Annotated in this window: 73 protein-coding genes, 1 tRNA gene and 3 pseudogenes; 25 read left to right on the forward strand and 52 right to left on the reverse strand. The window is 40.8% G+C overall.

Features of this window, described 5'->3' with window-relative positions; all coding sequences use genetic code 11:
- The first annotated feature begins 381 nt into the window (after positions 1 to 381).
- Both purH and purD read left to right on the forward strand, forming a co-directional pair.
- Positions 382 to 1,980 carry a bifunctional phosphoribosylaminoimidazolecarboxamide formyltransferase/IMP cyclohydrolase gene (purH, locus tag FD729_RS03950; protein WP_159931991.1) on the forward strand — a complete coding sequence of 533 codons (1,599 nt, stop codon included), beginning with the start codon at positions 382 to 384 and terminating at the stop codon, positions 1,978 to 1,980.
- Between the two features lie 20 nt (positions 1,981 to 2,000).
- A complete protein-coding gene (purD, locus tag FD729_RS03955; RefSeq protein ID WP_159931992.1) occupies positions 2,001 to 3,290 on the forward strand; it encodes a phosphoribosylamine--glycine ligase in 1,290 nt (429 codons plus the stop codon).
- A gap of 689 nt (positions 3,291 to 3,979) precedes the next feature.
- On the opposite strand, the gene hupA is transcribed toward purD, so the two are convergent.
- Positions 3,980 to 4,252: a nucleoid-associated protein HU-alpha gene (gene hupA / locus FD729_RS03960; RefSeq protein WP_159931993.1), complete on the reverse strand. Its 273-nt coding sequence runs from the start codon at positions 4,250 to 4,252 to the stop codon at positions 3,980 to 3,982.
- An 898-nt stretch (positions 4,253 to 5,150) separates the two neighbouring features.
- The gene (hemE, locus tag FD729_RS03965; RefSeq protein ID WP_159931994.1) at positions 5,151 to 6,242 is read right to left on the reverse strand and encodes a uroporphyrinogen decarboxylase; all 1,092 of its coding nucleotides are present in this window, start codon (positions 6,240 to 6,242) and stop codon (positions 5,151 to 5,153) included.
- A 1,168-nt stretch (positions 6,243 to 7,410) separates the two neighbouring features.
- Here hemE and thiC point away from each other — a divergent pair.
- Positions 7,411 to 9,339 (forward strand): phosphomethylpyrimidine synthase ThiC, encoded by a 1,929-nt coding sequence (thiC, locus tag FD729_RS03970; protein ID WP_159931995.1) that lies wholly within the window; start codon positions 7,411 to 7,413, stop codon positions 9,337 to 9,339.
- Positions 9,336 to 9,974, forward strand: coding sequence for a thiamine phosphate synthase (thiE, locus tag FD729_RS03975; protein ID WP_159931996.1), 639 nt, complete (start codon positions 9,336 to 9,338; stop codon positions 9,972 to 9,974). The genes thiC and thiE overlap by 4 nt, the downstream gene beginning before the upstream one ends.
- A gap of 798 nt (positions 9,975 to 10,772) precedes the next feature.
- On the opposite strand, the gene rpoC is transcribed toward thiE, so the two are convergent.
- The 17 genes from rpoC to tauD all read right to left on the reverse strand — a co-directional run bounded on the left by rpoC (position 10,773) and on the right by tauD (position 32,508).
- Positions 10,773 to 15,008: a DNA-directed RNA polymerase subunit beta' gene (rpoC, locus tag FD729_RS03980; RefSeq protein ID WP_159931997.1), complete on the reverse strand. Its 4,236-nt coding sequence runs from the start codon at positions 15,006 to 15,008 to the stop codon at positions 10,773 to 10,775.
- 84 nt (positions 15,009 to 15,092) lie between these two features.
- The gene (gene rpoB, locus FD729_RS03985; protein ID WP_159931998.1) at positions 15,093 to 19,121 is read right to left on the reverse strand and encodes a DNA-directed RNA polymerase subunit beta; all 4,029 of its coding nucleotides are present in this window, start codon (positions 19,119 to 19,121) and stop codon (positions 15,093 to 15,095) included.
- A 338-nt stretch (positions 19,122 to 19,459) separates the two neighbouring features.
- Positions 19,460 to 19,825, reverse strand: coding sequence for a 50S ribosomal protein L7/L12 (gene rplL, locus FD729_RS03990; RefSeq protein ID WP_159931999.1), 366 nt, complete (start codon positions 19,823 to 19,825; stop codon positions 19,460 to 19,462).
- Positions 19,826 to 19,890: 65 nt separating this feature from the next.
- Entirely contained in the window at positions 19,891 to 20,388 is a 498-nt protein-coding gene (gene rplJ, locus FD729_RS03995; RefSeq protein WP_159932000.1) for a 50S ribosomal protein L10, read from the reverse strand.
- Positions 20,389 to 20,750: 362 nt separating this feature from the next.
- The gene (gene rplA / locus FD729_RS04000; protein WP_159932001.1) at positions 20,751 to 21,455 is read right to left on the reverse strand and encodes a 50S ribosomal protein L1; all 705 of its coding nucleotides are present in this window, start codon (positions 21,453 to 21,455) and stop codon (positions 20,751 to 20,753) included.
- Between the two features lie 6 nt (positions 21,456 to 21,461).
- Positions 21,462 to 21,890 (reverse strand): 50S ribosomal protein L11, encoded by a 429-nt coding sequence (gene rplK, locus FD729_RS04005; protein ID WP_159932002.1) that lies wholly within the window; start codon positions 21,888 to 21,890, stop codon positions 21,462 to 21,464.
- Positions 21,891 to 22,042: 152 nt separating this feature from the next.
- Complete coding sequence (gene nusG, locus FD729_RS04010) at positions 22,043 to 22,588, reverse strand: transcription termination/antitermination protein NusG (RefSeq protein ID WP_159932003.1); 546 nt, start codon at positions 22,586 to 22,588, stop codon at positions 22,043 to 22,045.
- A 1-nt stretch (position 22,589) separates the two neighbouring features.
- The gene (gene secE / locus FD729_RS04015; protein ID WP_159932004.1) at positions 22,590 to 22,973 is read right to left on the reverse strand and encodes a preprotein translocase subunit SecE; all 384 of its coding nucleotides are present in this window, start codon (positions 22,971 to 22,973) and stop codon (positions 22,590 to 22,592) included.
- A 244-nt stretch (positions 22,974 to 23,217) separates the two neighbouring features.
- Entirely contained in the window at positions 23,218 to 24,402 is a 1,185-nt protein-coding gene (tuf, locus tag FD729_RS04020) for an elongation factor Tu (protein ID WP_159932005.1), read from the reverse strand.
- A gap of 72 nt (positions 24,403 to 24,474) precedes the next feature.
- Entirely contained in the window at positions 24,475 to 26,589 is a 2,115-nt protein-coding gene (fusA, locus tag FD729_RS04025; protein ID WP_159932006.1) for an elongation factor G, read from the reverse strand.
- Positions 26,590 to 26,682: 93 nt separating this feature from the next.
- Positions 26,683 to 27,153: a 30S ribosomal protein S7 gene (gene rpsG, locus FD729_RS04030; protein WP_159932007.1), complete on the reverse strand. Its 471-nt coding sequence runs from the start codon at positions 27,151 to 27,153 to the stop codon at positions 26,683 to 26,685.
- 95 nt (positions 27,154 to 27,248) lie between these two features.
- A complete protein-coding gene (gene rpsL, locus FD729_RS04035) occupies positions 27,249 to 27,623 on the reverse strand; it encodes a 30S ribosomal protein S12 (protein ID WP_159932008.1) in 375 nt (124 codons plus the stop codon).
- Positions 27,624 to 27,749: 126 nt separating this feature from the next.
- Entirely contained in the window at positions 27,750 to 28,037 is a 288-nt protein-coding gene (tusB, locus tag FD729_RS04040; protein WP_159932009.1) for a sulfurtransferase complex subunit TusB, read from the reverse strand.
- Positions 28,038 to 28,047: 10 nt separating this feature from the next.
- On the reverse strand, positions 28,048 to 28,407 hold the full coding sequence (gene tusC, locus FD729_RS04045; RefSeq protein WP_159932010.1) for a sulfurtransferase complex subunit TusC: 360 nt from the start codon (positions 28,405 to 28,407) through the stop codon (positions 28,048 to 28,050).
- Positions 28,407 to 28,793, reverse strand: coding sequence for a sulfurtransferase complex subunit TusD (gene tusD, locus FD729_RS04050; RefSeq protein ID WP_159932011.1), 387 nt, complete (start codon positions 28,791 to 28,793; stop codon positions 28,407 to 28,409). Before tusD ends, tusC begins: the two co-directional genes overlap by 1 nt.
- An 862-nt stretch (positions 28,794 to 29,655) precedes the next feature.
- The gene (fkpA, locus tag FD729_RS04055) at positions 29,656 to 30,486 is read right to left on the reverse strand and encodes an FKBP-type peptidyl-prolyl cis-trans isomerase (RefSeq protein ID WP_159932012.1); all 831 of its coding nucleotides are present in this window, start codon (positions 30,484 to 30,486) and stop codon (positions 29,656 to 29,658) included.
- Positions 30,487 to 31,668: 1,182 nt separating this feature from the next.
- Positions 31,669 to 32,508, reverse strand: coding sequence for a taurine dioxygenase (gene tauD / locus FD729_RS04060; protein ID WP_159932059.1), 840 nt, complete (start codon positions 32,506 to 32,508; stop codon positions 31,669 to 31,671).
- A 1,609-nt stretch (positions 32,509 to 34,117) separates the two neighbouring features.
- On the opposite strand from tauD, the gene FD729_RS04065 reads away from it, so the two are divergent.
- Complete coding sequence (locus tag FD729_RS04065) at positions 34,118 to 34,333, forward strand: YheU family protein (protein WP_159932013.1); 216 nt, start codon at positions 34,118 to 34,120, stop codon at positions 34,331 to 34,333.
- A gap of 907 nt (positions 34,334 to 35,240) precedes the next feature.
- Positions 35,241 to 35,873, forward strand: coding sequence for a cAMP-activated global transcriptional regulator CRP (gene crp, locus FD729_RS04070; RefSeq protein WP_159932014.1), 633 nt, complete (start codon positions 35,241 to 35,243; stop codon positions 35,871 to 35,873).
- Positions 35,874 to 36,341: 468 nt separating this feature from the next.
- Here crp and FD729_RS04075 read toward each other — a convergent pair whose 3' ends face one another.
- From FD729_RS04075 to nudE, 8 genes are all read right to left on the reverse strand, one after another.
- Positions 36,342 to 36,917, reverse strand: coding sequence for an aminodeoxychorismate/anthranilate synthase component II (locus FD729_RS04075; protein ID WP_159932015.1), 576 nt, complete (start codon positions 36,915 to 36,917; stop codon positions 36,342 to 36,344).
- 1,154 nt (positions 36,918 to 38,071) lie between these two features.
- Positions 38,072 to 39,082, reverse strand: coding sequence for a tryptophan--tRNA ligase (trpS, locus tag FD729_RS04080; protein WP_159932016.1), 1,011 nt, complete (start codon positions 39,080 to 39,082; stop codon positions 38,072 to 38,074).
- A gap of 491 nt (positions 39,083 to 39,573) precedes the next feature.
- Positions 39,574 to 40,257, reverse strand: coding sequence for a ribulose-phosphate 3-epimerase (gene rpe, locus FD729_RS04085; RefSeq protein WP_159932017.1), 684 nt, complete (start codon positions 40,255 to 40,257; stop codon positions 39,574 to 39,576).
- Between the two features lie 72 nt (positions 40,258 to 40,329).
- On the reverse strand, positions 40,330 to 41,142 hold the full coding sequence (gene dam / locus FD729_RS04090; RefSeq protein ID WP_159932018.1) for an adenine-specific DNA-methyltransferase: 813 nt from the start codon (positions 41,140 to 41,142) through the stop codon (positions 40,330 to 40,332).
- Between the two features lie 761 nt (positions 41,143 to 41,903).
- Positions 41,904 to 42,992 carry a 3-dehydroquinate synthase gene (aroB, locus tag FD729_RS04095; protein ID WP_159932060.1) on the reverse strand — a complete coding sequence of 363 codons (1,089 nt, stop codon included), beginning with the start codon at positions 42,990 to 42,992 and terminating at the stop codon, positions 41,904 to 41,906.
- A 38-nt stretch (positions 42,993 to 43,030) separates the two neighbouring features.
- The gene (aroK, locus tag FD729_RS04100; RefSeq protein WP_159932019.1) at positions 43,031 to 43,552 is read right to left on the reverse strand and encodes a shikimate kinase AroK; all 522 of its coding nucleotides are present in this window, start codon (positions 43,550 to 43,552) and stop codon (positions 43,031 to 43,033) included.
- Between the two features lie 439 nt (positions 43,553 to 43,991).
- A complete protein-coding gene (locus FD729_RS04105; RefSeq protein WP_159932020.1) occupies positions 43,992 to 44,132 on the reverse strand; it encodes a hypothetical protein in 141 nt (46 codons plus the stop codon).
- 661 nt (positions 44,133 to 44,793) lie between these two features.
- Positions 44,794 to 45,360, reverse strand: coding sequence for an ADP compounds hydrolase NudE (nudE, locus tag FD729_RS04110; protein WP_159932021.1), 567 nt, complete (start codon positions 45,358 to 45,360; stop codon positions 44,794 to 44,796).
- A 1,885-nt stretch (positions 45,361 to 47,245) separates the two neighbouring features.
- Between nudE and FD729_RS04115 the strand changes: the two are divergent.
- Positions 47,246 to 48,619, forward strand: a pseudogene (locus FD729_RS04115) (phosphoenolpyruvate carboxykinase (ATP)); the annotation flags it as partial.
- A 165-nt stretch (positions 48,620 to 48,784) separates the two neighbouring features.
- Here the strand turns inward: FD729_RS04115 and envZ are convergent.
- The 3 genes from envZ to bioH form a co-directional block, all read right to left on the reverse strand.
- A complete protein-coding gene (gene envZ / locus FD729_RS04120; RefSeq protein WP_159932061.1) occupies positions 48,785 to 50,170 on the reverse strand; it encodes a two-component system sensor histidine kinase EnvZ in 1,386 nt (461 codons plus the stop codon).
- Between the two features lie 2 nt (positions 50,171 to 50,172).
- Complete coding sequence (gene ompR, locus FD729_RS04125; RefSeq protein ID WP_159932022.1) at positions 50,173 to 50,892, reverse strand: two-component system response regulator OmpR; 720 nt, start codon at positions 50,890 to 50,892, stop codon at positions 50,173 to 50,175.
- Between the two features lie 1,968 nt (positions 50,893 to 52,860).
- Positions 52,861 to 53,640, reverse strand: a complete 780-nt coding sequence (gene bioH, locus FD729_RS04130) for a pimeloyl-ACP methyl ester esterase BioH (protein ID WP_159932023.1) — start codon at positions 53,638 to 53,640, stop codon at positions 52,861 to 52,863.
- A 557-nt stretch (positions 53,641 to 54,197) separates the two neighbouring features.
- Between bioH and nfuA the strand changes: the two genes are divergently transcribed.
- Positions 54,198 to 54,773 (forward strand): Fe-S biogenesis protein NfuA, encoded by a 576-nt coding sequence (gene nfuA / locus FD729_RS04135; protein WP_159932024.1) that lies wholly within the window; start codon positions 54,198 to 54,200, stop codon positions 54,771 to 54,773.
- A gap of 920 nt (positions 54,774 to 55,693) precedes the next feature.
- On the opposite strand, the gene asd is transcribed toward nfuA, so the two are convergent.
- Entirely contained in the window at positions 55,694 to 56,803 is a 1,110-nt protein-coding gene (asd, locus tag FD729_RS04140; RefSeq protein WP_159932025.1) for an aspartate-semialdehyde dehydrogenase, read from the reverse strand.
- Between the two features lie 223 nt (positions 56,804 to 57,026).
- Here asd and FD729_RS04145 point away from each other — a divergent pair, with 223 nt between their 5' ends.
- Positions 57,027 to 57,620, forward strand: a complete 594-nt coding sequence (locus FD729_RS04145) for a YhgN family NAAT transporter (protein WP_159932026.1) — start codon at positions 57,027 to 57,029, stop codon at positions 57,618 to 57,620.
- Positions 57,621 to 59,366: 1,746 nt separating this feature from the next.
- On the opposite strand, the gene rpoH is transcribed toward FD729_RS04145, so the two are convergent.
- Both rpoH and ftsY read right to left on the reverse strand, forming a co-directional pair.
- A complete protein-coding gene (rpoH, locus tag FD729_RS04150; protein ID WP_159932027.1) occupies positions 59,367 to 60,224 on the reverse strand; it encodes an RNA polymerase sigma factor RpoH in 858 nt (285 codons plus the stop codon).
- Between the two features lie 824 nt (positions 60,225 to 61,048).
- Entirely contained in the window at positions 61,049 to 62,356 is a 1,308-nt protein-coding gene (ftsY, locus tag FD729_RS04155) for a signal recognition particle-docking protein FtsY (RefSeq protein ID WP_159932028.1), read from the reverse strand.
- A gap of 823 nt (positions 62,357 to 63,179) precedes the next feature.
- Here ftsY and FD729_RS04160 point away from each other — a divergent pair.
- A complete protein-coding gene (locus tag FD729_RS04160; protein WP_159932029.1) occupies positions 63,180 to 63,812 on the forward strand; it encodes a lysoplasmalogenase in 633 nt (210 codons plus the stop codon).
- Between the two features lie 271 nt (positions 63,813 to 64,083).
- Here the strand turns inward: FD729_RS04160 and tusA are convergent, their stop codons facing one another.
- Entirely contained in the window at positions 64,084 to 64,335 is a 252-nt protein-coding gene (gene tusA / locus FD729_RS04165) for a sulfurtransferase TusA (protein WP_159932030.1), read from the reverse strand.
- Positions 64,336 to 64,521: 186 nt separating this feature from the next.
- A complete protein-coding gene (gene iolC / locus FD729_RS04170; RefSeq protein ID WP_159932031.1) occupies positions 64,522 to 66,432 on the reverse strand; it encodes a 5-dehydro-2-deoxygluconokinase in 1,911 nt (636 codons plus the stop codon).
- A gap of 388 nt (positions 66,433 to 66,820) precedes the next feature.
- Between iolC and iolD the strand changes: the two genes are divergently transcribed.
- The 4 genes from iolD (at position 66,821) to FD729_RS04190 (ending at position 71,824) form a co-directional block, all read left to right on the forward strand.
- Complete coding sequence (gene iolD, locus FD729_RS04175; protein ID WP_159932032.1) at positions 66,821 to 68,761, forward strand: 3D-(3,5/4)-trihydroxycyclohexane-1,2-dione acylhydrolase (decyclizing); 1,941 nt, start codon at positions 66,821 to 66,823, stop codon at positions 68,759 to 68,761.
- A 57-nt stretch (positions 68,762 to 68,818) separates the two neighbouring features.
- Positions 68,819 to 69,838, forward strand: coding sequence for a Gfo/Idh/MocA family protein (locus FD729_RS04180; RefSeq protein ID WP_159932033.1), 1,020 nt, complete (start codon positions 68,819 to 68,821; stop codon positions 69,836 to 69,838).
- Between the two features lie 57 nt (positions 69,839 to 69,895).
- Complete coding sequence (gene iolE / locus FD729_RS04185; protein WP_159932034.1) at positions 69,896 to 70,792, forward strand: myo-inosose-2 dehydratase; 897 nt, start codon at positions 69,896 to 69,898, stop codon at positions 70,790 to 70,792.
- Between the two features lie 201 nt (positions 70,793 to 70,993).
- On the forward strand, positions 70,994 to 71,824 hold the full coding sequence (locus FD729_RS04190; protein ID WP_159932062.1) for a MurR/RpiR family transcriptional regulator: 831 nt from the start codon (positions 70,994 to 70,996) through the stop codon (positions 71,822 to 71,824).
- Between the two features lie 78 nt (positions 71,825 to 71,902).
- On the opposite strand, the gene iolB is transcribed toward FD729_RS04190, so the two are convergent.
- Together iolB and FD729_RS04200 are read right to left on the reverse strand one after the other, a co-directional pair.
- Positions 71,903 to 72,721 (reverse strand): 5-deoxy-glucuronate isomerase, encoded by an 819-nt coding sequence (gene iolB, locus FD729_RS04195; RefSeq protein ID WP_159932035.1) that lies wholly within the window; start codon positions 72,719 to 72,721, stop codon positions 71,903 to 71,905.
- A gap of 82 nt (positions 72,722 to 72,803) precedes the next feature.
- Positions 72,804 to 74,318, reverse strand: a complete 1,515-nt coding sequence (locus FD729_RS04200) for a CoA-acylating methylmalonate-semialdehyde dehydrogenase (RefSeq protein ID WP_159932036.1) — start codon at positions 74,316 to 74,318, stop codon at positions 72,804 to 72,806.
- 424 nt (positions 74,319 to 74,742) lie between these two features.
- Here FD729_RS04200 and FD729_RS04205 point away from each other — a divergent pair, with 424 nt between their 5' ends.
- Positions 74,743 to 75,558: a TIM barrel protein gene (locus FD729_RS04205; RefSeq protein ID WP_159932037.1), complete on the forward strand. Its 816-nt coding sequence runs from the start codon at positions 74,743 to 74,745 to the stop codon at positions 75,556 to 75,558.
- Between the two features lie 758 nt (positions 75,559 to 76,316).
- Positions 76,317 to 77,294: a porphobilinogen synthase gene (gene hemB, locus FD729_RS04210; RefSeq protein WP_159932038.1), complete on the forward strand. Its 978-nt coding sequence runs from the start codon at positions 76,317 to 76,319 to the stop codon at positions 77,292 to 77,294.
- Positions 77,295 to 78,289: 995 nt separating this feature from the next.
- On the opposite strand, the gene FD729_RS04215 is transcribed toward hemB, so the two are convergent.
- Entirely contained in the window at positions 78,290 to 78,949 is a 660-nt protein-coding gene (locus tag FD729_RS04215) for an epoxyqueuosine reductase QueH (protein WP_159932039.1), read from the reverse strand.
- A gap of 919 nt (positions 78,950 to 79,868) precedes the next feature.
- On the opposite strand from FD729_RS04215, the gene pitA reads away from it, so the two are divergent.
- The gene (pitA, locus tag FD729_RS04220; RefSeq protein ID WP_159932040.1) at positions 79,869 to 81,389 is read left to right on the forward strand and encodes an inorganic phosphate transporter PitA; all 1,521 of its coding nucleotides are present in this window, start codon (positions 79,869 to 79,871) and stop codon (positions 81,387 to 81,389) included.
- Between the two features lie 35 nt (positions 81,390 to 81,424).
- Here the strand turns inward: pitA and FD729_RS05310 are convergent.
- From FD729_RS05310 to FD729_RS04250, 7 genes and pseudogenes are all read right to left on the reverse strand, one after another.
- Positions 81,425 to 81,754 (reverse strand): annotated as a pseudogene (locus FD729_RS05310) (universal stress protein UspB).
- A 666-nt stretch (positions 81,755 to 82,420) separates the two neighbouring features.
- Entirely contained in the window at positions 82,421 to 84,463 is a 2,043-nt protein-coding gene (gene prlC, locus FD729_RS04225) for an oligopeptidase A (protein ID WP_159932041.1), read from the reverse strand.
- Positions 84,464 to 84,963: 500 nt separating this feature from the next.
- On the reverse strand, positions 84,964 to 85,875 hold the full coding sequence (gene rnz / locus FD729_RS04230; protein ID WP_159932042.1) for a ribonuclease Z: 912 nt from the start codon (positions 85,873 to 85,875) through the stop codon (positions 84,964 to 84,966).
- Between the two features lie 801 nt (positions 85,876 to 86,676).
- Positions 86,677 to 87,480: a sugar phosphate isomerase/epimerase gene (locus FD729_RS04235; RefSeq protein ID WP_159932043.1), complete on the reverse strand. Its 804-nt coding sequence runs from the start codon at positions 87,478 to 87,480 to the stop codon at positions 86,677 to 86,679.
- A gap of 1,994 nt (positions 87,481 to 89,474) precedes the next feature.
- Complete coding sequence (lpcA, locus tag FD729_RS04240) at positions 89,475 to 90,053, reverse strand: D-sedoheptulose 7-phosphate isomerase (RefSeq protein WP_159932044.1); 579 nt, start codon at positions 90,051 to 90,053, stop codon at positions 89,475 to 89,477.
- 1,391 nt (positions 90,054 to 91,444) lie between these two features.
- Positions 91,445 to 92,704: an allantoate amidohydrolase gene (gene hpxK, locus FD729_RS04245; RefSeq protein ID WP_159932045.1), complete on the reverse strand. Its 1,260-nt coding sequence runs from the start codon at positions 92,702 to 92,704 to the stop codon at positions 91,445 to 91,447.
- A complete protein-coding gene (locus tag FD729_RS04250; RefSeq protein ID WP_159932063.1) occupies positions 92,685 to 93,938 on the reverse strand; it encodes an alanine--glyoxylate aminotransferase family protein in 1,254 nt (417 codons plus the stop codon). The genes hpxK and FD729_RS04250 overlap by 20 nt, the downstream gene beginning before the upstream one ends.
- Before the next feature lie 1,167 nt (positions 93,939 to 95,105).
- Here FD729_RS04250 and FD729_RS04255 point away from each other — a divergent pair.
- From FD729_RS04255 to hpxZ, 4 genes are read left to right on the forward strand one after another with little or no spacing between them, the layout of a single operon-like run.
- Entirely contained in the window at positions 95,106 to 96,698 is a 1,593-nt protein-coding gene (locus FD729_RS04255) for a gamma-glutamyltransferase family protein (protein ID WP_159932046.1), read from the forward strand.
- Between the two features lie 12 nt (positions 96,699 to 96,710).
- Positions 96,711 to 96,896 (forward strand): oxalurate catabolism protein HpxX, encoded by a 186-nt coding sequence (gene hpxX / locus FD729_RS04260; protein WP_159932047.1) that lies wholly within the window; start codon positions 96,711 to 96,713, stop codon positions 96,894 to 96,896.
- Positions 96,893 to 98,284, forward strand: coding sequence for an AtzE family amidohydrolase (locus FD729_RS04265; protein WP_159932048.1), 1,392 nt, complete (start codon positions 96,893 to 96,895; stop codon positions 98,282 to 98,284). The genes hpxX and FD729_RS04265 overlap by 4 nt, the downstream gene beginning before the upstream one ends.
- Positions 98,281 to 98,670 (forward strand): oxalurate catabolism protein HpxZ, encoded by a 390-nt coding sequence (gene hpxZ / locus FD729_RS04270; RefSeq protein ID WP_159932049.1) that lies wholly within the window; start codon positions 98,281 to 98,283, stop codon positions 98,668 to 98,670. The genes FD729_RS04265 and hpxZ overlap by 4 nt, the downstream gene beginning before the upstream one ends.
- A gap of 133 nt (positions 98,671 to 98,803) precedes the next feature.
- On the opposite strand, the gene FD729_RS04275 is transcribed toward hpxZ, so the two are convergent.
- From FD729_RS04275 to FD729_RS04285, 3 genes are all read right to left on the reverse strand, one after another.
- Positions 98,804 to 100,030: a cupin domain-containing protein gene (locus tag FD729_RS04275; protein ID WP_159932050.1), complete on the reverse strand. Its 1,227-nt coding sequence runs from the start codon at positions 100,028 to 100,030 to the stop codon at positions 98,804 to 98,806.
- 364 nt (positions 100,031 to 100,394) lie between these two features.
- Positions 100,395 to 101,354, reverse strand: a complete 960-nt coding sequence (gene puuE / locus FD729_RS04280; RefSeq protein ID WP_159932051.1) for an allantoinase PuuE — start codon at positions 101,352 to 101,354, stop codon at positions 100,395 to 100,397.
- 34 nt (positions 101,355 to 101,388) lie between these two features.
- Entirely contained in the window at positions 101,389 to 102,120 is a 732-nt protein-coding gene (locus FD729_RS04285) for an aspartate/glutamate racemase family protein (protein WP_159932052.1), read from the reverse strand.
- 648 nt (positions 102,121 to 102,768) lie between these two features.
- Here FD729_RS04285 and FD729_RS04290 point away from each other — a divergent pair.
- Positions 102,769 to 104,256 (forward strand): NCS1 family nucleobase:cation symporter-1, encoded by a 1,488-nt coding sequence (locus tag FD729_RS04290; protein WP_159932053.1) that lies wholly within the window; start codon positions 102,769 to 102,771, stop codon positions 104,254 to 104,256.
- A gap of 154 nt (positions 104,257 to 104,410) precedes the next feature.
- On the opposite strand, the gene dnaQ is transcribed toward FD729_RS04290, so the two are convergent.
- Entirely contained in the window at positions 104,411 to 105,142 is a 732-nt protein-coding gene (dnaQ, locus tag FD729_RS04295; protein WP_159932054.1) for a DNA polymerase III subunit epsilon, read from the reverse strand.
- Positions 105,143 to 105,195: 53 nt separating this feature from the next.
- On the opposite strand from dnaQ, the gene rnhA reads away from it, so the two are divergent.
- A complete protein-coding gene (gene rnhA / locus FD729_RS04300; RefSeq protein ID WP_159932055.1) occupies positions 105,196 to 105,663 on the forward strand; it encodes a ribonuclease HI in 468 nt (155 codons plus the stop codon).
- Here rnhA and FD729_RS04305 read toward each other — a convergent pair.
- Positions 105,645 to 106,388 carry a class I SAM-dependent methyltransferase gene (locus tag FD729_RS04305; protein WP_159932056.1) on the reverse strand — a complete coding sequence of 248 codons (744 nt, stop codon included), beginning with the start codon at positions 106,386 to 106,388 and terminating at the stop codon, positions 105,645 to 105,647. The two genes, rnhA and FD729_RS04305, sit on opposite strands and share 19 nt — an antisense overlap.
- A gap of 41 nt (positions 106,389 to 106,429) precedes the next feature.
- On the opposite strand from FD729_RS04305, the gene gloB reads away from it, so the two are divergent.
- Together gloB and mobA are read left to right on the forward strand one after the other, a co-directional pair.
- Positions 106,430 to 107,185: a hydroxyacylglutathione hydrolase gene (gene gloB / locus FD729_RS04310; protein ID WP_159932057.1), complete on the forward strand. Its 756-nt coding sequence runs from the start codon at positions 106,430 to 106,432 to the stop codon at positions 107,183 to 107,185.
- Positions 107,186 to 108,210: 1,025 nt separating this feature from the next.
- The gene (mobA, locus tag FD729_RS04315) at positions 108,211 to 108,783 is read left to right on the forward strand and encodes a molybdenum cofactor guanylyltransferase MobA (protein ID WP_159932058.1); all 573 of its coding nucleotides are present in this window, start codon (positions 108,211 to 108,213) and stop codon (positions 108,781 to 108,783) included.
- Here the strand turns inward: mobA and FD729_RS05315 are convergent.
- Both FD729_RS05315 and FD729_RS04325 read right to left on the reverse strand, forming a co-directional pair.
- A pseudogene (locus tag FD729_RS05315) lies at positions 108,773 to 108,865 on the reverse strand (EEP domain-containing protein); the annotation flags it as partial. The gene mobA and the pseudogene FD729_RS05315 overlap by 11 nt on opposite strands.
- Before the next feature lie 138 nt (positions 108,866 to 109,003).
- Positions 109,004 to 109,080, reverse strand: a tRNA-Asp gene (locus tag FD729_RS04325).
- Between the last annotated feature and the right edge of the window lie 38 nt (positions 109,081 to 109,118).

Consider the following 109,118-nt stretch of genomic DNA (forward strand, 5'->3'; position numbering starts at 1 on the left):
TTTTTTCAGAGATTTTCTCCGGGTTACTTAGCTGCTAAGTCTCCTGAATATCATACTCCGTTAGCTTTCGCGAGTGTCAGTAAAAATGCATTATAGGAAGTTTTTTAGCAGATAAGCACTAACTTCATAACATAATTACTCCCCATTCTTATTTATGGCAAAAGTGCGCATCATCCCCTACTGTTCACAATGTATGCATCTGGAGAAATATTTGCGAGCAACTTACAAATATTTTCGCTACAATGTCCCATATTCTTATGAATAGCCCTTCTTTAGAGCAACCTAATCTGACGTGCAATTCTTTATGAAAGGTTTAAGCAAAAAGCTCGTTAATATTGGTGTTAATCATTTTTTAAGAAGAAATTGAAGGATAAGACCACCATGCAACAACGCCGTACTATACGCCGCGCTCTGCTAAGTGTCTCGGAAAAAACGGTTATCATTGAATTTGCTCAAGAGCTCTCCAGACGTGGAGTCAAACTATTCTCTACTGGTGGAACAGCTCGTCTACTTCTCAATACAGGTCTTACAGTTACTGAAATATCTGATTATACAGGGTTTCCTGAAATAATGGATGGACGTGTTAAAACACTGCACCCAAAGGTACATAGCGGTATCCTGGGTCGTCGCGGCCAGGATGAAGCAATTATGGCTAAACATTCCATTGAGCCTATCGATATGGTAGTCGTAAACCTCTATCCTTTTGCCCAGATCATAACCCGTAAAGACTGTGCGATGGAAGATGCAATTGAAAATATTGACATTGGCGGTATGGCAATGCTGCGCGCGGCAGCTAAAAATTATAAAGATGTGGCTATTGTTATCAAAAGCAGCGACTACGACGCAATTATAACAGAAATGGATGTTAACGAAAATTCTCTAACTTTGAAAACACGCTTCGAACTCGCACTTAAAGCTTTTGAATATTCTACCGCCTACGACAGTATGATTTCTAACTATTTTAGTTCAATGATTCCTACCTACCATGGCGAGTGCAATCAATCTAATGGTCGTTTCCCAAAGGCGTTACACTTAAACTTCATTAAGAAGCAAGATATGCGCTACGGAGAGAACAGCCATCAGAATGCGGCTTTTTACATAGAGGAGAATGTGCAGCAGGAAGTCTCGGTAGCAACCGCAAAGCAGGTTCAAGGTAAAGAGTTATCTTACAACAATATTGCTGACACTGATGCGGCTCTAGAATGTATCAAAGAGTTTAGCGAAGCGGCCTGTGTGATTGTGAAGCATGCGAATCCCTGCGGTGTTGCTATTGGCGTTTCACTTCTTGATGCTTACGAACGTGCTTATAAAACTGATCCAACGTCAGCCTTTGGCGGTATTATCGCTTTTAATCGCGAACTGGATGAAACTACCGCTCAGGCAATCATCAGTCGTCAGTTTGTTGAAGTTATAATCGTCCCTTCTGCTAGCAATACGGCGCTAAAAATTATGGAGGCAAAAAAAAATGTTCGTATACTAGTGTGTGGCCAATGGAAATGGAAGGAACGGTTTATTGGGCTCGATTTTAAGCGTGTTACTAACGGTCTGCTAGTACAGGATCGTGATTTATGTATGGTGGACACTAATCAGTTGCGCGTTGTTAGCAAGCGTCAGCCTGGTGCGCAAGAGTTGCGTGATGCAATATTTTGTTGGAAAGTAGCAAAATTTGTGAAATCTAATGCCATTGTCTTTGCGCGCGATAATATGACGCTTGGTATAGGCGCAGGTCAGATGAGTCGCGTCTATTCCGCTAAGATTGCCATTATTAAAGCAGCTGAGGAAGGATTAGAACTGAAAGGTTCAGTGATGGCTTCAGATGCCTTCTTTTCATTCCGCGACGGTATCGATACTGCGGCGGCCGTTGCAGTAGCCTGTGTAATTCAGCCGGGTGGTTCTATCCGTGATAGTGAAGTCATCGCCGCTGCGGATGAGCACGATCTCGCCATGATCTTTACTGATATGCGCCATTTCCGCCATTAATTCTTCAGGAAGGGGATAAAATGAAAATTTTAGTAATAGGTAACGGCGGTCGTGAACACGCGCTTGCCTGGAAAGCCGCCCAGTCTCCATTAGCGAAAACTGTGTTCGTTGCGCCTGGTAATGGTGGTACTGCGCTAGAGCCCTCATTGCAAAATATTAATATTAGTGTCAGTGATATCCCTGCACTGCTAATGTTTGCTCAACGTGAAGTTATCGACTTAACCATCGTTGGACCAGAAGTACCACTAGTTATTGGTATAGTTGATATGTTTCGTGCCGCTGGTTTAAAGATTTTCGGACCTACCAAAAATGCTGCTCAGTTAGAAGGCTCCAAAGCCTTTACCAAAGAATTTCTTGTACGCCACCAAATTCCGACAGCGGAATATCGTATTTTCACCGATGTTGAAGTGGCATTATCTTGGTTGCGCGAAAAAGGTACTCCCATTGTCATCAAGGCTGATGGGCTGGCTACGGGCAAAGGCGTTATCATTGCTATGACTTTCGAAGAAGCTGAAGCTGCTGTAAAATATATGCTCGCTGGCAATGCGTTTGGCGACGTAGGTCACCGTATTGTGATCGAAGAGTTTCTTAATGGCGAAGAAGCTAGTTTTATTGTTATGGTAGACGGTGAAAATAATGTACTATCGATGGCCACCAGTCAAGATCATAAGCGTGTCGGTGATGGTGATACTGGCCCAAACACTGGGGGTATGGGTGCTTATTCTCCTACACCAGTAGTAACGGATAAGATTCACCAGCGCATAATGGAGCAAGTTATCTGGCCGACGGTACGAGGTATGGCAATGGAAGGTAATGTTTATACCGGTTTTCTTTATGCTGGTCTAATGATCGATCACTTCGGTCAGCCGAAAGTACTCGAATTCAACTGCCGCTTCGGTGATCCAGAAGCTCAGCCCATTATGTTACGCTTACAGTCTGATTTAGTCGATCTCTGCATCGCGGCCTGCGACGGAACACTGGATCGAAAGGATGTTAAATGGGACCCACGGTCTTCTCTGGGCGTGGTGCTAGCATCGTTTGGCTATCCAGCTCACGAATGTGTTAACGGAATGCCGATCCACGGTTTGCCACTGAAAGAAGAATTTGAAGATGCCAAAGTATTTCATGGTAAAACACGTTTAGAGAACGATGTAGTGCTAACTGATGGTGGTCGCGTCCTTTGCGTAACCGCGCTGGGAACTGATGTAGAAGCAGCACAAAAACGTGCTTATGAAATAGCTCAACATATTTCTTGGAATGGTTGCTTTTGCCGTCAAGATATAGGCTATCGTGCTATTCACCGCAAGTAAAAAAGCGGAATATACATACTTTTTTAGCGTTGGGATTCTTCCTTTTTCAGTTGTTAATACCAGCCGCTCCCCAAATTAGCACATAACAGTTTTATAAAGTTAATACTTGAACTACCGTTCAAAAACCCTATAGGAGTTTCACTTTTATGTTATTAAACCGGAATCTACAGCACTTAATAAGCGGAAAGGCTAGCTATTGTAAATTTCCCTCCCCTCCTTTTCAGAAGTAATTTTATTTTCACCTAGATTACTGGTATTGCCTTTCTTCTCTCTGCGTGAGAATGGTAAGGTAAGTGTTGATATTTATAAACACACTCTGTGCTCTTATTGACCGCTTTAAGGTGGGTAGTAAGCCTTACTACTTATCATTAATATAACTATTTCTTTTCTATCCAGGCTCTCTTGGGTTGCTTTGTTTCTAAAGTATTACCGTTAAATAGTATCTTAATTGCTAGGAACTTTAATTTGTATTATTTCTATGCTTGTATTAAATGCGTACCGCTACCACAATAAGGTACCTTTTAGTAAATAAAGAGAGAGGGTATATTGGACGTGAAATAATATTTCAATAGTAAATAGAAGATAAAATATAGCAAAATAAGCTCTTGAGAGCTGTTCTAGTGTATAGTACTTAAAAATAAAAAAAAAGACTCATCATCCCCTCCCTAAATGCTTACTACAGCATAAGGTTATTTGACAGAATTTTTTAAAGTTTTACCGCCCACGAATGTTGGTATATTTGCTGCAGAGATTTTAATCTTTTTTCCAGTTTGTGGGTTACGACCAGTACGTGCAGCCCTATGGTTCACTTTAAAAGTACCAAAACCAACTAATTGTACAGTATCACCCTCTTTTAGAGACTGAGTTATGGCAGCTAGGGTAGATTCCAAAGCCACTTTAGCATGGGTTTTTGACAAGTTTGCTCTTTTCGAGATTACATCAACCAGTTGAGACTTATTCATAAGTTATCCTTAAATTATAGTTAGTCCTTACTAAGCAAGGAATACACGAGAGAAAGCTACATTACGTTAATCTTTAATCTGTAAGCACCGATAGCCATAATTTCAGCCAGTGCAAAGTAATGCAGACATGTTGCTTGTGTGAAGTCTCTAAGCTTATCAATTCTCTTCTTAAGTCATGCCTTTCTACCTTATTATCAAAATTTATATAAATGTTATAGATATTTGCCTTTCTTGATATGTCAGTAAGCAGTCAAAAAATAGGACTGTGCATTTCTTATCTTATTCATCAACTGCGATGAGGTTTTTACGCAAAAACTTATCATGTATTTCTCATTTAGCCTGGGGTATTTTTAATATACTCAAAGGTTTCATCAAGCAGTAGAGTGTACAGTGCTTACTTAAAGGATGTGTAGATATCACTCTCAAGAGATACCATGAACATCTAGCATATATTTAGAAGAGATGATTATTTTAAATTTCTTAATCTGGCTTTCCTAGATAGCATTAAGGATACAGATATAAAGATCTGAAGTAGCGAATGTTATCTACTGATAAAATTTCAAGAAAATAGGGAAAATGCGCTAGCATAGCATATGCAAAAACTATTCAATCAAAGACTACAACTATTCTAACTTATCATAGTTGACACAACAAAACAGATATAGGTTCTCAAAGCTATTCTATTATTAATAATGGAATATTTAATGTAGAAAAAGAAAAAGGCAAAGTAGTAACGATACGCCATCAGTTTAAAATTAAGAGATCGTACGTATAAAATAAAGCAGCACGTACGTTACCTTTCACTACTTAAAATCAGTCACGCTGAAAAAATATGGAAGTTTAAACGTTAACAGCATGTTACTTTACTATTTTTTTCACTGAACGCCAGTTGCTTCGTTCACATTATGCCATAATGCCCATAATGACTTTTATGGTATTGTCCTGAGAGGCGGTGTACTGCCTCGACAAACATACCAACATGTTCTGGTTGCACGTCCTGATGAATGCCATGTCCTAAATTAAAAACATGCCCACTCCCTATACCAAATCCTTCAATAATACTAGCAACTTCTTGCTCGATGCGTGCCGCAGGTGCATAAAGTATAGAGGGATCCATATTACCCTGAAGCGCAACTTTATCACCCACTTGACGACGAGCATCACCGATGTCCGTGGTCCAGTCGATACCAAGAGCATCACATCCAGTTGAAGCCATCGCTTCTAGCCACTGTCCACCGCCTTTTGTAAACAGAGTAATGGGCACACGACGACCTGCATATTCATGCATAACATTGTCGACAATTTTATGCATATAAAAGAGCGAAAACTCGCGGTAGTCGCGACCTGTCAGTATGCCGCCCCAAGTGTCAAAAACCATTACCGCCTGCGCACCTGCGTGGATTTGCGCATTAAGATAAAGAATAACGCTATCCGCTAATTTATCAAGCATGGTATGTAGAGCAGTTGGAATGGTATACATCATTTTTTTAATTTTAGTCAAAGCCTTGCTAGTACCTCCTTCTACCATATAAGTTGCCAGCGTCCATGGACTTCCGGAAAAACCTATCAGCGGTACTTGGCCTTGTAGATTTTTGCAAATGTTACGTACCGTGTTCATTACATAGCCAAGTTCCTGTTCTGGATCGGGCACCGGCAACCTATCAATATCGGCTATACTATTAATTGGATTAATGAAACGTGGGCCTTCGCCTACTTCGAAGTAAAGCCCAAGACCCATTGCATCAGGAATTGTCAGAATATCGCTGAAGACGATTAACGCATCAAGTGGATAACGACGTAACGGCTGCAAGGTAACTTCACAAGCTAGTTCGGCATTTTTGTATAGAGACATAAAATTACCGGCCTGTGCGCGCATCGCTTGATATTCTGGCAAGTAACGCCCAGCCTGTCGCATCATCCATACTGGTGTTACATCTACCGGTTGATGTAGTATTGCGCGTAGATAACGATCGTTCTTCAGTGTACTCATATTAGGAATCTCTCAATTGTAGACATGGAGCTGAATAATTCTTAACATAATATAGTACAGTAGGCGGTGCATATATCTTCATGCGGTACTCTACATTTACGAAAACAATAATAACGATAGTCATCATGATAAGATGGACAGATATCTAGTCACTTTTTATCATTATCGATTTTTAGATCGTTTCATCATATACTACTGTATATAAAATCACATCATCAGCGAATTGGAAAACTAATCTTCCCACCCTGTTTTTTGGGGATTGATGTAGCAAAATTTTTAATATACATATGTCATCATCCTTAATGATGTGCTCGTGAAGAACTCTATACACTCTGCCTAGTCTCGCCTAATTTGACAAAGTTCAATAATACGGTATAGAGATAGGATATTGTGATAGTTGGATAGCAGGAGCTTACTGACGTAAGCTAGATTCAGGATACTATTCGCAGATAGTAACATCCATAGAGGTGTCCCCAAAAACGGATATTTTATAATAGATCAAATATATTCAATTATCATAACACAAAAAAAAATGATGATTTCATTTCTCATTTATAGAGTTAAATACTCTTTACCAGAGTAATTTACATATTTATCAAGTAAGTGCCAGTAACTAATTGGTAAAGATCATCTAAATAAGATAGTCAATAGTTCCTTTTCAGCTGGCTTAAAGCAATAAATTAGTGTTTCATTTTCCCGGTGAGGGCCGATAAAGTTCATTTTCTCAATTAGCTTAAATTTAAGCCCTTGTAAATTACTTGTGATTCTTCAAAAGCCCTTTTATCCTAATAGGAGTTTGAATATAAAAGTCGGAAACCCATTTTTTTTGAACAGAATATACTGGATTTTTACGTTTTTAAACACAGAGTGCGTACGGGTAGTTACAAGCAACGAAGCCTACTATCTATACTGTAGGCACCCATTACAAACACTTTCTAGGCATGGAATAACAAGTCAAGACGCTTAGAATGTAAAACGAAAGCTTGTCGGAGTATCTACTTAAAGGTCACAACCGTTTATTTAGTCTCTATAGAGACTAATCAGTTTAATATCTGTAAAGGGAATGAAGAGTAAAGATCATCAGTGCGTAGGTACTTTATACCAGCCGCTTTTATTACTCCTTATGAACTTCCGGCAAGCAGCGTTCCCCATTAACAGGAAAATTGCTATGTCTGTTAACAAAACCCAACGACGTGAGCAACGCGCTCAAGCTCGATCTTTTATCAACTCTCTACAGAGCGGCAACTCCTTTCCTCATTCAAAACGTATTTGGATTCATGGCAGTCGTGACGATATCCGCGTGCCGATGAGAGAAATTCAGCTCCATCCGACTCTTGTCGGTGGCAGTAAAGCACACCCGTGCTATGAAGAAAATGAAGCAGTACCGGTTTACGATACCTCAGGACCTTATGGAGATCCTGACGCCATAATCGACGTACATCACGGCCTGCCCAATTTACGTACCGGCTGGATTGTATCTCGCGATGACACCGAAACACTGAAACGAATTAGTCCGCTTTATACTCAGCAGTTAGCTAATGACGGACTCAATTATCTACGTTTAGACTATTTGCCACAGCTGCGTCGCGCTAAAGCAGGACATCGGATAACTCAGCTCCACTACGCAAGGCGGGGAATCATTACACCAGAGATGGAGTTTATCGCAGTGCGTGAAAACATGGGTCGTGACCGCATTTGCGGTGAAGTCCTTCGAAAACAGCATCCTGGCCATAGCTTTGGTGCAAAAATACCGGAAAATATCACTCCTGAGTTTGTGCGTCAAGAAGTGGCCGCTGGACGTGCCATTATTCCCTCCAATATTAACCATCCTGAATCGGAACCGATGATTATCGGTCGTAATTTCTTGGTGAAAATTAACGCTAATATTGGCAATTCGGCAATCACTTCTTCTATTGAGGAAGAAGTGGAAAAATTAGTATGGGCAACGCGCTGGGGCGCGGATACTGTAATGGATCTTTCTACTGGTCGTTATATTCACGAAACACGCGAATGTATCCTGCGAAATAGTCCAGTTCCCATTGGTACTGTACCAATTTATCAGGCATTAGAGAAGGTAAACGGGGTTGCCGAAAAACTCAATTGGGAGGTATTTCGCGATACTATTCTGGAGCAAGCAGAGCAGGGCGTTGATTATTTTACTATTCATGCAGGTGTGCTGCTGCGCTATGTGTCAATGACGGCAAAACGTCTGACTGGCATTGTCTCACGCGGCGGGTCTATTATGGCAAAATGGTGTTTATCTCATCATCGTGAAAGCTTTCTCTATGAACATTTTTACGATATTTGCGAAATTTGCGCTACTTATGATGTCTCTCTCTCTCTAGGTGATGGGCTACGTCCCGGCTCAATTCAAGACGCTAATGATGAGGCACAGTTTGCTGAACTGCATACATTAGGAGAACTCACAAAAATTGCTCAGGAGTATGATGTACAGGTAATGGTTGAAGGTCCAGGGCATATACCGATGCAGATGATTCAGCTCAATATAACTAAGCAGCTAGCCTATTGTCATGAAGCACCTTTCTATACGCTCGGTCCTCTTACTACCGATATTGCACCCGGATATGACCATTTTACTTCTGGTATCGGTGCCGCTATGATCGGTTGGTTTGGCTGTGCCATGCTATGTTACGTTACTCCTAAAGAACATCTCGGCTTACCCAATAAAGAAGACGTTAAGCAAGGTCTGATTACTTATAAAATTGCTGCACATGCGGCCGATCTCGCAAAAGGCCATCCTGGCGCGCAGATCCGGGACAATGCTATGTCAAAAGCACGTTTCGAATTCCGCTGGGAAGATCAATTTAATTTAGCGATCGATCCCTATACCGCACGAGCCTACCATGATGAGACGTTGCCTGAAGCAGCGACCAAAAGTGCTCATTTTTGCTCAATGTGTGGCCCTAAATTTTGCTCTATGAAAATCACTCAGGAAGTACGTAAGTATGCAGCAAAGCAACTTGAGGAGAGAGAATCTCACACTAAGGTGAGCATGACTCATATACCAGAAAATCTTCAAGGATGCGATGATGAACTTTATAATTCGGCCGATATAATAAATGAGAAGAATCTATGAATAACCCTTTTCCCACTACTGCGGCATGTTTAGGTCTCTATCCAGTGGTGGATAGCGTGCAGTGGATTACGCTGTTGTTAGAGACTGGAGTACGTACTATCCAGCTGCGCATCAAAGATCAAAAAGACGAGGCAGTAGAGCCGATAGTAGCAGCGACCATTGCACTTGGAAAGCGTTACTGTGCGCGCCTTTTTATTAATGACTACTGGCGTCTCGCAATTAAGTATCGTGCTTATGGTGTGCATTTAGGTCAGGAGGATTTAGATACCGCAAACTTAAATGCTATTTGTAAAGCAGGATTACGATTAGGTATCTCAACTCATAATGAAGTCGAGTTAGATTATGCATTGGCTTTACATCCTTCTTACATAGCAATAGGGCATATCTTTCCAACACAGACTAAGGCAATGTCATCAGCGCCACAGGGACTGATTAAACTGCAAAGGTATATGACGAGGCTTCAGGACATACCTACTGTAGCGATCGGTGGCATAAGTATTGACCGCGCTCCAGAAGTACTAGCGACCGGTGTAGGTGGTATCGCTGTTGTTAGTGCCATTACTCAGGCATTGTGCTGGCGTTCTGCAACACAAACATTATTAGATTTAGTCGAACTTCAGAGTAAGTCTGTATAATCAATCAATATAATTGAGAAAATATCGTACATTACGATACATTAACTTTATTATAAAGTATCATAAATAGTATCTAATAAAGCGAGATTCCATGGATATTTAAAATAAGATCTATTCAGTTCTCGGTTAAGACACATGGATTCTATTACTTACGTAATTCGATCCTCATACTTATTTCATAAGTAACCTATAAATGTAAAGAGTTATATCTTACCAAAGATAGCGATGCACTCCAAAATTTAGAAGAATTCACAGTTCGATTATATCAATAGAATTAGCATTCTACGCTATATATGCGACTAATTTATGATACTGCTCATGAGCAGTATCGATGCTGTCACCAACCGTGTTAAAATATAGTAAGATTCTAGTCTTAATCAATATATATTGCTAGCTCTTAATAAGATGTTACAGCGCACCGTGATTCGTGTTAAAAACAAATATTTTTGATAAACTTTTTCATAGTAGTTAAGGAATGTTAGTATTAATCAATTTATGTATTTAAGAACAAGATGTTATGTCCTACTTGATATAATTATAATATGGTAAGAAACTAGTAATAAAAACGTTTCTACGACACCTTGGAGGCTACTGCAGAATTAAATAAGGTTATAGTAGATAGAGCCTTCTATATCAAAGATACAACATCTCCCTTGAATCTGTCAGATATCTGAGATGATGTGATCGACGGAATGATATTATCTCAAGTGCATATACGTTACTATTAAATTAATAGCAGCATATATCCTTATAAGAAACCCTGCTCAAGAGGGTTTCTTATCACGACTTGAATAGCAATTAACGCTGACTTCGGCGAATATTGAGGTCAGCATTCAACAGTTCAGCTAAACTTGCAGAAGCTTCATCCGCAGTAACCTGCGTCACTACTGGGACTTCACCTTGGCGGCGGCGGTGGCGCATACGATTCTGATGATAAGCGTAACCAGTACCAGCCGGAATTAAACGACCTACGATCACATTCTCTTTTAAGCCACGCAATTCATCACGCTTCCCTCCTACCGCTGCCTCTGTCAGGACGCGGGTAGTCTCTTGAAACGAGGCAGCAGATATAAAGGATTCAGTTGCCAGCGATGCTTTGGTGATACCCAGCAGATCTTGCACATAGGAAGCTCCTACTTTACCGTTACTCTCTAACTCACGGTTAGAAATCTTTATACGAGAGACTTCTACTTGTTCGCCATCTAAGAAATCAGAATTGCCCGAATTAATGATAGTCGCTTTACGAAGCATCTGACGTATAATAACTTCGATGTGTTTATCGTTAATTTTAACACCCTGCAGACGGTAAACATCCTGTACTTCATTCACAATATAACGTGTTACAGCATGGACTCCACGTAAGCGTAGAATATCATGCGGTGATTCTGGACCATCAGAAATCACGTCACCACGTTCTACACGCTCTCCTTCAAACACGTTAAGCTGACGCCATTTAGGAACCATTTCTTCGTAAGGTGGTTCCTCACCACCGCCAACAGGTGTAATTACCAAACGACGCTTCCCTTTTGTCTCCTTACCAAAAGAGATAATACCACTAATCTCCGCTAAAATTGCCGGCTCTTTCGGGCGACGCGCTTCAAATAAGTCAGCAACGCGTGGTAACCCACCAGTAATATCTTTGGTACCGCCAGATTCCTGAGGCACACGTGCTAAGGTATCACCAGAGCTGATTTTCACCCCATCTTCCAATTGTACGATTGCTTTGCCCGGCAAGAAACACTGAGCAGGCATATCAGTTCCAGGAATTAAGACATCTTCGCCATTTATATCAACGATTTTTAAAGCTGGACGCAGGTCTTTACCACCCGATGTACGCTCAGCGGTATCCAGTACCACAAGTGAAGATAGACCGGTCAATTCGTCAGTCTGGCGTATGATAGTCTGGCCGTCAATCATATCAGTAAAGCGAATAAAACCGCTTACTTCAGTAATAACTGGCATGGTGTGCGGATCCCAGTTCGCTACAGTTTCTCCTGCAGCAACCTGCTCTCCATCACCTTTCGCCATAATTGCGCCGTATGGAACTTTGTAACTTTCTTTAGTCCGCCCAAACTCATCGATCATCTTCAATTCAACATTACGAGAAGTAATAACTAGCTTGCCTACGGAGTTAATTACCGACTTGGCGTTGGTAAGTTTGATAGTTCCTTTGTTTTTCACCTGAATACTAGATTCAGCCGCTGCACGCGATGCCGCACCACCTATGTGAAAAGTACGCATAGTTAGCTGTGTACCCGGCTCACCAATGGACTGTGCAGCAATAACACCAATTGCTTCACCTTTATTAATAATATGACCACGCGCTAAATCTCTACCATAACAGTGGGCACAAACACCAAAATCGGTTTCACAGTTTACAACAGAGCGAACTTTAATAGTGTCGACAGAGTTCTCTTCAACCACATCACACCAGTGCTCATCCAGTAACGTGTTACGCTGAACCAAAATATCAGAAGTACCCGGTTTTAGCACATCTTCTGCAGTTAAACGACCCAATACTCGCTCACGCAACGGCTCTTTAACGTCGCCACCTTCTATAACTGGCGTCATCATGATACCTTCAAAAGTGCCACAGTCATCTTCCGTAACTACTAAATCCTGAGCTACATCAACCAAACGACGTGTCAAATAACCAGAATTAGCAGTTTTTAGCGCAGTATCGGCCAGACCTTTACGTGCGCCGTGGGTCGATATGAAGTACTGGAGTACGTTCAAACCTTCACGAAAATTAGCCGTGATCGGGGTTTCAATAATAGATCCATCTGGTTTTGCCATTAAACCACGCATACCCGCCAACTGACGAATCTGCGCTGCAGAACCACGAGCTCCAGAGTCAGCCATCATAAATATGCTATTTAAAGAAACTTGTTTCTCTTTTTCACCTTCACGATTGATAACGGTCTCAGTTGATAGGTTCTCCATCATTGCTTTCGCTACGCGCTCGTTCGCAGCAGCCCAAATATCGATTACTTTATTGTAACGTTCACCAGCGGTAACCAGACCAGACTGAAATTGCTCTTGAATCTCAGCTACTTCTGCTTCTGCTTCAGTAATGATCTCAATTTTCTTTGCGGGAATGACCATATCATCAATACCAACAGATGCACCAGAACGCGCTGCATAGGCAAAACCAGTATACATGATCTGGTCAGCAAAAATAACTGTTGGCTTTAAACCCAAAATACGATAACAGGTATTCAGCATTTTAGAAATCGCTTTCTTACCGAGCGCCTGATTGATTATAGAGTAATGTAAACCTTTTGGTACTATCATCCATAGTATCGCACGACCAATCGTGGTATCGACCAAGCTAGTTTTCGCAACAAATTCATTTTGTTCATTTTTACTATATTCAGTAATCCGTACCTTGACTCGTGCATGCAACTCAGCCAAACCTGCACGATAAATACGTTCCGCCTCTTTAGGACCTGTGAGCACCATGCCTTCTCCTCTGGCATTTACTTTATCACGGGTCATATAGTATAGCCCTAACACAACATCTTGAGACGGAACAATGATAGGTTCACCGTTCGCTGGTGATAGAATATTATTGGTCGACATCATTAGCGCACGAGCTTCTAATTGTGCTTCTAACGTTAATGGTACGTGAACAGCCATTTGGTCACCGTCAAAATCGGCGTTATAAGCTGCACATACAAGGGGGTGAAGCTGAATTGCTTTACCTTCAATTAAAACCGGTTCAAAAGCCTGAATACCCAAACGGTGTAGTGTTGGCGCCCGGTTCAGTAGCACCGGGTGCTCGCGAATGACATCATCAAGTATGTCCCATACCACTGCCTCTTCACGCTCAACCATTTTTTTAGCAGCTTTGATGGTAGTAGCTAGACCGCGTAGCTCCAATTTTCCATAGATAAATGGTTTAAACAACTCGAGCGCCATTTTCTTCGGTAGACCGCACTGATGTAGTCTTAAATATGGACCTACAGTGATCACTGAACGACCAGAATAATCAACACGCTTACCGAGCAGGTTCTGACGGAACCGACCCTGCTTACCTTTAATCATATCGGCCAAAGACTTCAGAGGTCTCTTATTGGAACCTGTAATCGCACGACCACGACGACCGTTATCTAAAAGGGCATCGACTGCTTCCTGCAGCATACGCTTTTCGTTGCGTACAATGATATCCGGCGCAGCTAGATCGAGCAAACGCTTCAAACGGTTATTACGGTTAATTACACGACGATAAAGATCATTCAGATCAGACGTTGCGAAACGACCGCCATCCAGTGGGACTAGCGGACGAAGATCCGGTGGTAACACTGGTAAAACGCTCAGAATCATCCATTCTGGCTTGTTATCGGATTGTATAAACGCTTCCAGCAGCTTAATACGCTTAGTTAATTTTTTACGCTTAGTCTCAGAGTTAGTTTCATTCAGTTCTTCACGTAGCTGCTCGCACTCTTGTTTTAAATCCATTTTTTTCAACAGTATCTGGATCGCTTCAGCACCCATCTTGGCATTAAACTCATCGCCAAATTCTTCCAACGCGTCAAGATATTGCTCTTCAGTTAAAATCTGACGTTTTTCAAGGTTGGTCATCCCCCCCTCAACAACTACGTAAGATTCAAAGTAAAGCACTCGCTCGATATCGCGTAATGGCATATCTAGTAATAGGCCAATACGAGATGGCAGAGACTTTAAGAACCAAATGTGCGCAGTCGGGGAAGCCAGCTCGATATGGCCCATACGCTCACGACGCACTTTAGTTTGGGTTACTTCAACACCGCACTTCTCACAGATTACGCCACGGTGCTTCAAGCGCTTATATTTACCGCACAAACACTCATAATCTTTTACTGGTCCAAAAATTCGAGCACAGAAAAGACCATCACGCTCTGGCTTGAAGGTACGGTAGTTAATGGTTTCTGGTTTTTTCACCTCACCAAAAGACCAAGAACGGATCATGTCTGGCGAAGCTAGCGCAATTTTAATCGCATCAAACTCTTCGATTTTAGTTTGTGCTTTTAAAAACTTAAGTAAGTCTTTCACAAATTAGCTCCCATCAGAGTAGAACTTTTAGAGGCGTGTAAACGCAGGCTACATCCCCCTATAACCAGCGAGTACTGCGAGTGCTTACTCATCTTCCAGTTCGATGTTGATGCCCAACGATCGAATCTCTTTTAACAGCACGTTAAAAGATTCTGGCATGCCTGGTTCCATCTGATGGTTGCCGTCAACGATATTCTTATACATCTTTGTACGCCCATTCACATCATCAGATTTAACAGTAAGCATTTCTTGCAGGGTATATGCTGCACCATATGCTTCTAGTGCCCACACTTCCATTTCACCGAAACGCTGACCACCAAACTGTGCTTTACCACCCAACGGTTGCTGGGTCACTAGGCTATAAGAACCGGTGGAACGTGCATGCATCTTGTCATCAACTAAGTGGTTTAGTTTAAGCATGTACATGTAGCCAACGGTAACCGGACGCTCAAATTGTTCACCAGTACGGCCGTCAAATAGCGTAATCTGACCGGAAGTTGGTAAATCACCCAATTGTAACAACTGTTTGATTTCACTTTCCTTTGCACCGTCAAACACTGGCGTAGCAATCGGCATACCTTTTTTCATATTCTCAGCTAAACGTAAAACTTCTTCATCAGAGAAGGTGTTGAGGTCAACGTGCTGACGCACGTCCGTCCCTAAATCGTAAGCACGTTGAATAAATGTGCGTAGTTTGACAATGTCTTCCTGATGCTTAAGCATAGCGTTGATTTTGTCACCAATACCTTTTGCAGCCATACCAAGGTGCGTTTCCAAAATCTGACCGATATTCATACGCGACGGTACGCCTAACGGGTTTAGTACAATGTCAACTGGCGTGCCATTTTCATCGTAAGGCATATCCTCAATTGGATTAATTTTGGATATAACACCTTTGTTACCGTGACGGCCCGCCATTTTGTCACCTGGCTGAATTTGACGTTTAACTGCTAGATAAACTTTAACAATTTTTAGTACACCTGGCGCTAAATCATCACCCTGAGTGATTTTATGACGCTTAGCATCAAGCTTTTTCTCAAATTCATGCTTCAGTTCATCATACTGCTGGGCTAGCTGCTTCAAAGTGTTTTGCTTTTCTGTATCAGTCAAACACATCTCAAACCAGCGCTCGCGTGGCAACTGTTCTAACTTTTCGTCTTCAACACCACCTGACATCAGCACTGCCCGTATACGACTGTACAAGCCTGCTTCATGAATGTGCAGTTCTTCAGACAAGTCTTTTTTCGCCTGCTTTAATTGCATTTCTTCAATTTCCAGAGCACGCTTGTCTTTTTCTACTCCATCACGTGTAAAAACCTGTACATCAATAACCGTACCAGAAACGCCGTTAGGAACGCGTAGTGACGAATCTTTTACATCAGAAGCTTTTTCACCAAAGATAGCACGCAACAGTTTCTCTTCCGGTGTTAGCTGTGTTTCCCCTTTCGGGGTAACCTTACCCACTAAAATATCGCCGCCGGTAACTTCTGCACCAATGTATACAATACCTGATTCATCTAATTTAGAGAGTGCAGATTCACCTACGTTTGGGATGTCAGCCGTGATCTCTTCTGGACCCAGTTTAGTATCACGAGAAACACACGCCAATTCTTGAATATGTATAGTGGTGAAACGATCTTCCTGCACCACACGCTCGGAAACTAGGATAGAGTCTTCAAAATTGTAACCGTTCCATGGCATAAACGCGACGCGCATATTCTGACCAAGAGCCAGTTCGCCTAAATCGGTTGACGGACCATCCGCTAACACGTCACCACGCTCGACTAACTCACTCAGTGACACACACGGCATCTGATTGATGCAAGTATTCTGGTTAGAACGAGTGTATTTAGTCAAATTATAGATATCAATACCAGCTTCCCCTAGATACATTTCCTCTTCATTGACTTTTATAACGATACGAGAGGCGTCAACGTACTGAACGGTACCACCACGTTTTGCAACGACAGTAACACCAGAGTCAACCGCTACCGCTCGCTCCATACCAGTACCAACTAATGGCTTGTCAGCGCGCAGCGTAGGTACAGCTTGACGTTGCATATTTGCCCCCATCAGTGCGCGATTAGCATCATCGTGCTCCAAGAATGGAATTAGCGACGCACCAACGGAAACAACTTGCTGGGTGGACACATCCATGTAATCAACCTGATCACGGCTGAATAAGCTCGATTCACCTTTGCTACGGCAGGTAACAAGATCATCAACTAGGTAACCTTCTTCATCCAACTGAGCGTTCGCTTGTGCGATAACATAGTTACCCTCTTCAATGGCAGAGAGATAATGAATTTCATCAGAAACGACCCCTTTAATGACGCTACGATACGGGGTTTCAAGGAACCCGTATTCGTTAGTTTGTGCATATACAGAAAGCGAATTTATTAGACCGATATTCGGACCTTCAGGGGTTTCAATTGGACATACCCGACCATAGTGGGTCGGGTGCACATCGCGAACTTCAAAGCCAGCTCGCTCACGCGTTAGTCCTCCTGGACCAAGCGCAGAAATACGACGTTTATGCGTAACTTCAGAGAGCGGATTATTCTGGTCCATAAACTGAGAGAGCTGGCTCGAACCGAAAAATTCTTTCACCGCCGCTGAAATTGGCTTAGCATTGATCATGTCCTGTGGCATCAAAGTGTCAAGATCACCCAGCGATAGACGCTCTTTAACCGCACGCTCAACGCGAACTAAGCCAACACGGAACTGATTTTCTGCCATTTCACCCACAGAACGAATACGACGATTGCCAAGGTGGTCGATATCATCAACTTCACCTTTACCATTACGAATATCAATTAGCTTCTTGATAACGTCAATGATATCTTCTTTGCTTAATATACCTGAACCTTCGATATCATTACGTAACAGCGACCGATTGAACTTCATGCGCCCGACCGCTGATAGATCATAACGGTCTTCAGAGAAGAATAAATTTTCGAATAAATTTTCGGCAGCTTCACGCGTTGGCGGCTCTCCAGGGCGCATCATACGGTAGATTTCAACCAGCGCACTCAGTCGATCATTAGTTGGATCGACGCGTAAAGTCTCTGAGATATAAGGACCATGATCAAGATCGTTAGTGAACAACGTTTCTATACGCGTATGACCTGTTTGGCTTAATTTAGTAAGTAAATGCATTGAGAGTTCCATGTTAGCCGAAACAATTAATTCCCCTGTACTCTCATTGATATAATCTTTCGCGACTACTTTACCCACTATGTATTCGACTGGAACTTCAATATGCTGAATTCCATCTTTTCCTAGCTGACGGATATGACGTACAGTAATACGTCGACCTTTCTCAACATATAATGTGCCATTAGCTTCAATATCAAAAGAAGCAGTTTCACCGCGTAAACGCTCAGGCACTAATTCCATCTGTAGCTTACTGTTACCGATCTCAAATACCACTTTTTCAAAGAAAAGCGCAAGGATCTGTTCAGTTGTAAAATTCAGCGCACGTAAAATAATACTAGCCGGTAGTTTACGACGCCGGTCAATACGTACGAATATGTTGTCTTTTGGATCAAATTCGAAATCTAGCCATGAACCACGATAAGGAATAATACGTGCATTATAAAGCACTTTGCCCGAAGAATGTGTTTTACCTTTATCGCTGTCGAAGAACACACCAGGACTACGATGTAGCTGAGAAACAATAACACGCTCGGTACCATTGATAATAAAGGTACCGTTATCGGTCATGAGCGGAATTTCTCCCATGTAGACTTCTTGCTCTTTAATATCCTTTACGGTGCCTTCTGGTGCTTCTCTTTCATATATCACTAAACGCAACTTAACACGCAGCGGAGCCGAGAACGTCACACCACGAATTTGACATTCTTTGACATCAAAGACAGGCTCGCCAAGACGATAACTGACATATTGCAACTCGGAGCTGCCACTATAACTCTGGATAGGAAAAACGGAACGGAAGGCAGCTTCCAGACCATACTGACCTTCCGGATCTTGCTCGATAAACTTCTGGAATGAATCAAGCTGGATAGAAAGAAGATAAGGTATGTCCAGTACTTGTGGACGTTTACCAAAATCCTTACGAATACGTTTTTTCTCGGTATAGGAGTAAACCATAGGGTTCCTCAGCTAGCTGACAAGCAGACCCACGCTCTCCGTCCTGAAGGACAGTTCATGCAACACTATTTTGCTGAATTAATGAGACGCGGAAAGCCACATGTAATACATCTTTCTTCTATCACTCTTAAATTATTTTATTGCCTTTGCATTTGCATAAGCAGGGAACTCATACAGGAAAACAGTATGTTAACTCGTTGATAGAAAAAGATATTGAAGAGCAGCAATGGACAAACAGTGCGAAACTCCATCAAAGCTCCCGAGCGCAAAAAGGCCAGTGACTTTTTGATCACCAGCCACCAGCCTAATTTTAACCAGGCTGTAACCAAAAGATTTTATTACTTAACTTCAACTTCTGCGCCAGCTTCTTGTAGAGAAGCTGCCAGAGCTAAAGCATCATCTTTACTGATGCTTTCTTTAATCATGCCGGTTGCTTCAACTAAATCTTTGGCTTCTTTCAACCCTAATCCAGTGGCGCTGCGAACTGCTTTGATGACAGCAACTTTGTTTGCGCCAATAGATTTCAGAATGACATTGAATTCAGTTTTCTCTTCAACAGCTTCAGCTGGGTCAACAGCAACAGCTACAGCCGCAGCAGTGGCAGAAACGCCGAATTTTTCTTCCATGGCAGAAACCAGTTCAACTACTTCCATTACGGACATAGTAGCAACAGCTTCTAAAATTTGATCTTTAGTGATAGACATGACAATTGTTCCTAAGAATCAGAAAAAGTTTATGCGCTAAAGTATGAAGAAGAGAATCTAGCGTGTTAAGCCGCTTCTTTTACGTCGCGAATAGCAGCTAAAGTACGTACCAGTTTACCCGCAGCGGCTTCTTTTATAGTAAACATCAGACGTGCCAATGCTTCTTCATAAGTGGGTAGAGTTGCCAGACGGTCAATTTGTGCCGCCAGGATCAACTCACCTTCAAAGGCTGCAGCCTTGACCTCAAATCTTGCATTCGCTTTTGCGAATTCTTTAAACAGACGGGCAGCAGCACCTGGATGCTCCATAGAATATGCAATTAAGGTCGGACCAACAAACGTATCTTTTAAGCACTCGAACTGAGTACCCTCAACGACCCGGCGCAGCAGTGTGTTACGAACAACACGAATATAAACACCAGCTTTACGACCTGCTTTACGTAATTCAGTCATTTTATCAACGGTGACGCCGCGAGAATCTGCAACAACAGCTGAAAGCGCGCCTTTGGCCACTTCGCTGACTTCAGCAACAATTGCTTGTTTGTTTTGAAGATTTAATGCCATTAGCTTTGTTCCTGAATTTTTGTGGGAGAAGGATTTCCCCGGCGCTCACTTAACTAACCGACCTAAAGGCAAGTAAGCGCTAAAACATGATACGGTGAGAAGAATCCAATTCAAGGACAAATTCTTAGCTCCGTCACCGTGCACGCAGGGGAGGGAGATTAAGCACAACACCCGAAGATATTACCGCACCTATGATCTTGGACGGAGGCTATAAAAAACCTAGTCCAACCTATTAACACCACCACTTTTGTCTACTACAAAGAGGAAAGCACAAAAACAGCGAGGTATAAAATTGCCTTCTGGGTTCCCAGAGTAACGGATGTGGCATTTTAGGCGAATTTCTCCCCTGTTTCAAGCAGCAATTAATTTACTATAGTATTTAGACTCTCTGGGTCGATGAAAATTCCAGCACCCATTGTAGTAGATAGACTGATTTTTTTAATATAAACACCCTTCGACTGAGTCGGTTTCGCTTTTTTCAGTGCAACTAGTAAACATTCTAAGTTTTCTTTTAACTTGTCATCACTAAAGTCCACTTTACCAATAGTAGCGTGGATAATTCCGTTCTTATCGTTACGGTAACGAATCTGACCAGATTGGGCGTTTTTGACTGCCTCAGCCACGTTCGGTGTTACAGTACCAAATTTAGGATTTGGCATTAGTCCACGAGGACCTAGAATTTTACCGAGTTGGCCAACAACGTGCATTGCATCTGGAGATGCGATGACGATATCAAAGTTTATTTCGCCTTTTTTGATCTGTTCAGCTAAATCATCCATACCGACCAGATTAGCGCCTGCTGCTTTAGCTGCTTCAGCATTTGCGCCTTGGGTAAAGACAACTATACGTACTAAACGACCAATACCATGTGGTAATACGATTGCACCACGTACATTCTGATCAGATTTGCGTGCATCGATACCTAAATTCACTGCAACATCTACACTTTCTACAAACTTAGCAGTCGCTAGTTCTTTCAATAAGACAACAGCTTTATTAATTTCATATTGTTTTCTTGCATCAACTCTGTCACGGATTCTATGCATGCGCTTAGTTAGGTTAGCCATTTATTCTTAGTTCTCCACCAACAAGCCCATGGAACGAGCAGTACCTTCGATAGAACGAATCATTGCTTCTATATTAGCACCAGTCATATCCGCGGCTTTAGTTTCTGCAATTTCCCGTACCTGAGCAAGAGATACTTTACCGACTTTATCCTTATTTGGTTTACCAGAACCAGATTTGATGCCTACTGCTTTTTTCAATAAAACTGCCGCTGGTGGTGTTTTGGTAATAAAGGTGAAAGAACGATCACTGTATACAGTGATCACAACTGGAATTGGCAGGCCTTTTTCTAGAGATTCAGTCTTGGCATTGAATGCCTTACAGAATTCCATAATGTTAACACCTTGTTGACCTAGAGCCGGCCCTACCGGTGGACTTGGATTAGCCATGCCCGCTGCAACTTGTAACTTAACATAGGCTTGTACTTTCTTAGCCATAATATTCCCTCAATTGGGTATAACGCCTAAAATAGGCTCCCCCGCCTCTATAGCCATTTCATACGCTATCGAAATAGCATAGATACAGAAAAAGATTTCGTCTCGTAGTTAAATTTTATAAAAGCTACAAGAGCTAAAATATAACAAGAAGATTATCCTTTTTCCACCTGACTGAAATCTAGTTCAACCGGTGTTGCACGGCCAAAGATAGAAACTGAAACTTTCAGGCGGCTCTTTTCATAATCCACTTCTTCCACTACACCGCTGAAATCGGCAAACGGACCCTCGTTGACTCGCACCAGTTCTCCAGGTTCGAACAGTGTTTTCGGACGCGGCTTATCCCCTATCTGTTGTAAGCGATTCATAATTGCATCCACTTCCTTATCGCTAATCGGCGCAGGACGATCAGAGGTGCCGCCAATGAAACCCATCACGCGTGGTACACTTCGTACAAGATGCCAACTAGCATCATTCATGACCATTTGCACCAGCACGTAGCCAGGGAAGAATTTACGCTCGCTTTTACGACGTTGACCGCTGCGGATCTCCACCACTTCTTCGGTAGGAACCATGACGCCACCGAACAGCTCTTCTATATTGTGTAATTTGATGTGCTCACGCAGCGACTGCGCCACGCGGCCTTCAAAACCGGAAAACGCCTGCACAACATACCAGCGTTTTTTTGGAGCTTCAGACATCTCAGTACCTCAGGCCAGTGATAAATGATACCAGACGAACCAGAATACCATCTAGCCCCCACAAAATTAATGACATCATGGCGGTAACTGCGGCAACAATTAACGTAGTATGCAACGTTTCCTGTCGCGTCGGCCAAATGACCTTACGTATTTCAGTGCGTGCTTCACGTACAAAAGCCACTATTGCTTTGCCTTTAGTTGTTAGTAATACAACTCCGCCAGCAACCGTAACGAGGACTATCACACCTAGCACTCGTAATGGAAGCATTATATCGCGATAAACATAATTTCCTATGATTGCTATTAATATTAATATGACAACAATGAACCACTTTATTATTTCTAAGCCAAGCACGCTCCCTTGAGCTTCATTATTCGCACGCATAAATCAACCTGCCACAATAATTCAAAAACCACGTTGTTCCGCAATGCGACTTAATCGAATAAGTTTTTGAACGTAACTCGGTATCAAATAACATTTGATAGTGCCTGCTCCAGCAATGATGATGATCGAGAAAATTACTGATAAGCCAGGTGTTATGTAACAACAGCACATAAAAAGAGCACTGTGGTGCTCTTTTCCCTGTCCAGTAGACCATTTTACAAAAAGGCCCACCTTGCTATCGCTATTAAGCGATAACTTCAGTAACAACTCCAGCACCTACAGTACGGCCACCTTCACGAATTGCGAAACGTAATCCCTGGTCCATTGCAATTGGGTGGATAAGCGTAACGGTCATTTTCACGTTATCGCCCGGCATTACCATTTCAACGCCTTCCGGTAGTTCAATACTACCAGTCACATCAGTAGTACGGAAGTAGAACTGCGGACGATAACCTTTGAAGAAAGGTGTATGACGCCCACCCTCTTCTTTAGACAGAACATATACTTCTGATACAAATTTAGTGTGTGGCTTAATTGATCCCGGCTTAGCTAGTACCTGGCCACGCTGGATCTCTTCACGCTTGATACCACGCAGCAAAACACCTACATTTTCACCAGCCTGACCTTGATCCAACAATTTACGGAACATTTCAACGCCGGTACAGGTTGATTTCGCAGTCTCTTGGATGCCTACAATTTCAACTTCGTCACCCACTTTCACGATACCGCTTTCAACACGACCAGTGACAACTGTACCGCGGCCAGAAATTGAGAATACGTCTTCAATAGGAAGAAGAAATGGTAAATCAATAGCACGTACTGGATCTGGAATATAATTATCTAGGTAGCCAGCTAGCTCAATAATCTTTGCTTCCCATTCAGCTTCGCCTTCCAGTGCTTTCAGCGCAGAACCACGCACGATCGGAGTAGAATCGCCTGAGAAATCGTACTGCGACAACAGGTCACGTACTTCCATCTCAACTAATTCTAGCAATTCTTCATCATCAACCATATCGCACTTATTAAGAAAAACAATAATGTAAGGAACACCAACTTGACGACCCAACAAAATGTGCTCACGAGTCTGTGGCATTGGTCCGTCAGTTGCAGCAACAACGAGGATCGCACCATCCATTTGAGCAGCCCCGGTAATCATGTTTTTCACATAATCGGCGTGACCTGGGCAATCAACATGTGCGTAGTGACGGATTAAAGTTTCGTACTCAACATGAGAGGTATTGATAGTGATACCCCGAGCTTTTTCTTCTGGAGCGTTATCAATCTGCTCAAATGCACGAGCCTGGCCACCATAAGTTTTAGCTAAAACAGTGGTGATTGCTGCAGTCAAAGTGGTTTTACCATGATCAACGTGACCGATGGTTCCTACATTTACGTGCAGTTTATTTCGTTGGAATTGCTCTTTCGCCATGGTAATCAATCCTTATTGTTATGCCTTTACAGTTTAGTACAAGCATCTGTTCACAATTTTAAAACCGTCGCTTTATTTGCCACGGGATTCAATAACGGCTTGGGCGACGTTGTTCGGTGCATCATCGTACTTCAGAAACTCCATGCAATAAGAAGCTCTACCTTTAGTCAGAGAACGCAACTGAGTCGCGTATCCGAACATTTCGGACAATGGAACTTCAGCATAGAGCTGAACACCGATCGCGTTAGACTCCTGCCCTTTCAAAATACCACGACGACGGCTTAAATCACCGATAACGTCACCAGTGTTTTCTTCCGGAGTCTCCACTTCGACCCTCATGATAGGTTCAAGCAGTACCGGTTGCGCTCTTTTAAATCCCTCTTTAAAGGCAATAGCGGCGGCCAATTTAAACGCCAGTTCTGAGGAATCAACGTCGTGGTAAGAACCAAAGTGTAAACGTACACCTAAATCAACAACCGGATAACCTGCTAACGGACCAGATTTTAGCTGCTCCTGGATACCTTTATCAATTGCAGGGATGTACTCACCAGGAATTACACCACCTTTAATATCGTTGACAAATTCATAACCAGCCGGGTTTACACCCGGTTCTAGTGGGTACATATCAATAATAACATGACCGTACTGACCGCGACCACCAGATTGCTTGACATGTTTACCTTCGATGTTGACGATAGTAGATCGAATTTTTTCGCGGTAAGCTACCTGTGGTTTGCCTACATTTGCTTCAACATTAAACTCACGTTTCATACGATCAACGATAATGTCGAGGTGCAACTCCCCCATACCAGCGATAATAGTCTGATTAGATTCTTCGTCAGTCCATACACGGAATGAAGGATCTTCCTTAGCTAAACGACCTAGAGCAAGACCCATTTTTTCCTGATCAGCTTTAGTTTTCGGCTCAACGGCAATAGAAATCACCGGTTCAGGAAACTCCATACGTTCTAGGATGATAGGGTTATTTAAATCACACAAAGTATCACCGGTGATCACTTCTTTTAGACCAATCGCCGCAGCTATGTCTCCTGCTCTCACTTCACTGATCTCTTCACGTTTATTTGCATGCATCTGTACGATACGACCGAAACGCTCACGTGCAGATTTCACTGAGTTCAGAACTGTGTCACCTGAGTTAACTACGCCAGAATAAACGCGAAAAAAAGTCAGGTTTCCTACGAATGGATCATTAGCAATTTTGAATGCTAGAGCAGAGAACGGTTCGTCGTCCTCAGCATGACGCTCAGCTGGAGTATCTTTACCATCGTCTAGGATACCATTAATCGCAGGAACATCAGTTGGCGCTGGCAGGTATTCAATTACCGCATCTAACATCGCTTGAACACCTTTGTTCTTGAACGCAGAACCACAAGTTACAAGAATGATTTCGTTGTTCAGCACACGCAGACGCAGAGCTTTTTTAATCTCTTCTTCGGTGAGTTCTTCGTTGCTTAAATACTTCTCCATCAATTCTTCAGATGCTTCAGCTGCTGATTCGATTAGATTCTGACGCCACTCCTTAGCTAAATCCCGCATGTCTGATGGGATATCTTCGTAAACGAAGGTAGTACCCTGGTCAGCGTCATTCCAATTAATGGCTTTCATTTTGATTAAATCAACAATTCCGGTGAAATTTTCTTCAGCACCAATTGCCAATTGTAATGGAACCGGGTTCGCACCTAACCGCTGCTTAAGCTGGCTAACAACTTTTAGAAAATTCGCACCCATACGGTCCATTTTATTAACGAACCCAATACGCGGAACTTTATATTTATTTGCTTGGCGCCATACTGTTTCAGACTGCGGCTGGACACCACCCACGGCACAGTAAACCATTATTGCACCGTCAAGCACACGCATAGAACGTTCTACTTCTATGGTAAAGTCAACGTGCCCCGGAGTATCGATTATATTGATACGGTGTGGCTCAAACTGTTTAGCCATACCAGACCAAAATGCGGTGGTTGCTGCAGAAGTGATAGTAATACCACGTTCCTGCTCTTGTGCCATCCAGTCCATGGTTGCTGCACCATCATGCACTTCACCAATTTTGTGATTAACACCAGTGTAGAATAGTATACGCTCGGTAGTAGTCGTCTTACCGGCGTCGATGTGCGCGCTGATCCCAATATTACGATAATGCGCGATGGGTGTTGTACGAGCCATTTGGTTCCTCTAATTCTCAAACGTTCAAAATTAGTTGAACGCAGCAGGTTTAGCACGTTGCCCACCCGCTGGTTTAAAACAACTACGCGGAGATTACCAGCGATAGTGAGCGAATGCCTTATTGGCTTCAGCTATACGATGAACGTCTTCACGTTTCTTAACTGCAGTCCCTTTGTTTTCTGCAGCGTCAGAAAGTTCATTAGCTAAGCGGAGAGCCATAGATTTATCGCCCCGTTTGCGGGCAGCTTCTACGATCCAACGCATTGCCAGAGCATTACGACGAACCGGACGGACTTCTACTGGAACCTGATAAGTTGAACCACCTACTCTACGTGACTTAACTTCAACAATCGGACGCACGTTTCCAAGGGCAACTTCAAAAGATTCCAGCTCACTTTTACCAGAACGCTGAGCCAGACTTTCAAGCGCGTTATAAACAATTGATTCGGCAATAGATTTCTTGCCATCTACCATTAAAATATTAATAAATTTAGCTAAGAGCTCTGATCCGAACTTCGGATCAGGCAGAATTTTACGCTGTCCAATGACGTGACGACGTGGCATAGAAATACTCCGTCATTAATTCAGGATTGTCCAAAACTATAGAGTTTTGTTTAATATTTAAGTTAAAAAGTTTGGCCTTACTTAACAGAGAACCATTAACTTTTTGGTTTTTTTACACCATATTTAGAGCGAGCTTGCTTACGGTCTTTAACACCTGAGCAGTCAAGAGCTCCGCGAACAGTGTGGTAACGAACGCCGGGGAGATCTTTAACACGACCGCCACGGATCAGGATTACTGAATGTTCCTGCAGATTATGCCCTTCACCACCAATATAAGAGGTAACTTCAAAACCGTTAGTCAAACGAACACGGCAAACTTTACGTAGTGCAGAATTTGGTTTTTTCGGTGTGGTAGTATATACACGAGTACAAACACCACGTTTTTGAGGACAAGCTTCCAACGCAGGTACGTTACTTTTTACAACTTTGTGTACACGTGGTTTGCGAACCAGCTGGTTAACTGTTGCCATTGAATAGCTCCTGGATTTACTTTTGCTTCTTAAACACGCAATAAAACTCCCCATACTACTACGAGGACGCAGAATTCTAGGACTGAGCCAATAGGGTGTCAAGAAATAACCAAACTACTTACGACGTTACCAAGTCATCTGCTGCTGATGTTTTTCAGTAAGCGTAATGAAACCAAGATAGTCTACTGGAGTAATTTCGGTTGCAATCTGTCTAATAAGACCACGTGCTTTTACATCCTCGGCTAATACCCATACTGTAGCAGGCGATGCTAGTAGCAGGTTCAGCGTTCTGCTGCCTTCTAGTGCGCCCAGAACACCGTCTTGCAATAATATAAGATCGTCTTCCGAATGCAGCATCAACAGCAAGCTGTTAAGGTCGCTGTAATAAGGTGAACACATCAGGAGATGCAACATAGCGTGCTCATTAGAAAGTAATGATCCGATTGTAAGTTGAAAGCTGCGCTATTAACTCAGGTGCATCTAGAATATTGACATCTATAATGTATGAGCTACTTTCCGCCAAACCGCGCTCTTTTAATGCTTCACGACTGATAACGCATTGTTCAATATTATATAGATCTAAGACGCCAAAGGTGGCGGCGTGATTACGAGTTAAGATAATTTCAGGCTGTTGACCTGGTATCAATTGTAATACTCCATCACCAATAAAGAAGAGGCAGATCGACTCGCTTAGCGCGGCAGTTGCCAACACGGCGTCTAATCCTTCACGACCTGCGCTGCTGCCGTACGGCGAGTGGGTAAAAACAAATGCCACGCGGTTCACTAAAACTGAACCAAACGATCGCAATAGAGTACGGCTTCAGCTAGCGCCCCTAAGCTGCTGAGTTCAAAACCAGGCTGTAGATTACCACCCACCAATCCTAGACGATCCGCTTCATGAACATCAGTGATGCCGCGACGCATTGCCGCGGCAATGCAGATATTGAGTGATACACCTTGCTCCTGATGCAGTGTTTGCCAAGAGCGAACGATATCCGTTTCGTCGCAGGCCGGTATTGTCATGGCGTTAGCGTTAAGCACACCATCGCGATAAAAGAAAACGCTTTGCAAATGATGCCCGACAATAAACAACCCACGAGCAAAGAGTAGTGCGCTGCTTGCCTGTTGAGTGCCATAAGCAGGACCTGTTACCAGCAGTATATAACGCATCAGTACTCCCGCTTCTGAAAGTTGCTGCTCTTAAATTGATTATATATTTATCTAAAGATAGTACAGCATACCTAAACATACTAAGACAATATACAATCTGATTTATTGCATCTTTAATATTGAGAAAATCATGTTCGCAAAAGATTTTGCATAATCCGAGATTTTTTATCATGCTATTAGCGAATATTACGATATAAATTGATTATTATCAATAATTAAATGACATTGTCTGGTAATTTAAACACTCGCATCTCACGTGGGAAGTTCATACTCAAATTGAACTAATTTTATTTCGACGGTATCAGGTAATAAAATGGCACCTCCCAGGGGGGGCAGAGTGATAAATTAAAGATCATTGATGAGATCTAAATCAATAATTTGCTATTGTAGATTACAAATAGCGACAGTGACTAACTCCAATCCATAACCCACTTTACATGTGCTTTACTTGTCATGCTATCGTACATAGAACCAGATCGGTAATAAGCAAACTTGCTTTATGGTCAACATATATGTCCTTAATGATGTATGGCACTGAACGATTCAGAACTTTACACCGCAATGCGATTAGAATTGCTGGGTCAACGACTAAGATAACAGAGGGTGAGGGTTTAGGAAAATCGTAACCTACCCACTCGAACGAATGTCACTCAAAATTAAATTTTCTTAGTATACTGAAATAAGGAGAATGTGCCAATGAAGATATTTTTCCAAATTGATCTATCACGTTCCTATCTAAATATAGTGCTACATACGGAACTTTCTTAGAAAATCATTCTAGCAATAGGTACGTACTATCTTAAAAAATAGCGCATTCTTATGTCAAAAATTTGACAACTTAGAGAAAGTGACAATAACTCAATTATTTAAATTTATTCATTTCAGTAACTAATGCTCGCGCTTTATCATCTTTTTTAGGACTTGTTTTAATGTCGAGTAGTTCAATGTCGAATACTAACGTAGAATTAATCGGAATACCAGGTACGTTGTTTTTGCCATAGGCAAGCTGTGGCGGAATGACCAATTTAATCTTCCCACCTTTTTTTACATGTTTCAAACCTTCGGTCCAGCCCGGGATTATACCTTGAAGATGCAAGGAAAGAGGCTGGCCGCGTGTATAAGAGTTATCAAATTCGGTTCCATTTATTAGCATGCCTTTGTAGTGCACTACTACGGTAGTGTCGTCTTGCGGAGGGTCTCCACTGCCCTCTTTTTCTATTTTATAAAGCAGACCAGATTCGGTTTTTTTCACACCACTCTCTTTAGCAAATTTGTTAGCAAAAGCTATGCCCTTATCGGCATTTTCTTTCGCTTCTTTTTCCATTTTTTCCTGTGTGGCTCCTTTCACACGGCTTTCTAAGCCATGCAATATCTGCTCAATTCTCTGTTCAGAAAGTTTACTCTTTCCTGCAAACATATCTTGAACGCCCTCAAGTAACTGCTGTTTATCCAGTTTAATGCCTAGTTTCTTTTGTTCTTCTAGAGAATTATTCATGTATCGGGCTAGTGATGCACCCAAAGCGTAAGCAGATTGTTGGTCTTCATTTTTGAAGAAAGTATTTTTGGATATTTGTGACACCGTATCTTTTGTATCTGATGCTCTAGTCAATTCAGTAGACGCTGCTGTAAGCTTCGCGTGTAGCATAATAGAAATTATGGTAGCTAGCGTTGTGACTTTAAATAGCGATTTCATCCTTTCTCCAAAACCGAAGCCTCTTTACCTCGGAAATTATTGCATAATAAAGCCTACACTATAATACTTGTACACTGTAGTGAAAAATACTCCTATAACGTCATTACCCAGTCATCATCGTACCTTTTTGCACTAGAAATTTTCATAAGAAATGGTGGTGTTTTATTTCAAATTCAATCCTAAATAGGTAAAATAGTAAACGTCTGTCTATTTTGGTGGAAATAAACAGAGAATTAACCCACATCATTCTCAGTGTGAATGAATTGAAATATGAAGCAAAGTTCCTGAGTAATCATAAGTTAGAATAAAAGATGAAAGATTAAGACATCATAAAGTAAACCTAGCTTTCAGTCTCTGAATTTGGTTAGCCTAATCACGTTTTGAGATAGGACAAAATAAAAATAAGAAAAATACTTAAGCAGAAACATCCGACGTTGATGTGAACATGATGGGCGCAGCGATATAAGGTAAATTGAACCCAATAAATTTGCTAACATGCTAAAAAATTACATAAAGTAACGGAAAGAAAGTGTCGAAGGTAATAAAAGTCAAATTTAGCTATTTCGTGAAATAGCGGCTTTATAACTATTTTTAGAGGTTGTGACTCTTAGGATGAGAATATCAGCATGTTGTTCTTATGGAGCATTCGACTAATTAATAAACTAAGGATGATCTACAGGAGCTATAACCTATTGTTGCTTAATGAAACCATCCGCCTAAATGTAATATCAATATGCCCATAGGTAGTACTTACTGAAACAGTAAAATTAATTTTTAAAAGCATGCTGAGACTAATAAGATAAGGTAAGACAGAATCTCTACTTGCTCAACACTAGTAATGTTCTCCATATTGGGTGATGGAGTTAAAATTAATGGTTTTTCAGGGAAAAAATATAAGATCAGTTATGTAAATAGGATATTTCCACTGAGTAATAAACATCAAGTAGATGATCAATCAGCTTCGGGAAAATGATATATAGATTATCTAGTACATAGAAGAAAATAGAGGCGATAATCCGCCTCCATACTATTTTTTTCCCCCTTTTATAGGACATACTCTCCTATCGGAGTAAGCAAAACAGCATAGACACCCTCATAAATAATGGACATGCTAACTGATTGACGTATTATAAAATGACGCAGCAACGTCTCTTCCATTCCAATCACAGGACATTCTACCTTTTAGAAAGGCCCATCACCTAGCACTGTGGCTCGATGCATCACCCGTCGTGCCGGATAGTAGTCCGCATTTGCATAGTGCTGTGTCACACGATTATCCCAAATTGCTACGTCATTTATATGCCAACGCCAACGTACCTGAAACTCAGGCTTAGTTATATGCGAATAGAGCAAATTCAGTACTGCATTGCTTTCTTGCTCACTCAATTCCACGATGCGTGTAGTAAATCCCTCATTCACGAACAACGCCTTACGTCCACTCACTGGATGAGTACGAATCACTGGATGTTGTACCGGTGGATTCTTTTCTACCGCTTGTTGCCAACGCTGATACTCTTCTTCGGTACGGCGATATTTATACTCCTGAAAGGACTTTTTAAAATCATGCTCTGCGTGCAGCCCTTCAAGCATGATTTTAATTGGCGCTGACAAAGTTTCGTACGCTGCGATACTACTTGCCCACAATGTATCGCCACCTGACTCAGGTAGCAGTTTTGATGCCAAAATCGCGATCGCAGGCGGTGTATTGATAAAGGTAACATCGGTATGCCAATTATCATTATCTGGCGGATTATTCTGATGAGTATCTAGTACAATAATTTCCTCTATGTCCTCAGCATGAGGATAAACTGGATGTATATGCAAATCGCCGAAGCGCGCTGCAAGAGCGCGTTGCTGCTGTGGTGTTATCGCCTGATCGCAAAGTAACAGCACCTGATGGCGCATCAGTGCATGATATAGCTGCTCAAACTGAGTAGCACTCAGTGGCCGGGTTAAATCAAGATTCGAAACTTGCGCGCCGATATAAGGGCCGAGCGCGATGATGTTGATTTTTTCGTTCATCATTGTTCTCCGTTCCAGGGCGTCAGGCTACGCTGTATATAGAGCGAGCAACCCGAGTTCTGAGGTAAGATCTATCGCCGTACTGTGATGACTACAATCCCTGCCAGTAGGACATAGTCCGTTGCCAGAATTCACTGACTGTAGGTGAACGATGTTACTGACGATAAAACTAAACTGCGAATAAATCAGGCCCCGAAACTCTTCTCCTCTTTATAATCTTTTGCGTTCATTGCGCTCATGCTGATATAAAGAGGTCATTAAGCTATTCAAATATCTAAATCAGCATACAACTTTGTATTGTTTTTAAAAACGGGATCTGATCCGATTATGTTCGGTAGAGTGCGCCTGATGTGGTCGCCCTATATAATTAGTAATAATATATTTTTTGTTCTTGCTGTCTGGTAAATGATGCTTGACTCCGCTGGTAATCTGTCGAATTTAGTCCCCTTAGTTCTTCTCCGTCTTTAGCAGGCTAGTTGCTATCAGTCTATAAGCAGTTTTTTTAAAAAAGGGTACAGTGGTGTATTTTCCAATCAGATATCTTTGTCTAAAGAAAAAAATATTGCTTACTAATAACTCTTTAAATTTATTTAGTTATTTAGCCCCAAAGCTAACTAAAAGTTTTAGTAAACAACTACTGCCACGGGAGGCTATAGCCAACAGGCTAGAGCTGGTCTACACGTCATGTAATAAGCGTATCGCTCTTTTTAATAAAAGTATTTCTGCTTGCACTACTTTGTTAGCCGATTCTATAAAGGGAGGGTAAGCTACCGTAAAATTGAAGGCTTGCGCCTGGAAAGTCATTATCGAAAGTACTGTAGCTAAGATATAATATTCTTTCATTGATGTTGTACTCCACCAAGGTCTTATGATGGATGTAGTTTCACTTTCGGTGAAAATTTCATAAAGGAATTAAAAATTATTTTTAATAAAAATATGTTCTGAGAACATGAAAAGCGTTTTTGAAATTCGGAATCATTCAACAGCAGTGCAGGCTAGATAAAATCTCAAGTTCTCATATTACGATGTTCTACTGTTACCTATAAGAAAAGTATGCGATAATTAATGGATTGAGAAGGTGCCTTTTCGGTAGAAAGGTTTATAGCCCTATAATTTTCTGAGTTTTGACCTGACACACACGACCTCATTGAAACGTTTTCGATATTGGGTGATGAAGGAAACGCCTAAAGAGTACTCGCATCTTTTAGAGGATTTAGCGCAGACGACCTGTCAAATTTTTATTATCGGAATCTGCTTGATCAGTTGATTAGGTGGTGCTTGTTCTAATTTAACCATTCCATTGTTACGACTGTAGACATAGTATTCTTCGAATACGTACAACTAACTCTATTTTACCGTCATACTAGAGCTCCATCCAACTGCTAAAAATATGAATAAAAACTTGCTAAGTATCCATCCGAAAGACGATCCTTATATATTTAACTAAATTATCCTATATGCTGGATAGTTTTCTTACCTTTATTAATCATCTACTTATGCTAAGTAGCAGCTACTGTGTTTTTGGTGCCACTTTTATTTTTAAAATGCAACAAAATTGCAGCTTTAACATCAGTATGCTGCACAGTAGCCATACGTAATGGGTTACATCATGATTATCCCTTGGCAGCGACTTAACCCTGATACTCTCACTAATTTGATAGAATACTTTGTGTTGCGCGAAGGCACTGACTACGGTGAACACGAACAGAACTTGACGGAAAAAGTAAAAGATGTGCGTCAACAACTAGAATGCGGTGACGTCGTACTAGTTTGGTCAGAGCTGCATGAAACTTTCAATATTATGCCGCGTAAATTTCACTGCTAATTTTCTTCCTATGTTATACAAACGCTCATTAACATGAGCCTAACTTTCTGGAAAATCTCCTAGCAGATCAACATACATAACACTAATATAGAAGATTACAGTTATAATAGGAAATGGAGCTGACATATATTTATAATATGAAATTATTTAGATATAATAACAAATTAACTCTTTTTTAAGATAAAGACATTAATTTCATTACACCATAGTCTCTATTTACTATATTGGTTGTTAACTATGACCCTACTATTGATAACTTGAGACACGATTCTCTGCTACGATCTCTCTTTATTAAACAATAATTTCGTAATCATCGGCTTTTCTACCTGTTGGCTATAGCGGCAGGTTTTGTTGTGATGGACTTATTTTAATCTTTTTATACTTGATTAAGTATATTTGGTTTTAAATATTAATAATCTTTGAGTTGATACCCATCAAGGATGAGCTTGATGTTTTGACAACACCACAATCAAATAATACCTCTCAAGGAAAAGTGCACAGTATCATATCTCTATCAGGTTCAGTATGAGCTGGAATTACCGGCAATAAAGATTGATATTCATGACGCTGAGATTCCAATAAAGTTAAAATCCTCAACATATTCCACTTTCACGTTTCTCTACATCACATGTTTTGCGCCGAAAGATACACTGACCCAGTAAAAACAATCTAAAATAATCTTCCTTGGTTGAAACTAGACAATACGAGACAGAGAGGAAAAACTATGCTACAAGAATTGCTGAAAGTAGTTTCGTTCTAATAAGGACGAAAGCGGTATGCATTAAGCACCTAGCGCAAAATAAGTCCCAATAATCTCCTTAACTGAAAATGCTTAGATTATTGATCGTTCGACAAGGGACCTTTCCCTGCATTACGAGGCATGACTTACAACAGAGGATAATAGCGAATGGTTCTCGGCAAACCGCAAACAGACCCTACACTTGAATGGTTCCTGTCCCATTGTCATATTCACAAATATCTATCCAAAAGTACCTTGATTCATCAAGGTGAGAAAGCTGAAACGCTTTACTACATTGTGAAAGGATCCGTTGCAGTCCTAATCAAAGATGAAGAAGGTAAAGAAATGATCCTTTCCTACCTAAATGAAGGTGATTTTATCGGCGAGCTTGGACTATTTGAAGAAGGTCAGGAACGCAGTGCTTGGGTGCGCGCTAAAATTGCGTGCGAAGTAGCGGAAATTTCCTACAAGAAATTCCGTCAGCTTATTCAGGTGAATCCAGATATTTTAATGCGTCTCTCTTCACAGATGGCGCGCCGTCTTCAGGTAACGTCAGAAAAAGTCGGCACATTAGCTTTCCTTGACGTTACTGGACGTATCGCACAAACTTTGCTTAACTTGGCGAAACAGCCAGACGCTATGACACATCCTGACGGTATGCAAATCAAAATTACTCGTCAGGAAATTGGCCAAATCGTGGGTTGTTCACGTGAAACTGTGGGCCGTATTTTAAAAATGTTGGAAGATCAGAATCTAATTGCTGCACATGGTAAAACTATTGTTGTTTACGGTACTCGTTGATTGATTCACGCTAATGGCGTAATAATTGACTGACGCCATTAGCGTTTTTAATAAATCAGAGTTGTACCAGAGTTTTGCGTATCTCGAATTTTTTATATGCTCTAAGGTAAGCTTTAGAGTAATATATTTTCTTAACAGTGTTACTTATTTTGCCTTTCGTGTATAGATATAGCGCTTACAGACATAGTAAAGATAACTTAAAGTTGTTTTAAAGAAATTTGCTGTCAAGTCGCATCAGGTCAGATAATTGATGATGTTATGATGAAGTAGTGCCAGTAGATAACTAGCTGTGGCCTAACGCTGTCATCAACAATTTGACTGAAAAATTGACAGAGTTCTTATTTTCTATTGAGCTCAATAGATCAATACTCTCCAATTTATATTAGCATGAAATATAACAGTTCATAAAAAGGCGATATGCCATTATTATATATTTTCTACGTCATTGTACTCCATATTGCCACAACTTCAGCATTCGAGAAAATTATGCAATAGCTTATGTCCCTGTTCGGTCATAATGCTTTCCGGATGAAACTGTACGCTTTCCATGCCTAAATTCTTATGGCGCAATCCCATAATCTCATCTGGGATACCTGCATTCAAGCTCCAAGCAGTGATTTCAAACTCATCAGGTAGAGAATTCCATGCCACAATCAAAGAATGGTAACGTGTCACCGTTAGAGGATTATTGAGGTTACGAAACACGCCGCAGCTATTGTGAACTATAGAAGAGGTCTTGCCATGCATTACTTGACGAGCACGACCTACTTTCGCACCGTAAGCCTGTGCGATTGCTTGATGACCAAGGCAGACACCTAACACCGGGATACGCCCGGCAAAATAACGAATTGCCATTATGGAAATACCTGACTTATTAGGAGTACAGGGGCCTGGAGAAATCACTAAATGTGATAGCGGTAGCACTACCATCTCTTCCAAAGTAATGGCGTCATTGCGCACGACGCGCACCTGCGCGCCTAGTTCACGAAAATATTGATAAAGGTTCCAAGTAAAGGAGTCGTAGTTGTCGATTAGCAGCAGCATAGCCAGTCTGACAGATAAAATTACTGCACAAGTAGCACTTCACTTTATTTCGCCCCAATGTTGTGTGTGCTACACCAATAAATAATGGGCATATAATAACTCATTTTTTTAAAAAAATGCTATCTAGGCGCTCAGGATTCAATCCTGACTCTTCTAGAGTTGATTGAACGTATTATTCCTTTTTTTTAAATTTAATATCATTTTCATGATATTAAATTTTATATGTATTAAATGTAGCTTAACTAAGAAATATCTAGATAGTGGCAATGCTCGAGTCCTTGTATAACAAGACTCAATGCACCAAATGATAAACTCCACCTTACGCATTTGCTTGTCAACTTAAACTTCTAACTATTTTTTTAAAACGTGTGATTTTAAATAGATAAGAATAGCGCGTTATGACAAGATTTAGCATGTATGCTGCGATTTTTTCTTTTTTAAAGAGTAAGGTATATATTTATCTTACTCTAGATATTGGTAGTCCAGTCAGAAGAAAAGTTCTCTCACAGTAGCTAAATAGCTGTGAATATTTAGACTATGGCAAAATTTCACTCTATTATTTATCAATTAAAAACTCCTTTTTTCCCCAATCATGATTATTCACTATCTTGCATTTAAGTATAGAAGCCCCCACTTACCGGACACAGGTAAGTGATTGCATCTTTAGCATGATGCTGCTATTATCACAATTTACTATAAGGATTTTATAGAAATAAAAAATACTGTTTTTACTAGTACATACTTTTTGTAAACTTAGAGAGTCATACTCTTACCCTTAAGTTGGTACTTGAGAAAAGTTATGAGTTCCCTCCACTATATATTTACAATTCTGCTCAACATCGCATATCCTAAGTCGCACTAAACACAGGTAAAGAAAGCATTATTATCAGTAAAATTGAGAAAAATTGGCCGATAGAGCTGTTTTTCTCTCTTTCATAATAAGCCGTATATCTTCTCGGCTGCGCTGCCTTTCATAGATACCAAAACATAACGTTATTAAAATAATAAAGATGGATGAGGTCGACTTTATGGTTTTGTCTACCAATTTTGCTTGAGAATGACACACTCACAATTGAAAATACTCCCCCCATTCTTAATGATGATCTACAGTATCACTAATTTTCTTAATAAAAGATTCATGCTCTCCTAATTCATCATTTATTTTTAGAGCTTACGAAACCGATTGCTTCATAGGTCTTCTGCAGAGTCTGCTGTGCGCGTACACGTGCTTTTTGTGCACCGTCACGCATAATTTGTTCAAGAAAAGCTTGGTCGTTACGGTAGAGGTTGTAACGTTCCTGTAACTCAGACAGCATACTAGATACCGCATCGATCACTGCGTTTTTTAGGTCGCTATACATTCTGCCTTCGAACTCTAATTCCAACTCAGCAATGGTTTTTCCAGTTACACCTGCTAATATATCTAGAAGGTTTGACACTCCAGCTTTCTCTTTCACGTTGTAACGCACTACTGGCGGATCCTCGGAATCGGTTACGGCACGTTTTATCTTCTTCACCACCGAGCTGATATCTTCCAGAAGACCGATCACATTATTACGGTTGTTATCCGACTTGGACATCTTACGAGTTGGCTCCAGCAACGACATAACGCGTGCACCCGCTTTGGGAATAAAGGGTTTAGGCACGCAGAAAATATTGCCGTAAAGTGCGTTAAAACGCCGTGCGATATCGCAACTTAGCTCAAGGTGCTGTTTTTGATCTTCACCTATTGGCACTTGATTGGTCTGGTAAAGCAAGATATCCGACGCCATCAGTACCGGATAAGCAAACAGACCTATGTTGATATTCTGTTCGTAGCGTACCGATTTATCTTTAAACTGAGTCATGCGACTCAGCTCACCAAAATAGGCGTAGCAATTTAGTATCCAGCTCATTTGGGCATGTTCTGGCACATGGGACTGTACAAAGATGGTGCTTTTGTGTGGATTAATTCCGCACGCAAGATAAAGCGCCAATGTATCAAGAGTAGACTTACGTAATGATGCTGGATCCTGACGAACGGTAATAGCGTGCAGATCAACGATGCAGTAAATACAGTGAAAATCGTCCTGCATCTGAACCCACTGACGCAGCGCACCCATATAATTACCGATGGTAAGTGCACCTGATGGTTGTGCGCCGCTAAAAACAATGGGTTTTCTCATGCTGCAATCCTAATTAATGTAGCCCACAGACGAGCAAAATTCATGAAATAGTTTATAATCAAATTAAGTTACTACCGGACCTCACCTGTACCTTATTTATAGCCGATAAATTATGGGGATGTGCGGCACATCGTCTATTTAGGTAGACTTACGTAACTCTCTGACGAAAGCGGCATGTTCCGGTAATAATATACAAGAAAAGATAGAAAAGTAGAAAATTACGGATAATAAAGTTTTTTGCATCATGCAACGTTATAGTCGCCAATAACTAGGTCAAATACCTTCTTCATGCAGAGCAACTACATGAAACAACCTTATAATATGTATCGTTTTTTTGTGCTAATCTCCATTCTCTACCTACTGAATGTCTTTTCTACTTGAAAAAAGAATGAACTACTAGGAATATAGTCAATTGATTAGACCAGAATCGTTGACATACTATACTTGTCACTCAAGGTAACTTCAGTATTGAAGGCCTGTACATGAGAATATCAGCAACATAATCCATTGACCATCTTTAGTTCTTGACGCATCTCATCAATAACTTTTTTATAATCTATATGGTCAAAAATCGCCGAACCAGTGACAAACATGTCCGCGCCTGCATTGGCGATCTGCGCGATATTATTGATTTTTATACCACCATCTACTTCTAGACGGATATTATGACCTCTATTATCGATGCGCCTACGCGCTTCACGAAGCTTATCCAACGTCCCTGGAATAAAGGCCTGGCCGCCAAAACCGGGATTGACTGACATAATTAGGATGACGTCGAGTTTATCCATCACATAATCGAGATGATTTAGCGGAGTAGCAGGATTAAAAACCATGCCTGCTTTGCAGCCATGATCTTTAATTAGTTGCAGCGTACGATCAACGTGCTTACTCGCTTCGGGATGGAATGTGATATAACTAGCACCAGCTTTAGCGAATTCTGAAATCAGCGCATCTACAGGCTTAACCATTAAATGTACATCAATCGGTGCGATAATCCCATAGTCGCGCAGTGCTTTTAACACCATTGGGCCCACGGTGAGACTGGGAACATAGTGATTATCCATTACATCAAAATGTATCACATCGCCACCGGCAGCTAATGCTTTTTCAGTATCTTCACCAAGACGTGCAAAATCCGCTGCGAGTATTGAAGGTGCTAGCAAATATTTTTTCATCAGATGCGCTCGGTGTTATTTATGTATGAGCCAGCCTTACCGCTGACATCTTACCTAGTTAAAAAAGAAAAACTAGCAGTAAAGTGCCAGGAGTTCATCAACATATATACGACTTGTTATATGCCTACTGATAGAACGCCTTGCTTTGACTATGTGTAATATTGCGTCCTGATACCAGAGGCGTGTTAGAGCATTATCCTGATTAGAAATCAGGACTGGAATACGCTCCTTTAGTGCCAGCTGTGATGCTAACTCTGCTAAATGTTTTTGTTCATGTAGACTAAATCTGTGAGTATGGTAGGCAGTAAAATTAGCCGTTGTCGACAATGATGCATAAGGAGGATCACAATAAACAACTGCGCCTTCCTGCGCATTTGTTAGCGTAACATCGTATGATTCACAAACAAAAGTTGCCTTTTGCGCACGCTCGGCAAACCACAGTAACTCGGCTTCAGGAAAATAGGGTTTACGATAGCTACCAAATGGTACATTAAACTCCCCACGCAAATTATATCGACATAACCCATTGTAACCATGACGGTTCAGATAGAGAAATAACAACGCACGCTCATAGATGTCTCTACTTGCATTAAAAGTCACTCGCCGCAAATAGTAACATTCTGAAGTATTCCCTTCCGACGAAAAAAGACGACGCGCATCCTGAATGAATTTCCTGCTACAGTTTTTAACAATGTTATAGAGATTGATCAAGTCGTTGTTGATATCCGCTAAATAATTGCGTTCATAATTAGTGTTGAGAAATACAGAACCTGCACCAACAAATGGCTCGATTAGGCACTCGCCTTGAGGTAAGTGACGACGGATATCTTCCATCAGAGGATATTTACCTCCTGCCCATTTCAAGAAAGCGCGATTTTTCTTCATCCGCCATGGTTAGTTATTTTATTACGGAGCTGTAGTGAATAGACAGCAGTATAGCACTTATCAACGGGCTGGAAACAGTTCATCCGTTCATGAGTTACTACCGGGCAGAATTTTCTTAATCAGTTAAAGAAATAATTTAAAAACTTAATCAGTAGATTTTGCAAATCTATTTTGTCAGATAATAAGGCTATAGAAACTGATTAGGAACCTTTCTCTCAGGTTAAGTAGAACTTGCTCATTCGCATGCATTATCGCTGGACATTATAAGTAATGATAAGTAATGTTCTACTCTTAATAGAGAAAAAGATTTTGATTTTTTCCCAATTGTTCATACTTTTTACAAAGAGGAGCACTGATTAGCTACAGAATATAGTTATCTTGCAGTATTTTTTTCTCGAAAATCATAAAAATATATTTTATTGTTGCTCAGCATAATAATATAAATCACAATAGGCAACGATCATACTTTCCTATATGCTCTGAATAACATAGCTAACGTATAGATTATTAATAGGGCTTATGTTAGTTAGCATAGTTAGTATAGAGTAGAGCAGAGGTATGGAAATATCACTAAACGTATTGGCTGCACTTATTAGAAGAATCACGAATTATCTATCGCGGTATTGAGTACCGTACTTTTGTTAGTAACGGTTGGTTCTACGCTAATGGTAGAAACAGGGATGTTACCACCAATGCTGTTAACTAAAAGTCAACTATCATTCAAACCACCGCTTTTTATTACCACATAACTTATTAAGTTTTCAGTTTTTTTTACAGTCGTTAATAGCAGCTATTATTATATCATGCGTCACGCTGCTGCGAACTTCGGCACGACCTAATGCCAATGGGAGCACTAGGCGCAAATTACCTGCTAGTACCTTTTTATCTCGTAACATATTGAGCAGATAATCTTCATCTTCCATGCTTTTCGGGCCTTGCACGGGCAGACCAGCACGTCGTAGCAACTCTATGATACGACATGTATCGGCGTTAGAAAACTGCCCCAGACGTTCCGCTGTACGTGCTGCCATCACCATACCTACCGCCACTGCCTCGCCGTGTAACCACTTACCATACCCCATATGTACTTCAATGGCATGACCAAAGGTATGACCTAAGTTCAGTAGCGAGCGCTGGCTATATTCATGCTCATCCGCAGCAACAACTTGCGCTTTAAGCTCGCAACAACGGCGGATACACCAACCAATCGCCTTCCTATCGAGCGCCAGAAGTTCATCAAGATTTTCTTCAAGCCAGTTGAAAAAGGCGCCGTCTAGAATAACTCCGTATTTAATTACTTCCGCAAGTCCTGAAGCCAATTCACGTGGCGGTAAGGAACACAGACAATCTGTATCGATCACCACTGATGAGGGCTGGTAAAAAGCACCGATCATATTTTTCCCTAACGGATGATTAACAGCTGTTTTACCACCTACTGATGAATCAACTTGTGACAATAGCGTGGTGGGTACTTGTATTAAGCGTACACCACGCTGATAGCTAGCGGCTGCAAAACCAGTGAGATCACCGATTACTCCACCACCTAATGCAATAAGTGTAGTGTCGCGTCCGTGTGACTTCTGCAGTAATGCGGTAAAAACTTCATCCATCACTGCTAGTGTTTTGTACCTTTCTCCATCAGGCAAAATCACCTGATCTAATTTAACACCCGTTGCTGTTAATAGATTTGACAGTCTTTCGCTATAGAGCAAATCCAGCGTCTTATTAGTGACTAGCATCGCATTCTCGCCCGCTTTTAGCGGCCAAAAAGCAGTCGGATCCTTCAATAATCCGGCGGCGATGGTAATGGGATAGCTACGCTCCCCTAGTAAGACAGTAATCTTTTCCATCATTCCTTACACCTATTACTAAGCCTTTAGATGTTAGATTAGGTATTTTCCAACATATTAATAATTTGATTAGCCACTACTTTTGCACTTTGATCGTCTGTGCGAATAATAACGTCGGCGATCTCTTCATAGAAAGGATTGCGCTCCACGGCTAGTGCTTCAAGCACTTCACGTGGCGGTGAATTAACCTGCAGCAACGGGCGCTTTTTATCACGCTGTGTACGCGCTAGCTGTTTATCAATAGTAGTTTCGAGATAAACTACCACTCCACGAGCAGAGAGACGATTGCGTGTTTCACGGGATTTAACGGAACCACCTCCGGTTGCTAAGACAATGCCATGTTTTTCTGTCAGCTCGTTGATGAGTTTTTCTTCACGGTCACGAAATCCATCTTCGCCCTCGACGTCAAATACCCACCCTATGTCGGCTCCGGTACGTCGTTCAATTTCCTGATCAGAATCAAAAAATTCCATATTAAGTTGCTGGGCTAACTGACGACCGATAGTACTTTTACCAGCACCCATCGGCCCAACCAGAAAGATATTACGTTTGTCTGCCATTTTATCGGTATTACTAAATATTCGTTGATGATACCCCGCACTTAGCTAGATTGCTATTATCAGCGGGACAGGAACTTGGACCTCATTAGCGTTAGCAAAAATCGGACGGAAAATTATCTCAGTACTTAGGGTTGTTTGGCAACCAAATAAATTGCTCTCTAGAACTCCATTTTTTATAGGAGTTAGCTTTATAGCGAGTAAAATTAAGTATTAACACTGTGTTTTTCACAATCTCTTTTAAAAGAGGCTGATGGTCCTAAAAATATACGTCGTTAGGATAAAGTATCGCGTTCTGCAATCTTACACCTTGTATGATAATTTCTATCGTTCGTCAACGTAGTTGTCACTGGAAGTTTCTTCCCTATTGTTTTTTTTAAAAACGTCACTTATCACCTAATCAATGGCAAAGTACTAAAGACTATCAATTAATGTTTTTATACTAAATGACATTTTCTCGGATTCCGTTAACAATTTTAGCAATTAATACTGAGTGCATGCAGAGATCTCTTTGCTTATAGACGTCAGTACTGCTGAATGCAACCTGTTCGAGCTGTGCATATACAGCAATTTTAACCGGCATGCGATATCCTTAAGTGGTGCTTATGTGGGTATAGTATAGTAATCAGGATAGTGATAGCTTTGTTGGTACATAGTACTACCGTTATTATGCTTACCTCATTACTCAAGACTTGTCGTTACTTTTTGTTAAAGTTAAATTTTAGTATAATTAGCAGCATGTTATCTTATTCAACTACTGTAAGTTACGGAGCAATTTTACCAGTAGAGCGAGAAGTTAACATTTTGATAATTCAATATCTCTTATAAAAAATTATCCAACTACTTTCTTAAAAGTGAAGGAGTGGAATATTGATTATATACTTAACGATTTAATTAATAATCTGCAGAGTCGTAGCTATGTTATATAAACACGCTAAAAAAACATGCGACTGCAAACATGTAATTGAATTTCACAGCGAGGATAGTATGTCTGAAGAGTTTGTAAAGAGAAACTGTTTATCAATTACCCCCCAGGGTATACTGTAGCAAGTTTATGATAAAGTCATAAAGTGGTGTTTTTAAGCTTAGAAAAGTGTAAGAAGATCACTAGCGTGCTTGTGGAAACGATTTTATATTTTGGATATCTCAGCCAAGATGGTTTAGCTGCTCTACGGTAAAAGCGCTAAGCAGAAAAAGTGAACAGTGATTTTGGCTTCTTTTTACATTAGTCGGTATACTAACTGTTAGTAGCTAATCCTGCCTTGACGGACTAGCCATTCACGTACCAAGAAGAGAGCACTGACGTTACGTGCCTCACTAAAATCGGATGCTTGCAACAGTCCCATCAAGTTTTTGAGAGGCCATCTTCTCTCGATCAGCGGCTCTGGTTCATCACCTTCCAATCGCTCAGGGTATAGCCCTTCAGCTAGTATAATATTCATCATACTAGCAAAATAAGAAGGTGCCATAGTTAGTTTACTAAGAAACTCCAGTTTTTTTGCACCGAAACCCACTTCTTCTTTCAGTTCGCGATTTGCCGCCTCAAAAACATTTTCACTTGGATCTATTAATCCTTTTGGAAAACCCAGTTCATAGGTTTCTAGCCCAACTGCATACTCTTGGATCAGCACAACATGTTCATTAATAATTGGGACAACCATCACTGCCTCCTGCTCAGATGGTTTTATACGCTCGTAAACGCGTCTCACGCCGTTGCTAAAGGCAAGATCAACCGCTTCAACGGTAAACAACTGAGATCGTGCTACCGTTTCTATATGGAGTATATTGGGTTTTTTTAACGAGTTCTTCATATTAGTCTCAGACTTTCAGCGCTATGCGATGCCAAGGAATAAACGAGCTTAGCTGATCGAAATAGATTGTGCGACAGCACGTTTAATGCGTTATCATGAAACAAAGAAATAGTAACAAAAATGTTACGTGCGACTTACTATACAGAGAAGTGAAGTCTATCTAGTTAAGCTCTCTATGAATCATATCGTCTTGTCAATCTACGATTTTCACATATGTTACATCTGCTACTTTTTGATGAATCAAGATGAATCAAAAGTGCACCTTGCATTACTGAGAAAAAGTACAGTCGATTATCCACAAAAATTATACCGAGCTGAAATGTTGACTCGTTATAAATTATGGTAGAACTGAAAAGTTCCTACAATCGCATCAAAGAATCATAGATGGGTATAAACCATACATGTGTCGTCGGCTATTTTATTAAAAATATATTAACTTTAAATAGCGAGAAATATATTCCATATTTCAACAACTCTCTATATTAGTAACTGTGTCCTTATCTGCATAAGTTAGCCGTTCTACTGCTTAGTAATTTACTGAGTAATAACTTGCCGATGATTCTCGTCAAGCAAGAGAACATGCTAGCCATATCTGAAAAAACGGCGACTCACACTAAACTCGTGGCTTACTTTGAAAGTATAACAATTAAATATGCTCTTGTTGAATAAGTTTATCAATTTGGTGTTAGAAACCCATGCTATATATAGCAAGTAGTAGAAATGTATACAGTTAAATAATAGTTACCAGTTAAATTTTATAAAAAGGATTATATTCAGAGCACCTTCATTAAATGAATTAGCTAATATAGATACATTCTTTTAGAATGTTAGAAAGAATTAATGTGTTTGACAGTTTTGTATTTAAAATACAAACAAAACTTACACGCATTTTTAAAAAAATTATATTTTTTGCTGATTAATGTAGATAGTTTATTTAAAATATATAATGCCCGTTAAAGTTAATAGCAGAGCTTAGCACTCTTTATTTTTTTTAAAAAATTTTTTTTGAATTATGAGTAAAATAGTTAAGGGAACTCATGAATTCTAACCTATATAATGTGTGCTCTTTTTAAGAAATTTTATCAAAAATTATTCCTAATTTAACTTTAATATCATCTAAAGGATCCGATAAACGAAACTTTCTCCATTTGGTATTAATAGAATTGCGTATTTTAAACGATTAATTATGCCACTCAAAATCATTATATAATGACAAGGATATTGACGAAATACATTTCTATATTAATCATATTATTAATCACTAAATATTGATATCATCCTCTTTATTTTATCGTCACTAACGTTAAATTTTATTTTTTATTTCCCCATCATAGACTATGTTTTCTCCCTTTCTAAAAAATACTATTCAAGATAGTACTAAGAATAAACTAAAAGAGCAATGTTTAATATAGATAGTAGTTTGTACATCTATATAGATGTAGCGTTTTAGGGAATTTGATTGCCATTTTAAACTAAAACATGAACAACATTCAATCATCTATAATAAACAATTATCACGATAGCATTGATAAACAAAAATATTATACTAGCAATTGATATAAGGAACTAATGTAGCGTAGATGACTATATTGATAGCAATAGTAATTACGAATTGCTTATTTTCTACTTAGCTCTATCGCCTATATCCTGCTTCTAAACTAGACTTTTAATACACAATAATGAAATAACACATTTTCAAATTCATACTTTTACTTTTTTAAAAAGTCTTTTTACTATTTAATCCTTAACACATCTTAAGAGTCGTGTTTTTAATGAATAATACTTTTTGAATAAGTTAAAAAAAGTTGAATATATTTATTCAATATCGCTCCTGAATTTGAGGAGTTGTAATATACGAGTTACTATCCTTACATAGCAAGATCTCATTAATTTAGGTATCGAGAACATTACTACAGTAGTCCATAAACCCGATTTCGATACACTTTTTACTGAAGGAACGAACTCTTCATCCCGAATTGGAAGTTTATGAACGCGGCACTCTGACGAAAAGGGGTGCATTTGCAGTCGACACCGGACGGAATTTTTACCGGCCGACTACCAAAAAATAAATATATAGTGCTCGATGATACTACCCATGAACCACTTTAGTGGAACGATCGGAGAACCGGTAACAAAAACCAACCTCTATCACCATAAATCTGGCAGCGGTTAAAAGCCTGTGTAACTCAGTAGCTCTTCGGCACGCGTTTATTCTTAATTGAACGCTTTCTGTGGTACCAATGTAAACTCACGCTTCAGTATACACTTTATAATTGCAGTAACTTAACAAGTACTTTTTATTACAAACATGTTTATTCAACAAAACAAGAGCGAACTGTAAGATTTTAAAACCAATTTTATTGTACTGAAAGGAGTGAAATGCATTAAATGCTACCGGCATGTACAAGGGCTGCACTTAGAAACCTTTGTGGCATTCAACCTTACTGAAAGAATAAAGCTTATCGAAGGCACCTGATATGTAGGCGAGATGAAAAGGGGTTGTTCGTGGTGATAAACTATCTACTACTTCTATGTAGGAAAGCTTCTATGCACTGCTTAATTAATTTCGTCCAAGAGTAGGTAATGTTGAGGTGTTCTTCGGACTCTCTTGAACTGGTAAGACCACTCTCTCTACTGATTTAGAACGTCAGCTGATTGGTGACGATGACGGTATTTTCAACTTTGAAGGCAACTGTTATACCAAGACGATCAAGCTCTCTGAGGATGTAGAACCAGAGATCTATCGTAACATCTGCCGCATCATGCTCTACTGGAGAACGTAGTAGTACACAAAGACGGCAGCGTTAATTACGATGACGACATCAAAATAGAAAATACACGAGTATTCTTCTTCTACCCTATCGATCAATATTATATTGATAATATCGCATGTCCGATATCGAAAGCAGGCAATGCGAAGAAAGCTATTCTCCTGACCTCTGCTGATGCCCTTTTGGCGTATTGCCTCCAGTGTCATGCCTAACACTAAAACAAATGTAATACTATCTTCTCTCAGATTTTACTGCTAATCTCACTGGTACCAAGCGCGGAGTGATTGCTCCTATGCCAACTTTCTCTGCCTGCCTTCAGGGCGATCTTTTTACTTTTTAACGTGTTGCATCCAACACAATATTCAGCATTGCTAATGAGACGTATGCAAAAAGCTAGCGCGTAGGTATATCTATTGAATAACGGATGAAACCGTAGAGTCAAACGTATTTCTCTTAAGGATACGCGCATAATAATCAAGGCCATTTTAGAATGGCACATTAGTTAAGAAAATGAAAAGAAATTATAGGCAGTCGTACGTAATTTAGTATAGCTTTTTATTATCAATTTTGAGAAGTATACCAATAATCCAGTTTGTGATGCTTTGATGAAAGCAGTTCCAACGTTGTAACTCTTACGGCTTCTCATATTATTCCTATGGGTTGTTATCTGTGCTTCGGATATTTCGGATATTGCTATTAACCGGCGGGGCTGGCTGTTCATTCATAGGTAACCAGGCGCGAATACGCAGTCCACCACGCTCACTCTTACTAATATCCAGCGATCCCTGATGCGCTTTGATAATGTGCAGCACAATTGCGAGTCCCAGACCGGTGCCTTTACTGGTGCTACTTGCTCCATCACCACGCACAAAAGGCCGTAGAAGACAGGCTAACTCATCTGGTTTGATACTCGTACCATCATCTTCTACTTGAAACCAAAATCGATTGAGCTCGCGCCCGCTACTTACCTTGATCCAACCATTTCCGTAACGCGCCGCATTCACCACCAGATTTACTACTGCGCGTTTAATTAATAATGGATTAATATTCAGCATGAGTTTTTCCGGTATCATTGCGTTTTCGATCTTGCATTCGTAGCTGGTTTCTGCAGCCAACACTTCACCTAGAACATTGTTAAGATCAGCACATTCAGTTTGCATCTCCTGGCCGGTACGCAAATAGTCGAGGCACTGTTCAATAATGGCATTGCACTCTTCAATATCTTTGTTAATTGATTCAGTGAGATAGTCATCTACTTTGCACATCATCTCTGTAGCAAGGCGGATACGCGTCAGCGGCGTGCGCAAGTCATGACTGACGCCCGCCATTAGCAACGTACGATCGTCTATCAGTTGCTTTACGCCACAAGCCATCTGGTTAAAAGCACGCGTCACTGAACGTACTTCCAAACTACCATATTCACGCAACGGTAGAGGAATGACGCCTTTACCGATCTGTAATGCCGCATGTTCCAAGTCAACTAACGGCCTATTCTGGATACGGATAAAAAGCCATGCACTACCAATCGCTAGTAACATGATAGACAGTGTATAGCGGAACAGTGGAAAGAAATCTCTTTGAGAGATTTCACTTAGAGGGACTCGTACCCAGATATCTGGTGACATCCAAGTTTTTAGCCAGACTACTGGCAAATTCTTATTGACTTGGATTCGAGCGTCGGTGAATCCTCTCAACTGGCGCTCCATCTGCTCACTAAGAAACTTATGGTGCTTTGCCCAGAGTAGACCACTCTCTTCGGCTGCGGCGTTTGTGTAAAGCGAGATCCCAAGCTCTCGATAGATATTTCCGCGAAAGGCTGGTGGTATTTCTAGTTGCGTCCCGTCTTCTAGCTGCAGCCGTTCGGTCATTAATATCCTTACTTCGTATGCTAGTAATTTATTAAATTGTTGAAGGCTAGGAAGCATATCAAAATTGGGCTCTACTAAGTACGTCGTTACTAAGCTGATAAAAATCAATGTAATTGTCAATAATAGGGTGCGAGCAAACGAACTAAGAGATAATAAACGCAGTCGCGCCATCGTCATGCTTTAGAACCGTCCGGAACAAAGACATACCCTAAACCCCAGACTGTCTGAATATAACGCGGGTGCGCTGGATCCTCTTCTATCATACGACGCAAGCGTGAGATCTGCACGTCTATGGAACGTTCCATCGCGCTGTATTCACGTCCGCGTGCTAAGTGCATCAACTTATCGCGGGATAATGGTTCACACGGGTGGCTTACCAACGTTTTTAAAACGGCGAATTCGCCGCTAGTCAGTGGAATCGGCGCATTCTCACAGAACATTTCACGTGTTCCCAGGCTGAGCATGAACTTGCCGAAGGTAATGACTGCCTCTTCCTGTGTAGGTGCTCCTGGTAACTCGTTAGCTTGACGACGCAGAACTGCGCGAATACGAGCTAGCAGCTCGCGCGGGTTAAAAGGTTTTGGAATGTAGTCATCAGCTCCGATTTCCAACCCAACGATACGATCTACCTCTTCGCCTTTAGCTGTAACCATAATGATCAGCATTGAATTGTTCTGGCTACGCAGTCGACGACAAATTGACAAACCATCCTCACCTGGTAGCATTAGATCCAGCACCATCAGGTGAAATGATTCACGAGTCAATAGACGATCCATTTGTTCAGCATTGGCTACGCTGCGCACCTGAAAACCCTGTTCGTTGAGATAACGTTCTAACAGCGCGCGCAAACGCATATCATCATCAACGACCAGAATTTTATGATTCTCTTGCATGTTCTTCTCCTAAAGAAAGGCACCATTGCGCTGAACAGAATTTTGTTAAAAATTTGCCTTATTCACTATTATCGTTTCAAAGAGTGGCAATATATAGGATCACTCGTTTGATCAAGGTATATAATACCAATATCTACATTCCTTAAAGCATAATTCGATTAGACAAGCGCCGTATCAATGACAATATAAATAAAATCCAAAAAATTAATCAGTAACTCTTAATTCTTTTATACTGCAAACAGTATGCACGATACTATTTTTAAGTGCTTCCGGTACGTTACAGAAGATGGATAATAGAAAACTATTCTACTTAGGCGCTAGATACACTGGTATTCTTCATTTAAATACGGTCTACGCAGCGCTTGCAACTGATAACTCTTAATACTATCTGTCAATGTTCGCATCATGCATGATGCTGCTCTACACGGCGTTACATTATCAGTTACGTTTCAAGTACAGAAGTGGCATAAAATTCAAGTACAGAAGTGGCATAAAAATCCCCCCCCTCCCCTCCTCAATCTTCCATTAACTCTCTATTTACGGGAAATAATAATTATGTTTACCGCAGTGTTTTACACTGTATGCACCTCATACTGTTTATGTCTTCTGATTTCCTCAGATTATGATTATGTATAAGCATTCGATTAATCACTGTTAATGCTTTGATAATCTAAAGGTAAGCTTGAATTGTATAATGTAAATAACGTGATCTAAGGGCCGAACCCTTTGTTCATAAGAGGTTACAAAGCTATAACGCCAATTATCGGTACAACAAAATACACGAGCATAGCAAGATTTTTTGTAGCTCTCCATGAATACCGATTAACAGGAGAGCAGTAACCAACACTTCCTTACGCGACACTGTATAGATACATTCTCCGCAGATTACAGTACAAAAATTGATTATCAGAGGAGTATGGTTCATCAATCTGATTTTCATTCTTACTAATGAAGTATAATTTTTACGAAATTTGAATTTCCCCGATGAGTAGATTTTTTTATTGCGTATCACCTTCATGCCCTGTTAGTAACAATTCACTTAGAATTGATCGAAATCTTTGAATATCAATATTCATCAAGCAGTCGCAGTTAATGCGATAAAAGTGGCTATGTCTTTAGAACCGTTGGCAGTTACTCAAAGTAAGCCTCCAAACCTTGAAACTGTATAAACATATGAGGATGCGCTCTCTACGCATTAACTACAGACATGCTAATCTTCCTTAACGGCCGTGTACTCTGCATTTTATCTGATAATGAAGGTGTTATGTTGTAACAACCGAACAGGAGCTGCACGATCTGACGAAGAACCTATCGTTTTAGCCGAAAGAATATAATTAACACCATTAGAGGATTAAAAACCATAAAAACTTTGCTGTTTAGTAAAGTGCTGAAAGGTTAGTACCAATTTTGATAAATTCAGCTCTTTAATTTAAAAACACTTATATCCATGATTTGATACATATCTGCTCCTTTAGCATTAGATATTTCAAATAAAGTTTAAAGAAAGAAATGCTAGATATCGCTCTACCGTGTAAAATACTATACTGGCCGTACTACTTAATAAGTAGTCTTCCAGCAATAACGAGCAGTAATCTATCTCTAATCTCTATGCTAAAAATATGCCAATATTTTTTCCTTTTAGTCCTCTCATGCCCTTTTCTTTATACTCCTCACAAGCCTCCCATGTTATGGGTTGAGTAGCATAACATTGCTAAGCTACTTGGCCATACATTATATCATGTAGAAATCTTGATGAAATATTACCAGTATGTAATTTCGGCTAGAATTATTTCTCTATCAACATGCCATCTATCACCGATCACGGACACCTCACTTGATGTGTAATTAGAAAAGGAAACAATTAATCGCAATGGGAAATTATTGTGCATTTTCTAGACAATACAGATGATTAACAGGGATAGTTCCCAAAAAAGTGATTGCCGATGAAAAATCATCAGTTTTCATTAGTTAACTACACAACTGTTTGTGAAAATTAAGAATATGTTTCACGAAAACATCAGGATGTGAAATAAATGGTGCATGCGCGGCTTTCTCCATCATGATGGAAGGAGGCGAAGTGGTCAATACGGCATCAAGTTGTGCAGCGATACGGCGTGGCACTAGACTATCCAGTGCACCATAAAGACGTAAAAACGGCACTGTAATTTGTGGCAGGCGATCACGTAAATCTACATCGCGCAGGATGGCCAACCCACCCTCTAACACTTCAACCGATAACATTGGTTGCACCCTAACCACCTCTTTTAATATACAGGTATCCTCACGCGCACTATCAGTTCCTAAAGTTTGTAGAACCAAAAAGCGCTCAATAGTACGATAAAAATCGTTACTAAGCTGGGTTCGGAAGATCTCTAAGGTGTTCGGCTTAATTCCTGGCCATGTATTGCGGGCAGTAAAACAAGGTGAAGAAGCCACACTAATTAGTCCCCTTATCTGCTGTGGTGCGCACAAGGCCAGCTCGGTAGCAACCAGCCCACCCAACGACCACCCTAGTAACAGCGCATGAGGAGGCAAGTATGGTAATAGGTACTGTGCCGTTTCTACCAACGACAGCGCACCGACTTGCTGGCTGCGACCATACCCTGGTAGATCGACCAGATGTAAGCAAAAATGCGGGCTGAGTAGAGAGACAACGCCTTGCCAAACTTCCGCATTCATTCCCCATCCATGAAGTAACACAAGAGGCATATTACCTTTTCCACAGATATTCCAATAAAGCACAGTCATTATAGTTACTTCCATAAAATAAAAAGGATTAGAATGTTACTTTGTTTACACTGCATCTTCTCAGCTTAATGTCCGCAAAAATAGTTAATGGGAGGCCCGTACTTTAACAAATATCAAAGCCACTTTGCTTTTTGTGGACTATATAAATTAATAAGTACTTAGTTCTGGCGATTTGAGTGAAGCGAAACTGATGTATAGAGCACTACACTTATTAGTTCATGTGCCTAGTTCTGGTGGACTGTATGCTACTGCATAAAAAAAAGCCATTGCTATCATACTTGCTCAGACTATGAAACTTTTAACTACGGTGTCATGTACAGGGAAGCACTCAGTATCTTTTTCCTTGCATTATAGGTTTTGGAAATATGCCAACTCCCTTAGTTGACGATGTCATGACAATAGCGAATGTTGTAGGAAAGAAAATCAGAAGGTGCATTTTACTAGAACAAAAAAGGGCGTAAATGAAACATAAAATAGTGGCTGTGTGGGATCTTTTGGATTACCATTTACAGACGTAGTAGTATTATCATTTGTGTATCAATTATTGAGCAATTGCTATGATCCGAATTACTGTTCCTGCCCAGGAACACTTCGCAAAACTGTTGTCAAAAAAGAAAGATGGCACTCAAATTCGAGTGTTTGTTATCAATCCAGGTACACTCAATGCTGAGTGCGGTGTCTCTTATTGCCCACCGGATACAGTAGAAGGTACAGATGTAGAGCTAAAGTTTGAAAATTTTTCAGCTTACGTTGACGAGCTAAGTGCACCCTATCTTAAAGATGCAGAGATAGGTTTTGTGACAGATAACCTTGGTTCACAATTGACTCTAAAAGCTCCGAACGCTAAAATACGTAAAATTTCTGAAGAAGCACCACTAGTCGAGCGAGTCGACTACCTGCTACAAACTCAGATTAATCCCCAGTTGGCAAATCATGGCGGTCATGTTTCTTTGATAAAAATCACCAATGACGGTTATGCTGTCCTGAAATTTGGCGGTGGCTGTAATGGTTGTTCAATGATTGACTTTACGCTAAAAGAAAATATAGAGAAAGAACTACTTGCTGCTTTCCCGGACCTCGAAGGCGTACATGATTTCACTGAGCACGAGCGTGGTGAACACTCCTACTATTGATTCCAATAGTAGGTGGAATCATCGTCTAACTATCACTCACGGGCCACCACGAGACCTGCTTTATTTGTCTGTCTAAAAATTTCAGAGCAGTTTAATCCCCTGTAGATGTGTGCTCACAAATACTCGATCCCTCCCCAATTATAAATCCAGCGGTTCTACGTTTACTTCACCCGCCATTGATATTAGTAATCCTAACTCCTAATTAGGATAGAAACCGAATGTCTCTCTTAGTTAGAGAGAATTTACTTCTAAAACCGCTGAGAATAGGTATATAAATCGCGCTTATTACTATCGCTAGGACTCCACTAATGTAGGCATTCGTCAAGTCGACGACAGCGACGGGTATATTCAATATTGTTCTTTTTCTAAACTAACCAACTATCTCTCTTTAGCAAAGTATTAATTGATTCATTCGCAATCGCGTACACACACATCATAGGTACGCAACGTAAGTTCCTCAAATCTTCACCTACTCACTCCTGGTCGAGTATTGATATGCCACCAGATAATACACCCACTAGCAATCAAGCTTACTGTACATATTATATATTGTCACGAACTGGCAAAGATTTAAATTAGGTGGAGTGCTGGTATAACTTTTATAAAGCGGTTAGGTTACGTTATTTATTTAATACAGAACTAATGGCCGTTTAATATTACTCAATCCATATAGTAACGGTAAAAAGTTACCGTATTAGTAATTATTAGCACTAATCTACTAAGATTAGTGAATTAATCTTCAATCTTTAAAAACAGCTAATTGTGTTCGATTGCCTCGAAAAATGGTGAAGAAGTTAAGAACCTGGAGGTATACTCCCAGTATCCATAAGTCGCCACATCAACAGAAAATAGTATAAATCTAAAAGCATGACTCATTGGCTAAAAATAATGTAAAAAGACTAGGATTTTCCTAGCATCGTTTAGTCGACTAGTAACCGCAACATACGGCGCAACGGCTCTGCTGCACCCCAGAGCAGCTGGTCACCAACTGCGAAGGCAGAAAGGTATTTTGGACCCATATTAAGCTTGCGTAAGCGACCAATCGGCGTAGTTAACTTCCCAGTGACTGCTACAGGTGTTAATTCTCGCATGGTTAGCTCACGATCGTTGGGCACTACCTTCACCCACGCATTATGTGAAGCTAGCAACTGTTCGATTTCTAATATTGGCACATCATTTTTCAGCTTAAGAGTAAATGCTTGACTATGGCAACGTAGAGCGCCAATGCGCACGCAGAGGCCATCAACTAGAATAGAGTGTTGCTCACCAAGAATTTTGTTGGTTTCTGCCTGTCCTTTCCATTCTTCACGAGTCTGGCCGTTCTTAAGCTGCTTGTCAATCCACGGAATCAAGCTACCTGCCAGAGGCACACCAAAATTATCGACGGGCAATATTCCAGAACGTGTCAGCTCAGTAACTTTGCTTTCGATATCAAGAATGGCTGAAGCTGGATTCTGTAGCGAGATTTCAACCTGACTATACAGCATCCCCATCTGTGTTATTAGTTCACACATATGACGAGCACCTCCACCAGAAGCAGCTTGGTAGGTGGCAACTGATGCCCATTCCACTAGATTTTCAGCGAATAGTCCGGCTAGAGACATCAACATCAAACTGACAGTACAATTACCACCGACAAATGTTTTAATGCCTTTGTCAAGCCCTTGGAGAATTACCTGATAATTAACTGGATCAAGAATTATAATTGCCTCATTTTTCATACGTAGTGTTGAAGCCGCATCAATCCAATAACCCTGCCATCCGCTTTGGCGCAGCTTCGGATAGATTTCACTAGTGTAGTCACCTCCTTGACAGGTCATAATGATATCAAGGGATGTCAGTACCTCAATATCAAAAGCATCGTGCAGTAAACCAGTGACCTTGCCACCAAACACCGGGGCTTCCTGTCCCAGTGAAGAGGTGGAAAAGAAAATTGGATTAATTACATCGAAATCACGCTCTTCACTCATACGTGACATTAGCACGGAGCCGACCATACCGCGCCACCCAATAAAACCCACATTCTTCATTTTCTACCTGTCTCAGTCATCGATAACCCCTAACTTACTTACCGAAGAAAATAGCGGAATGCTATTTTAACTCCGCTCTATGTCATAAATGGATTTACCTATGACTAACAACTCTACAAAATATAGTTTTCATGGCAAGTGAATTAATTCAATTGCGCTAACTTTTTCAGCAGTGTAGCTAATAACAAGTCCGTGACTGGATGTAAGGGATAATGTAAAACAGATGACTGAAATAATTTCTGCTACTATTTTATTGCTGCTTATTATGGATCCATTGGGTAACTTGCCAATTTTCATGTCGATATTAAAACATCTGGAGCCAAAGAGGCGGCACATAGTGTTGATCCGCGAACTACTAATTGCGTTAGTACTTATGCTACTATTCCTGTTCGCAGGCGAACATATTCTAACAGTTCTTAACCTACGAACTGAAACGGTATCGATTTCGGGTGGTGTTATTCTATTTTTAATAGCTATCCATATGATTTTCCCTTCAGTTGAAAGCAATACAAGCGGGTTACCTGTAGGCGAAGAGCCTTTCCTAGTGCCGTTGGCGATCCCTCTAGTGGCTGGTCCCTCACTACTTGCTACGTTAATGTTACTATCTCATCAATATCCTAACCAGATGGGTCATCTTATAGGAGCACTGCTAATTGCTTGGAGTGTAACAGTGACGATTCTGCTTTTGTCAGGGTTTTTTTTGCGCTTACTGGGAGATAAAGGCGTTAATGCGCTAGAACGTCTTATGGGGTTGATTTTAATTATGTTGGCAACCCAGATGTTTTTAGATGGTATCCGAATTTATCTCAAGCTATAATCCGCAATACTATAAATAGTATTTTTTTGTCTGTTTTCATATCCATGATAAACATGGACATACTAACAATAATTCAATGTTTATTAGTGATTATAATTAATAACCTATCTTTTATGAAAAAATTGCTCTACACGACAGCATAATCTATGCATTAAATCATATTTCTTGTGACGCCTTTGATGTGTATAAGTAGTTATTTTAAGCTACATCACTTCACATGCTCTTACAGAAATAGTACCGAAAGTGGGATAGATAAGACAATGCTGCTCAGCATTGATAATCCCCGCTTTGTTACCGGCACGAAATTTATTTTAATCACGGTGAATACGTGATACCGCTTTCAGCACTTGGTACTGATAATAATGCCGTACTGTGTAAAACCTGCTTAAAATAATCATGATTTAATAGTACAAAAGTGTAAGCACCGATAGCGTATAAGCTGCTGTATCCAAGAACCAGTATATTAGAGAGACTTACGACTAACGCCAGGACAACTACTAAAAATTATGTAGATAAGCGTCAGTGTGGCAATACAATACCGGAGGGCACCATTTCCTTCTTTAATTTTTTTGTGATCGCTTCGGACTCCTCTTTCTTAGGTGGTTGCCAACAGCTGTGCTTTTAAAGGCATCTACCACGATATTAGAGAACGAATTACTATCTACGTCCTCCGCGATCTTACGAAGCTTGTATACTCAGGAATACCTTGTACGCCTGGCGAATAATATGTCCATTCTCTTCTAGTAAGAGGATCGCATAGTACATGGAATCCAATTTTCGTTCAGGTACTTCATTAATGTAAAGAAATCTTCAGCGCCCATAGTTATGCTTTTTTTTAACAGTACTATATTGCCTTCTTCGCTTTAGCTTGCAGGTTTTTGTACCAATCCTTCTAATCCCCTAGCTTCACTGCAGTTTATAATGACCGAGCTAAATTAACTCCAGTGCTGTTTTTTCAATGATCATCGTTAATATGCCTTCGTAGTTGTAGATATCGAATAAGAGTTAGGTAGAAGAAATAGCCTACAACTATTTAATTTCTTTGGTAACAATCTGATTCACCACTGCCATTTTCTTTTTAAATTTCTGGTGTTAGCATATTATATAACAACGATTCTTTTACCATTCACTCCGCCTTTGACTGTGATATCTTTAATTACCTGCGCAGTAGCGATAATAACGAATATGTTATCAACCAGTAAAGTAGAGCAGCTCATCATCAAGGTAACCTGCTAGTATAATGCGCGACCTTTACTAATTTTCATTCAGACTATCCTATCATTTTCGCATTCGTATTTTCTTTTACTACTTGCTTCTTCAGATTTTTTAACTATTTCACTCTATTATTACGGTATTAAACTCTGTTTTTCACCTAAAAAATCAATGCTATTCTGAATAGATCAATTAGATGGAATATTATGACCTATACTAATATCTAGTCACTGAGTCAATGAGAATAGATGAATCTGATTGAAAAGGAATTATTCATCTGGAAAAATCCTAAGAAAGGTATTACCTTCTTTAACATGTACTACTTTTCAGTGATACATCTATTGTGCGCCATAAAGCTGAAAGACGTAGGGAAGGAAAGTGCGTAAAATCACACTTGATGGACTTTACTGAATCATGACAGCGCGAATCATGGCGCGATCCGCGCTGCTTTTTGTTGTGCATACCTAAGATTTTTTTGTGCAGGCTAGTAATTAGGTAAATGTAGAGGAAAAAACTAATTCACATAGTTCCTTTTTATGATTCTATTGCCATCCGCAGTTTTTTCATGGCGTTTTTTTCTAATTGTCGTACACGTTCAGCCGATACGCCGTACTCATCCGCCAACTCCTGTAGAGTGGTTTTATTTTCTTCATCCAGCCAACGGGCACGAATGATATGCTGGCTGCGCTCATCAAGACACAGCATTGCATCACTTAGCTTATCTGCAGCATGTAATTCCCAGTTATCCTCTTCAATGTAATCGGCAAAAGCTGAGGTTTTGTCCTGTAGATAGAGAATTGGCGCTAGTGCTTTGCCTTCGTTGCTTTCATCATTAGATGATATATCGAACGTCATATCCTGTGCAGCCATACGAGATTCCATTTCACGTACGTCTTTACGACTTACGCCCAATTCACGTGCTACCATTTCTACCTCATCTTTGCTAAACCAGCCTAAATGCTGTTTGGCTTTACGAAGGTTAAAGAACAGCCTACGTTGCGCTTTAGTGGTAGCAACTTTTACGATACGCCAATTACGTAGTACATATTCATGAATCTCGGCCTTAATCCAGTGTACTGCGAAAGAGACTAGACGCACGCCCACTTCAGGGTTGAAGCGACGTACCGCCTTCATCAGTCCTATATTACCTTCCTGAATAAGGTCCGCTTGCGGTAGGCCGTAACCAGAATAATTACGAGCGATATGCACTACAAATCGCAGATGAGATAAGATAAGCGTTTTAGCAGCATCCAGATCTCCCTGGTAGTGTAGCCGTTCAGCCAGCGCTTTTTCCTCTTCTGCCGATAACATTGGCCAAAAACCGGAAGCCCGAACGTAAGATTCCAGGTTACCAAGAGGAGCAATAGCTAAAATTTGCATTTCTTTGGTCATTCAAACCCTCACAATAATGGTCAGTAATTTACCGCTTCTTCCCTTTGACCAGACGTTCATTGGAGTAAACATCTGAGAAAATTCGGAGTCGATGTATACTACAGAGTAGCCAAGTTATCCACAAGTTCAATTGTAACAGTGAGTATCTTACACACAGATGATGAGATAAGAAGAAAAGGTTTTTCTACACTCGCTTCTTTAGTAATGGAATAGAGTAGTATACAAAAAATATTGAAGTCATTAAGTGGCATGTAAAATATATAAATCTTGAGCTATTCATACTGCTAATCAGCTATCTGATCGACAATTACGGTAATAAGTAACAAAAACACTCGTTACATGAGAATGCTACTAAAAGTCGAATGAAATAACCTGGTTACTTTATATTTATTTATCGACTGGAGGGCAGCACCAGTACTGCTCATATTACGTTTATTGAATATCGTAGTATTATTGCATGCAGACGTTCATAATTAAGCATTATCATGCACACGAATTAGCGTGCTCTAGTATATTATAATTAATTATAAAAATTGCCACTCAGTTTGTTCAAACTAAGCAAAATAGCGGACTACGGATCAATGAACTATGATTTATTCGAAAAATACTGTGTCTACTCTGAGCTAGCAGCTTTAATTAGCTTTAATTATCTTCTGGACAGCTCGATACTATACATTAGCTTTAGATTAATAATTTTTAGGTAGAATGACCAATCAATAAATCTTATCTAGTAAGAGCATAAGACGTATACTCTGCGCAGTTCCTAATGTTCACTAAGATGTTTATTTCTTCATCTTGCATTAAAAAACAGCAATCATTCTAAATTAGTCCTCTCGGACAAATAATGCCTCAATAAAATCCTTTGCCTTAAACGGCCGTAAATCTTCAATGTCTTCCCCGACACCGATATAACGAATGGGGATAGCAAACTGATTAGCTAAAGAAAAGACTACACCACCTTTCGCGGTACTATCCAACTTAGTCAACGCAATACCAGTGACCCCAATAGCTTCATGAAACAGTTTAGTTTGGCTGATGGCATTTTGGCCAGTACTTGCGTCAATGGTAAGCATCACCTCGTGAGGAGCATTCTCATCCAATTTTTTTATTACCCGGATGATTTTTTTAAGCTCTTCCATTAAGTGAATTTTATTCTGAAGTCGCCCAGCCGTATCTGCTATTAGAACGTCAATGCTGCGCGTTTTTGCTACCTGGATGGCATCAAATATTACCGAAGCAGGATCCGCTCCGATACGTTGTGCCGCTAATACTGAGATATGATTACGCCTTCCCCACACTTGAAGTTGCTCGACAGCAGCCGCGCGAAAGGTATCTCCTGCTGCTAACATCACTGATTTACCCTGTTTCTGATATTGACGTGCCAATTTTCCTATAGTAGTAGTTTTACCAACACCGTTTACACCTACAATCAGAATAATGAATGGAGTTCTGTTGTTGATTTCAAGCGGTATATCAACCTGCGCTAGAATACTAGACATTTCTGCTTTTAGCATGACGTAAAGGGCTTCAGCATCGCGCAGTTGCCTACGGTTCGCTTGCTGGGCCAGAGTGGTAATAATGCAGTGCGTAGTCTTTACGCCCACGTCAGACATTAGTAGCTGCTCTTCCAGCTCCTCGAACAGATTGTCGTTAATTGTCTTGTCACGGAATAGGCGAATAAAACCGGAGCCAAGGTGCTCCCGGGTTTTTGCCAAACTTTGATGCAGGCGAGTAAAAAAACCTTCTTTAGCTAAGAACTTCTTTTTCTGCTTAATAATTGTTGCATCAGCGCACTGTGAATTACAGCCAATGTTCTTTACATCTTCTTCTTTTTTAGTAACAACCGCTTTAGATGCGTCGTTCGACAGTACTCTAGACCTCTTTAAGGCAAGCAAATGCTCTTCACTATCTAGATGATTCTTATTTTCTATTAATATTTTTGGGTGAGTTGCCTGCTCCTTGGTGACCTGTTCAGTCATATTACCAGTATGCACATTTTTAGTATCCGTTTGTGATAAAGTTGATTCTTCCTGTTGTAGCTGCCGTTCATGTGTTTTACTAAACGGTTGTACTCCTTCCTTTTTTTTAAATTTTAGCCAAGGAAAAAAGCTATATTTTTTCTCTTTTACCATTCTATCACTATACTCCTAAATAGCTTCATCCTATTTGCTTTTTACTGTTACCATAAAGATAAAACAGTGCTAGTTAGCACGGCTAACCACCGCAAAAATATTGAATTATTTATTATATTGGTCATTCTTGCCAATTTCATAACCTTTTGAAGGTGTGGATATTGTACGTGTTTTTTAAAGTTTCTTTTTACCTCTTTGCTCGTTAAACAGTGCTCGTTTTTATTAATTGGCCAGTATTAGCTAACGATCCTTATGCCTATAGTATGCACCTTTTTACAAAAGGGATGTAGGAGCAAAGTAAGTTACTGAAGCAGTTATATCTCATGTGAAAACGCAGTTAAAGCATGGAGTAGAGAGCAGCTGCCATGAAGTGAGTAATAGGCGGGTGTGTCTTTACTAACGCTGGATTTATTTATTATAAAATAATAGTATGGGGAAAAGATCTAGTCAGATACTATTTATACCTGTTATACTTGCTTCAACACACGTTCTCTTAAATGTTCTACACTTTGCTTTCTCCCTTTCCAATTGAAGTTTACCCTCTTGCAAGATTTATAAATTATCCAGATTGGAGTAATACTTATTATTTAATTGTTAAGTGTAAGTAAATGGGGTGGTTTCTTGTCGGTGGTTTTACGCAGTTGCTTGATAAATATCATGGTTCGAAGTATAATTAAAGAAAAGGTGGTAGCAGTGTAGTCGTACTTCTTTGTCTTATTGAGATTAAATAGACAAAATAAGCCAAGCGTGCGTCTGATTGTCACGTTGTGAGGCTGTTACCTAACCTGGTGTTGGGTGGATTATTGTCTTTAAGGGAGAAGAGATGCTTTGGTCATTTCTTGCTGTACTTTTCTCTGGCTGGCTCTATGTTGATGCAACCTATCGTGGTCCACAGTGGCAACGGTGGCTGTTTAAACCTATTACGCTATTGTTGCTGGTCGGTTGGGCCTGGCAAGTACCGATGCTCAAACTTATCGATTACTTAATTATAGCCGGGCTGTTGGTTACGTTGATTGGCGACGTGATGCTATTGCTGCCACTTCCGCGACAGCAAATGTTTTATGCTATTAGTGCCTTTTTCCTTGCATATTTACTTTACACTATGCGCTTTATTGCCGATATGGCGATAACTTTCTATTGGCCAATTTCGCTAACGTTGTTTATTATAGGAACAGTTACTATATCTATAATATGGAATAGACTAGAAATGCTGCGATGGCCTATTTGCACACTAATCGGCATGACTCTAGTAATGACTTGGGTGGCCGCAGAACGGTATTTCTTTCTTCCCAACAGTGAGAACTTTACACTTATAGTGGGTAGTAGTTTACTGCTTTTAGCGAATATTATCTGGTTTATCAGTCAATATCGTTACCATTTTGGCGCTGACAGTGCTGTTGTTTCCGTCTGTTACTTCGCGGGACATTTTATGATTGTCCGTTCTCTTTGGTTTTAGTTATGTTATACAAAAATTGTATTTTAAAGTAATGCTATATAATAGAGTAAAAGATTTAGTTAATTAAAGGCTGTGCTGTTTTATGCGTACTGCTATGTGTTAAATATGCTCATAGCTTACTGATTTCTATTTTTGCTTAAAACAATACTCACTGCAGTGATCAAACTTTTTTATTGAATAGGTTATGTGATAGATATAACCGTTTTTACCTATCTGGAATATTAGTTAGCGCAGTGATTTCGAAAGTTAATGAATAATATAATATAGTAATCTAGAAGATCAGGCCTTTATGAATTAAATAGTGATAAGGCAGAGTTTCGATCTGTTGCGCTAGTAAACCATGCTCCATAAAGCGGCAAAAACTGGGGATATCGCGTGTAGTAGCCGGGTCGTCAGTTATAACTAGTAAAGTTTCACCTACCTGCATATTGCGTATTTTTTGACGCACCATCATTACTGGTTCAGGACAGCGCAAGCCTGATGCATCCAATTTATAATTGGCACTAGAGAAATCATTACTCATAAATTACTCAATTAAAAGGTGGGAAGTTTATTCTAGCGCACTGTTCTGAAAATACAAAACGAAAACGATTAACTATAGGTATGAGCAGAGAGAGCTCCATATATAGTGTGGTCTAAAGTGCTTATCTAAAAAAATTAAAGTATAAACAAAAACGGCAGGAATATTCCTGCCGTTTTTGTTTATACTTTAATTGCGTGCAACGCGCCAGTAGTCTATAAGCCGTAAATAGTTGTACTTCACTTTTTCCACCAGTTCTCCATCGTCTAACTCGTTCCGCAACCATTGGCGGGCTGGATGACCGAAAATAGTTCTACCTACTGCAAAACCTTTCACCCAAAACGCTTGGGCCGCAGCAACAAAACCATCTTTAAGTTCCTCTTCTGAGGCATCTAAGCCTAGTAGCAAAATACCACGACAGTACGGATCCTGTTGTTCAATTAGACTGCCGATTACTTGCCAGCTCTCAGCTGACAAAGGTGGTAACTTCCACCAATCTGGCCGGATGCCCAGTTGATAGAAATGGTGAAGTATCTCCAGGTAGTAAACTTCATTATGGTCTGGATTGCTCTTCGGTAGAATTACCTCTAATAAAAATTCATGACCACTTTTATTACACCCCTTCCATATATCTAATAGAAGAGCATCCTGCTCTTTACGCATCTCGAAGCTATCTTGCGGATGGTAAAATACCAGGCATTTCACAACTTGCTCAATAGGCCAATCGATAAGTTGAGAACCTATATTACCATGTTCAAGACGCAGAGGACGTGAGCCAGGCTGCTCGACTGGGCGGCCTATCCACCATCCTTTCCCAGTAATAGAATTCAAAGCTCTCTGCCCGTAAGTAGTATCAGCAAGAATACCTATTCTACTGTTTAGTCCAGCATCTTGTGCAACTTCTTCCGCAGCCTTTAGCAATAACATTTTCAGTGCCGGAATTTTACTCTCGTCCACACATGCTTCTTGTACCATCTCGGCTAACTGTTTACGATGATCAAAGGCGAAAACATTCAGTTCCAGCCACTGCTGTTTCCGTGTGGTAACACGATGCAAATGATTAAGATGTGTATTAAAATCAAGTCTTTTAACTGTCTTATAGTGGTTAAGGAAGTAATCTAGTTCTACTTTGGTCGGCATCGCAGGTGCACAGCCGTGGCGTGATACTACCAATGCACCGCAAGCATTGGCGTAACTACATGCCTGCTCCCAGCCTTCATTATTAAGCCAGCCCCGCAATAAGCCGGACATAAAGGCATCTCCTGCACCTAATACATTTAATACTTCTACTTGCACCCCTCTATACAATCGAGTTTTATCCCAAGAATTAGGGATTCTCCCTTCAAACACCGCACAGCCTATCGGACCGCGTTTACACACCAATGCCGCCAGTGTTGCCTGGCGTACATTCTTTAGCGCAGTGAATGTGTTAGTACTACCCCCCGCGAGATGAAACTCCTCTTCTGTTCCGACTATCAGGTCAAAATGATGTACTATTTTCTGCAATTGCTGCGTCACCTGATCTGATTTAATGAAACGCGTTGCTCCATCTCCTAAGGTCGTTAAGCCCCATAATACCGGGCGATAATCAATATCCAGTATCTTACGTAGGCCATTACGGCTCGCGATATCCAGCGCTTTTAAGACTGCCGCACAGGTTTGTGGATGAGAAAGGTGTGTACCGGTCACCGCAATTGCACGGGAAGAGATAATAAAGTCTTCGTCTATATCTTCTGGTACCAGCCCCATGTCAGCACAGTTATCACGATAGAAAATCAGTGGAAAAGTATCTTCATCCTTAATACCTAAGATTACTAGTCCAGTCAGGCGCTGCTTATCAGTAATTAATCTATCGGTATTACATCCTACTCGGTTCAACTCTTCACGTAAAAAGCGGCCGTTATGCTCATCGCCCACACGCGCTAACATTGCCGACTTTAAACCCTGAATAGCAGTACCATAAGCGACGTTGCCGGAGGAACCACCGAGATATTTAGAAAAAGTTTTCACATCTTCTAACCGTGCACCAATTTGCTGACCGTAAAGGTCAACGGCAATGCGCCCAATACAAATTACATCAAGCTGCTTGTGTATAGTCATACCTATAGTTTCCTTCTGTAATAAGCAGACATATTTGTAAGTAGAGCGATAATCTTACGTATGTATGGCTTTTTTCTTTCTAGGCTAGTACTATTCCAAGTATAGGAAATAAATATTCTAAATTAAATAAAATATGAATTTCAAATTCATGAAAGATAAATCTCGTATATCACTTTTTAAAATTAATCATATTCATTCAATATGATAAAGTTGCATCTCAAAAACTACGTGTTTAACCAAAAAAATATTTTTCTTTACTGAAATTTAGTGAAAAATAAAATTCAATTATAATTTATTGATTTTCAATTAATTGTGGTCACTTTTCGCGGTACGCTACATCATCACCCTGCCATTAAATTACAACATGTATATGTATAAGGAATAGCATATGGGCACAATTAAAATGACTACCGCGCAAGCACTAGTTACTTTTCTTAATAATCAATACATTAATGTGGACGGCGTAGAAAAAAAATTTGTAAAAGGCATCTTTGCCATTTTTGGTCACGGTAACGTACTAGGCTTGGGACAAGCGCTAGAGCAAAATAGTGGTGATCTAATTATCTATCAGGGTCGTAATGAGCAGGGTATGGCACATGCTGCGATTGGCTTCGCTAAACAATCTCTACGACGCCAAATTATTGCCTGTAGCTCTTCAGTCGGCCCTGGCGCTGCTAATATGCTTACCGCAGCCGCTACTGCGACCACTAATCGTATACCTTTACTACTGTTGCCAGGCGACATTTTTACCACTCGCCAACCTGACCCAGTTTTGCAACAAATCGAGCAAAGTTATGATCTAAATGTTAGCACTAATGATGCTTTCCGTGCAGTAAGTAAATACTGGGATCGAGTCAGCCGCCCCGAACAACTAATGACTGCATGCATTAATGCACTACGTGTGCTTACTGATCCTGCCGAAACCGGAGCTGTGACTATTGCGCTACCACAGGATGTACAGGGTGAAGCCTGGAATTTTCCAGATTACTTTTTTCATAAACGCGTTCACCGACTTGATCGACGTCTACCGACCGTAGTGCAGCTTGAGGACGCATTAATGCTAATTAGCCGAAAGCGTAATCCCATGATCGTGATGGGTGGCGGCGTGAAATATTCCGAAGCAGGTGAAGTACTGCGTCAATTCGCTGAACATTACCAGATTCCTTTTGCGGAAACCCAAGCTGGCAAAGGTACTATTGCTTCCGATCATCCACTGAACGTTGGCGGAGTAGGTGAAACCGGGTCCCTAGCCGCTAATCTATTAGCAAAACAAGCGGATTTAGTGATTGGTATAGGCACTCGCTATACTGATTTTACCACTGCTTCAAAATGGATTTTCCAGAATCCTGATGTCAACTTTCTTAACGTTAACGTCAGCAACTTCGATAGTTACAAGCTTGACGGGATACAGTTGCTAGCAGATGCACGCGAAGCACTAATAGCACTGGATGCCCGACTAGCGGCTAAAAACTATAGCAACGATTGGGGCAATCAAATTGAACAGGCACAAAACAAACTTTTAAAGGAGATACAGCGTATTCACCAGGTCGAATATACCGGAGAAGAATTTATTCCTGAGATTGCAGACCACCTCGACTATAATTCGGTATTTGCCGAATTTAAAACTCTTACTCAGTCAGTTCTCACCCAGAGCCGAGTACTCGGAATTCTGAACAATCATCTTCCGCAAGATGCAGTGATTGTAGCAGCAGCAGGCAGTTTACCAGGTGATCTACAACGTATCTGGCGTACCCGCGATTACAATTCATACCATGTTGAGTATGGCTATTCATGCATGGGTTATGAAGTCAACGCCGCGTTAGGAGTAAAGTTAGCGCAGCCGCAACGTGAAGTTTATGCGTTAGTGGGAGATGGATCTTTTATGATGCTGCATTCTGAGCTAATTACTTCGATTCAGGAACATACAAAGATCAACGTAGTGCTTTTTGACAACATGACCAATGGTTGCATCAATAACCTCCAGATGGAACATGGCATGGACAGTTTTATCACTGAGTTCCGCTTCCGTAACTCGGAAAGTGGTAAGCTAGAAGGCGGGTTCATTCCAGTAGATTTTGCCTCTATTGCAAAAGGATATGGTTGCAAATCCTATCGTGTCACTACGCTAGAGCAATTACTGGCAGCACTGGATGATGTGCAGAAACAGACGATTTCAACTCTTATCGACATTAAAGTGCTCCCAAAAACCATGGTGCATAAATATTGCAGCTGGTGGCACGTTGGGGTAGCGCAGACTTCTAAATCTAAACGCATTCAAGCAATGGCAGAACAGCTTAACAAGCATGTCGATGAAGCACGTAAATACTAATTTCTTCCAGAAACCCCCCCCGATCTTTTCATTGATATACATTCTATAGGTATATGTATGACTTTAAAAATTGGCGTTATCGGTACCGGTGCAATCGGTCAAGAGCATATTCGTCGCTGCGAAAATGTTCTGCAAGGGGCAAAAGTTGTGGCTGTATCGGATATCAACGTCGAAGGTGCTCGTACTACACTACAACATCTAAATATTGATGCGGAAAGCTATGCTGACGGCCATCATGTAATTCAATTGCCGGAAGTCGATGCAATTATAGTCACTTCATGGGACCAGACGCATGAAGAATTCACACTAGCAGCGATCGAAGCAGGCAAACCGGTATTCTGCGAAAAACCTCTCGGAATAAGTGCAGAAGGCTGTCGCCATGTTGTGAACGCAGAAATAAAACATGGAAAGCGTTTAGTGCAAGTTGGTTTTATGCGCCCTTATGATACGGGCTATCGAGCTCTAAAAAAAATCATTACCGACGGTAGCATTGGTGAATTATTAATGTTGCACTGCGCTCATCGCAATCCAACTGTCCCAGAAAGTTACACCACTGATATGGCGATAACAAATACTCTTATTCACGAACTAGACGTGCTGAGGTGGCTCACCAACGACGAATATAAAACCGTACAGGTGATTTTTCCACGAGTAACATCAAAATCACATTCTAGATTAAAAGATCCTCAAATCGTTCTTTTCGAAATGCAAAAAGGAGTACGAATCGACGTTGAGATCTTTGTTAATTGTAGCTATGGCTATGATATTCAGTGTGAAGTGGTAGGTGAAACTGGTACGGCAAAACTGCCAGAACCTGCCTCAGTTCAATTACGTAGTGAAGCAAAAATATACACCACTATCCAGACCAACTGGAAAGATCGCTTTACAGCAGCCTACGATATTGAGCTACAGACCTTCATCAACGATGTAAAGGCAGGTGGTGAACTTACCGGACCTTCAGCATGGGATGGTTTCGCAGCCTCTGTAGCCGCTGATACATGCCTAAAGGCACAAAAGAGCGGCGCTATAGAACCTGTTGAAATATCACAGTGCCCAGCTTTCTACGCCAAGAAATAAGCGGGTTTCTATTTATATAGCGAATTCTAACTGCTCTGACCTTTCAGGACTAAACAGATGAATAAAGAAAACATAAAACTAGCAATCTCGCCAATTGGCTGGACTAACGACGACATTCCAGAACTAGGCAAAGAGAATACTTTCCAACAAACAGTAAGTGAAATGGCGTTGGCAGGTTTTACAGGTAGCGAAGTTGGAAGTAAATATCCTAGAAATCCGGAAATCCTTAAACACATGCTCGATATTCGCGGTATTGAGATTTGCAATGCCTGGTTCAGTACTTTTTTTGCCGAAGGTAAAAAAGTTCAAACTATTAATGCATTTCTTAATCATATGAATTTCTTGTACGCCCTAGGCGCACGTGTAATCGGTTGTTCTGAACAAAGCAAAAGTATTCAAGGGACCACACTGCCAGTGTTGGAAAAAAAGCCGATCTTCACCAATGAAGAGTGGCACTTAACGGCAGCAGGCTATAATGAACTATCTGATATTGCTGACGCGAAAGGAATGCGTGTTATGCTACATCACCATATGGGTACCGGTATTCAAACTGTGGAAGAGATCGACCAATTTATGACGTTAACTAAAGATAGCGTAGGTTTGCTCTATGATACCGGTCATCTCTACTACTCTGAAAAATCTCAGCAGGTAATGCTTAATGTATTAAAAAAATACTTACGTCGCATTTTCCATATCCATCTTAAAGATGTGCGCGACGAAGTTTTAGTGCAGGTACACAACAATCATCTAAGTTTCTTTGAAGGGGTGAAAAAAGGTACCTTTACCGTACCGGGCGATGGCGTAATCAACTTTAATCCAGTATTTCAAATACTAAAGAATTACAATTATCAAGGATGGATGGTAGTAGAAGCTGAGCAGGATCCAGTGTTGGCTAATCCATTTGAATATGCCGTGAAAGCCCGTAAATATATTCGTGAGAACGCTGGTCTATAAGTATTCCTGATTGTTTTGAAAAAATAATGTTATTTTCTTTTTATTTTTGCGAAATCCATGGTTCCATATTTTATATGGATTTATTTATAAATACAAGAAAACTCTTAATCAGAGTAAAGAAATGAAATTTCTTATTCATTTGGTAGTATAGAATACATTATTCAGCCATATTTCTATTTTTGATAATCAAACAATAAAATGATCCATAATAATTCTACTCAACTCTCTCTGTTACAAGATGATATTCGTAGCCGCTATGAAACATTAAGTAAGCGATTAAAACAGGTCGCTCGTTATATTCTTGATAACAGCAACAGTATTTCCTTTGATACTGTTGCTTCCATCGCTGCGCAGGCTGACGTGCCACCTTCAACCTTAATTCGCTTTGCTAATGCATTCGGTTTCAGCGGATTCAACGAAATGAAACAGGTTTTCCGTCAGCACTTGATGGAGGAGACTGTTAACTATACCGAGCGAGCTCGCTTATTTCGCCAGACAGCTACCGATGATTCAGATGTCTCACCGGAAAGCCCTATGGAGATCTTGAATGTCTTTACTATGGTTAATAGCCATTCATTACGACAGCTAGCGATACAACTTAATCCTCACCAACTTAATAAAGCAATTCATCTTCTTAACAATGCTGAGAACATCTACGTGATAGGTCTCCGCCGTTCTTTCAGTATCGCCTCTTATCTAGTTTATGCGCTACGCCATCTTGAGCGACGCGCATTTCTTATAGACGGCTTGGGTGGCATGTTCACCGAACAGCTTAGCCTAGTGAGCTCTGAAGATGTAGTTACCGCCATTAGCTACTCACCTTATGCGCATGAAGCTATTGAACTAGTTGAGATGGGCGCAAAACGCGGTGCGCGTCAGATCGCTATAACCGATAGCCAAGTCAGCCCGTTGGCAGCTTTCAGTGATGTCTGTTTCGTAGTACGTGAAGCTCAGATTAACGGGTTCCGATCTCAAGTTGCATCTCTTTGTCTAGTACAAACACTGGCAGTTTCACTGGCGTTGCAAAGCTAACAAAGGCTGAGCTTTAATTTATCAAGGATAAAAAGGTAATTTTGAAATAAATTTTTGATTCTTTTTGAGATATTACAATTACCGAACGTACGGATAGTTATCGCTATTTAACCAAATATGATCTTTTTCACAGGTAAATCTCCACAAGCGCACTGGACCTGCCATTACGTTAAGGTAGTAATTATTATAGCCAGCTATTGTTGCTACTGGATGATAACCGCGTGGAACGGTGACTACGTCACGGTTATAAGGCGCCATACACTCATCCACCATACGATCGTCAGTGTAGACACGCTGCATTGCAAAACCCTTTTCTGGATCGAAACGGTGATAATAGGTCTCTTCAAGATAGGTCTCCGTGTCGCTGTTTTTCTGATCGTGCTTATGACTGGGATAAGAGCTGGTGTTTCCTTCATTAGTATAGACTTCAACCACTAGTAGACTATCGGCCGGTTTGTCGTCCGGCAAGATATTGTGCACTAGACGCTGATTGTGCCCTTTGCCGCGATATTCAACGCCGACGTCGGCGGGCTCGATCAAGCGTGCTAGTAAACTACCTTGGCTAGGTGCGTTGCATACTGCCAGTTCTAATTCACTATTAGCAATCACTTCTACTTCATCGTCGTGTGGTACATAAACAGAATAAGGAGGAATGCGCTCAAATGGTGACATACGCTTGCCAATACTGAGAAATTCCGCGTTACGCGTTTTTATCGAAGCGAATCCTGCCACCAACACTAAGCAAAGTTCTTTATCAGCGCTACTTAACCATAAGGTTTCGTTTTTCTTCAGCAGATAAGCATCAAAGCCGACATAGAACCAACCTGTGTTTTCTGGAGTTACATGCTGGATACGACCATTACTGTCTGGTTGCTGAGTTTTTAAAAGAAAAGACATCCCAATTTTCTCATTTTTTTAAAACAACACGCTACAAAAGCACTCCCACTAGCTAATCACTAGGATAGATAAAGTAATATCATTAGCCTAGCGTAGGCATACTAAATTCTGAGTCAGTTTGCTGGCCATTCGACCAGCGTGACGTAACGGTTTTCATGCGAGTATAGAAACGCACGCCGTCAGGACCATGCATGTTAAGAGCACCAAATACCGAACGCTTCCAGCCTCCGAAGCTGTGGAATGCCATTGGCACCGGTACTGGTACGTTAATTCCGACCATACCTGCCTCTACGTTCTGTACGAATTCGCGGGCAATGTGACCTTGGCGCGTGAAGATGGTACTACCGTTGCCAAACTCATGACTGTTCACTAACTGCAGAGCACTAGCATAGTCAGGTGTGCGCATGATGCTAAGCACTGGTCCAAAAATTTCTTCACGCCAGATCACCATCTCAGGTGTTACGTGATCGAAAAGCGTACCACCGACGTAATAACCTTCCTCACAGTTTAAACCTAATATTTGGAAATTGCAGCGGCCATCAACCACTAGCTTAGCACCCTCTTGCTCGCCTTTATCTATATAGCTCAGCACCTTTTTTTGATGTGCAGTGGATACTACCGGCCCCATATCATTCTCTTCCCTGTCTTTGTGAATACCTGGACCAACTCGCAGGTTCTTGATCAGCGGAGTGAGATGGGTAATTAGCTTATCAGCAGTTTCCTCTCCGACTGCAACTACTACCGGCAATGCCATACAGCGTTCACCAGCTGAGCCAAATGCGCCGCCCATAATCGCTTTAACGGTGGCTTCGAGATCAGCGTCTGGCATCACGATAGCATGGTTTTTCGCTGCACCGAACGCCTGCACACGTTTACCGTGAGCACTAGCTATTTTATAGATATACTCGGCGACACTAGAGGATCCAACAAAGCTAACCGCGGCAATACGCGGATCTTTATAAAGCTGCTCGGCATTTACGTTAGAGCAGTGAACTACGTTAAACACTCCATCTGGCAACCCGGCTTCTTTCAGCAATTCTGCCATACGTACTACTTCTGAAGGATCAAGCGCGGACGGCTTCAGTACAAAGGTATTACCGCAGGCTAAAGCAATCGGGAACATCCACAACGGTACCATTGCCGGAAAGTTAAAAGGCGTAATCCCAGCCACGACACCTACTGGCTGCATTAGAGAGTAGCTATCGATACCTGGGCCTACATTCGCTGAATATTCGCCTTTGATTAGATGCGGTATACCACAGGAGAACTCCACTACTTCTAGGCCACGCGTTAGCTCGCTCTGAGCATCTGACCAGACTTTTCCATGCTCCGAGATAATCAGTTCAGCTAGTGGATTGCGGTATTGCTCAATCAGCTCTTTAAAGTTAAAGAGAACGCGGGCTCGGCGTAAAGGCGATGTCTTCGACCAAGCTGATAAAGCTTCATGTGCCACTGTAATTGCTTCAGCCACTTCCTCGCTGGTACTCTGAGTCAGCTCACGTACTACTGTGCCAGTTGCCGGGTCATAAACAGGGATAGTTTCATTGCTAGCACTGTAGGTTATCTGACCGCCAATAAAGTTTCCTATGATGTGCATATTGTAGCCTCTTTGAATATATAAGTTCCCTGTAGAGCCTCAGTAAATTCTCACGCCGTATGTTCTAGAAAACCGACAACTCATCATAAAATATCATTTTGGAATATATTTTCCATATATAATTTTTAGAGATTTCAATTTTATCAAAATGTATTTTATATTTCTACCTGAAAAAATGAATAAAGGTTAGAAATGGATAGATAATATTAGAATATGATATGTAGTAACTAATTGTTTTTATTCTAATTTTACTAGTTATTTTTACATGGTTTCACGTTTTGTTTGTTTTTATATGCTCTAGATAAAATCTATGAAATATGAAATTAAAAGATTTAATTAGTCTAATATAGATTTTTAAAAAAAATTTTGAAAAAAAATCTTAACTTCCATTAGTATTTTACATCCTGACAGGAGGAGACACAGAATGTCGATAGACCTGACCCGTTTCTGTATTAACCGTAAAATAGCCCCTACTCTTTCAATTAAGGAGTTTTTTCAGCTGGTTCAGCGCATTGGTTTGAACAAAGTAGAATTACGTAATGATATGTGGAGCGGAAAAGTGTGCGATGATTTAACTTATAAGCAAATGCAGGATCTCATTACGAAATATAACATAGAGGTCATTACCATCAATGCACTCTATCCTTTTAACCGCGTGGATGAATCAGTCCTGAAGAAAGCTGAGGGGTTGCTACAGGATGCAAAGGCTATTAACGCTAAAGCATTAGTAATGTGTCCGTTAAATGAAGGCGTTGACATTACGGCAGAAGAAACGTTGGCATCTATCAAAACCCTAGAGATATGCTTTGCGCAGTATGGGGTAAACGGCCTTGTGGAACCGCTAGGATTTCCGACTAGCTCGATGCGCTCGGCAGTGAAGACTCAGCAGCTCATCAATGAAGCACACTCATCCTTTAAATTAGTGATAGATACCTTTCATCACCATATCTATGACAATGCTGAGCAGAATTTTTCAACAGCAATCGATGTTAATGTGATTGGGTTAGTACATATCTCTGGTGTAGAGGATACTCGTGCTACTGCAAAACTAACCGATGAAGAGCGCGTCATGCTAAGTAACAGAGATGTACTGAACAGCGTGGCACAGATAAAGCGACTGGAGGTACTCGGATACAAAGGTATCTATGCTTTTGAGCCCTTTTCTTCACAACTAAATAGCTGGAAAGCAGTTGAAATTGAGCGTCAGATTAATCATAGCATTCATCTACTACAGGCCTAATTTTTCCTTATATAGCATTGAATCATTCTCACATTATCTACATCCATATTTTTTTAAACCATCAAATAAACTTTAGGTGAACAGGAGTATATATGTCACACTCAGATATGAAATAGAATTATAATCAGTAGATTATCATTAATTATCATAATAAAGCGCATACCAGATCGATGATGTCAGCATCAAATCCATAAAAGTTTTATAAATTAGCAATCTCATGATCTTAAATGGCTTTCATTAAGATCTTCAATGACTCTTACATTTTAGAGCATTTTATAGAAGGAAGAAAAAAATAAGTGAAAAACATGAAATAGGAAATAAAGAACTGATTTTAACATCATACCCAGTACCACCACCGAATAGTAAAACAGAGATGCTGTGCCAGTTAGATGATGTATCTAATGATGTATCTAAATACACAGATCTAGAGCATGTGTAACTCACAGAGGCAGTCAATCCTGGTCCTGTTTTGAACTATTGCTCCCCTTATATGCAGTATAAACAAGTAATTCAAACTTCCTACCAAAAAATAGATAAAGTGGAGCTAAGAGCTACCGAGACTTTTTTCTTGAAAGAGAAAATGAATTGAACAAATAGTAATTCTTTTTAAAACTTGAATCGGACCACCTTGTCTGTACTGGTTCTTAGTACTTTGTAAAAAACTCCAATTTTCGAGTTCTTTGTCAGCAATATAAGATCTTTCAAATAGTAAACAGAGTATACTCTGTCGTTAATTTTTTCATCTAAGTAAAAATGACATGTCTAATTTTTATCTTGCACAGCGACTAAGAAGACTACGATCCAGCTCGGCGATGCGTTCACTTTTTCAAGAAACTTCTGTTGGCCTGAATGATTTGGTATTGCCGATTTTTGTTGAGGAAGGTGTTGATGATTATAAAGTGATTAAAGCAATGCCTGGTGTAATGCGTATTCCGGAAAAACGTCTTGCCTATGAAATTGAACGTATAGCTAAAGCAGGTATTCGCTCTGTAATAACATTTGGCATTTCTCATCATGCTGATGCCACTGGTAGTGATACTTGGAATGAAGAAGGGTTGGTAGCACGCATGTTGCGTATCTGTAAAAATACTGTGCCAGAAATAATCGTCATGTCTGATACATGCTTCTGTGAATATACTAGCCATGGCCACTGCGGTGTGCTATGCGATCACGTTGTCGATAATGACGCAACATTAATAAACCTTTGTAAACAGGCAGTTGTTGCAGCAGCAGCAGGCGCAGACTTTATCGCACCGTCAGCAGCAATGGATGGCCAAGTGGTAATGATACGTAAAGCACTTGATGCTGCAGGATTTATCCAAACTTCCATTATGTCCTATTCTACTAAATTTGCTTCATCGTTCTACGGTCCGTTTCGTGAAGCAACTGGTACTAGCCTGAAAGGCGATCGCAAAACGTATCAGATAAATCCGATGAATCGCCGAGAAGCTATTCGTGAGTCGTTGATCGATGCTACTGAAGGTGCAGATGCACTGATGGTAAAACCGGCAGGTCCATACCTTGACGTACTACGCGAAATTCGCGACAATACTAAGCTGCCGCTAGCGGCTTACCAAGTAAGCGGTGAATACGCCATGATAAAATTCGCTGCTCAAGCAGGTATAATTGATGAACTTAATGTAGTGCTGGAAAGTCTAGGTTCGATTAAACGTGCGGGTGCCGACCTAATTTTCAGCTATTTTGCCCTTAATCTCGCAGAACAAAAAGTTTTTTAATTAGCTTTAATAACCTACAAGCAGTCATTAACACGAGCACAGGTTGATTGTGACCTTTATAGATTCTGTTGTAATTAATTACGAGATCCTTCAATTAGAGTTCTTTAACATCCTGCTAATATGCTAATAAATGATGAGGTGCAACCCATTGTATAAATACACTACGCAACTTGAAAAGTCTCAAACACTATTCTGAAGTAGGATTAATTGCTTCGATTCCTTTCTGGAGTAATTTGGTTTGATAATTAGCATGTCGCACGGGTTTTACATGCATATCTCTTTTAGGAGAGAGGAGAGATACGTTTAATATTTAATACAAGATGTGTCGTGTAATAGGAGTCTTCTTTATATAAGAAGAAGTAGCATTGTATCTTCTAAACATTCATTACAAAATTACGAACAGAGAGAGATTAATACGCTATCATCGCTTGATGATAGTGTGTTTATTGAGAAATAACATAATAAAGAAATAAAGTTATTCATAATTAGATGAATGTCCATCTTAGTTATGATTTTAAATATTAATGCTCTGTTTGAGAAATTGAATAATCCTATATATAAAATTGTAGAGAATTTTATTAATTACCATAATAAAGTCCATCGGGATTTTCTTATACTATAAGAAAAAACTTTTCAAGTTTCTACATTGGTAAATGTTACAAGAACTACCTCCATAATGGCAAATGCTTTTTTTTAAAAAAAGCAAGTAAACCTTTCTAGATTTATGCAAACTTATAGCCCATCGTCTTAAATTTTATATTCTTTGTAAGAAAACAATTCATTAAGAAAGTGATAACATCTCGCAGAAAACATTAATTTTTATTTGCTCCAGCCAACAGATTATAACTAGCATCAGCGATGTAAGAGTTTTTTGGTGCACTTGAACATCGGCACCTTCAATACAGATTGGTTCCTTTAGACCACGTTACAAAGGGAATTAATAAAGAATGACTATGGTACCCCTTTTACTTTTTTTTAATAATTCACTATTATTTTTATTCTTTCGGCGCATAATATTGCATACCGATCTTAATACGTTCACGTCCTTTAGCTATTCGATGACGATTGGTATCGCGCAATGAGTAAATACAGCCACAATACTCTTGCTGATAAAAACGCTCTCGTTTGCTAATTGCAATCATACGTTCTGATCCACCGCCTTTACGCCAATTAAAGTCCCAATAGAACATATTAGGATAACGCAATGTGGCACGCATCCCGCAATCATTAATCTGCTGCATATTCTTCCAGCGCGAAATGCCGAGTGAACTAGTAATCACCATGAAACCATGTTCATGAGCATAGTGAGCAGTATATTCGAAACGCATATCAAAACAAATGGTGCAGCGTGTGCCGCGTTCTGGTTCCCACTCCATACCGTTTGTACGTTTAAACCAATTGTCATAATCGTAGTCTGCATCAATAAAAGGCACATTGAACCGTTCTGCAAAACGGATATTTTCCTGTTTGCGCAGCTCATATTCCTTCAGGGGATGAATGTTGGGGTTGTAGAAAAAAATTGTATAATTGATTCCGGAAGCATGCATCGCCTCCATTAATTCGCTAGAGCACGGTGCGCAACAAGAGTGTAATAGTACTTTGTTATCTTTGCCGCCGGGTGGTAATAACGGCTTATGCTGAATATTTTCAGACATGTTTGCTCCTTGTTTAAATACTCTAAAAGTGTAATATTTTGTTGTTGTAGAGGCATTAATAACTTTCCTATACCAGCACATCTATATTTATTCGAGCATCCTTCCTCTGCACTAGCGTTACTTTGTAGAGGTTACCCTATGTTTTACTAAAAGCTGACTTACATCCCCCCCACAAGTAGTATGTGGAACGCTGTATCGCGAGCTATTTACCTCTCCGTTCTAGAATTTCTTCTGACAAGCTAGAAATAGCCTCACTGATACCACGCTCATAAACAAGGTTACCCTGTATCTTCACTACCCGCTACGCATATGATCCTATCTCATACTATATGAAGTCCAATTAATTATTTTTTTCTAATGCAGATATAGACATATCATATAGCTGTATGCTATTCATCTACTAATTTTATAAAGCACACGTAGATAGATAGAAAATATATGATAAAAAATAAGCCATGCTTTAATAGGGGTGATAGATCGCAATAAAATTACTATTGTTGTCTTTATTTTTCTGGCCAACATACGAGTGAGATTTCTAATAAGAGAAATCTGGTAAGCTAGCCATAAATCAAGGTCGCTTTCTGGAAAGCAATGGGTACAAAACGTATCTTTCCGCAATTGTTTCTAACAACGGCATCTAACGTACTAACCGGATGACGACGCTAGTATCGTTCCAGAGTACGATAGATAGCCATCAAATGCAGGCGGCCGTTTCTGCGCTTCAGGGACTCACAGATATTATAAAGGATCCTTCATAATTATGCCATTACTTAACTAATTAATTTTAAACTAATTTAAACATAATTGAAATAGTTCACGACACCCTTAATTTAAAATAAGACTATATTTTGCTTCCCTACAAAGGGTGTTGTCGCGGATAATGCGCCGCGTTCATGTATTCAAAAATGGCGTAATATATATGCTAAATTTATTCGCTGGTCTTAACCTAAGTACTGGTCTGTTATTGGTTCTTGCATTACTATTTGTATTGTTTTATGAAGCAATCAACGGTTTTCATGACACGGCTAACGCAGTGGCGACTGTAATTTATACACGCGCCATGCGCGCCCAGCTTACTGTAGTCATGTCAGGAATGTTCAACTTCCTTGGCGTGGTTCTTGGTGGCTTAAGCGTCGCTTACACCATTGTACATATGCTTCCAACAGATCTGTTGCTTAATGTTGGCTCGGCACACAGCTTAGCGATGGTTTTTTCCATGCTATTAGCTGCGATTATCTGGAATCTCGGCACTTGGTATCTAGGTTTGCCTACCTCTAGTTCACACACTTTAATCGGTGCTATCATCGGCATAGGTCTTACCAATGCACTGATGACTGGCACCTCAGTAATTGATTCTCTTAATATTCCTAAGATTATAAATATCTTCCTGTCACTGATTTTGTCGCCTATTATTGGCCTATTGACAGCGAATATTTTAATATTTTTGTTGTGTCGTTACTGGAACGGCACCAAAAAACGTGCACGCATCCATATGACACCGACCGACCGTGAAAAAGTGGATGGCAAAAAAAAGCCACCCTTCTGGACACGCATTGCCCTTATTGTCTCTGCTATAGGGGTTAGCTACTCGCACGGTGCGAACGATGGACAGAAAGGTATTGGCCTTATTATGCTTGTGCTGATTAGTGTTTCGCCAGCCGGATTTGTGGTAAATATGAATGCTAGTGGTTATGATCTCACTCGGACGCGAGATGCAGTAAATCATCTTGAGCAATACTACCATCAACATACTGATACGCTAATGCATATCATCCAGATGCCATCTCCTGGGTTACCAACTCCAGAAGAGATACCGTCTTCTGGTCCGCACGAGTTTCACTGCGACAAAGCTCGTGTACTACAAACAATTCAGCATGCACAAAGTTTGCTAAACAATAATCTACAGAGTTATGCTCAATTAACTCTAGAGCAACGTAGTAAAATGCGACGTCTTCTACTCTGCATTGCTGATACCGCGGACAAAGCAGCTAAGTTGCCGGAGACCAACACTAATAATAAGCGTTTCTTAAGCAAGCTAAAAGGCGATCTGCTGGGTACCATCGAGTATGCACCAATCTGGATCATTATGGCGGTAGCATTAGCACTTGGTGTCGGTACTATGATTGGCTGGCGACGCGTGGCGACCACTATTGGGGAAAAAATTGGTAAAAAAGGCATGACATACGCGCAGGGTATGTCAGCACAGTTAATTGCGGCAGTATCGATTGGTATCGCCAGTTACACCGGAATGCCAGTATCTACTACCCATATCTTATCATCATCTGTAGCGGGCACCATGCTCGCAGATGGAGGGATACAGAACCGTACCATCAAAAATATCGCGATGGCTTGGGTCTTCACGTTGCCAGTATGTATTTTACTGTCGGGTTGCCTCTACTGGCTGGCGCTTAATCTTGTGCAATTAGGCAGTCAGCATTAAAAATAATGCGAGTGAAAAATGTTTTATTTTTAGTTCTAAATAGCCATACAAATTATGTTAAGGAGAACTAACCCGAACAAAATTTAGTTAAAAGAAATTGACCACGCACTCTTTCGCGTCGACGAGTGAACTCTTGATTATAATGTGCGCAGTAAATTTTTCCCTAAATGTAACTTACTAACTGTACTTGTTTATTTCTGGGCCATGCAAACTAAAAAATTCTGAGCCATAGACATGCTGATAAAGCAACGGATCCAGTCTCGTCGCACCGCCAGTAGCGTTTTCAAAGAAGAAAAATAGCGTGCTAGATTTATAGTAATAAATACTATATATAAATTCCCAAAAAGCGGGACAGTACTGATCATGCGGCCCCTTCCCGGCTGAGATCACAGAGCCAGGTGTAGCACAGCTATGCTCCATTCTCGATTAGAAAAAAACCGCTGAATAAGATGTTCTGTAATTTTCTTTTATTTTTTACAAAATTGAGCAGTCAGCACCCTAAATAAGGGAGGAGCAATGGATTTGATCTTTTTCACGGCCACAGTTTGTAAAAAACATTTTTAATATAAAACTATCTGCATCCTAAAAATTAGGAGAATAATCAGCGATTAAAAATTACAATAAGTAGGAGAATACTATTCTCCATTTACGTAAAGGCTTTTGCAGAAAACCAAGCTACAAGAAAAGAATTTTCTTTGATCTGAAGTAAGGAATTATGCACCACTTACAGATATATAAATTCATTAACAAGTGCATAAATCTATTTCGTTGGCACGAGATTGAATCGTAATTTCGAAAAAGAGACTGACACCCCTTCTATAGTAGCAAGAAAACTACCATAGAGTTCTTAAATTAGGAGGCTAGGTATGTCCATCATATCCGCAGACAATCGTCTTTAACGCATATAGATTTGGTGATCCACCTTTAGCTCAAAGATGAACTGTGTTAGAGCAACAACAAAGAAAAACAAAGTGTGCCATCCACCAATGGCTGGTTTAATTCATTAATCAAAGAAATGTTTATTAACTGCTTTATCCTTTGATACCATAGTGGTCTAGCATCGCATCTAGCTGAGGTTCACGACCTCGGAAACGCCTGAAAAGCTCTATTGGTTCTTCTGATCCGCCACGCGTCAGGATATTATCAAGGAAAGACTGGCCAGTCTCTCGGTTAAAAATACCCTCCTCTTTAAAACGCGAATAAGCATCTGCCGCTAACACATTGGCCCATAGATAGCTGTAATAGCCAGCCGCATAGTTTCCTGCAAAAATATGGCTAAAGGTGTGCGGGAACCGACTCCATTCCGGGCTCGGTACTTGGACAATTATATTCTTCACTTTTCGCACAGTTTCAAGTATTTGATCATTATTCCCCGGATCAAACTGAGTGTGCAAGAGAAAATCAAATAAACCTAATTCCAGCTGACGTTGGATAAACAGTGCAGACTGGTAGTGTTTCACCATCATCATCTTATCAATCAGCGCTTTTGGTAACGTTTCTCCAGTTTTATAGTGACTAGAGATAAAAGCCAGTACATCCGGCTCCCAGCACCAGTTCTCCATAAACTGACTTGGCAACTCTACCGCATCCCAAGGCACGCCGCAGATACCTGAAACACCTGGGATCTCAATGCGTGTTAGCATATGATGCAGGCCATGGCCGAATTCGTGGAACAAGGTAGTAACTTCGTTATGGTTAAATAATGCTGGTCTACCGTTAACCGGACGATTGAAGTTGCAGGTAAGATAGGCGACCGGTTTTTGCAATGTACCGTCAGCTTTCCGCATTTGTCTGACGCAGTCATCCATCCAGGCCCCACCGCGTTTATTTTCACGTGCGTAGAGATCAAGGTAGAAGCTGCCACGTAGTTCACCGTTCTCATCAAATAAGTCGAAAAAGCGAACGTCAAGATGATAGAAATCTACGTCAGTGCGTTCTTTGACGATAATACCGTAGATGCGCTTTACTAATTCAAATAAGCCGTTAACAATACTTCTTTCCGTGAAGTAGGGACGTAGCTGCTCGTCGCTGATAGCATAGAGATGCTGCTTCTGCTTTTCGCTATAGTAGGAAAGATCCCATGGATTTAGTTCTTTAATGCCATATTCTTTATAGACAAACGCACGTAGCTGCATCAATTCTTCTTCTGCTTGCGGACGGGTTCGTTTTACTAGATCGTTTAGAAAATCAAGCACTTCAGTTGGATTTTCGGCCATTTTGGTAGCCAGAGATTTATCGGCATAAGATTCAAAGCCAAGTAGCTGCGCTAATTCATGGCGCAGTGATAGTTCTTCCACCATGATCGGTCCGTTATCCCATTTACCGGCGTTCGGTCCTTGGTCAGAAGCGCGCGTTGAATAAGCATAGTACATCTCTTGACGTAATCCGGCGTTGTCACAGTAGGTTATCACCTGCAAATAACTAGGAATATCGAGCGTCAACATCCAGCCTTTCTGCCCTTTTTCTTCAGCTTGCGCCCGAGCAACAGCTAGCGCACTTTCTGGTATTCCTGAAAGTACACTTTTCACGGTGACTAATTTGGTCCAACCCATGGTCGAGTCTAACACGTTATTGCTGTATGCTGAACTCAGCTCAGAAAGACGTAAAGCAATCTCGCCATATCGCTGCTTTTTTTCTTTATCAAGGCCAATGCCAGAAAGTTCAAAACTGAGAATTGCATTGTTCACTGCTTTTTTCTGAGCCATATCTAGCGTGTCAAAAGTTTTGTTCTCTTGCATGTTGCGGTAAGCTTGGTATAGTCCTTCATGTTGACAGATCCAAGTACTATATTCAGAGAGCAGTGGCAGCGTCTTTTCATAAGCTTGACGTAACTCCGGGCTATTCTTTACTGAATTAAGATGGCTTACCGGTGAAAAGATACGCCCAAGACGATCGTCTACTTCTGCAAGCGGCTGTACCAAATTATCCCAAGTGTAAGGCGGACCACTCGCCATTACTTTTTTTACCGCCGCGCGACATTCATTTAGAGCCTCGGTTACGGCGGGAACTACATGTTCAGGCTGAATAGTGGAAAAAGGCGGAAGCGTAAAAAACCGGAGTAACGGATTAGTCATAGCGTATTCCTAATTCAGATATAGGGTGTAGCATAGCGCTTACGACGCAATAGTGGTAGCATGGAAGCTAAGTGTAGCGAAAATCAATGGCAGCTATGCTAAGAGTGGTAAAGAAACAATTCAGATGAGTACGCAATGAAATTTTATAAAAATTTTCACGTCGACCCCGGAATTTAAATTTTATGCTAAACTGTCGTTTTAATTTTTACATTTGCAATCATATCAGATATGTGATGATAAAATACAGCTTACTAAGCTATGCTTATACGCCTTTTCGAAAATTTTGAGAATAATGTTTGAAAGATAGGACAGACGTGTTCGGATGGAACATCCTACCAGTTTCAGCAGCTGAAGAACTGTCATCTAGTACGTGCAGTAAAGTAATACAGGGCAAATGAAATTTTGCAAAAAAATATTTTTGCACTACATAGCATTAGCCGGTAGCGATCACTTTTATAGTCTTGAAATAAATTCATGGGAACAGATTAAGTTATCTAATGTTAAAGTGTGAACACTGCAAGATCGTATGCTAGTTGGGTGTTGGGAAATACTGAGCGGCATTCTTCCAGTAAACGTGGCATATCACTTAGCATATAACGCGAACTGAAATGAGTGGCGATCATGCGCTTTACCCCCGCCTCTTTTGCTACTTGCACTGCTTGTAGTGTTGTCGAGTGGCCGTGTTTGTTGGCCTTATCTTGCAAGGAGGCCTCCAGTGTTGCTTCATGAACCATTAAATCAACATTCGCCGCTAATTGTAGCGCTATTGGTGTCGGCGCTGTATCACCAAAAATTGCAAGGGTTTTGCCTTTGATTACCGGACCGAGATAATCCATACCTTTTATCACGCGACCATCCTCAAGAGTCACCGTTTCTCCTTCTTTTAAATGTTTATACCAGGGGCCACGTGGCACACCATCCTCTTGCAAACGTGCTGCGTCTAGAAAACCCGGTTTATCATGTTGCTCAATGCGATAACCAAAACAGTGTATCGAATGCACTAAAGGCCAGGCGCTGACGCGAAATGCTCTATCGTTAAGCACTAAACCAGCTTCAATTTCAATAATCTCCAATGGATAGTTAATATGGGAACTACTAAGCAATAAAGCTGTATCCATAAAAAGTTTAATGCCCTTTGGTCCGTAAAGGGTCAGCGGCTGGATAATACCGCCCATAGATCGACTGGTTATCATTCCGGGTAAACCGAAAATATGGTCGCCATGCAGATGAGTAATAAAAATTTTACTAATACGCCCTAGTTTAAGCAACGAGCGCATGTACTGGAGATACGTTCCTTCGCCGCAGTCAAACAGCCAAGTGTCACCGCACTGCGAGTGAGTCAAAGCAAGGGAACTTACACTACGTTGTAGGCTAGGCATACCACCTCCGGTGCCAAGAAATGTAAGCTGCATGTTATGCTTCCACTTGATAGAGAATATCATTCAACCTTAATGATAATCATATACAGGCGCAATTTTTACGTTATTTCTTTAAATCGGCACTTACCTTTCTCATTACACAATAAGGTCGTACGAGATTGCAAACAGACCGCCGACAGCAGAGCTCAAGCGTTTATTTCATCATGAGTTTAATAAGTATCTTCACTAAATTTCTACTGTAGTTTTTAGCAAAACCTAGGAGTATTTACTTGAACAAAGGCGACCAGCGCTAATTATGATTCTATCATTTATCACCGATTATTTTCTATACCAGTGCAATCATAGAACAAACATTGCAGATCATCCAAAGCCAGAGATATGGACTAGTGAGTTAATTGACCTAAAATAATCATTGTTAACATCAAGCTATGCCCAGCATAAACAGCAGCAACATTAAACTGTGTTTATTAATTCCAAGGAATTTTAAGGAGACAGTGAAAAAGCTCAACAGTTAATGCTGTCACCCCACAAGAATCTAATTATCAATCGAATATAATAACCAGAAAAATGAATAACACATGCCATATATTAAATTTTCAGTAAAGCGTTTTATTTCTGGGCTTGTATCTTCAATAATTTATTATCCCCATTTATTCGAGATACTTAGCCTTGCTGATCCACTACCATGACCTGCTACAAGCTGCCTGCGATAATTTTATGAAAAGACGGCGAATCGCGCGTAGCACCGCAGTCATAGATATATCACTTACGTTCTGCGCTATTTATTTTCGCAGATAATTTTACCGCATTATGACTTATAGTGTTTTAAAAAAATTAAAACCAGAAACGCCGTAGCGCGGCATAAGCCTCCCGTGCTGCTTTACATGGTGGCTGGCTTTTCAAATCGTCATTGAAAACTTCAATACCCACTGGTCCTTTATAGCCAACGCTTTTTAATCTTTCAACGAAACTACTGATATTAATAATTCCCGTACCCGGTAACTGACGTTGATGTTTGGCAATATTAATTATCGTATCTTTATCATACGGCGACGGTTGAACTGCCATATCACACAGTTGAACTTCATAAATCCGATCCGCGGGAATGTTCTCAAGATGAGAAGCATCACCACCCAATACGCAGATATGAAAGAGATCTACTACTAGTCCGATGTTAGGTTGTGCTAACCGTTTCAAGCGTTCCCACGCCAGTGGCAGAGTGTTATCAACGCTGCACCATGCCATTGGCTCATACATAATTCTCATATTAAAACGCGCGGCTTCCGAGGCCATCCAGCACAGATCTTCGTCAATTTGTGCCGCAATAGCGTCTTCACGCGTGGTTGCGGGTGCCTGAATGGTGTTACAACCCAGTGCTTCCGCCATTTGGATAAACTGTCGTAACTCGTCCCGTTTTTGCAAACGTAGACTGTTTGGTGCACCGGTAAAATCACGCAGTACCTGAAGGTTTGTGAAGCCTAAGCCCTGCTGCGCTAGCCGTGTGGCACCACCCTGACAGGCATCAACATCTTCACGCCAAATTTCGACTTGATCAAATCCTGCTTCACGTGCGGCCTGTATTTTTTTTTCAGGTTCACCACTTAAAAGTACCAAGTTAAGGAATGTGGGTTGAGTCATGAACAGCCTCTTTTTAATATTACGTAAGCATCGATTACCATAGGCACAGATACGGAATTCGTTTGGCCTAATATTTTCTCTTTACCACACTAAATTTAGCAGTGCTCCACCAGCAAAAAATATCAAAAAAGAACCAGTAACGTACCTCAGTACGTTCGCCATTAAATATAATGATCACCTAATTCTCTCAACATGAGAATTGCTGCTGAAAAGATTGGAAAAGTAGTTAATACACCGTATAAGAAGTCGTCGGTGATCAACAGTTTCCAAAAGGAAACAAGTTATGGACATTTAATAAACCATGCAAGCTCAGCGCTGATAATAAATCCGTGGAATACATTAACCAGCAGAGTTCTCGGTGGTAAATTGGGAACAGTGTAATTAAAGTGCGGTGAGATAATCTATAAAAGGATATAACCCACGATAATACCCCACCTAACGTTACAGCAAACAGCAATTTCAATTAAATCGGCTCTTTTTTGCAAATGCTGCAAAAAAGAGTAACACAGCCTTATTCAACCACAATTTCTGAATTCCTGTAAAAAGATAAAAATTAATAACAGGAATCATTAGCCATAACTCCATCACTTTCTTTGCTTTTGATGATATATGGCTGAGCTACTGGAGAAGGAGAGTAGCAACCAGCTACAAGTAATTTTTGAAAATTCCAGTGCAATCAAAATCAGCATTTAGAAAAGGCTTAACACTATTTTGTCAAAATGTTATTAACATAGCTTTCGGAGGTAAAGTATTCTCGATCAAAGTCGATGCTTTAGGCTCGTAGTTCGCTACGAAATTCGTCATCTCCCCTCCCAGGGGACACGCTATTGGCGTGTTGAAAACTATTAACAATTCGAATAGATATATTCTATATGATATATTATATTTAATAAACGTTAAAAGTAGCAATTATTTTTAGTCAACATTTAAAAAAAACAGTCAAAATAAAAAGATATTAGTTCATAAATCTACTATAAAACCTGGTACCTTACAGGCTTAGTATAAGTTCATGTAACTTAAGTTACGTCCTCTTTTGAGGGTACTTGGGAACGGACCATTAGATGTACTGTTTTCCGGTGACTAGCTAGAACCAAAATATCGTTAAAAATTCTGAAGAGATTTTTTTAATATAAAAAGAAGTCATTTTAACTAGATATGAGGATACTAGCTACTAGCTGATAACTCAGGCAAACTGTAATTAAATTATTACGACATAAAAAATTGTGTATAATCAGATAGTTACTTATGTGAGCGCAGTATTGCATAGTAGACAGCTGCAGATAAATATCTGAATTTCCTGGTTTGTAATGACCGAGTCATTAAGAAACACGTAAAGTCATCGCTACTTAATTTATATCAACGTCTGACCTACGTTGCAACTAAAAGTATTATGATACGATGATGGTAAATATCATCATGCAGTTGCTGCTTGATGAACAACACTCTAGTAATTGTCCATCCTCACACTGTTTCTAAATTATTATTGGCACAGTAGTTATATCAAAGACTTCTACTTACTAGAATCGTGTCTAAAGTGCTAATGTTTATTTTAGATTAGTGACAATAACTGTCATTGGATCGTTGACAGTATGTTTTGTAAAAATCAATATTTATATCTTGATAGAGCAGATATACTCTTCTAATAAGCATTTTAGTATAAAGCTTAGAACAACAGAATGTGATTAACATAAGATAACGCCCATCCGATAGGAGGATATTGAACAAATATGCCTTATAACTTATTTTACGACCAGTTAGTCACAATACAGGTAGGCACAGATAAGCGTTGTCAATTAGTTCAAAATTGAACAGAACGTTTTCTCGTTGTTGAGCATGCCCATCCCGGAGAAAAATAAGAATTCTGTAATGTAATAGATCCAGTAAGAATATTTTACATATGCATTTAGTTATATCCTTATAAGCTCCTGGGTAAAAAAGGGCGAATATTTTTTAGTAAAAAGAGTGAGAATTTACCAAGCAAATAAGAACTTTATTCACTTCACCATTTCCTTTTCAATTAGCAGTATCATAATATGAAGTATTTTCATATGAACCTCCTGAATACGGTCGGCATATCCGAAATGCGGTACGCGAATTTCAATATCAGCCATTCCCGCCATCTTACCACCGTCCTTGCCTGTCAAAGTAATAACCTTCATACCTTGTACTCGTGCCGCCTCGATCGCCTTAATGATATTATCCGAGTTACCGGAAGTGGAGAGGCCCAATAACACGTCTCCCGGACGGCCTAATGCTTCGATATAGCGTGAAAAAACATATTGATAACCAAAATCATTGCTGACGCAGGAGAGGTGGCTAACATCAGAGATTGCAACCGCCGGATAACTCGGACGGCTCTCGCGATATCTGCCGGTTAGCTCTTGAGCAAAGTGCATGGCGTCGCAGTGAGAACCACCATTACCGCAGGAAAGCACTTTTCTGCCTTCTTTAAAGCTATCACCCAACAATACCGCTACGCGCTGAATAGCATGAATATTTGCTTCGTTGCTGAAGAATTCATTAAGTGTATCTACTGACTTGTTCAGCTCAGAGCGAATTATGGTTTGATACATCAGGATATTTACCTTATTAGTCATAGAGAAATTATACCCGTTTAAATGATATAATTTCAATTTGGAATAATCTCTAATTTTTGTGTATTGCCTTAGATATTCTTGAAAATGCCATTTCAGTAGTTATTTCTGCTGATGTCATGAAATATTATTCTAGAAGAACAGAGGTTATTAAAAAGTCTGTGGAAGAAAACTAGAGTGTTTCGTTTATTTACGAGCGTGCATGTTAATTGAATTCATTTGTCTCATCCACCAGCCTAAGCAATTTGTCGATGTACTCAAACACTACTTGCTCTCTGTTTATTATCAGTCGTCTTGTATGACAGTTAACTTAATATTTAATAATTTATTCCATCACAAAACATTGCTGATATGCACCATAAATTCAAGGTCTCTATCAGTCAGAGGGATAGGACGACAGAATACATTAAAGCGACTTGAATCCTATACTAATTTTTTAGTCCGCTAGAACACAGAGATACTTTACAATCAGACCACGATTGCTTTGAATTTATATTCAAAGTTTAAGTAAGAGTGCTATCCACAATGAAGAATGAACTACTGTGAATATGAGCATAGACAGGATGTATAATCAGGTCAACGGTGTCCGTACTCATGCTGAAAAATGATTACACTCACGATCAGAACAGAGATAATTTAAAAAAGAAATTTTTAGTAAAATTATATATTTCTAAGTTAATTTATATATACCACTTCAGACCTTTTCTTGTGATGAATGTACAAAATCAGAAATTGGAAATATAAAGCAACATCCACATATACATAGTCACCATGACTATGCCATGGGAGAATAATAAAGCCCGCCACTTTTTACGAATTAGTTCGCTAGCTAGATGTAATAACTAGAATTCTTTACGATCTCACATCAGCAGAAATCCACCAATTTAGTAGCATATATAAAGGTTAAAAATATAAAATATTGCACTATCTAGTCTTCCTGAGTTTTGAAGATACGGATGGACTCAGTGCAGAAATAGTCATGTGTTAAATTAGTGCAAAAATACAGAATGCATCACGATCGTTCAATGGATAAATAATGATCGCCAATTTCCGTCATTAATTAATAGTGGACTAATGTCAGTAGTTTTCAGTTTTGCCATCTCTTTGACGCGACCGTTGCTATTTGTACTCTCTTTTTTTCAATCCATTGATCTCAAAAAAAACTGTACAACCCTGACTTCATTTTGTACAGTGCTATGTATAAAATTCACCAGCATCTCTTTTTGCTGAGATGACGCCTTTATCAAAAATAATTAATAAATTTTTAAAAAAGGGAAACACACATTTCATCGCTCATTGCCAGCATGGCTTTTTTTGCCATACGTCAATTCTCAGCCATTAGCCGCTCAGATCAGTAATTTTGATAAAATTCATAATAAAACCGTCTGAGCCAATTGACACACTGCATTAAGGTATGCACGCACTGCTAGTGCTATGTCATCAGTCATCACCATTTCTGCAGGATGATGGCTAATACCGCGATGATTACGTACAAACAACATACCAACTGGCCAACGTTCAGCGATAGCAATGGCATCATGACCTGCGCCGCTCGGTAGTGCAAAGCTACGACTCTGCACTGTTTCCACTGCGTTTCTCAATGCCTGCTGTAGGGTGCTATCGCACGTAGTAGCGCAGATGTGGTAATACTTGTCTGCCTTAAAGTGCAGACAGCGGCGCAACGCAATAGCTTCTCCTTGCCTTATCAAACTCGACAGCAGGAGTTCCAAAGGCATATCCTTCGGGCCGCGCACGTCCAGAGACAAGTTTACCAGGCCAGGAATAACGTTGACCGCTCCTGGTACGCAACTTAGAGTACCCACTGTTGCTACCATTTGCGGATCATGCTGACGTGTGGCAGTTTCAATAAAAAACATCCATTCTGCCGCCGCTATCAGCGCATCTTTACGGTGCGTCATCGGTACTGTACCGGCGTGGCCTGCTTCTCCAGTAAAACTGCAGTTAAGGCGGCGCGCACCGTTGATAGCCGTGACTACACCCAGAGCTAGCCCTTCCTGCTCCAAGCAAGGTCCCTGTTCGATATGTAGTTCAATATAAGCAACAATGTCTTTTAAGTTCCGCGCAGCGCGCGGAATCGCCTTGACATCTAAACCGACATTCGCCATTGCCTGAGCAACGGTGATGCCGTCGCTATCGGGATATGTCAACCAGCTTTCCGGCCAGCACCCAGTAATACCCCGACTGCCGAGTAGTGTAATACCAAAGCGAGTGCCCTCTTCATCTCCGAAACCGATAATTTCTACGGCCAGAGGTAACCATTGCTGATTCTTATGTAGCCAATGTACTATTTCAATTGCGGTTAGCACCCCCAGTACACCGTCATAGCGTCCAGCATTGCGCACCGTATCTAAGTGCGATCCAAGCAACAGCGCAGGCGCCTTGGGTCTCTGTCCTTCATAACGACCGCAGATATTGCCTACCTCATCTTGCCATACTTGCATGCCTGCTTGTAACATCCACTCACCTACCTGTGCATTAGCACGTAAATGCTCCGGAGAAAGATAGAGGCGTGTCAAGTTATTTGGTGATGCACTGATCGTCGCCAATGCATCGCATCGCGCCATCACGCGATCGGCGGCGTTCCGCGCCTCAACTGCTTTCATTATCATTCTTTTGTCTCTCGTAGTAATCCCACGCCGCCTGCATTGCGGCACCTTGCGGCGCATGAAAGCCGACGTGCGATAGCACTGCTTCAAGCGCTGCAAGAGTAGTCATTACGCAATCTTTACGCGCATTGTAACCCATAGTACCAATACGCCATACCTTACCGTGCAGAAGACCAAAGGAGGTGCCGATCTCAATACCAAAATCCTCCAGCATTAACTTTCGTACTTGATCTCCATTGATGCTTTTAGGAATGACTACGCCGAGTACGTTGTTCATCTTGTGTTGCAGATCACCGAAAATCTCCAATCCTATGCCTTGGATGCCCCTCATCAATGCATTACCGTGTAATTTGTGACGTGCAATCCCATCACCCAGTCCCTCTTGTATGATAAGGCGCGCGCACTCACGCGCACCGAACAGCGCAGTAGTAGCTTCGGTATGATGATTGAGGCGCTCTGGACCCCAATAACTTATAATCATACTAAGATCGAAATAATTAGAATATATCATCTCCTCATCCCCATCTTTATGCGCAACGGTGCGTATACCTTCTTCAAAGCATTGACGTTTACGAATCGCTGATTCCATTGTAGGACTTAAGGTGATGGGCGAAGTACCGGACGGGCCACCAAGACATTTTTGCATCCCAGCTGATACTGCGTCCAACCCCCAACCGTCAGTCTCCAGAACATTGCCTCCGAGTGACGCAGTCGCATCAGTGTAGAAGAGCACATTGTACTTTTTGCAAATGACACCCAACTCTGCCAATGGTTGCAGCATGGTGGTTGAGGTATCCCCATGTACTGTTAATAGCAGACGTGGTCTAACAATTTTAATAGCATCTTCCACCTCATCAGAAGAAAACACTTCTCCCCATGGCCTTTTAATGATGTGTACCTCTGCGCGACAGCGGCGAGCAATTTCACAAATTAAGTAGCCGAAACGACCAAATACCGGCACTAGTACCCGATCACCAGGACGAATCGAAGAAAGTAAAATCGCCTCAATCCCAGCGCGTGAGGTACCGTTTATTAGCATTGTCCAGCGATTTTTAGTACGAAAAATATCGCGATAGAGCACCATTACCTCATTCATATATTGTGTCATCACAGGATCATATTGACCGATTAGCTGTGTTGACATGGCACGTAGTACACGCGGATCGACGTTAATAGGTCCAGGTCCCATCAGAAGGCGCTGTGGCGGATTAATTTGTAAATATTGATTCTTCCCCATCATATGAATTTCCTTATAAAATTCGCTTTGTACAATATAATAAAATGCATTTTTTTAATAAAATATCTCAATACCTGATTGATAATCAGAGGTACAGAATGTTTTGTTCAGTAATTTCTATATTGGAACAGCGGATAATATTTATCTAGATTATAAGTCATGTTGTTTAGAAGGGTTCTTACTGTAGCTCATTCAGAAATGAGAATGATTAAAACTAGCGCAGTGCCTTCGCCTATCTAACAAACTCATAAACGGCACGATCGCTGTACGTGCGTTTATAGTACAATTCTAAATAGAGTTTTAGCTAAAAATCACTCTAAGGCAAATGCTGGTTACTCTAGGTGATTAAGTTAATAAGCACAGTCATCAATTACCTCTTGCCCACTATTATCTTCCACCATATTTGAACAAGGTGAAACCGACAATAAAGTTATAACATTGAAAGAGGAACATTACGGATCATGTGCAATGTAATGTAAAACTTTCTGAAGCGGTTGGTCTATAAGATTTGTAATACTTAACGTCGTGCTGATGATGATCGCTAAACAAATGTTGCTGATATGTCCGTCATAATATCTAATATGATAGAAGATGTGTTTTAGGTGATATAAAAAATATAAAAATTTTACCCACGTAAGTAAGGGTGTCACACTATATAAAATAAAAGAATCCAAAATATAAAAAATAATACTCCTTAGAGGTACTTTTCCTCGTCCACCTGTTTATAAAGATAGGCGATCATGTGAATAAACTAACGGCATCTAGATAGCACGTCGTATAGTAAAAGTTAGTAATGACGTTAATTAATTTCAACGCTGATGTTTTTTCCACAATTTGACAAGCTTGCTATTATTCTTTGGAATGTTATTAAAATTCACCATAAACATCTCTGAACTTAGAAGTAAGTGCTTGATATTATACTTATATTTAGACCATCTAGATGGCCATAGTAAAATTTTTAACGCTCCACTCCTGAAGTAAAAATGACTGGTAGAAGACTTATCAGTCTTCTTTTTAAAGCATGTTCTATACGTCAATTTATAAACTTCATGATAAAAAAAGCAATCATAGTTATCTTAGTTCTCAATTTTTCTCTCTATAGCAGAAAACTGGAATGACTTTTGCATTAAAAAGTATTCTGTCACCCTACCAATAATAAACATTAATATGATTCAGAGCAGTATGGCTCCGTTAGCCATGGCGGTTACACCGCACCACCTAGCGAGTGAAAGCGCGATATCTGTGCTCCGTGACCGTGGTAACGCAATTGAAGCAATGGTAGCAGCTGCCGCCACTATTGCGGTAGTTTATCCCCACATGAATGGTCTGGGCGGCGATGGCTTTTGGTTGATCCTGCCACCCAACGATGATCCGATCGCCATCGATGCCTGCGGCGCGGCAGGTTCCCTGGCTCATCTGGACTTTTATCATAGCGAAAACGCTATTCCTTATCGCGGTCCCAAAGCAGCTTTAACAGTCGCTGGTACAGTAAGCGGTTGGCAAGAGGCACTGGCACTCTCTGACAACAAGCTGGGCGGCGTAAATCTACCGTTAGCACGGTTGCTACGTGATGCTATCCGATATGCCACTGACGGCATTCCTGTAACTGCTTCGCAGGCTATTGCTACTGCCGCAAAACATCACGAGCTTGCACATCAGCCCGGTTTTAGCGCTACTTTCCTACCAGAGGGCGAGTTGCCTCGCAAAGGTAGCTGTTTTATCCAGCCGGCATTAGCGCAAACACTCCGGCTACTTAGCCAACAGGGGCTTGAAAGTTTCTATCGTGGCATGCTGGGAAAGCATATGGCACGTGAGATGTCAGCACTTGGCATGCCACTAACTCTAGAGGATCTGCAGCAACAGCGCGCACGTTGCTGTATCCCACTGCATGTAGAACACAGCGAGGGTGACCTATGGAATATGACGCCACCAACACAGGGGATAGTATCGCTGGCAATCCTCGGTATTACCGATCATCTGGCGATGATGCAGGCTAACGAGCTAGAAACGGTACATCGAATTGTAGAGGCAACAAAAAAAGCTTTCATACTGCGCGATCGTTATATTACCGATCCGCGTTATATGGACTGTGAAGCGCAGTCGCTTTTAACACAAGATTACTTAATAACCATGGCACGCCAAATCAGCGATACAAAGGCGGCATCTTGGGAATCCTCCGGACAAGGAATTGGAGACACAGTATGGATGGGTGTGATGGATAACAATGGTCTCGCTGTATCTTTTATACAGAGCATATATCATGAGTTTGGCAGTGGAGTGGTGATCCCTGGCACCGGTATCACTTGGCAGAACCGTGGCACCGCCTTTAGCCTTAATCCGAATCATCTACTGACGCTTTCACCGGGGAAAAAGCCATTCCATACACTTAATCCCGCCGTTGCACGTCTTAAAGATGGCCGTACGCTAATCTATGGCTCGATGGGTGGTGATGGCCAGCCGCAAACTCAAGCAGCAATTTTCATCCGTTACGTTATGCAGGGCATGCCTTTACAACAGGCGGTGAGCGCACCACGTTGGCTACTTGGACGCACTTGGGGACAATCTTTCGACTCACTTAAGCTGGAGTGCCGCTTTTCGCCGGATACTGTCATGAAACTGCGCGAGTTAGGACATCAGGTAGAGATGCTTCCAGACTTCAGTGAAATTGTAGGTCACGCTGGTGCTATTGTGCGACATAACAATGGTATGCTGGAAGGTGCATACGATCCGCGCAGTAACGGCAGTGCAAGTGGATTCTGATAGGAGTAAAATATGCAACAGATAATTAACTGGAGTCAATACATAATCCAAATGGAACAAATACTAGCACTAGAGCTAGACGAAGCGCGTAGGACGGAACTGTTAATTCAGCTTGAACGTATCGCCGCTCTGGCGGGACCGCTGATGGCGTTTCCATTAGACGAAAGGATAGAAGTAGCAGGAGTATTTCACTCATGAACTTCGGCCAATTTTCTATACAGTCTCTACAACAAGCTCTTAAGTGCGGTGACTTCAGCGCTCGAGAGGTAGCACAGCAAACTTTACTAAGGATTAAAAAGCGACAGGTGCTTAACGCTTGGACCGACATCACTGCCAAAAGAATGCTATACGAGGCCGATGAAGTGGATGCACAACTACGACGTGGAGACAATCTACCTCCGCTAGCAGGTATCCCTTATGCGGTAAAAAACCTGTTTGATGTAGCAGGTTATACTACACTGGCTGGTGCCGCACTATTTCAGGATCGCCCGGCGGCAGAAAAGGACGCCTGGGCAGTGAACCGTCTTAGTCACGCTGGTGCACTACTTTCTGGCATGTTGAATATGGATGCCTACGCGTACGGCTTTACCACAGAGAACACTCACTTCGGCACAACACGCAACCCCCATGATTTAACTCGCGTAGCGGGGGGGTCATCTGGTGGTTCTGCAGCTGCAGTAGCAGCTGGCTTAGTGCACTTCTCTCTTGGCACCGATACTAACGGCTCGATTCGAGTACCGGCATCTCTATGTGGTATCTTTGGTCTGAAGCCGACATTTGGCCGTCTTTCCCGTAGCGGTAGCCATCCATTTGTACCTAGTCTCGATCATATCGGTTTCTTCGCGCGCTGTGTTACGGATTTATCCCAAGTGTATGACATTCTGCAGGGCCGAGATATCAACGATGCGTTTCAGGCGGATCACCCTTGTGATCCAACTCTAACTGGGTTAAAAAACACAGGCCAACGCTGCGCGTTGCTAAGTGGTTTTTTCTCTACCTGGTGCGATGATGACGCGCGTGACGTACTGATGCGTGTAACGCGTACACTCGATATCCAGGATGAAGTAATGCTGCCAGAAGCGGAATTAGCGCGCTCCGCTGCTTTTATTCTAACTGCTGCTGAAAGCGGTAACCATTACCTGCGTGCACTTCGCACTTCACCGAAGCTCTTTGAACCCACCTCCCGTGAAAGACTACTAGCGGGTGCAATGTTGCCCGCCACCTGGTATGTGCAAGCACAACGCTTCCGTCGCTACTTTCAGAAAAAAGTTCTGCCTCTATTTGAGCATTTCGATGTAATGATAGCGCCGGCTACGCCCTGTACCGCGCCATTGATAGGCCAAGAAAACATCCGTATTAACAGCATGGATATGCCATCGTGTACCAGCATGGGGCTGCTGACACAGCCAATTTCTTTTTTAGGACTACCGGTTTGCAGCGTGCCATTAGCGACAAAAAGCGGTCTGCCTATCGGGCTGCAGCTAATTGCTGCCCCCTTTAATGAAGCAGCCGTTCTGAACGTTGCCTTTTATTTAGAGCAGCAAGGAGTTACACTGTCACCAATTTGTTTCGGTAAAACAGAATGAAAACTGAAGAGATCAATCTGCCACATGTCGTAGCAGAGGTAACCGCTGTTTTTTACTGTTATGAGCATGCACTAATAAGTAATGCAATTGACACTTTGGATGCACTGTTCTGGCACGATAAGCGAGCAGTGCGGCTCGGTATATATGAAAATTTGTACGGCATTGAAGCAATTCGTAATTTTCGCACCCAACGTCCATCCATCGGGCTGGTACGCAAACTACACAATAGTATTGTCACGACTTTTGGCGAGGAGTACGCAGTGTGCAGTACTGAATTTACAAATGAAAGCACGAAAAAACTTGGCCGCCAGCAACAGACTTGGGTTAAACTATCAGACGGATGGCGAATTGTCGCTGCGCAGGTCAGCTTAATGAGCGCATTTTGAAAATAGTCAATATCAATGCGCCATTATAATGATAAACAATGCTCACTAATTGATTAGTTAGTGAAATAGCTTCAAGTTTCTCCCATATTTTAAAGTTTTTGTGTAAAACAAAGGGCTGACCTTACGTCAGCCCTTATTGTGAGTTAATTACAGGGTTCTTTTTCAGCGATAAAGCTGTTATAAACTGCTCGTCTAGCTCCAAGTGTTGTGTTACTAGATTACGAGGAGTACCAGCAAGCCACTGGTTAAGTGAGATATCTGCATAATAGTTGCTTTTAAACAATTCAAGAAAACTTAGCGGAGTCTTCCCGGTATTCTCAATGTAGTGTCCCATAGCGAAAGGTACATAACCAACGTCACCCGCCCGGTAATCGAAGGTTCTAGCTTGGCCAGACGAGGCAAAAACGCCCATGCGTCCCTCCCCTTCTAAATAATATTGCCACTCATCATTATTAGGATGCCAATGTAATTCCCGTAATCCACCCGGCATAATTTTTACTAAAGCGGCTGCTATTGTTTTCGATACTGGAAAATTAGAGGAATCAGTAATTCTTACTGTGCCACCAGGTGCTTTAATGGGCGCTTGCGCCAACATGTGATGTGTAAAAATCGTTTTTGATTTTGGTGCACCTTGTATTGCTTCAGATGCCAAACTACCTGGTACTCTACCAGCGAAAATATATTCTTCCTGTGGTGAAGGTAGTACTGCGAAGGCAGATACAGGAATACTAAAATTTTTAGCCAAAATATCTGACGGGATATGTTTAAACCAGTCAGAGAGTAAAAAGGTACTGTCCTCATCAAAATTACCGTCATCAAAAGCCAGCAGAAACTCACAGCCGTCAGGCCCTAGTCCCTGAATGGAATGTGGTATGCCAGGTGGAAAATACCAAAGATGACCAATTTGGACATCATCCATAAACCAGCCACCCTCTGTATCAAATGCTGTGACGCGCGCTTTACCGAACGTCATGTATGCCCATTCGCCCTCTTTATGCCAGTGTAATTCTCGGATACCTCCTGCATTCAGTCGCATATTCACGCCAGCGATAGTAGTAGCGATCCCTAACTCACGCTGAGTCACCTGTCGTGTCCATCCGCCACTGCCTTTGCGGACGTGTGCATCGCTAAAGGAGTAGCGTAGATTAGGCAAGGTACCACTGTCTGTTATAGGAGGGTTAATAATATCAGGATTTTCCGCTTCTCTTATCGGATCATGCGGACCAGGATCGCGGCCTCCAGAGGGAGTACCAGAGGGCCAGAAAGAGATGGAGTCGTGGGCATGAATCTGACCTGCTGCCAGAGCCACCGTGCCTCCTGCCGCGTACGTTATAAAATTCCTTCTGGATAGTTTGCTCATTGAAGCGATTCCTTTTTCGTTATTTTAAAAAATAATAATTTTAAAGGAACATCTATAAATGAGCACAATAGAAGAATCGGCTCTTTATCTGTAACAAAAATTAGAAATTGTAGAAGACATCCTGTACCATTCGTGCTTTTATTAAATTAATGTAATCTCATTGAGATATAGCTAATTTAATAACTTATTAACACGTAGTGCGAGACACAATAAGTACTATTTTATTCATTTGATTATTAATTATTTTTAATAAATTATTACACTTTAATTTATCATGATGCAAGTTCTAGTCTTCTATCAGATATAATCTAATACTTGGCGACCTAAGTGTAGTTGCGTAAACAAACTGATATAGTCGAAAATATTATCTTTGTGGTGCAGGATGCGTGTTAATCCAGTGATCAGCAATTTGCTGACGAGTACAGATCCAAACGTTATTGTAGTGATTAATATAATCGAGAAATTTTTGTAAAGCTTTAAATTTTCCAGGTCTTCCTAGCAACCGACAGTGCATACCAACCGACATCATCTTCGGCTGGGTTTTTCCCTCTTCGTACAGTACATCAAAAGTATCTTGCAAATAGGTGAAAAATTGTTCGGCAGTGTTAAATCCCTGAGGTGTAGCGAAGCGCATATCATTGCAGTCCAGTGTGTAGGGAACGATTAAGTGTGGCTTTACAGTAGTACCATCATAGCAGGTAACATGAGTCCAGAATGGGAGATCGTCGCCATAATAGTCGCTGTCGTAGCTGAACCCACCTTGCTCAACCACTAGGCGTCGCGTATTCGGACTATCTCTCCCTGTATACCAACCAGTTGGTGATTTACCGAACAGTTCAGTAAGTATATCTACTGCCTGCTGCATATGTTTTTTCTCGGTCTTTACGTCAATCTTCTGATAGTGGATCCAGCGCCAGCCATGGCTTACTACGTCGTGGCCCGCCTGTTTAATCGCCTCCACAATTTCTGGGTTTCGAGCTAGCGCCATTGCTACACCGAAAATTGTCAGCGGTAACATACGGTTTTGAAATTCTCGATGAATACGCCAAAAACCAGCGCGTGAACCATATTCATAAAGGGACTCCATCGACATATGGCGATTGGGATAACTGTCTACCCCAATAATGTCAGATAGAAACTGTTCGGAGCCAGCATCACCGTGCAGCACATTATTTTCCGCGCCCTCTTCATAGTTGAGAACGAATTGCACTGCTACTCGTGCCTGATTTGGCCAGGATGCATGGGGTGGCGTAGCGCCATATCCCCTTAGATCGCGTGGATAATTCTTATTGAAACTGTACTTTGTTTTTTCTGCAATATCCATTGACAACTTCCTGTAACCTTAAGACACATTTCCGTTAGCCAAGATGTTGAAACATTCCTGAGAGAGGTTTGGTGATTGGCCATGCAAGATCTCCATGTTTACTGGTGCCCAAGCCAAGCGATACCAGTGCTTCAACTATCTTCACCGCCGCGCTGACTCCATCGATAACCGGTATTCCAAGATCTTGGCTTAATTCGGGCGCCAGCATAGCCATACCTCCACAGCCCAATATAATTGCACCGCAACCGTCCTGATTTTTTGCCTGCAAGCAGCACTGACGTACTTTCTCCTGCGCGATGCCTGAACTATCTTCTAGTGCCAGTACAGGTAAATCAATAGAATGTAGCGCAGCACAATGGTGGATGAACCCATACTGTTGCAGCAAATGCCGTACAATAAGCAACGTGCGAGGAAGAGTAGTCACAATAGAAAAACGTGTTGCTACTAGTGTTGCGGTATGCATTGCAGCCTCAGCGATGCCAATTACTGGTCCGCTTGCCAGTTCGCGCGCAGCCAACAGACCAGGGTCACCAAAACAGGCGATTACATGTCCGCAGACACCCTGTTCCTTGCCACGCTTCACATGTTCCAGCACGACAACTGCGGCGATCACTTCGTCGAAGTGGCCTTCAATAGAGGGTACGCCTTGGGATGATGGAACAACAATAATCTCAGTGCCTGGAGCGGCGACTGCACGTGCTGATGCACCGATAATTTCGGTCATCGCCAAGCTAGTGTTGGGGTTGATCACTTGAATTAAACTCATGATATTACCTCTCTATGAAGGGGAAATAGCCTTGAGAAATTTACCACTGTGTTCGAAGTACGTGCTGAAAAAAACAATATGGGTTCAGTGATGCTGCATCGGTTGGGTTAATTCTACAAAATATCCGAGATACTGCTGCGTGAACTCCACCAAATATAGAGACTAAAGATGTTCTAGGTACAGGACGTATAAATTAGCGTATTTAATCACCTCATGCGTGCGTCTGTCGCGTACTTCTTCTACAATAGGCTATGACATGAGTGATAACCCTGTGCACCAGGTCTGTGCAAAAGAATAACCATCTGCACCTTGGCGAAGCGTTGTAGTGCTTTGCGGATACAGGTACGACGCATGCTGAAGACCTTGGCTCATACTTATTCTGGCAATTTACTACCTTGTAGCAACTGATGTTCAACAAGAAACCTCATTAACGAATGCCTTATAGATAATTTCATCTGGATCATTAAGATCAGTGTCTGTGTTCTGGCCATGTGCCTTTCTTCTGTCTGGATCCCTCACATCATTTTATATCTGTATATATGTACATGATTATATATTTTTGTATACAGAATTTTAATTCTGGCCTGATTCCTGCAGTAAGTGAAATCTCTCTACGAACCGTAAATTTTGTTAAGAGGAGAAGGTTTCATGCCTAACCAATTTAAAAGATCTTCTAAGTTAACCATTGAAACCCGTGCTTGCTACTGTCCACGCCTGACAAATGATGATCTTGCGCCGACGCTCTATCAGAACTGGACATGGTATAACATCTTTTCTTTCTGGATGTCGGATGTGCACAGCATCGGTGGCTATGTCGTTGCTGCCAGCTTCTTTACGCTTGGTTTAGCGAGCTGGCAGGTGCTAATTTGTCTACTGGCAGGGATTTGTATAGTACAGCTTTGCGCAAATCTAGTGGCAAAGCCGAGTCAGATGGCGGGTGTACCGTATGCGGTGATTTGTAGACAAGCATTTGGAGTTTTTGGTGCAAATATTCCAGCTGTAATACGTGCGCTTATAGCTTTCACTTGGTATGGCATCCAAACTTATTTGGCTGCCAACGCGCTAATGCTTGTGTTGCTGAAATTTTTTCCATCGCTGATATCGATGACGCACGCCATTTGGCTCGGCCTATCACAACTTGGATGGTATTGTTTCATCTTATTATGGTTTTTACAGGGAACATTGTTCTGGCACGGAATGAGCACTATTAAGCTTTTTATTGATATCGCTGGCCCTGCCGTTTATGTGGTAATGGTAGCGCTGGCAAGTTGGATTATATATAACACTGGTCTTGATGTTATTTCTTTTACTCTAACAAATAAGTCTCTAACTGTAGGGGAACAGAGTTGGCAAATGATTACTGCCACCGCCCTAGTAGTCTCTTATTTCTCTGGACCATTGCTTAATTTCGGAGACTTTTCACGTTATGTTAAAAGTATGAGTGAGATCCGTCGTGGTAATCGTTGGGGTTTACCTTTTAATTTTTTACTTTTCTCAATAGTAACGATAGTGATTGTTTCAGGAACTCAGTCTCTGTTCGGCAAAATGATCACCGATCCGATCGAAACTATTAGTATGATCGGTAATAATCTAGCTGTAGCAATAGGGTTATTGACCATCATTACTTCGACAATCGGTATCAATATTGTGGCCAATTTTGTATCACCAGCATTTGATTTTTCTAACTGCTCACCTCAGAAAATTAGTTTTCGGACTGGCGGAATGATCGCAGCAGTTGGTTCAGTGCTCATCACCCCTTGGCATTTGTTTCAGTCACCAGAACTCATTCACTATACATTAGATGTCCTAGGCGCCTTTATCGGGCCGTTGTTCAGCATCTTATTAGCAGATTTTTATTTTATCAAACGTGGTTATGTCAGTATCGACGATCTATTCGATTCTACACCAAAAGGACGTTATTGGTATAGCGGAGGTTTTAATCCAAAAGCGATTGCTGCATTACTGCCATCTGTCACTATCGGCCTTATTATAAGTTTTATGCCATTTCTGCATGAAGTTGCTAACTTCAGCTGGTTTATTGGTGCGGTAGTGAGTGGTGGGTGCTATTGCTATTTAGCTCGCGCCGAGCGCGAAATTAACACACAAACTTTCACCGTAAGAGGTATAAAATACTAATTTTAGCAAATAAGATCAGGTTATTCTAATTAGTTGACTAAACCATCTTATTATTTTGTGCTCCCCGTGAGAACGAGGAGCAGTAGTATATTAACTAATGAGCTATTAAATAACTTACCACTACAAATCTTTTTACGGCATAAAATTTTACGGTTTAGCTACGCCAAAGACAACTACCACCTTTCTTCATCACTAGATTCAGATTCAATTCATGCTCTATTATTTCTTCATCCGTCGCAGATATTACGCGTAGTGGAGAGGCATAATGCGTAATGCGTTGAATATTATCACCTTTAGTGTGCTGGATATTTTCTCTTGCCATCGAAAAGGCAAGTGCCGTTTGACCGCCCGTCATCGCTAAGAAAACTTCTGCTAGGATTTCTGCGTCAAGCAATGCACCGTGCAGAGTACGTTTGCTGCTATCTATCTTATAACGTGAACAGAGTACATCTAAGCTATTTCGTTTACCAGGGAATATTTTGCGTGCCAAAGCCAGGCTATCAGTAACATGGCAGAAATTTTCAGTTCTCCCAATACCGCGCTCCAGCATGGAAAACTCATAATTCATAAAACCAATATCAAACGAGGCATTATGGATCACGAGTTCAGCTCCACTAATATATTCAAGGAATTCGTCCGCTATTTCAGCAAACGTTGGTTTATCGGCTAGAAACTCATCTGCAATACCATGGACACCGAATGCTTCTGGTTCCACTAGCCGGTTAGGCCGTAGATATACATGGAAGTTATTACCGGTCGGGCGACGATTTACCATCTCAACCGCACCAATTTCAATAATACGGTGCCCTTCATAGTGAACACCCATCATGTTCATTCCAGTGGTTTCAGTATCTAGTACGATTTGGAGGTTATTTTCAGTGCTCATATGATTTGTTTTGTGTCAGACTTAGTATTTTATGAGAAGGGAGTCTACTATAAATGCGTAAGCAAGTAGAAATATTCACTGATGGTTCCTGCCTCGGCAACCCTGGTCCCGGTGGCTACGGGGCTATTTTGCGCTATGAGAAATATGAAAAATCATTTAGCGCTGGTTATCGTTTCACTACTAATAACCGTATGGAGCTAATGGCAGCTATTGTAGTCTTAGAAACGTTAAAAGAACCTTGCCATATTGTGCTAAGTACTGATAGCCAGTATATGCATCAGGGTATTAGTAGCTGGATCCATAATTGGAAAAAACGCGGGTGGAGGACCATTGAACGGAAGAACGTAAAAAACGTTGATCTTTGGCAGCGTCTTGACAACGCACTCACTGTGCATGGAATCCAGTGGGAATGGGTAAAGGGCCACTCAGGGCACTCAGAAAACGAACGCTGTGATGAACTTGCACGCAGTGCTGCAGCTTGTCCACAACTAGAAGACATAGGTTATTCGATTAAATCTTGATCCTTATCTTCATGAACAAAAAACTGTCGCGTAGCATTTACCACTGGTCGTAGCTGAACTTTAGTAAAAGCTTTCTTCACTTTTGTGGGTATTAACGGAAAAGTGCGTTTACGCGCTACGATAATATTCAAACAACCCAGCGTAGGAAGATGAGTGTTGATAATTTTACCGTCCTGACAGGACCATGGCACAACCTGAAATCGCGTCCGGTAAACCACTTCATAGTTGAGCAGACGCAACCAATCGAGTAAGCGCACCTGGCTGAACATTCTTCCGTTCCATGGTGCTTTACACTGTATCCCTGGTACTACTTTGCCAAGACCTAGTAAAGAAAAGGGATGAAATCCACTGATCATCATCCAACCATCATCGATAAGTACGCGATCCACTTCTCGTAAAACACGATGCGGATCGTGGCTCCACGTTAGTGTATGAGCTAATAAACAAGCATCAAAAGATTTTGATTCAAAAGGTAGCTGCGTTGGTTGCGCTAGTACCTGGAGTCTCTTACCGTTTATGCCAACATTTACTTGATGTGAAATAGCGCACTGCTCAGTATTGATTTCTGTACTAAGCTCTCCAAGCTTAAGCATATGACAACCATAAATCTTTACAAGAAAAGGCTGTAGTTGTTGAGTCAATGCGTCACGGAAATAGTCTCCCCATGGCATATTACTCCATGAGTGCGGTACAGCCAGAATTTGGCTTTCTTTTGCTGGCTTCATGCTTTTTACATATTCCTTTTAACAGCCTGCAAGAGGTGATTATGAATCTTAACAGCATTCCTTCCTTACAGGATAATTACATATGGACACTAAATGACAACACAGGTAATTGCTTAATTATTGATCCCGGTGAAGCACAACCCGTGCTGGAAAAAATCTATACAAATGGCTGGAAACTAGCTGCAATTTTTTTGACACATCATCATTATGATCATGTTAATGGTGTTAACAAACTGCTTGAAAAGTTTCCGGATACGGTAGTTTATGGACCTGAGGAAACAAAAGATAAGGGTGCGACTCTCATTGTCGGCGAAAAAGATACTGTATCTGTCCTAGACTTAAATTTTAGTGTTCTACATACTCCAGGCCATACTTTAGAACATATTTCATATTACAGTCCGCCTTATCTTTTCTGTGGAGATACGATGTTTTCAGGTGGATGTGGGCGCCTTATTGAAGGCACAGCTGAACAAATGTATAAATCTTTTCAAAAGATTAACCGTCTTCCTGATGATACTCTAATTTGTTGTGCTCATGAATATAGTTTACCTAATTTAGAGTTTGCATCAGCTATTCTGCCTTATGATTCACAAATTAAGGCTGCATATCTAAAAACTAAAAAATTACGTGCTAAAAATCTTATTAGTGTACCGACAAAATTAGCGTACGAACGTAAAATAAATTTATTCCTCCGCACACAATATAGTGATTTGAGAAAAGCTTTAGATATAGAACTACCTGTTAAGTATATGTGGGATATTTTTGCGGCTCTGCGTAATAAGAAAGACCGTTTCTAATTTTGCAGGGTGCATCATAAACAAGGGAGATCAGTACAGTTACGCGTTTTGTTAAACCATTAACATAAATGAAGAATAAAGCGATATTATTTACCTCTGATCTTGTTAAGAGGGTTTCGGTATCACTAAATCACGCTAATATACTTGATATAATATCCCTAGAGTGAATTTTTAGATAGTTCAAGTAACTACGGAAATAATAGTAAGCAAATATTTTTGCTACGAGAGCAGGAAGAAGATAACAATTTTTTGATTATTACTCATACATTAAAAAAATAATAATACTAGAAAACAAACAGCAAAGCTATCTCCAACAACATGTAAAGAAGAATGGTACTGTATATTTACTATCTAATCGAATAGATAAAAAATATGAAATATCGATGGAACTGATACTAATGCCCATAGTGAAGAGTACTTTTAACTCATAGTCACTTCATTTATTAACACTGTAGCAGTCATCCTGTAGATCCTTAAAAATAAAAAAAATCTAGGTATAAAACAAAATAAACTTCGCGGGGAACTAATTGATTTCTGGCATTACTATTCATCTTAAAATCATATGACTTAATATAGCGGCTAATAACATGAGGTATATTTATATCTAAATACCATCAAAACACTTAGGGTATCGCTGTACTTGATGCTATTGATTATGTCAATAAAACTATAAATAAGGTACTATTGATAGTCGATTTTATAGCTAGACTGGTTACCATAACACTAGGACGACGTAAGCATAGACATATTATATGCATAAGTAATAATAACTTGTAGGAAATGGCTACGTAATATATCGAATACTCTATTATCTCCCTAATCATATTAGAAATTTAGAAAAAATATATTTTAGTTCCTTATAAAGACTGTTAAATAATAGCATGATACTTCATCTTTTTATTCTCACATAATACATCACCGCTATGGATATAAAAAACTCTATTATCTTCTCAAATAATAAATAATCTTTTTTATTTTTGTAAAATATAATATTTATTTTAAGTTGTACGCTAGAGGGTATCGATATGACAGCGATAACCGGCATTATTCTCTCCGGTGGACAAGGGTATCGTATGGGTGGTCAAGACAAGGGACTAATACCATTCCATGGTATTCCTCTTTATCAGCTAGTTTTGCAACGTCTAAAACCGCAAGTGAATATTATTATGATAAGTGCTAATCGTAATTTTGATAGATATCAGTCAGGTGGTTATGTAGTGATTCATGATACATTTCCAGATTACCGTGGTCCGTTAGCGGGGATGCTGAGCGGGCTACTAACAGCAAAAACAGAGTGGGTGGCTTTCTGTCCCTGCGATACTCCATTTGTACCTATTGATTACGTACAGCAGCTATGGAGACAAAAAGAAGAAGCGCCTGCCGTCTGGGCACGTTCAATAGAACGTGATCATCCTGTGCAGGCTTTATTACATCGCAGTCTAGCAAAACCACTTGATCATTATTTGCAACATGGAAATCGATGCGTAATACAGTTTTTATTTGAACAATGTGGTCATGCCGTTACATTAGTCCAAGATGAAACGGCTTTTCGCAACTTTAATACACTTGCCGATCTAATCTACGAGGAGAACTATTAATATAATACATCGCACTCGGTGGAAAGATTTGCTCTACTGGTTGTCCAGCGACATATCTCACTGCATAAGTTTTTTTTTGCACTCTTTGACTCAATGTTTTTAGCAGCTGTTGTAACTTATAAAGATTTTTAGTTTGGATTTCAATTTCTTGATGTAAAGGATAAGCCTTAACTTCAATAAGCCAGGGCTTATCCTTTTAGTGGGTACATATAAAGGAGGGTGGCGGTGCGGACGGGACTCGAACCCGCGACCCCCGGCGTGACAGGCCGGTATTCTAACCGACTGAACTACCGCACCACCGAACACGATATCGCGTAAGATTATGACTAATAACG

It is taken from the genome of Pantoea sp. Nvir (genome assembly GCF_009829915.1).
Lineage (GTDB): Bacteria > Pseudomonadota > Gammaproteobacteria > Enterobacterales > Enterobacteriaceae > Pantoea.

Coding starts and splice junctions, on each gene's coding strand:
- asd (WP_159932025.1), bottom strand. CDS start 56,803: ATGAAGAATGTGGGTTTTATTGGGTGGCGCGGTATGGTCGGCTCCGTG.
- FD729_RS04250 (WP_159932063.1), bottom strand. CDS start 93,938: ATGGGGAAGAATCAATATTTACAAATTAATCCGCCACAGCGCCTTCTG.
- thiC (WP_159931995.1), top strand. CDS start 7,411: ATGTCTGTTAACAAAACCCAACGACGTGAGCAACGCGCTCAAGCTCGA.
- rplL (WP_159931999.1), bottom strand. CDS start 19,825: ATGTCTATCACTAAAGATCAAATTTTAGAAGCTGTTGCTACTATGTCC.
- iolE (WP_159932034.1), top strand. CDS start 69,896: ATGAATAAAGAAAACATAAAACTAGCAATCTCGCCAATTGGCTGGACT.
- purD (WP_159931992.1), top strand. CDS start 2,001: ATGAAAATTTTAGTAATAGGTAACGGCGGTCGTGAACACGCGCTTGCC.
- FD729_RS04255 (WP_159932046.1), top strand. CDS start 95,106: ATGATTCAGAGCAGTATGGCTCCGTTAGCCATGGCGGTTACACCGCAC.
- rplJ (WP_159932000.1), bottom strand. CDS start 20,388: ATGGCATTAAATCTTCAAAACAAACAAGCAATTGTTGCTGAAGTCAGC.
- envZ (WP_159932061.1), bottom strand. CDS start 50,170: ATGGCGCGACTGCGTTTATTATCTCTTAGTTCGTTTGCTCGCACCCTA.
- fkpA (WP_159932012.1), bottom strand. CDS start 30,486: ATGAAATCGCTATTTAAAGTCACAACGCTAGCTACCATAATTTCTATT.
- nfuA (WP_159932024.1), top strand. CDS start 54,198: ATGATCCGAATTACTGTTCCTGCCCAGGAACACTTCGCAAAACTGTTG.
- hpxX (WP_159932047.1), top strand. CDS start 96,711: ATGCAACAGATAATTAACTGGAGTCAATACATAATCCAAATGGAACAA.
- FD729_RS04105 (WP_159932020.1), bottom strand. CDS start 44,132: ATGCCGGTTAAAATTGCTGTATATGCACAGCTCGAACAGGTTGCATTC.
- FD729_RS04205 (WP_159932037.1), top strand. CDS start 74,743: ATGTCGATAGACCTGACCCGTTTCTGTATTAACCGTAAAATAGCCCCT.
- FD729_RS04075 (WP_159932015.1), bottom strand. CDS start 36,917: ATGCTGCTGCTAATCGACAACTACGACTCCTTTACTTGGAACCTTTAT.
- crp (WP_159932014.1), top strand. CDS start 35,241: ATGGTTCTCGGCAAACCGCAAACAGACCCTACACTTGAATGGTTCCTG.
- aroB (WP_159932060.1), bottom strand. CDS start 42,992: ATGGAAAAGATTACTGTCTTACTAGGGGAGCGTAGCTATCCCATTACC.
- hpxK (WP_159932045.1), bottom strand. CDS start 92,704: ATGATAATGAAAGCAGTTGAGGCGCGGAACGCCGCCGATCGCGTGATG.
- puuE (WP_159932051.1), bottom strand. CDS start 101,354: ATGGATATTGCAGAAAAAACAAAGTACAGTTTCAATAAGAATTATCCA.
- FD729_RS04235 (WP_159932043.1), bottom strand. CDS start 87,480: ATGACTCAACCCACATTCCTTAACTTGGTACTTTTAAGTGGTGAACCT.
- FD729_RS04265 (WP_159932048.1), top strand. CDS start 96,893: ATGAACTTCGGCCAATTTTCTATACAGTCTCTACAACAAGCTCTTAAG.
- rpsG (WP_159932007.1), bottom strand. CDS start 27,153: ATGCCACGTCGTCACGTCATTGGACAGCGTAAAATTCTGCCTGATCCG.
- FD729_RS04290 (WP_159932053.1), top strand. CDS start 102,769: ATGCCTAACCAATTTAAAAGATCTTCTAAGTTAACCATTGAAACCCGT.
- FD729_RS04145 (WP_159932026.1), top strand. CDS start 57,027: ATGACTGAAATAATTTCTGCTACTATTTTATTGCTGCTTATTATGGAT.
- tusA (WP_159932030.1), bottom strand. CDS start 64,335: ATGAGTAATGATTTCTCTAGTGCCAATTATAAATTGGATGCATCAGGC.
- tauD (WP_159932059.1), bottom strand. CDS start 32,508: ATGAACGAAAAAATCAACATCATCGCGCTCGGCCCTTATATCGGCGCG.
- FD729_RS04215 (WP_159932039.1), bottom strand. CDS start 78,949: ATGTCTGAAAATATTCAGCATAAGCCGTTATTACCACCCGGCGGCAAA.
- fusA (WP_159932006.1), bottom strand. CDS start 26,589: ATGGCTCGTACAACACCCATCGCGCATTATCGTAATATTGGGATCAGC.
- FD729_RS04160 (WP_159932029.1), top strand. CDS start 63,180: ATGCTTTGGTCATTTCTTGCTGTACTTTTCTCTGGCTGGCTCTATGTT.
- iolC (WP_159932031.1), bottom strand. CDS start 66,432: ATGACTATACACAAGCAGCTTGATGTAATTTGTATTGGGCGCATTGCC.
- purH (WP_159931991.1), top strand. CDS start 382: ATGCAACAACGCCGTACTATACGCCGCGCTCTGCTAAGTGTCTCGGAA.
- gloB (WP_159932057.1), top strand. CDS start 106,430: ATGAATCTTAACAGCATTCCTTCCTTACAGGATAATTACATATGGACA.
- bioH (WP_159932023.1), bottom strand. CDS start 53,640: ATGACTGTGCTTTATTGGAATATCTGTGGAAAAGGTAATATGCCTCTT.
- rnz (WP_159932042.1), bottom strand. CDS start 85,875: ATGCAGCTTACATTTCTTGGCACCGGAGGTGGTATGCCTAGCCTACAA.
- FD729_RS04180 (WP_159932033.1), top strand. CDS start 68,819: ATGACTTTAAAAATTGGCGTTATCGGTACCGGTGCAATCGGTCAAGAG.
- tusD (WP_159932011.1), bottom strand. CDS start 28,793: ATGCGTTATATACTGCTGGTAACAGGTCCTGCTTATGGCACTCAACAG.
- rpoH (WP_159932027.1), bottom strand. CDS start 60,224: ATGACCAAAGAAATGCAAATTTTAGCTATTGCTCCTCTTGGTAACCTG.
- nusG (WP_159932003.1), bottom strand. CDS start 22,588: ATGTCTGAAGCTCCAAAAAAACGCTGGTATGTTGTGCAGGCGTTTTCC.
- aroK (WP_159932019.1), bottom strand. CDS start 43,552: ATGGCAGACAAACGTAATATCTTTCTGGTTGGGCCGATGGGTGCTGGT.
- rpsL (WP_159932008.1), bottom strand. CDS start 27,623: ATGGCAACAGTTAACCAGCTGGTTCGCAAACCACGTGTACACAAAGTT.
- FD729_RS04285 (WP_159932052.1), bottom strand. CDS start 102,120: ATGAGTTTAATTCAAGTGATCAACCCCAACACTAGCTTGGCGATGACC.
- lpcA (WP_159932044.1), bottom strand. CDS start 90,053: ATGTATCAAACCATAATTCGCTCTGAGCTGAACAAGTCAGTAGATACA.
- FD729_RS04200 (WP_159932036.1), bottom strand. CDS start 74,318: ATGCACATCATAGGAAACTTTATTGGCGGTCAGATAACCTACAGTGCT.
- FD729_RS04065 (WP_159932013.1), top strand. CDS start 34,118: ATGATTATCCCTTGGCAGCGACTTAACCCTGATACTCTCACTAATTTG.
- rpe (WP_159932017.1), bottom strand. CDS start 40,257: ATGAAAAAATATTTGCTAGCACCTTCAATACTCGCAGCGGATTTTGCA.
- nudE (WP_159932021.1), bottom strand. CDS start 45,360: ATGAAGAACTCGTTAAAAAAACCCAATATACTCCATATAGAAACGGTA.
- rplA (WP_159932001.1), bottom strand. CDS start 21,455: ATGGCTAACCTAACTAAGCGCATGCATAGAATCCGTGACAGAGTTGAT.
- hpxZ (WP_159932049.1), top strand. CDS start 98,281: ATGAAAACTGAAGAGATCAATCTGCCACATGTCGTAGCAGAGGTAACC.
- trpS (WP_159932016.1), bottom strand. CDS start 39,082: ATGAGAAAACCCATTGTTTTTAGCGGCGCACAACCATCAGGTGCACTT.
- tusB (WP_159932009.1), bottom strand. CDS start 28,037: ATGTTGCATCTCCTGATGTGTTCACCTTATTACAGCGACCTTAACAGC.
- mobA (WP_159932058.1), top strand. CDS start 108,211: ATGACAGCGATAACCGGCATTATTCTCTCCGGTGGACAAGGGTATCGT.
- iolB (WP_159932035.1), bottom strand. CDS start 72,721: ATGTCTTTTCTTTTAAAAACTCAGCAACCAGACAGTAATGGTCGTATC.
- dnaQ (WP_159932054.1), bottom strand. CDS start 105,142: ATGAGCACTGAAAATAACCTCCAAATCGTACTAGATACTGAAACCACT.
- rpoB (WP_159931998.1), bottom strand. CDS start 19,121: ATGGTTTACTCCTATACCGAGAAAAAACGTATTCGTAAGGATTTTGGT.
- secE (WP_159932004.1), bottom strand. CDS start 22,973: ATGCGTGCGAATAATGAAGCTCAAGGGAGCGTGCTTGGCTTAGAAATA.
- hupA (WP_159931993.1), bottom strand. CDS start 4,252: ATGAATAAGTCTCAACTGGTTGATGTAATCTCGAAAAGAGCAAACTTG.
- tuf (WP_159932005.1), bottom strand. CDS start 24,402: ATGGCGAAAGAGCAATTCCAACGAAATAAACTGCACGTAAATGTAGGA.
- ompR (WP_159932022.1), bottom strand. CDS start 50,892: ATGCAAGAGAATCATAAAATTCTGGTCGTTGATGATGATATGCGTTTG.
- hemE (WP_159931994.1), bottom strand. CDS start 6,242: ATGAGTACACTGAAGAACGATCGTTATCTACGCGCAATACTACATCAA.
- rnhA (WP_159932055.1), top strand. CDS start 105,196: ATGCGTAAGCAAGTAGAAATATTCACTGATGGTTCCTGCCTCGGCAAC.
- hemB (WP_159932038.1), top strand. CDS start 76,317: ATGTCTAATTTTTATCTTGCACAGCGACTAAGAAGACTACGATCCAGC.
- iolD (WP_159932032.1), top strand. CDS start 66,821: ATGGGCACAATTAAAATGACTACCGCGCAAGCACTAGTTACTTTTCTT.
- rplK (WP_159932002.1), bottom strand. CDS start 21,890: ATGGCTAAGAAAGTACAAGCCTATGTTAAGTTACAAGTTGCAGCGGGC.
- prlC (WP_159932041.1), bottom strand. CDS start 84,463: ATGACTAATCCGTTACTCCGGTTTTTTACGCTTCCGCCTTTTTCCACT.
- FD729_RS04275 (WP_159932050.1), bottom strand. CDS start 100,030: ATGAGCAAACTATCCAGAAGGAATTTTATAACGTACGCGGCAGGAGGC.
- thiE (WP_159931996.1), top strand. CDS start 9,336: ATGAATAACCCTTTTCCCACTACTGCGGCATGTTTAGGTCTCTATCCA.
- FD729_RS04305 (WP_159932056.1), bottom strand. CDS start 106,388: ATGAAGCCAGCAAAAGAAAGCCAAATTCTGGCTGTACCGCACTCATGG.
- ftsY (WP_159932028.1), bottom strand. CDS start 62,356: ATGGTAAAAGAGAAAAAATATAGCTTTTTTCCTTGGCTAAAATTTAAA.
- dam (WP_159932018.1), bottom strand. CDS start 41,142: ATGAAGAAAAATCGCGCTTTCTTGAAATGGGCAGGAGGTAAATATCCT.
- pitA (WP_159932040.1), top strand. CDS start 79,869: ATGCTAAATTTATTCGCTGGTCTTAACCTAAGTACTGGTCTGTTATTG.